Here is a 115343-nt window from a genome sequence, read left to right as displayed (position 1 = left end):
ACGCGGGTTTGTGCGGCCAATACTTTTTTCTCGAGTGCGTCTCTGTCGGCGGCGGGTGCCGTGTCTTTTATTTGCGTGGAAGCAGGTTGTTTTTCTAGGCCTGACTCGTAGTTGGCTTCTGCTTCGAGTACTCGTTCTTTTTGCTTGTCTAAAGCAATTTTAAGCGCGTCGACTTTATCCGCTTGTTCTGTATCGGCTTGCGCTTCTGCTAAGCGTTTTTCTGCCGTAGCAAGACGAACCTTTGCTGTTTCCAGTTTTTGTTTAAGGCGCTCTGGAGAGTTAGGATCGCCTTTGTCTGCGCCAGTACTGGATGCTGCACCTTGAGATTTTTGTGCCTTTTTCAGTTCGGCAATTTGCTTGGCTAAATCTTTCATTTTGTCTTGAGATTTAGTCAGCGCTTTTTCAAAGGCTTCTACTTTGTCCGAACCTTCGGCCTTCGCCGCTTCCAATTTTTCTTTAGATTTAGCGATGGCGGCTTTACTGGCTTCTAATTTCTTTTGCAGCTTTTCAAGTTCTGCGGCCGTATCATTTGTAGTTGCTGCAGGGCTGTCACCTTTAGGCGCAGCAGCTGCTTTTTCAGCTTGTTTTTTTGCCGCCGCTTCAGCGCGAGCTTTACGTTTCGCTTCTTTTTCTGCCTTTTCACGCTCTTGACGAGCAAGGCGAGCTTCGAAGCGTTCTTTAGCGCGATCGCTCTTGATCTTGTCTGCTTGCGCTTGTTTGATCTCGCCTTTGGTATGACGATAGTACTGCACCAATGGGATGTTGCTTGGGCAAACATAGGCACAAGCACCGCACTCGATACAGTCAGCAATATTATGTTGCTCGGCTTGTTCTAGGTTGCTGCTTTTTGAAAACCAATAAAGTTGCTGTGGTAGTAGCTGAGCAGGGCAAGCCTCGGTACACATACCGCAGCGAATACACGGTTGCTCCATGGCAGGATCGGGCAATTCGTTTGCTGTCGATGCAATAATGCAGTTGGTGCTTTTGACGACGGGGACTTCATCGGTTTGTAGGGTGAAGCCCATCATGGGGCCGCCCATAATTAAACGATGTACTTTGTCGAAATCGGTTTCGCCTTGTTCAAGCAAGTGATGAACCGGTGTGCCTAATAGTGTTTCAAAGTTGGCTTTGTTGTTCGCGGCTTCACCTGTGACTGTGGTGATGCGTTTAATTAACGGTTTGCCTAGATAAATGGCTTCATAGATTGCGTAGGCTGTTCCCACGTTTTGACAGGCTACTCCGATATCCGCTGGTAGACCATTTGCAGGAACCTCTTTACCCGTCAAAATTTGAATCAACTGCTTCTCGCCGCCACTAGGGTACTTGGTTGGGATTGTGACTACATGAATCTTGTGAGTATCGTCAGTGGTGGCGTCCAGTGCTTTTTGCAAAGCTTCAATGGCTTCTGGTTTATTATCCTCAATACCAATTAGGCATTTCTCTGGTTGATACAGATGAAAGAGCAGCTCGATGCCTTTGACTAAACCATCAGCATAGCTGCGCATCAACATGTCATCCGCGGTGATATAAGGCTCACATTCGGCAGCGTTAAGAATCAATGTATCAATGCGTTCTTCTGGTACACAGGTTTTTACGTGGGTGGGGAAGCTCGCACCGCCCAAGCCAGTAATCCCTGATTGCTGAATGATGTCGATTAACGTATCGCGATCGGTTTCTAGCGGGTTGTCTAATCCTTTGTGTTCAATCCAGGTATCTTTGCCATCGGTTTCAATGATAATGCAAAGATCGCCCATTCCAGAGGGGTGAGCAATAACGCGTTCTTCGATGGCTTTAATGGTGCCTGAAGTGGGAGCGTGTAAGTTTGCCGAAACAAAACCATCGGCTTCTGCAATCACTTGACCTTTTAAAACGGAGTCGCCGACATTCACAATGGGTTTGGCTTTTTTACCGATGTGCTGGGCAATAGGCAGGATTAATTCTTTTGGAATATTCGCTTTACGAATTTCCTGTTGAGTGCTTTGTAGCTTGTTTTCGTCTGGATGAATGCCACCGTGAAAATCGTGCAGCTGAAAGTGGATCATGTTCATGCAGCTTGACCTCGATCTGTGGCAATGATGTTGTTACTGGAGTCCGCTGGTAATGGTGGGCGCCACGCCTGAATGCCTTGGTCAACTGGCAGCATGTCGATACAGTCTACTGGGCAAGGATCAAGGCACAGGTCACAGCCAGTACATTCGTCTTCTATAACGGTGTGCATTTGTTTGGCTGCGCCTAAAATGGCGTCCACCGGGCAAGCTTGAATGCATTTAGTACAACCAATGCATTCGTCTTCACGAATGACAGCCACCATTTTGCTTTCTTTTTCTTCACCGTGCTCTGCGTCTAGTGGTTCAGGTTCAACCCCAAGTAAATCAGCAATGGCTTGAATAGTGGATTCACCACCGGGAGGGCATTTATTGATGCTTTCGCCGCCTTCGGCAATGGCTTCTGCATATGGGCGGCAGCCAGGGTAGCTACATTGACCACATTGGGTCTGCGGCAGTAGCTGGTCGATCTGATCCACTACTGGATTGCCGTCCACTTTAAAGCGTACATTTGCGAAACCAAGAATGGCCCCGAAGATCAGTGACAGCATAACCAGTGCTGCGATGGCTACAAATACTAAAGTCATATTAAATCGATACCAAACCTGTGAAGCCCAAGAACGCTAGAGACATAATGCCAGCGGTGATCATGGCAATGGCACTGCCTTGGAATACTTGAGGTACATCGGCAACTGCAATACGTTCACGCATTGCGCTGAATAACACTAATACAAGAGAGAAACCCACGGCGGCACCGAAGCCATAAAGAATGGATTCCATAAAATCGTTTTGACGTTTGATATTTAATAACGCCACGCCCAGAACCGCGCAGTTAGTTGTAATGAGCGGCAAGAAGATACCCAGTACGCGATAAAGCAGTGGACTGGTTTTGCGGATGGCCATTTCAGTGAAGCCAACCACTACCGCGATCACCATGATGAACGAGATGGTTCGTAAGTATTCTATTTCCAGCGGCACTAATAGATATTCGTAAACCAAGTAAGCGCTTAACGAAGCCAGTGTTAATACGAATGTAGTGGCGGCCGACATGCCGATGGCAGTTTCTAATTTGTTGGAAACCCCCATGAATGGACACAAGCCCAAGAACTGAACCAGCACGAAGTTGTTCACGAGGATGGTAGAAACCAAGATTAAAATGTAATCAACCATGTGTAACTCACTTTGTCTGTTGGGCTTGTTGTAGCGTTTGGTGTCGCATCGGATAGCGCTTGATGCAATAGCTACCCCGTAAAATGGCGCCGTATTATCCGATATGGCCTTATATCATACAAGTCAGACGGGCGAGCCAGGTCAATGATTTATGGAATATTGTTTATCGATGAAATAGATAAGCAGGTTAAATAATATTGATTTTGTGGGATTTAAAGGTGGTGGAGTTCACGGCTGAGAGCCTCGATTGGGTAGGGGAGCCTTATCCATTTATGACTCTCTGCCAGTTATGGATGGTGTTTAACTCTACTCTTCGGCTGGGAGATCCATTAGGTAAACCCCTTGTTTGCCGCAGCCTTCAATTCCATACGACACTATTTTGTTGCCCAAATTCCCTCTTAGTTGACGAACTTTGAGCTTGTTTGCTGGGCAATCAAAAGAATCAGCGGCTCGCTCCTTTAATTTTTGTATTTCTTCTTCACTGTGTAGCAGACCAGAGCATCCTGATAAAAACAATAGCGATGCTGCGAATAAAATGTTTTTCACCTTCTTCTTTCCCTTTTAGATTGTGAAATGTTTACTGAATTGTATGTTGGCCGGATGGCAGCGCCCCCTAATACTTCGGTCTAGGGGGCAGTGTATTTACATCACACGTTGGCCCGGTTGCGCGCCATCATGTGGTTCAAGCAGGTAGATTTCCTTGCCACCTGGGCCCGCTGCTAACACCATGCCTTCGGATACACCGAATTTCATTTTACGTGGTTTTAGGTTGGCGACCATGACCGTGAGCTTGCCAGTTAAATCCTCTGGCTTGTACGCGGACTTGATGCCGGAAAAGACGTTTCGTGTTTTGCCTTCACCGATATCCAGTGTCAGTTGCAGTAATTTTCCTGCGCCTTCTACGTAATCGGCTTTTACGATTTTCGCAATTCGAAGATCGGTTTGCGCAAAGACATCGAAGTCGATCTCGTCTGCCAGCGGTTCAGATAATGTGTTTGCACTGCTGTTGTTATCGTCGCTATTTGCTGATTCCTTTTCGGCATCGGCTTTTTCTTGCGCGATAATATTATCCAGCTTGTCTTTCTCAATACGCGCCATTAATGGCTTGAACTTATTGATCTTATGGTTTTGCAGAATCTGCAAGCGAGAATCCCAATTAAGATCGTCGATATTCAAGAACGCACATACTTTTTCCGCCATATCCGGCACAACAGGCGAAAGGTAAGTCATGATTTGACGGAACAAGTTGATACCCAAAGAGCAGATTTCTAGGACTTCTTGTTCTTTGCCTTCTTGTTTGGCCAATGCCCAAGGCTCTTTTTCGTGAATGTATTCGTTTGCAGTATCTGCCAATGAAACGATTTCACGAATCGCTTTACCAAACTCACGATCTTCGTAATGCTGAGCAATGACATTGCCTTTATCGATAAAGTGATCAAGTAATTGTGTATCACCAAGTTCGCACAGTTCTCCGCCTGCTTTTTTCACAAAGCCTGCGCAGCGGGAAGCGATGTTGATCACTTTACCAATCAAGTCTGAGTTTACCCGTTGAGCAAAGTCGTCAAGGTTTAGGTCGAAGTCATCAACACGGTTATTTAATTTTGCTGCATAGTAATAGCGCAAGTACTCAGGCTGCAGATTATCCAAGTAGGTGCGAGCTTTAATAAACGTGCCCCGTGATTTCGACATCTTGGCACCATTCACTGTAACGTAACCGTGCGCCCAAACTGCATTGGGTGTGCGGAAACCGGCACTATGTAGCATGGATGGCCAGAACAGGGCGTGGAAGTTAATGATGTCTTTGCCGATAAAGTGGTAAACCTCGGTGGCTTCATTACCTTGGTCAGCGCCTGCTTTCCAGAAGTCATCAAACTCTAAACCGTCAGTGCGATCGCAAAGCTGTTTGAAGCTCGCCATGTAGCCGATTGGAGCATCGAGCCATACGTAGAAGTATTTGCCTGGCGCATCTGGAATTTCAAAACCAAAGTAGGGTGCATCTCGACTGATGTCCCATTCTTGTAATCCGCTATCTAGCCACTCAGCCAGCTTGTTGGCTACTTCATCTTGAAGTGTGCCTGAGCGCGTCCAGGTTTTTAGAAATTCTTGGAATTCTGGCAGTTTGAAAAAGTAATGCTCGGATTCTTTTTCAACTGGAGTCGCTCCAGACATAACGGACTTAGGGTTTTTAAGCTCCGCTGCATTATAAGTTGCACCACAGCTTTCACAGTTATCACCGTACTGATCAGCAGTACCACATTTTGGACATTCGCCTTTTACATAGCGGTCCGCAAGAAACATTTCTTTTTCAGGGTCAAATAACTGCTTGATGCCCCGTGTAGCGATATGGCCATTGGCTTTTAGTTGGTTGTAAATATAAGACGAAATCTCACGATTCTCTTCACTATGAGTTGAGCCATAGTTGTCGAATTTGATCATGAAATCGCTAAAGTCTTTTTCGTGCGCTTCTTGCACTGCGGCAATTTGCTCTTCTGGCGTTACGCCCATTTTTTGCGCGCGTAACATGATGGCGGTGCCGTGAGCATCGTCCGCACAAACATAGTGGCATTCGTTGCCACGAGCTTGCTGGAAGCGAACCCAAATATCGGTCTGAATGTATTCAAGCATATGGCCAAGATGAATCGGGCCATTAGCGTAAGGTAGTGCACTGGTAACAAGTATGCGACGCATTGATGTTTCTCAGAATACGGTTAAACAGAAAATTGAAGCCGCTAAATATATCAGGAATTCAGTTGTACAGATAGGCTTTAGCCGTGAAGGCAAGCCTTGGATAAGCCTGTTGCGCTTGTCTTGTTGGTTATTCGCTGTAAAATCCGACCTTATTGGTTGGGTATTAAGAGTGGTTGATTTATGAGCGACTTGCAAGGGCAATTAGAGCAAGCTGTAAAAGGGTATCATGACCCCTATCTGGGTTCGGATTTATTTGAAGCGGGTGCGGTTAAGAATCTATCCGCCGAAGATGGCATAGCCAAACTCGATATATTTCTCGAATACCCAAGCGAATACCTAAAGGCAGGTATTGAGCAAATGCTGCAAATAGCCCTAGAAAATATTGAGGGGATTGATTCCGCAGAAGTGACTATCGATTGGGCGGTGAGTAGCCATAAAGCCCATGAGAATCTACCGAATATTGCCAATGTGAAAAACATTATCGCGGTGGCGTCTGGCAAGGGTGGCGTTGGTAAAAGTACAACGTCTGTGAATTTGGCATTGGCCTTAGCAGAAGATGGAGCCAAGGTTGGTATCCTTGATGCGGATATTTATGGTCCTAGTGTGGGTATGATGCTGGGTATGCCAGAAGGCACTCGCCCTGAAACCGTGGATGATAAATACTTTAAGCCGGTTATAGCCAAAGGCATCCAGTCTATGTCCATGGCTTACTTAGTGACGGATAAGACGCCAATGGTGTGGCGTGGTCCTATGGTAAGTGGTGCGCTTCAACAACTGATTACACAAACCATGTGGGATGATTTGGATTATTTGATTATCGACATGCCACCAGGTACAGGAGATATTCAATTAACACTGAGCCAGAAAGTACCAGTAAGTGCTTCTGTTGTTGTTACAACGCCGCAAGACATTGCATTGCTAGATGCGAAAAAAGGTATCGAAATGTTCCGTAAGGTGAATATTCCGGTATTGGGTATTATTGAAAATATGTCCATTCATATCTGTTCAAATTGTGGTCATGCAGAGCACATTTTTGGTGAGGCTGGTGCGGAGCAGATTGCGGCGGAATATAATACGGAATTACTGGGTTCCTTGCCGCTGTCTAAGTACATTCGTGAGCAGTCAGATATTGGTGAGCCGCCAGTTGCTCATGATCCTGCCAGTGAAGTGGGGATGATGTATCGTCATTGCGCACGCACGATGGCTGCCAAACTTAGTCAATTATCCAGTCAGGCGGTTCCAGACATTCAAATCACTGACGATTAATATTTACGAGATTTGTTTAAAAGAGAGTCCAGCGTTTTACGAGTTGTCGAAACTCGGCGCTGGCTTTTTTGGGATAGGCTCTTTCTCCGTAAAACTCTTTCCAGTTTTTGCATCGACTTAAAATGTCTTTCACTGCTTCATAGCTGCCAGTGCTTTGAATAAATATGCTCAATAGCTCGTTTTCGTTTCTGCTTAATGTCTTAAAGCTCTCATGAATATTTTGTTGTTCTGCATAGAATTGAACGCATTCATTTTGCAATTTCTTACCTTGCTCGCTAAGTCCTTTTATTACCAAACCTGAGCGGGTGCCGCTGCTCTGATCAAATTTATTACCAAGGCGGATGAGCTGAAAATCATTTTTGTGCCAAAAGGCCCTTACATCTTCGGTATCTGCATAACTAGAAGCTAAGTAATCCAAGCTTTCTTTGTTTAACTCTTGTTCGATGTTGCTTAGGAGTATTGAGCCCAATTTCTGGTTTCTAAGTTGGGGTAGGGTTGCAATGCGTACTATGCGAGCGCCTCTTAAGTAGAGAGCGTTCTTTTGATTCATATGCAGCGTTAAAACTTGTGGCGCGAGGTGGCCCTTAGGTCTGCGTTCGCCAGTTTGTATCGCTTCGATGACAGATGTGTCTTTTTCTTTAAAACCACCTTCACGCGCGATCAAGCAAACAGCCACTACGGCATCCTCATGAAACAGTGCAAACGTTGAAAATTGAGAGGCATCCAGAATATCCCGCAGATCGCTAGGGCGTGTTTGGTAGTGAGCCTGAGTGAGTAAAGCGAATACGTCGTCCAACAAGTGCGAGTGGGTTGCTAAATCTTCCTGAGACAAATACTTAAAGCTGAGTTCATCTAAATCAGGGTTTGTTAAATTAATTCCTTTGGGTTCGCTTTGTAAGGCGAAAGCAGAAAAAATAACGTTTTCCAGTGGGTCATTTTCAGCGTAGCGAATGGGTTGTGTGAGTGATAGATGTTGAATGTTGTTGCTGGTGGTTTGCTTCAATAAAAATTCTTGGAAGCGTATCTGGAAGCCTTTGCCAGTGCCTTCATAGCCGTGAGTCGTGGTCGCAAAAATGATGGTTTTAAAATACTTCGCCCAAGCCATCAATAGCGGTAAAGGTAAGCTGGCGGCTTCATCAACGACTAATATGTCATCAGCATGGGTTTGGACTAGGACGTTTTCTGGTGCCAAAAACGGAAAGTCCTCCAGTTCTTGTTGGCTTGCCTTGAGCATTGCTTGTATCGAAACCTTGTTGGGTGCTGTTACCCAATACTTTATACCGTTATCTATTTTCGATTCTGAATCTAAATACTCGGTAATCAAGCCTAGCAGGTGTGACTTTCCACGACCGCGATCAGCCTGAAGGATGGCAAATTCAGGCGGGCAGTCTTTCAATGCTCTCTCTGGATGACCCGCTATTATGCTGCGTAATTGAACGTAAGCGGCAGCCTGTCCCAGCGTTACAGGGTGTTGCTGATTCTCGAACATGATGTTTTGATCGAACTGGGCGGACCAGTGATTTTTGGATTCTGGTAATTGTTTGAACACACCCTCTGAAATTGAAGCTTTTGGGATTTGGTCCTGCCCGATGATGAGAGGGTGTTGTTGATCAAGTTCTGATTGCGCTATGTCTAAGAAGCGCTTGATGGTTCTCTCGCTTTTGGGTGTTGCGCTAAGACCAAAGGACGTGCGCTTCGCTGCGAATGCATCCTTCTGCTGTGGCCATGTTTCAAGATTAGGGCATAGCAGAAACATAATACCGCCAGATTCTATGGTCCCAGAAATGGCGGATATTGCATCAGGGAAGAAGCCGTCATGGCAATCCACAATAACATTGCTGCAAGTGTAGCCTAGCATTGTATTGGGTTTTTCAATTCGTGCGTATTTAGCTTTCTGAATAGGCGCAGGAAGCTTTGCTGGCTTTTCGCTGGTTATGAATGCGAAGCTGTCAAAGTCGTCGTAGATGCTGCTAAGCAGGGCGTATGCCCATGATTTATCACCGGCTAAAATAAGCAATGAACGATGTCCTGAGGCGGTTAACTCACGATGTAGCTCATGCACTCTATAGGCAGGCTGAGAATGGATTTCAGAAGTCTCAATATCGCTCATTACAACGTATAAAACCCTAGGATATCTGGTAGAATCTCGCGCAATTGTAACCAAGTTTGTGAGCTTTGCATGCGTTTAAGTGATGGCGATATAGAAAAGGCCCTAGAAGACGGTCGTATCAAGTTGAATCCGCAGCCAGGTGAAGGTGCTATTTCAGGCATTAGTGTGGATCTACGTTTATCTAATAGTTTCCGAGTATTCAGTAATAATACAGCGTCTTATCTCGATTTGTCTGGCGACCGAGAGCAGTTAAATAAGAATATTGATCGTGTGATGAGTAAGGAAATCGTGTTGGAAGAAGACGAACCCTTGTTTATTCACCCTGGTGAGCTGGTTCTCGGTTCGACCTTAGAGTCTGTTGAAATTCCCGATGACTTAGTAGGTTGGTTAGATGGTCGTTCTAGTTTGGCGCGTTTGGGTCTTATGGTTCACGTTACAGCAGGGCGGATTGATCCCGGTTGGAAAGGACAGGTGGTCTTAGAGTTTTATAATCTGGGTAAAATGCCGTTAGCGTTACGTCCTAATATGACGATTTGTGCATTGAGTTTTGAAACCTTGACGAGTTCTGCCAAGCGTCCTTATCACGCTCGAGAGAACGCAAAGTATAAAAACCAGCAGGGTGCTATCAGCTCACGCATGGGTCAGGACTGATTTTCATAATGTTGAATTCTGGTTTATTAGCGGCGTTTGTGCCGACGTTTATGGTTGTGTCGTTTACCCCAGGTATGTGTATGACTCTTGCGATGTCTATGGGTATGACCATTGGCGTTCGTAAAGCCCTCTGGATGATGTTGGGTGAATTGACGGGTGTTGGCTTGGTAGCGACATCCTCAGTAATTGGTGTCGCTGCGATTATGTTGCAGGCACCTGAATTTTTTACTTGGTTTAAATGGATTGGCGGCGCTTATTTGGGTTGGTTGGGTATACAGATGTGGCAGAGTAAAGGTAGTTTGGCTATGCCAGAGAACCCAGATAACTATAACCGCAATACCAAACCTTGGGCGTTGATATCTCAAGGTTTCGTTACTGCGGTAGCAAACCCAAAAGGCTGGGCGTTTTTTGTGGTGTTTCTACCGCCATTTATTGATGTCGATAAGCCAATGGCGCCACAGCTCGTTGTTCTTACCTTGCTACTACTTTCCATTGAGTTTGTGTCTTTGCTGCTCTATGCCAATGGTGGCAAGGCCTTGGCTAAAATGCTGACAAAAACCAGTAATGTTAAAACGATTAATCGTGTCTCAGGGACATTGATGATTGGTGTTGGCTTGTGGCTCGCACTAGGTTGATTTGTTATTTGAATTCATTCGGCCGCTTTCGCGGCCTCCATTCGTTCGTTTTCAACACCCAGATTATTAATGACTATACTGTCAAGAACGCTCGAAATATGGCGGTAAGACAGCATGCGAAGGCGAACCTTCCTTAAACAGACAGGGAGTATGGCAGCCAGTGTCGCAACGACATTGGCCTTTCCCTCAATTGTGTCTGCCGTAAATCGGAAGCCTACTATTCGAGTGGTTGGTACGCATGTCACTTTACAAGAGGAAATTAAGAGGCAGGCAGAAAAGGATCTCGGTATAAACATCGAGTTCTATCCCGGCGGTAGTGCTGAAGTTTTACTAAAGGCATCGACCAACCCCGAAAGTTTCGATCTGTATGAGCAGTGGTCTAACAGTATTAAGGTTCTGTGGAGGGCTGGTGCGATTAAGCCAATACAGGTTGATCGAATCGGTAATTGGTCCGAGATCAATAGTATCTCGAAGACTGGGCGAATAAGCGAACGTGCTCAGCTCGGAGCGGGTGATGCTCCTAATAAATTACTTTATGTACAATCCGATGGTACGTTAAGTCAGAAGCCCAGCGATAGCGTGAGCTTTGTTCCTTATGTTCACAATGTTGATTCCTTTGGTTACAACGCGTCTTTTATAGAACCAGGGATTCCATATGAAACTGAAAGTTGGTCGTGGTTACTCGATAAAACAAACTCTGGAAAGGTAGCAATCGTAAACGCACCTACAATTGGTGTATTTGATCCAGCGTTGGCTGTAAAAGCAAAAGGCTTAATGACATTCAATGATATCGGAAACCTCAATCGTAGAGAGCTGGATCAGTTATTTGAAATTATTGTTGAATACAAGCGCCGCGGCCATTTTCGAGGTACTTGGTCTTCTGTTCCGAATTCCGTTTATTTAATGCAATCTGGACAAGTCAATATACAAAGTATGTTTTCTCCTGGTGTGGCGAGTCTGCGCGGAAACGGTATTCGCTGTTTGTATGCAGCACCGAAAGAAGGGTATCGCGCGTGGCAGGGAGTCATGTGTTTGTCTAGTGCTTGCGAGGGTGAGCGATTAGATGCGGTTTATCAATACATGAATTGGTGGCTATCTGGATGGCCGGGTGCATTCATTGCTAAGCAAGGATATTACATTTCAAATCCTGATCGCTCGCGGCCTTTCATGAGTGAAAATGAGTGGCGGTACTGGTATTTGGGGCAGGCTACCGAAACCAATTTAAAAGGCACAGATGCTCAGGTTTCGGTATTGGCTGGAGAAACTCGTCGCGGTGGTTCGTATCAAAAGCGTTTCGAGAATATCGTTGTTTGGAATAGTGTAATGGATCAATACGAATACAGCTTGCTAAAGTGGAAGGAGTTCCTTTTAGCATGATTGATTTCCTGATTCGTTCTGTCCCTCTTTTTGCGCGTATTAAGCTCGTTTATTACTTGGTTGGTATCGAAACTCTAGCTTTAGTTTGTTATATCTTTTTTTCCTTTCATTCCTTACAGGACAAGTTGCATCAATATACCGTCGCCAGTAATCGATCGCATCTTAGTCATCAACTTGCTATTAAAGCCGAGCAAACCCAACGAGTTGCTGATTCGTTCATCGAAAATGGAAATCAAGCTGCAGCTGATCATGTCGCATATGTATTGGAAGGCATGAGAAAGATTATCGGGGAGATGCTGCAACAGCCTAATTCAAAGGCCGATCAAGCGACGATTACATCGATCGAACGACACCTTTTGTTATACGTTGAGACCTTTGATGAGGTGCAAGTTCAGCGCTTTTTACAGTCCATGCTTGTCGAAGAAGATATGGCTAATCAGGCTTCTAAGGCCCAGTATCGTGTTCGAAAAGTTTTACTGAGTTCGTCTCCTGTTGGTTTGGCCCAGTCAGAGGAAATAGAGTTGTTGAAAATTTTGAATGAGCTGGTAATGGCAGAGAAGCAGGCGTATCGCTATTTTAATCAGTTGGAAGCAAAGCAATATGATGCAGCCTTGCTGCACCTCAAGATGGCAAAAACGATTTTAGATGAAGGAAATCATCAGTTGGAAGCCGCGTATATTGATAAGCTGGAGGAAGACATTGATCGATTTGAATCGGTGTTGACCGAGGCTGTTCAGCGCACTCGCGGATACCTCTATTTATTGAATGTTGTGATGGCAGCCGAAATCAGTGAGGTTTTGTATCATTCTCATTTGATGGTGGAACGTGAAACCGCAAATATGTTTGTGATTAGAAATCATATGAAGGAAGAATTGTCAGGCATTATTTTCAATACATTTGTCTTTGGTGCCTTATTTTATATCCTAGTAGTCTTGGTTTCTTGGGCGATGGGGCGTAGCGTTATTGATCCTATAAAAAAACTCACTCAATCGTTTCGTCAATTAGCGCGAGGAGCGCTTGATACGCCTATTCCAAAATTAGAATCGAATGATGAAATGGGTGACTTGGCTCAAGCGGCAGAGGTATTTAAGCATACTAATACGCATACGAAAGAATTACTTAAACGCTATCAGGCGTTAAGTGGCGAGTTGGAAGGAAAGGTGGCAAAGCGAACTGCTGAGCTAGAGCAAAAGAACGAGGAATTAAGGTTGTTATCTAGCACGGATAGGCTCACTGGTGTGTACAATCGCATGAAGTTAGAAGAGCAGATTCAACATGAGATAAGCCGAGCCCAACGATATAAGCTTGACTATTCAATCGTAATGCTTGACGTTGATTACTTTAAAAATGTGAATGACAGCTTTGGTCATCAAGTTGGTGATCGTGTACTAAAAATGTTTGCAGTTGAATTGCAAAATAATGTGCGTGAGAGTGATGTTGTGGGTCGCTGGGGTGGCGAGGAATTTATTATCTCATGTTCATGTACTAATGCTGACAATGCGTTTTCGCTGGCAGAAAAGCTTAGGGAGATCATAGAGCATCTTGATTTCGGGAGTGGGATTGCTTGTACTGCTAGTTTTGGTGTGAGTCAATATCAGCTCGAAGATAGTTTGGAGAGCTTAATCTCGCGAGCTGATAATGCTTTGTATGAATCTAAGCGCATGGGGCGCAACAAAGTAAGTGTTAAATGACCCTATAGTTTTAATGTAGATTGGTGGTGTGCGATTCCAATAATAATGAACGCTTGAGCTGCATAGTATGTGGACATAATTGAGGCACCAGCAAAAGCAAACGGCTCGATGAATTTACTGATCGCAATTAACGTATCGCTAATCATGAATATCAATGCCCCCGTTGCGACAAGCCAATAGTGTTTGTCATTCCTTAAGCCAGCCGATATGGCCATTAAACTAATTGCAATCATGTAGGCTGTAATCACCAGCTGAAGATCCCCGGTTTTGGGGATAATAAAAATGCTACATAGCACCGTGTAGAGCACGATTAAGCCTATCCATGGTAAGCGCCGAGTGTTCCAACTGAGTTGAGTTAGGAATAATCCTGTGTAAGTGATTTGGGCAAGCAGAAACGACCCAAGCCCTGCAATGAAAAGTCCATCTAAACTCAGTAACACATCGCCGATCCCTGAGAAAATCAGTCCCGCTGTTAATAAAATACGCGTTTTACCTATGGTATTGAAAATAGCAAATTGCAGTAGTAGGGCGATTGGTACAATCTTAATGAGCCAGTCCCAATCAAATGGCTGAATAGTTCGAATGGAAATATAGAGTAGACTGAAGCCGATAAAAGCGGCGAGCCATATGGGGTTTGCCTTAATTTCTGAATGGGTCTGCATATTGAGTCTTATTCTTCTTATGTTTGTTGTTTAAAATCTACGTCGTAAATGCTGGTGAGGCTATAACAAAAATGGACAAATAGTGATTTCAAATTAATTATTGAAATATGCACAAATATGCACTATAAGTACATATATCTATTTAATATGTATATTTGTGCACATATGAAGGATGTTCTCCCGCAGCAAATAGTTGATCAAACCCTTGAGTGGCTGGGTCGCGCTGCCAAACAAGCTCGTTTAGATCAAAATCATACCCAAACAGAGCAGGCCGAGAAGGCAGAAATCAGCCTGCGTGCCGCACAGAAGATCGAGGCCGGCGAGTCTGGCCAAACGGCTGTTCTGTTTCGCTACTTAGACTCCCTAGATCTACTGGATGCCTTGATGTCTGGTGTGCCAGATCCTGACGCTTTAACGCCGCTTGAAGAATATGAGCTAAAAAAGCATAAACCCAAGCGGCCTCAGCGTGTTTCTCGTAAGCGCTCGTCATTCAAGGGCTCAAACAAAAACGCCTCGAAGGAGCCTGTATGGGGAGATGAGCTGGTCGATAAAACGGGCGATGAGGCAGACGACTAATGGCGATTCAATTTGCAGAAGTGGTTTTATGGGGAACGACCATTGCGGTAGTGCGTTGGGATGAGCAAGCGCAGTTAGCCGACTTTCAATATACCGACGAGTTCATTGGCCTAAGTCAGCGCTTTGATATTCAAGTGGCGCCAGTAGTTATGCCAGTTCGTTCAGCACCTTATCGATTTCCTAATCTCGCCCGAGAAACCTTTAAAGGCTTACCTGGTATGTTGGCGGATGTATTGCCAGATAAATTCGGTAACGCTTTGATTGACCAATGGTTGATAGCACAAGGGCGAGAACCGAAAGACTTTAACCCGGTGGAGCGCCTTTGCTATACCGCTAATCGTGCTATGGGTGCGCTAGAGTTTAAGCCTACACAGCGCTATTTTGATGGCGACCCGATGCGAGATATCGAAGTCGAGAAAATGGTAAAGCTTGCCAGTCAGGTTTTACAAAAAAAGCATTTCGAAATCGAGCATGAAGATGATTTGAATAGCGAGGATCTAGAGCAAATTTTACAAATTGGTACTTCGGCAGGTGGTGCACGAGCTAAGGCCATTATTAATTGGAATCAAAACGACCATCGTATTTTGCCAGGACACCTAGAACCACCTGAGGGTTTTGATGGTTGGCTAATTAAATTTGACGGTGTGAGCGAGAATAAAGACAAAGAATTGGCCGACCCCATGGGTTTTGGTCGCATTGAATACGCCTATCATTTGCTAGCCGTTGAAGCTGGAATTGAAATGATGCCGTGTCGATTGTTAGAGGAGGGAAGTCGCGCGCATTTTATGACGCAGCGCTTTGATCGAATCCATAATGAAAAGCGTCACATGACCAGTTTGTGTGGCTTGGGTCATTTTGATTTTAACGACCCTTCCTCTACCAGTTATGAGCAGGCGTTTGTATTGGCGCGTAAACTAGAAGTCCCTCGTGCACATGTTGAGCAATTGTTTTTACGAATGGTATTTAACGTGGTGTTTCGAAACCAAGATGATCATACCAAAAACATTGCATTCTTGATGGATAGGCAAGGCCAATGGACAGTGAGTCCGGCATTTGATGTGGCCTATAGTTTTAATCCAAAAGGGTTGTGGACCTCTAAGCATCAAATGAGTATCAACGGTAAGCGCGATGACTTTACTCTAGATGATTTGAAAGCGGCCGGTGAATCAACTGGATTGTCCAAGCGCAAAATCTCTATGTTGATGGAACAGATCATGGCTAGCAAACCAATGTGGGGAGAGTTTTCCGAAAAAGCGGGAGTGGATGTGGAGCGCGCGAATGGGATTGCTAAGACCTTTCGCTTTTAAGTAATGATTCTAAGCTTTCTGGTTTAGCTTGTTGCTGTATGACGAACCATAATTGCGATAGATATTGCATTTGCTGTTTGGCCTCACTGAGTGCTTTGAAACTTATTGGGCCATATGCTTTTAGGAAGCAAGCTTCTTGTTCTTCGTTGAGCGGTAGATGATCTAAAAATACCGCTAAGTCCCACATCGGGTTGGCAACGGCTGCATATTCCCAGTCGATTAGACTGATGTTATGAATCTCGTGACTTGTATCACTCTCGATAATCCAGTTTTTAGCGTTGGCATCCATATGGCACAGCACAGCAGAAAACGGTTTCACTTGAAAAGTATTGTCTAGCTGTTCTTTTAATTTAATTAGCCTTTGCTCATCACTAGCGTGGTGCTCTAGTAGTTGATTCCAGTAATGGTCGGTGCGTTCTTTGAAGTTGATACGCGGCCAGCTGGATGAAAGTGGCATTGAGTGAATCTTTCGAAATATAACTGCCGCTTGCCTAATGAAGTTTTCTAAATCGAAAGTCTCGTTGGTCAAGGCATGGCTAAGTGTTAATCCTGATTGAAAAGGACGGATCCAATATTTATCAGAAGGGTGGCGATAAATAAAACTTGGACACAGTCCCTCTTGGCTCACAAGATCATGAATATGCCATTCCGCTTCTCGATTCAAATATAACGCCTTAGCATTTGCTGCGTTCATGCGAATCACATAGCGTTGCTGGTCACCGTGCAGTAGCCAGTTGTTGTTGGTAAGCCCATTATCTAAAAACTGGAAGTCGTCAAAGGACGGTGGACGACTAATTAGGTTAGGCCATCCACTCCAGTCTTTTGCGAGCACTTCTAATTCATCGATGGCAGGCATGTGGTTATGTTGTTTGCTCTTGATAGATGTTTTTATGTTGTTCTGCGAAACGCTTTTTCCAACTAATGTAGCCAATGACCGCCAATACAACATAAATTGCCATTAGCAGAGTTGTTAAGTACAAGCCGCGGTCGATGAATAAATAGACAGCAGCCGCATCAATGACGATCCAATACAGCCAGTTTTCCAAAACTTTCTTTGCCACCATGTATGTGGTGAGTACGGCACCCCAGGTCGTAAAAGAATCAAGATAAGGCAGTGCTGCGTTCGTATTTTTGCTTAATAGATAGCCGCTAATTAAACTCAGCAAAATCACGCCGCCGATAGCGAAACTGTGTTGAGATAACGTCCAAGTGTGAATCACGGCGGGGGTTTTAAACTCATCGATAGAGTTTGATGCCGATTCTTTATTGACTTGCTTTGCTGTTCGCCATGCATACCAACCATAAATTGCCATTAACAGATAATAAACATTCAGTGCCGATTCCATGACAAGACTTACATCAAAAAAGAGCCAGCTATAGATCGCGGTGCTACCAAATGCGGCATACCAGCATAAACTATTTTCGCGCATGGCCAATAGTAAATAGGAGATACCAAGTATGACAGCAGTCACCTCCCAGTAACTCATGACTTCAATGGCGTTAAGCACACCTTGATAAAAACTTTGCCACATAATGTATTCCAGAATGTTGAGAGCTCATTAACCATGAGGTTTTAGAGCAGGATCGAGATTTGCACCAATGAATTTACAAACAAAAATGGCTTTGCCATAGGTTTCGTAAGAGCGTTTCAGTTCTATTTTCAAAGTGTCCATAACTAAATCATAATCACCAAACACTTGAGTGCTCATGGTGTTACTGACGACCGATAAGCCATCCACCTGATTGAGTCGGTCAATAAAGTCTTTAATGGCAGGAATATAATCGTCCGCTAAAGGGTATTTGCTGATTTCGACAGATAGTTCCATCTCATACCTCTACGATAAATTCGCTATATGGGAGTGATACCCAATATAGCGAATTCAAATGGATTTAGAAGTTGTATTTCACATTAAGAGAAACAAGCGCTGGATTTCCTTTTTGTTCATATACTTTGGCAGTATAGTCATCCCGAGGATCGTTTCCGAAGAAGAAGCCTTTTACTGCATAGTCCTCGTCGGTAATGTTTTTACCTACAATGCTCATTTCAATATTTTTCAGCTTGTAATGTATCGAGGCATTCCAAAGCTGGTAAGACTCTGATTTGTTATCATGGCTAGCAGAGTAATAGAAACTGTCTTTTAATTCTGTTTCGAGTCTAAATGCAATATTTGAAGAAAGGTTGTAGGTGCCGGCAAGAAGTGCGGTGTATGATGGCGCATAAGCCTGCGCGCGATCACTTTTATCTACGGTTATAATATTGTCGTCAGCATCTGATGATTCAAAGTTATAGTCCGTTAGTTCTGTTTCTAGTATGCCTACAGCGGCGTCAATATTGATCTTGCTATTTAGTTTCCAAAAAATCTGTGCTTCTAACCCTAGGTTTCTTCCATTGGCGGCGTTGGCATAATAGTCTACGAACTCGGGTTTTCCGTCCTCTAAATATGAGTAGGATTGTTTGATTTGCTGGTCCTCTCGTTTTGTATAAAAGATACTGATAGACGTTGTTGCTTGATCTTTTAACAAAGAAGATTTAATCCCAGCCTCTACGGTGTGGTTAATTTCAGTGTCATATCTTCGCAATTCACTTGCTAGTTCGGTTTCACGGTTGACGCTGCCTGCTTTAAAGCCTCGGGAAAGAGTCGCGTAGGCTAGGCTATTTCCGGATACTAGAGTTTCATATGATATTTTCCCGCCCCAGAGTGTTTCTGAGTCATCCTCAATGATGTTGTTGCTGTCTACAAAGTCATACTCGCTTCGTTCGATGCGTAAGCCATAGGTCATTGTTGTTGTATCGTTTACATGGCTAGTAAGCTCAGAATAAATAGCACTGGAATTCGTTTCTATCTCACTCGTGTACGGAGAAGATAGGAATGTATATTTACGATTAAGCTCGTTCGTTTTGTTTCCAGCGAAGACTCCGAGAACCCAGTCTGTTGTGTTGTAAAAGAGGCGGCCTTTATCGGTAGATAGCAGCCTTATATCTAGTGAAACGCGGTCAGACTTTCGATTGTATTCATCGTACCCGCTGTACCCGTCATCGTCAGCCAAGCAGGGGCCAAGTGACGTGTCGCAAGGATCTGGAGTATATGTAGGATTGTCGGAATTGAAAATATATGTTCCATAAGCCCAGTCATCATCATAAGCATATGTTGAGTCTGTTTTACTGGCACTTATTTGGCTTTCTAGAATAAAAAATGAATTGCTTCTGTTTTGAAGTTTTACGCTGATTGCATTCGTATCTTGCGTATCTTCTCCAGGTTCATCGCTGTAGGTGACTCGGGTATTATCCAAGCTAAACGCATCATAGCCGTTATTAATATCGGCTTTGAAAAAGGTTAGGCTTAAATCATTGTCAGGATTAATTTGCCATGCGAGCTGAGCGCGTAACAAGGCTTCGTCAATATTATTGGTATCGTCGCGATCTAAAAAAGCGTTGGTAATGTAGCCGTTGCTTTCGTATTTGTTCAGGCTGATGCGGCCTTGTATGTTTTCTGAGAGACTGCCTGAAATGGCTGCTCCGATTCCTTTACTGTGATAGTTACCAACTTTTGCTTCTACATAGCCTTCTGTTTCTTCAGTCGGCTTATTGCTTTCAATGTTAATCGCTCCCGCAAGAGCATTTGCACCAAAAGCTGTTCCTTGTGGACCGCGTAAAATTTCAACTTGCTTGACATCAAATAGGGTGGCTGCACCGCCCAAGCCTGTCATGTCCACACCATCAATGAGCAAGCCCACTGATGGGTTGAAGGGATCGATAAATTGACTGCGTTCACCGATACCTCGAATTTGGAAGTAACGTGCACGTGATGAACTGCCTGCAAAGTTCATGTTGGGTGCCAGAGCAAGAACATCTTCAAGGTGGTTAGCGTTGCGGTTATCGATGTCGGCACTGCCGACAATAGTAATCGAAGAAGGGATCTCCATTACATCGGTCTGACGAAAGTCCGCTGTTACTTTAACGGCATCCAGTTCAGTTTGGTTGGCTGTTTGATTGATTGTCTCGCTGGCGATGGATTGGTTGGCTAGAGTAATGCTGGCCAATAGAGGGATTAAGCTGTGTTTCATTGGGTCTTTTCCAAAAGTCTTTTATTGAATAAGGCCCGGTAAAACAGCGTAGGGTGAAATAGATATTACCCTGCTAATAAAGCGGTTTTGTCCATTCCTACGCCGGCATTAACCGGATCAGGTTCTAGGGGTTCGCTGATTAACAGTCATCTCAGGCCTTTAGAATGGCCTCCCCCTGGATAATTCTTAGTGTACTACTCGGGTATGTAGTATAAAAGTATTACAGTGAGTTGGATATGAATGAATTGTTATTTTAGCGAGAACGCGGTATCACCCAATTGAGCGTTTTCTAACAAGATGGTGTTCTTGTCGCCATGTCGGTCTACTATCAGAAGTTTTATAATGAGGAAGTGGTGGTCTTTTGCGAACCAAATGTGAGTTTTTTCTTTCTTATTACGATGATTAGTTTGAGCGACTTTAATCGTATTTACTTGGCCAATTGAACTGTCAAAGGTTTGCTTGCCAACTACTTCAAAAGTGTATTCTCGTATGCGCTCTTTGTAGGCTACTTCATAAGATAATTGATTCATTCCCTGAGCAAGATCTATACGCATCTGCTCTTGGTAGCTGATGTTGTCGAGAATGTTGTCGGCTAAATCGTATTCTGATTTTTGATCTTTATCTAATAATACTGAGCGGTTTTCCCAGTCGAAGGTCTTGTTACGACGTTTTTTCGAAAAGAATCCAGATGTCTTGTATTGGTAATCGAGCGGCTTGATCTGTTCCTCTAGAGTGAATCGAGATCGCTCGCTGAAGTCTGCAATGGAGGAGTAGGCCTCAAAGCTAATTTGCCATTCATTATTGTCGGTTGTTTTGAGTTCACGGGTGGCGCTTACTGAAATAGGAAACCAACCTGCCTCATAGGTGGCTGTGTACTTGGCTGTGTAAGGTGTGAGTAAGTTGCTTAAGGAAGCTGTATTTTCGGTTGGCGAGGATTCTTGTGCTGAGTGGGCTATGGCGCTTGTGAGTATGAGTGTCGTTAATAATGAGAATCGCACAGCGTCCTGCCTTTTAGTTTTTATGCTGGTTTTGGAATCGAAGCCAAATTAACAGTAGCAAAACTAGGACAGGTGGAAAAGGGAAGAGTTTATTTCGAGGAAAAGAAAAGTCTTGGCGCAGGAGAGTGCGCCAAGATTGTGTTCGCAATTACGCTGTGGTGGGGAGTTGAACACCCGTTTCTGGCATGGGCTCATTGTCGAAGTATGCGTCCCCTTTAATCATGCTGATACGGCCCTCCACGAACCACTTTACAGCAATGGGGTAGATTACGTGCTCTTGCTGCTGAACGCGTGTGCGCAGTGTTTCTTCTGTATCATTTGATGTAACAGGTACCACGGCTTGAATTACGTTAGGGCCACCATCTAGGTCTTCGCTAACGAAATGCACGGTTACGCCGTGCTCGTTGTCACCATTGTCCAAAGCTCGTTGGTGGGTGTTTAGGCCTTTGTACTTGGGGAGTAAGGATGGGTGAATGTTAAGCATGCGTCCTTTGTAGCGACGGACGAAGTCGGGCGTTAGGATGCGCATAAAGCCGGCAAGAACAACGAGGTCAGGCTCGTAGTTGTCGATTTCGCGCATGAGATGAACGTCAAACTCTTCGCGGCTAGCATAATCCTTGTGATCGACCACTTGAGTGACGATGCCTATCTCTTGTGCCCTATCTAAACCAAGCACCCCTGGACGGTTGCTAATTACTGCAACCACTTCGGCATCGACTTCTTCGCTGGCGCATGCTGTGGCTATAGCAGACATGTTACTGCCAGAGCCTGAAATCAAAACCACGATACGAGCTGGTTCTGGTTTTTCTGGGGTCATGTTATGCCTCGTCCACGCCTTTAACGATAACTTGTTCGTCACCATCGTTCGCAGCTTCGATCTGGCCAACGATAGTAGCGGTTTCGCCTTCGGCATTTAGGATGTCTAGGGTTTGCTGTGCATTATCTTCAGAAACAACGACGATCATGCCTAGGCCGCAGTTAAAGGTCAGGTGCATTTCATGCCAATCGATGTTGCCTTTTTCTTGCAGCCAGTTGAATACGGCGGGGCGTTCCCACTTAGCTGGATCGAGTATGACTTTAGTGCCTTCTGGTAGTACGCGAGGAATGTTTTCGTACACACCGCCACCCGTAATGTGGCAGATTGAGTTTACTTCCACTTGTTCTAATAGTTTTAAAATTGGCTTAACGTAGATTCGAGTAGGGGCCATTAGAGCGTCACCTAATGTTTGGCCATCTAAGTCTTGGCTTAAATCGGCATTGGCAACTTCTATAACTTTGCGAACGAGTGAGTAACCGTTAGAGTGGACGCCAGAAGACTTGAGGCCGATGATTACGTCGCCCTGTTTAACTTTGCTGCCATCAATGAGCTCTTCTTTTTCGGCTACACCCACGCAGAAGCCAGCAAGATCATAGTCATTGCCGTCGTACATGCCTGGCATTTCTGCTGTTTCACCACCTACTAAAGCACAGCCTGACTGTAGGCAGCCCTCGCCAATTCCAGTTACAACATTGGTAGCCACGTCAACGTCTAGTTTGCCAGTGGCGTAATAATCTAGAAAGAATAAAGGTTCTGCGCCACACACAATTAAGTCATTCACACACATCGCAACCAGATCAATACCAATTGTATCGTGCTTGTTTAGATCCATGGCTAAACGGAGTTTAGTGCCGACGCCGTCAGTACCTGAGACTAGAATGGGTTCTTTGTATTTAGTTGGTAGGCTGCAAAGGCCAGCGAAGCCACCTAGGCCGCCCATCACTTCAGGACGACGGGTCTTTTTAACAACGCCTTTGATGTTGTTGACCAATGCATTGCCCGCATCAATGTCGACACCGGCATCTTTGTAGCTAAGAGACTTATTTTGCTCGCTCATTAGGCAGCCTTACTTCAAGTGGGGAAAATTGGGTGAGAATTCTACCACCAGCTGCACAGTTTATAAATCGAAGTGGGGTTGAGTTGGCGATTTTTTCCATAAGGTGCTGACTTTTTTTGGGTTTTTGTCAGAATAGCCGCCATTCTTTTGATTAATTTGGTTTGACATGACACGAATTCTATTGGTTTTGCTCGTATTTTGCTCAATGGTATCGCAAGCAAAAGAGGTTGATGGTCTCTATGAGGCTCGTATATTGGTGCCTGACCAGCAAGCGGATAGCCGCCAGCTTGGCGCGCAGCAAGGTTTGATCGAAGTTCTGCACAAGGCTTCTGGCTTTCCTGTGGATGCAGAAAATCCAGCGGTGATTCAAGCGTTGGAAATAGCCGATCAATATTTGTATCAATTCAGCTACGAGCGGGCTGAAGCTTTACCCGGCAACCAAAATGGTGTTTGGCTCAAAATGCAGTTTGCAAAGCAAAGTATTCTGAGCGTGATTAAACGTGCTGAAATGCCGCTGTGGGGGGCTAACAGGCCAACGGTTCTAACTTGGATTGCGATAGATGAGGGTGATCGAGAAGTGCTAACTGAGGCTTCTGATGAAGCCAGTACTCTACCGTTACAACTTGCTGCCAAACGCCGTGGTTTGCCGATCATCATGCCGGTATACGATCTAGAGGATTCCATCAAGTTGCCTATTGAGCAGTTATGGGGGCAGTTTACAGGGCCGATATTGAAAGCCAGTGAGCGCTATGGTGCAGAGAGTGTCTTAGTTGCCCGAATTTACAAGGATAATAATGGTCAATGGCAGGGTAAGTGGAGATTCTTTTTTGCAGATCGTGAATACGAATTCATTTATAGCCAGGAGAACTTGTCTGATCTTATGCTAATGGGGTTGACCTCAGCTGCTGAGGTGTTAGCCAATGCATTTGCGATTAAGCCAGGTTCTACTCAAAAAGGCCGTGTTTCGATTCAAGTAAACGGTGTATCAAGCGTTCAGTCTTATGCTAAGTTGACTCAGTATTTGGAGCGACTAGCCATTACTCGTGATGTGTTTATTTCTGAAATTAAACAGGACAAAGCGTTTTACGATTTAACCATTGGGGGCAGTCTGCAGCAATTCAAAAAGACATTGGACTTAGATAAACGCTTGCTGCCGACAGAGGCCTCTGAAGATGATGTTCTTAGAGGTCCGAATTTACTGTTCTTTCGTTGGGTACCATAAGTATTAGTATGATTCCCGACAAAGGGGTGCAATATGATGGCAAGGTATATTCCAAATATAATCACAGCGCTGCGCTTAATTGCAGTGCCGCCTGCTATCTATTTTCTCTCTATTCAGTCCTATGCAAATGCTCTCTGGATTTTTGCGTTTGCAGGTGTGAGCGATGGTGTTGACGGGTACTTGGCGCGACGGTTTTCCTGGCAAAGTCATTGGGGAAGGATTATGGATCCTCTTGCCGATAAAGTACTTGTGGTTAGTACTGCTGCCATGCTGGCTTGGCAAGCTCTCGTGCCGCTCTGGTTGTTTGTATTGCTTCTTTTTCGTGATGTTATGCTATTGGCCGGATCGGCTTTATATCATTGGTTTAAAGGGCCGTTTAGGGTGACGCCTACAATCTGGGGCAAGCTCAGTACTTTTTTTCAAATACTCTTGTTAGTCGCCATTATGGCTCACGAGGCATATGGTTTACTCAGCGACTTAAAAGTTATGTTACTCATGCTATTGTGCGGCCTATTTACGTTAATCAGCGGGGCGCACTATTTTACTACTTGGATAAGGAAAGCCGCGAATGACTGATGCCTTGCGGGTGGGTTATAGACCTCTTGTTATTTTGATCTCGATTGCGTTAATAGGTTGGCTTTTCGCTAATTTAGAGCCGGTTTTAATGCCTTTCATAGTTGGAGCTTTGTTTGCCTACTTGGGGGATCCCGTTGCAGATCGTTTGGAAAATATAGGGTTAAGTCGAACTTCTGCCGTATGCATTTGTTTTTTAGTGATACTTGCGGTGATTGCTATCTTTTTATTGTTGGTGGTGCCTACGATTGTCCATCAGGTGAAAGTTCTTTACGGATTTCTGCCAGATATATTGAACTGGCTGCAAAAAAATGTGATGCCCTGGTTGAATTCTAATATGGGTATAAAAGTAGAAGACTTTAATTTTCAGAATATTCGCGAAGAGATTGTGCAAAATTGGGGTGGATTGCAAAAAGTAATGAAAGACGTTTTGGCAGGTATTGGTAACTCTACTGGAAGTTTTGTCGCCTTTTTAGCCAACTTGGCCATTGTTCCTGTGGTTGGCTTTTATCTTCTTCGTGATTGGGATGTGATCATGGAGAAAGCATTGAAACTTTTGCCAGGTCGTTATCAGCAAGCGACTCATGAGTTGGCCGCTGAGTGCGATGATGTTGTTGGTGCGTTTTTCAAAGGCCAGCTTTGGGTTATGACAGCGCTGGCGATCATTTATGGTTTTGGTCTTTGGTTGGTAGGGTTAAAGCTAGCTTTTTTGATTGGTTTATTCGCCGGCTTGGCCAGTATTGTTCCTTATCTTGGCGCGGCTTTAGGTATTGTTGCGGCAATGGTTGCAGGTGCCTTCCAATTTGGTATGGGCTGGGAGTTACTTCTTATCGGTGTTGTATTTGGTGTGGGGCAAGCCATTGAAAGTATGATTTTAACCCCCATATTGGTGGGGGATAAGATTGGCTTACACCCTGTCGCTGTCATTTTTGCGATCATGGCAGGTGGTCAACTATTTGGGTTTATTGGTGTTTTGGTAGCGTTACCTGTGGCAGCCGTGATTGCAGTGCTGTTACGCCATGCACATGATTTTTACAAAGATTCTGAAACGTACACGGAAAGCTAATGCAAGTTGTAGAGCAATTGCCGCTTGGAGTGCAACTTCGAGATGAGGCAACATTTGAAAACTTTTATGCACTGCAAAGCCAAGAGGTTAAATTGCAGGCGCAACTTGCCGCCATAGGAAAGGGTGAGCAAAGTATTTTTATTTATGGTGAAAGTGGTTGCGGTACAAGTCATTTATTGCAAGCTGCATGTCACGAAGCCCAAACTCACGATTTAAACAGTGTTTATTTACCTCTTGAGGAATTGGTGGAATACAGCCCGGCTGTATTTGAAAGCCTAGAAAACCTTCCCTTGATTGCTTTAGATAACATGCAAGCTATTGCTGGATTGCCCGCATGGGAAGAGGCTGTATTTCATTTGTTCAACCGTGTTCGGGATAATGGAGGCCATATAATTATGGCAGCCAATGATTCTATTGAAGGTCTGGGTATTAAACTGGCTGACCTTAAGTCTCGGTTGCATTGGGGGCTGGTTTACGAGCTGCCGGAGCTAACTGAAGAGGATAAAATGGCCGCCCTCAAGTTACGCGCTCATAATCGCGGATTGGAATTGGGTGATGATGTGGCTAAATATGTGGTTCGTCAAATGGAAGGGCATATGGATAAAATGTTTGAGGCCTTGAATCAGCTGGATAAGGCCTCTTTGAGCGCGAAACGAAAGGTTACGCGCCCATTTGTCAAAGACGTAATGTCTTGGTAGTTAATCTTCGTCTTGCTTGGGTTGAGATGCTTCTGGGAGTAACCCAGCCTCCAGCAAGCGCTGATAAAGTTCCAGCATTGTTTTTACTTTGTCTTCAGGCACTTTTGAATCAAGCAGTAGATTGAGCGACAAATTCTCAAGCTCTTCATCAAGCTCAGTCTCTGTCATACCAAACAATTCCGTTGCAGTAATCAAATCAAACGGCACTTCTGAGCCATAGGCGTCATACATGGTGTTAAGCCAGTTGCTGTATAGGTAGGGCTCGGTCACATAAACCGGTTGCTTATCGACATCTTCGTTTAGTTCTCGTATGACATCCAGCACGGTCTCGCCTGTCATGGTCAGCTGCTCTCGGTTAATTCCATGACGATCTTCGTTGCTTGAATCCCAGTCAGTCCATTCTTCTTCAGGATGAATCAGAATCGCCTTGAGCTGCCCGTCAGCAATGGACCAAGAGGCAGCAATTGGGTAAGCGTTTTCTTCAAAGCTGTTTGCTTCTAATACTAGAAAACGAGGGTATTCCATATACAATGACCTTTAATAATTAACTTGACCAATCTGGAGTGCAGTATGGCCGAACAAGAGCGTAATTTTTATGCACGTAGTGAAGAAGAGCAGCAAGCTTTTCTTGAACAAACGTGGTGCAATAATTGCCAAGAACCTGATTTAGGTATGACTGACCCATCTGAATTTGAACAAGATGGCGTCATCGTGATTCAGGGCAAGTGTAAAAAGTGTGGTGAAATCGTAACTACTGAGTTGGCAGATGACGCTGACGAAGATTTCTAACCACCTTTTGATACTTACTTTCTGTTCGCTGCCTCAGCTTGTTTTCTTAAGCGAGTGTGAATGGCAGCAAAAACAAACTGAATCGTTGTAATAACGACACCTGCTGTTCCTAAATTACTTTTCTCATCGCCAAACGAAGCCAGAATCCAAACAATAAAATAAAACATACAGACGTAACTCATCCACGCCATGATGTTTTTCGTGTTTTTGATTAATCCTGGTATCAGTATTAACCAGGGTATGCCTTTAATCAGAGTCCATACTACTCCAAGCAAAATATCATAAGTGCTTTCAATTTGAATGTCTGGGCGGTCGAAAGTGCCTATCCCTAAAACAACGAACTGTAAAAAAAAGCATACCATTGCAATGCGATAACTGATTGAAAGCATGCGTTATTGCTCCGAAGTCTCTAATTTTTTAGCAAGCATAGCCATGCGTCTACCTTGTGCAATACATAGCATCTTCTCTTCTTGGCTAAGGTCAGGACTGCTATCTTTTCCAGCATAGTGGGTGACGCCGTAAGGGGTGCCACCGGTTTGCGTATTCATAAGCTCATTCTCTGTGTAAGGCAAGCCAGCGATCACCATGCCGTGATGAAGTAATGGGATCATCATGCTTAGTAGGGTACTTTCTTGGCCACCATGTAAACTGGATGAGCTAGTGAATACAGAGGCCGGTTTATCTACCAATTTACCTGTAAGCCAAAGGTTACTGGTGCCATCTAAAAAGTATTTCACTGCCGCGGCCATATTACCAAACCGCACTGGACTGCCAAGAACCAGTCCTGAGCAGTTCTCGAGGTCTTCCTGTGAACAGAAAAGCGGACCTTCTGCTGGAATATCATCAAGCGTAGAGCATGTATCAGGGGAGACGCTTGGTACGGTTCGGATACGCGCTTCAATGCCACCTGACTCTATTCCGCGGGCAATGTTTTCAGCCATGTTTTCTACGGCGCCGCTATGACTGTAATAGAGTACAAGCACATATGGGGTCATTAGATGATCTCCAAGACGTCTTCTGGTGGGCGCCCCAGCTTGGCTTTATCGCCATTGATAACGATAGGACGCTGAATTAATTTTGGGTGCGATACCATTGCATCAAGCAGGACCTCATCGGAAAGGGATTTATCTTTTAGGTTTAGCTCTTTGTATGCGTCTTCGCCATTTCTTAGCAGGGCTCGAGCCTCTATGCCAAGCTTGGATAACACGGCTTTTATATCTTGTTTGCTAGGTACAGATTCTAGATACAGGACGACGTCTGGTGTTACACCATTTTCTTCTAGTAATGCTAGTGTTTGGCGAGATTTTGAACATCGAGGGTTGTGCCAGATTTGAATTGCCATGTATGCTCCTAAGCTAATTCATTAATTGCACCTATTGTACCTTTAATTTGAATAGGCTTCATCGTAAGAGTGCGGAGGATTTGTGAAACCATTTTTTCGCTTTTGGTGGTTTGTTATACAGCGTTTCTTTTACAACGATAATCGTAAGACTGCTGCGGATTTAACTTACACTAGCTTGTTTGCTCTTGTTCCTCTTATTACCGCGACTTATATCGCGCTTACCGCACTGCCGATATTTAGTGAGGTAGCCGATGATATCCAGGGTTTCATTTTTGCCCATTTCATTCCCTCTTCAGGAGCGGTTGTTGAAAAGTATTTGCTCGATTTTTCACAGCAAGCTCGCAAGCTAACAGCAGTTGGCTTAATTTTACTGTTCATTAGTGCGATTAGTCTGATGCATGGTTTGGAGGAGGCGTTCAACCAGATCTGGCGAGTTAAAACTCGACGTATTGGTCGCAGATTGATTTTGTACTGGTTGGTGATGTTCTTAACTCCAATCTCTATGGCAGTCATCTTTTTGGTAGGTAGTTATTTAATGAGTACTTCCATCTGGATAGACCATGTTGACGGTTTGCTTAATATTAACCGCCTTTTAATTGATGCGTTGCCCTGGCTAATGAGCATTATGACGCTCACTACTATTTATTACTTTATACCCACCGGCAAAGTGTACTTTTGGCAAGCTCTATTGGGCGGTGTTTTGGCCACCGCGATTCTGGATCTCTCGCAGTGGGTTTTCGTTACCATGGTCGCCTCAATGCCAAACTACAAAATTGTGTATGGTGCTTTTGCCGCTATACCCTTGTTTCTCATTTGGTTGTTTTTGGTTTGGTTAGTGATTTTGTTTGTGGCAGAGGTTATACGAGCGCTTCCATATATTCGCCAATCGACGGACTATGACAAACGAAGCGATTTGGATTGGGCGCTTGAGATTCTATCCGATTTAAATAAGCAGAAGACTCTCAATCAGCAGGACTACACTGGGTGCTTTAACTTGGCTGAGTTGGAAGCTTTTGAGCAGGTGCTCAATTTACTGATTGATGCCGCTTGGGTGGAAAACCAAGATGGAGAATTGATTCTAATGGTAAATTTAGAAATGAAAACAGTCAGTGAACTCAGCGATATTATCCATGCAAAGCGTTTGAGTGGTCTTGCGCTTAAGCAAACTGATAGCTCATGGTATAAGCAGTTGAGTCCAAAGATTGAAGAATTGAAAGAGGAAAAGCAACGGTTGCTACAGATGCCTATATCGTCCGTGATATAGGCAAGAGTATCCTAGGGTGCAGGATTTAGTGAGTAAAAGGGCTATTATGCAACGCCTTTGTGAACTCAGCGAAGGTTCGAGCACCCGGGCTCGGATCAAAGAATATATGCAGTGCTTTTGCGATACGCCTGGCACTGAATACACCGCGAATCGAGGTATGTTCTTTGTCTTGTGTTGTCACTAAGATGTATTCCGAGCCGATATTGTTTAACGTGTGGAGAATATCGCCGATACGTGCGTCCAAGACATTGTTGATCGACATTGTAGGAAGATCACTAATGGGGCGCATTAGATGCTTTACCTTAAGGTCTTCTCGTTTTTTGCCGGTTTTCTGTGTGTATTGGATGGGACGTTCGCCTGAAATATCCGATGACGTGATAATGCCTAGCACAGTATCTTGATCATTGCTCACCAAAAGCTTCGTACATCCGGCTTTACCCATTTGTCGCATAGCCTGATCCAACATGGTCTCAGATCGACACAAATGTGCTTGCTCTAAACGGTGGTCAGTCAGTACTGAAATGGCTGGGTCGTCGAGTGTAAGTTCTTTGTCAGTGCGGTCTGGTCTGATGGCGTGTGGGGCGTCGTCAAGTTTAGCAAGTGGGATTGATTTATAGTTTTCAAGCATTGTTATTCCTCCGCCTATGCAAACTTTAGTTTAGACAAAATTCGTCGTGGCGAAGAAACGATAAGTAGTAAAATGTAAGTTCGAGTATGCCTAGTGTAATAACCAGTTACTGATTGAGCACATCCTGTTTCGTGGACGCCGCAATAGCCATGACTTGGTGGACGAGCTCCGGCGGAACCTGTAATTCAATAAGAGATTGTTTCAGGTGTCCTGCTACAAGATTAAAGTGGTGCTCGTTCAAACCAAGCTCCACAGGACGTCGATGAGCAGCTCGCATAGTTTGTCCTGAATAGTTATTGGGGCCACCGAAGGCTACAGTTAAAAACTTGGACTGCATGCGTTTCTGTCGGTCAATATTGATACCACTAAAGAATGGTGATAATTCTTTGTCTGCAATTACTTTTTTATAGAAGATTTCTACTGTGGCGCTGACGGCTTTGTCGCCGCCTAGTTTTTCGTACAGGCTAGGCATGACCATTCCTTAGTTCGAGTAATGAATATACTAAGTAATAGTATTAAAAGGGAGGTGCTTCCAGTTTCTAATAATGGATGGTTTGGTTTAGCGGCGAAATGAGATCTGGCGTACAAACCAGTGGCGCTGCCATTTGTTCATAACTCGTTCAGGGTACCATGTCTTACCAAGACTACCGTTATAGCGTGCAAGCGCTCGAATCCAGTTGCCTTTTTCACGTTTTAAATAATGAGCAAGAATAGCGCAGCCATATTTTAGGTTGGTTTGCATTTCCATTAGATTGTCGTCGGGTCGACCAATCTCGTTGCGCCAAAAGGGCATGACTTGCATATAGCCTTGAGCGCCTGCGTGAGAGAGTGCATATGGCTTGAATGCGCTTTCAACATGAATGAGAGCCAGCACCATTTCAGGTGGTAGGTTTTGATCTGTAGCCGCATGGTGGACCGATTTAAGAAACTCAATTCGAAATTCCTTATCTGGGATAAAGCGCGACATGCGCGCATTCATGTCCACTAACCATACTTCAGCATCAAAGCGGTCACCAAAACTACTACTTGAACTAATGGCGTCTTTTAAATAAGCACGAAGCTCAGGGTCGACTTTAGCGTCAACCCAAGCTGAAGCGGTCAGCAAGGGGAGAGATACCAAGCAAATTCGAATCAGCTTTTTTAACCAACGTGCTTTCATAAACTAACTCGTTAGTTAATACCCAGCTTTTCTTTCAGTAGAGGTAGCAGCTCTTCAGGTGCTAATTCCACAATGCCGTCCTTGCTGTCTTTGCGGTGCTTGTATTCTGCTTTGCCTGCTTTTAAGCCGCGAGAACTTAGAACAACACGGTGCGGGATGCCCATTAATTCACTATCGGCGAACTTAACACCTGGGCTCGTTTTCTTGTCACGATCATCAAGGAAAACGTCGACTCCAAGTGCGGTTAGGGATTCGTATAACTCCTCCGAATACTTCACCACATCTTCTGATTTTTGTGCGTCAATTTGCACGATAGATACTTGGAATGGGGCGATGGCTTCTGGCCAGATGATGCCGCGATCGTCATGGTTTTGCTCAATGGCTGCAGCAACAACACGAGATACACCAATACCATAGCAACCCATCATCATGGTTTTTTCTTTACCATTCTCATCCAATACTTTTGCGCCCAACGCTTCACTGTATTTTGTGCCTAATTGGAAGATGTGGCCCACTTCGATACCGCGTTTAATTTCCAAAGTGCCTTGTCCGTCTGGACTCGCATCACCTTCAACCACGTTGCGTAAGTCTTCGATACGATCAATGTGCGCATCGCGTTCCCAGTTGGCACCGGAATAGTGTTTGCCGTCTTGGTTGGCACCGCAAACGAAGTCTGATAACACTGCGGCGCTGCGGTCGACAATCGTTTCGATGGCCAGCTGGCAAGGGCCGATGGAACCAGGCTTGCAGCCAATGGCTTGCTGGATGGCTTCTTCCGAGGCAAATGTCAGTGGGGAAGCAACACCATCTAGTTTTTCTGCTTTTAGTTCATTTAACTCATGATCGCCGCGAACAACGAGCGCAACCAAAGGAGTTTTTTCACCTTCTTCTTTTTGCTTGTCCGAGAGTTCACCTTCAACGATAAGGGTTTTTACGATTTGATCTGAGCCAATGTTAAGGAATTCAGTGACTTCGCTAATGGTGTGCCGACTTGGCGTGTCCACTACTGTTAGCTCGGCTGCGGCAGCAGGGCGCTCGGTCTTAGGAGCGACGGCCTCTGCCAGTTCTACGTTGGCGGCGTAACTGGAAGCATTACTGAAAGCAATGTCGTCTTCGCCGCTTTGCGCAAGTACGTGGAATTCGTGTGAAACAGCGCCACCTATAGAGCCTGTATCAGCGGCTACAGGGCGGAAGTCCAGGCCCAAACGCGTAAAGATATTGGTATAGGCTTGATGCATGCGATCGTAAGTCTGTTGTAAGGAATCGCCATCGATGTGGAAAGAGTACGCATCCTTCATAATGAATTCACGGGAACGCATGACGCCAAAGCGCGGACGAGTTTCGTCACGGAACTTCGTTTGAATTTGGTAGAAATTCGATGGCAGCTGCTTATAGCTGTTCAGTTCATTGCGAGCGAGGTCTGTGATTACCTCCTCGTGGGTCGGGCCGACACAAAAATCGCGATTATGGCGGTCTTTTAAACGCAGCAGTTCGCCGCCGTACTCAAACCAGCGACCGCTTTCTTCCCAAAGCTCAGCGGGTTGAACAGCGGGCATTAGAACTTCTTGCGCACCTGCTGCATCCATTTCTTCGCGAACGACTTTTTCCACTTTGCGCAGGGTTTTTAGGCCCAGAGGGAGCCAAGTGTATAGGCCGGAAGCGAGCTTTCGGATCATGCCGGCTCGGAGCATTAGCTGATGGCTTACTACCACCGCATCGGAAGGGGATTCTTTTAGTGTTGCAACTAGATATTGGCTTGCGCGCATGCCTTGTCAGTCCTGATTGATGTTCGAAGCAGGTAATACTGTCTCAAATTACCTGATAGCTTTACAAATTAGGTGCAAATTGTATGCTGCGCGGCTTAGTTAAACAATTTTTTCATTATGAATCGATATTATTTGTACCAGAAAACCCTTGGTGGCACCTGTGTTTGTATAAAGCCTGAACAAATCGACGGTTGCAGCGGTCAGGAAGCGCAAGGTGTGACTAGCCAGTTGCTCGGTGTTGTGGCAAGCGAACCGGGTATTTTTGAGGTTAAGGCCACCGGGGATATACCCGCTGCCGGTAGTTTCCTTTTATTGCCGATTAAGGGGAGTCAGCAACTGAGCTTGCTCATGGAAGTTCATGAGATAGCATCGCTTATAACGCCCGAATCATCTTGGTCGGCCCGATGCAGTGGCTTACCTCAAAGCGACTTTCAGCTGCGTTCGCTGGATGCCCATTGTGATCGTTGTGGCAAAAACGAAAGTATTGAATTCTTGCAAGTGACGTCCGATCTACAGGCGGATGCGCTACAAGGGCTTAATATGTTTGGCTGGCGCGCCGATGAGCATACGCAAATCTGTCAATCATGTAATAGGGGTGTTGATGAACACTGATCTAGAGTTGGATGCAAAAGGCTTGATGTGTCCTGAGCCGGTAATGCTTTTACACAAAAAGGTAAAAGATCTCGAGCCTGGTCAGGTGCTAAAAATCCTCGCTACAGATCCATCGACGACCCGCGATATACCTAAGTTTTGTCAGTTTCTAGGGTTTGATTTGTTGGATTCGCAGCAAAGTGGCGATGAATTTATTTATTGGATTAAAAAGCCAGAAGCCTAAAACGCTATTTAAAATTCCTACAGATAAGGGTAAAGTACTGTATTAAAATACAGTACTAAGAATCATTATGTTGAATCCAGTTACTATTCAGTACATGAGTCGCGAAGAGATTGAGCGACTGCTATTTAGCTTTTCTGCAGATAAAGACAATGAGCAAGCGCAGGCGTTTGAAGCCTTGGCTAGACGCTTATTGTATCTTTTGGAGCAATCGCAAGATCGATAAAGCCTAGTGAATCGATTAGCGTAAGCGTGCGATGTTGCGCGCTTGCCACCAAGCATCGGCTTGAGTTAAGCATTCTTCTTGAGTTACGCCTTTGCCCATAAGTCGCGCGATATAGGCGAGGGTGCCTCGAATCGCATCTTGTCCGTACTCGTGGGTTATATCGCCTTTCCAATGTTGAGCTAATAACTCCACTTCCAATGTTTTGGGCTTAATTCCGCGTTTTTCCCATAGGGCAGGCCAAACCTCTTCTATCAGTTCGCCATTGAAGCAATGGTGCATTTTAAACTGGCTTTCTGGGCTGTATTCGCATTCTCCGCCATCACCTTTGATGATGCTTAAGTGTTTGTAATCCAAAAGGTCTGCTGCCTTCTGATGGCTTGGACCATAGCCTGGGTGAAAAATGCCTTGGCTGACAAAAGGCGCGTTGGTCGGGTTCAGTAGGCGTGCAAAGCTATGTACCGGAGAGCGTAAGCCAAAGGTATTGCGCAGGTCGATGATCTTTTGCAGCTCCGGGCACAGTACCGACATGTCCATAAAGCAAAAATGATCGCGATTTAGACGGTCTTCTGCGTCTTGCCAGTTACCACTTATGGTTACGCCCAGTTCTTCCAGTACTTGTTTGGAATACAGTCGCCCCGCAGTGTGGCCGTCAGCACCATGCATAAATACTTTGATGCCATTATCTGCAAGACATAGGGCGGCTAAAAGGTACCATGGTAATTGTCGGCGTTTGCCTGCATAGCTAGACCAATCTAAGTCAGCTTGAATGCTATTTGGAATGCGGTCTTGGATATGCTCTCGAGTTGCTTGAGCAAAGCCTGATAGCTCTTCTGCGTTTTCTTCTTTGACACGCAATAGCATCATCACAGCGCCAAGTTGCACATCCTCAACCTCACCGCGCAAAATCATCCCCATGGCAGTGTGTGCTTCTTCATAAGTATAAGAGCGTGAACCTTTGCGGCCTTTACCGAGGATGCGAACGTACGGGGCAAATGGGTGCTCAATACTCATATACAGTTGTTCCTTAAAAACAGTTTGGTGGCTTTGGTAGGCCTGCTATTTTGGCAGCAATTTTTGCTGGGCTTTCTGGAAACAGCTGCATGAGATAAATGCTGTTTCCCTTATCTGCCCCAAGCTCATTTTTTATTAATTTTACAAACGGGCGATTGGATGGCGCTACTTGATGGCTTTCATAAAACTGGCGAAGGAGATGGATGATCTCTAGATGTTCTTCTTTGAGTTCAATCCCTTCTTGTTGTGCAATAGCGCTGGCCAGTTCGGTTGACCATTCATTTAAATCAACTAAAAAACCTTCTTGATCGAATTTAGGGTTACTCATGGTTTAAAACCAGCTAATGCTTTGTTTGTGTTGGCTGCAAAGTGTAACCATTTCATCCATAGAGAGGTACTGAACGTTTTGTAGGTTAGTGTCTAAACCCCTGGCTAAGCAATCGGCTTTAATTGCGTATATTGCCTGCTTAGGGTTAAGCGATTGTTGAAGCGCGAAAACACCATCTTGCATAAGTAAGATGCTGTCGTTCTCGCTGGCAACGTTCAAGCAATCCTTCAGGCTTGAGTGGGTGAAAGGACTTCTTTGCACTAGGTGTAGGTTGTTTGAATGACTCATGATTAAAATCCAATCACCTTGTCCTGTTCACTCATTAGGTCGCTCACTTGGCTGCGCGCAATCAGTGTTAATTCGACTGTTAGATTGTCTGCAATTAAATTGCGTTCTTCTAAGTCTTCTTTGACGGCATAGAGTTTATCAACGTCGTAGAGCGGTAGAACCTCCAATGCCTTGTCTTGGGGCTTGAGCTGAATCTCTTGGCTTTGCTGGTTGTTCAGTAGCTGAAAAACACCGTCGCCCATAAATAATAAGCTTAAATCTTGGTCGTAAGCAGCGGCTGTCAGTACATAATCTAAGCCGTCTCTCGCAAGGGAGTTTCCGTAGGGCGCGCTGCGCTGTAAAACGAGAATCTTCTGGCTCATGCGAAGGTTACCACTTGGTCGCTATTGATTTGTGCATCGAGTAGTTGGCCTAAGCCCGATAGCTCAAAGCCGTCGCTGAGGTTTGATGCGGGCTTTTGGTATCGCTTGGCTTCCTCTTGGTTGATAACGCCTCGCTTTAACGCCGCTGCAATGCAGGTAACTAGATCCAAATTGTATTCTTGCTGAAGCTCGCTCCACTGTGCTTGCAAGTTGACCTCGTCTTGTTGAGGGGCTTGCAGTGCAGAGCCATTATGGACGCCGTCATGATAAAAAAAGATGCGATAGATTTCGTGCTTCTGCTTTAAGCAGCTCTTGGCAAACTCTAAGGCTTGCAGGGCACCTTGGCTGGAATAGGGTGAGGCCATTACCAATATGGAAAATTTCATTTACGTCTATGGGTAAGCTGGATGTAGCGGTCAGTATAAAGGAAATAGGCGGGTAGAAACAAAAAAACGCCCCATAGGGGCGTTTTGAATAACGAGTTATTCGTCCATTGCACCGATAAGGTGTAAAAGACTAGTAAACAGGTTGTAGATCGTTAGGTATAGACCAACTGTTGCCATGATGTAGTTGGTTTCACCGCCGTTAACGATACGGCTAGTATCGAAAAGGATGAAGCCAGACATTAGTAAAACCACAGCCGCCGAGATGGCTAGAGAGAACGCAGAAACGTCTACACCAAAGCCCCAGCTTGCGATCATGGCACCAATAGCACCTACAATTACGACCATAAGGCCTGCGAATAGGAAACCGCCCATGAAGCTAAAGTCTTTCTTGGTCGTCGTCACGTAAGCGGACAAAGAAAGGAAAATGGCAGCGGTACCGCCCAGCGCTTGCATTACGATGCTGCTACCGTTTGGTAGGGCAAGGTAGTGGTTAAGCATGGGACCTAATGATGCGCCTAGCAGGCCTGTGAATAGGAAAACAACAGGTAGGCCCATTGCTGAGTTAGCAACACGCGGTAATACAAACCAGACAATGGCAAGAGATGCCAGCATCATGATTAACGCAGCACTATGACTTAAGTTCATAGCCATGCTCGCGCCAGCGGTTAGAGCGCTGAACACAAGGGTCATGCTGAGTAGCAAATACGTGTTACGCAATACCTTGTTGGTATCAACCGATTGGGCACTTGCGTGCTGTGTATATACTTGTGGGTCCATTTTTGGCTCCATTATTAATGAATCAATCCGTCTACACGTGATAATAGGGCTGTGGCACAGAATTTCAACCACTATTTATCTAGTGTTATTACAAAGCATTTAGAGGCTTATTTTGCTCAAAAAATCCCCTAAGTCATTAAAATTTAAGATTTTTTCGTTTTTAAGGTTGACTCTGGCGCTATCACTAGTAATATACGCATCGCTCACAGCGGAGGGGTGGCTGAGTGGTCGAAAGCACCGGTCTTGAAAACCGGCGACGGCTAATACCCGTCCGAGAGTTCGAATCTCTCCTCCTCCGCCATTTAATTCTAAAAAGCCAGATACTCTGAAAAAGAGATCTGGCTTTTTTTATGCCTGTAAAGATCAATTTGGTCGCTCAACACCTTTTATGTATCCGCTATTATAAGGAGAAATATATCTTTGGATGCAGTCGTGCGACGTCGAACTTTTCTTAAAGCCAGTGCAGCACTTGGAGTGAATACGCTAGTTTCTCGCAGTATTGCTGCTGATGGACTCAAAAAACCTCGATTCCGTATGCCGGAGGAAGCAATGCTCCATGCCAAGACTTGGTTTGCTTTCGGTGCTCAAAAGTCGATTTGGGGTGGTCGATTGCTACCTGTAGTTCAAAAAAATCTTGTAGATATCATTAATCGAGTTGCCTTGTATGAGCCTGTCTCGGTACTGGTTGATCCTCTATCTAAACCGATCGCAACGAAATTGCTTACCGGTGACGCTGTTTTAATTGATTGTCCGATGGATGATATATGGATCAGAGATACGGGGCCTTTATTTGTCGAAGGGATCGATTTGGAGGGGCAGTTTGGTGTTGATTTTAATTTTAATGGTTGGGGTGATAAGCAGGACCATGATAGAGATGGGGCTATAGCGGGGAAAATTCTTAACCAAGTAAATGTGGGTTTGGCTGGTACCTTCCTAGTGATCGAAGGTGGTGCGATAGAAGTTGATGGTGCCGGTACCGGTATATTCACAGAGAGCTGTATTTTGAATAATAATCGCAACCCTGGTCTTTCCAAGCTTGAATGTGAAAAAGAGCTTAAGCGGATTCTGGGTTTGGAAAATATTATCTGGCTGCCAGGTATAGCGGGTATGGATATCACAGATGGTCACACAGACTTTTATGCTCGATTTGTAGAGCCTGGTGTTGTGATTGCTGCATATGATTCGGATCCCAATTCATTCGATCATGATGTGACAAAAGCGCATTTGGAAATTTTAAATCAAACGGTAGATGCTCGCGGACGCAAGTTGGATGTTCGCGTTTTAGAGACGCCTTGGGATGTTCGAACTCGATATTTAACTGATGATTTTGCGGCGGGTTATGTGAATTATTACGTGTGCAATGGCGCAGTCATGATGCCAGAGTTTGGTGATAAAAAAGCCGATGAGCGCGCTAAATCCATTTTGCAGGCGTCGTATCCAGATCGAATCATTGAGCAAATAAATATCGATGGAATAGTAGCAGGTGGTGGCGGAATCCATTGTGTAACTCAGCAGCAACCAGCTTAATTTTATTTTCACTTTTCAATAAAGCAATAATTAGAGTTTGTTCAATGCAGGTTTGAAAGTAAGTGTTTTCTGCAGAGAACCTTTTAATCTGCGAGCATAAAAAAAGCGACCCGAAGGTCGCTTCTTTTAAACACTTTTCAGTAAAACAATAATCAAGCGTTGTTGAATGTGGGCTGGAAGGTAAGTGTTTTTCGCAGTGTAGCCTTTTGACTTATAAGCATAAAAAAAGGCCCCCGAAGGGACCTCTTTCATAACACTTTTCAGTAAAACAACGATTAGATGTTGTTGAACTGGTTAGAAGTGTTTTTCGCACCGCCAGCTTTAAGTGCACGATCACCAGCGTAGTATTCTTTGTGATCATCACCTAGGTCAGAACCAGCCATGTTTTGGTGTTTAACACAAGCGATACCTTTACGGATCTCTTGACGTTGAACGCCTTCAACATAACCAAGCATGCCTTGCTCACCGAAGTACTCTTGAGCTAGTGCGTCTACAGATAGAGCAGTAGTGTGGTAAGTCGGTAGAGTGATTAGGTGGTGGAATACGTTCGCTTCGCGAGAAGTATCTGCTTGGAAGGTCTTAACGCGAGCGTCAGCTTCAGCAGCTAGTTCAGAATCGTCGTACTCAGCAGACATTAGACGGTCACGATCGTAACCAGAAACGTCTTTACCAGCTTCAACCCAAGCGTCGTATGCTTGTTGACGGAAGTTTAGAGTCCAGTTGAAAGATGGAGAGTTGTTGTAAACTAGTTTCGCATCTGGGTGTACTTTGCGAACTTCGTCCATCATGCCTTTGATCTCGTGTACAGTTGGAACTGCAGTTTCGATCCAAAGAAGGTCAGCACCAGCATTGATAGCTTCGATACAGTCGAATACACAACGCTCGTGGCCAGTACCTTGACGGAATTGGTATAGACCAGAAGCAAGACGCTTAGGACGAACAAGCTTGCCGTTACGGCTAATTAGAACGTCACCTTCTTTAGTGTCTTCTGCAGCAACTTCTTCAACGTCTAGGTAAGAGTTGTAGATGTCACCTTGGTCGCCCGGCTCGTTTACTACAGCGATTTCTTTAGTTAGGCCAGCACCTTCAGAGTCAGTACGAGCAACGATAACACCGTCATCAACGCCTAGCTCAAGGAATGCGTAACGTAGAGCGCGGATTTTCGCGTGGAAATCTTCGTGAGGTACAGTTACTTTACCGTCTTGGTGACCACATTGCTTCTCGTCAGCAACTTGGTTTTCGATTTGTAGTGCACATGCACCCGCTTCGATCATTTGCTTAGCCATTAGGTAAGTCGCTTCAGCGTTACCGAAACCAGCATCGATGTCAGCAATGATAGGTACTACGTGAGTTTCGTAGTTTTCTACTTTGTCTAGGATTTCCTGTTCTTTAGCAGAATCGCCAGCTTCACGAGCAGCGTCTAGCTCACGGAAAAGACCGCCTAGTTCACGAGCGTCAGCTTGACGAAGGAACGTGTATAGTTCTTCAACAAGAGAGGCTACAGCTGTTTTCTCGTGCATAGATTGGTCAGGTAGAGGACCGAACTGAGAACGTAGAGCAGCTACCATCCAACCAGATAGGTATAGGTATTTACGCTCAGTAGAACCGAAGTGCTTTTTGATAGAGATCAGTTTTTGCTGACCTACAAAACCATGCCAGCAGCCTAGAGACTGAGTGTACTTGGTTTTGTCTTTGTCGAACTCAGCCATGTCACGACGCATGATAGCGGCAGTGTACTTAGCGATGTCCAAACCAGTTTGGAAGCGGTTTTGAGCGCGCATGCGAGCAGCGTATTCAGGGTTGATTTGACCCCATGGGCTGCCAGCTTTCTCTTTAAGAGAAGAAACTTGTTTGATGTCGTCTTGATAAGCAGACATATGTCCAATCCTTATTAGCTAGGTTGATGTCGTAAGGCCGTATTAAAAATAGCAGCTTTACAGAGGCTCGCCTCTTAAATGACGTGCGGATCATACGTCTTTTATGATAATTTCTCTAATTTATAGATATTATAATGGGTATTCACCAAGTGAATGCAGGTGTGTGATGGATAGATTTGACCTTAACTTATTGATTTATTTAGATGTTTTGCTCCGTGAAAGGAGTGTTACAAAGGCTGCTCAGAAGCTTGGGATCACCCAGCCAGCAATGAGTAATGGCTTGAAACGGCTAAGGGAGTTGTTCGGCGATCCGCTTTTAGTGCGGACCAGTGATGGCATGAGCGCCACCGAACGAGCTATCGAATTGCAGCCAATGGTGCGTAACATTCTTGCCAATGTTGATAGTGCTGTGCAGCCCACGGGTATCTTTGATGCGCAAACCTCGGGCAGGGTGTTCCGTATAATGGTAAGTGATTATGCAGAAGCAACCTTAGTTCCTGCTTTAGTAAAGCGTCTGCGACGAGAAGCCCCAGGGATTATTCTGGATTTTTTAACACCGTCCGATGTCACATACAAAGACGTAGAGCAAGGCAAGGTTGATATGGCGATCAACCGGTTTGATGAATTACCGCAGTCATTTCATCAAAAGACACTTTGGAGAGATGGTTTTTCCTGTCTTTATAATCCAGACAATCCAGATCTGAACGACCTTAATTTACAAACGTATCTAAGAGCGAATCATATATGGGTGAGTAAAACCGGTATGGGTGTAGGTACAGGGGTTAACCCCAGCAAAGACAAGGCGGTGCAGTTGGGTTGGGTTGATGAGGCATTGGCTGCAGCAGGCTACAAACGCAATATCAGTGTGTTCACACGACACTATCAGATGCCTGCATTGCTCGCCATGAATAATGATTTGGTTGCTACGCTGCCGACACGTGTGGCGCGAATGCAAGCTCAAGCTGGGGATTTGGCTATTGTTGATGTTCCCTTTGATGTGCCACCATTCGAGCTTAAAATGGCTTGGAGCCCGCTGTTGCATCAAAATCCGCCTCATCGTTGGATGCGGGCTCTGATAACTGAAGAATCTGAAAAAATAGCAGCCGAATATAGTTGCTAGTGATAATAAGAAAAATAGGTATTAGGTACACGTTATGCGCATTCTTACGTTAGTTATCTCTCTGGTGTTTTTCGCTGGGTGTGACAACTCAACAAATATCAATAATGGTGAGCCAGAGCCCATTACCATAAAAGGTACGGTATTGGGCGGACATCTAGACAATGCACAGCTCAAAATTGTTGGTGTTGATGCCTATGGGCAACCTCAGCGAAATGACGCTGGAGAGTACTTTGGTGAGTCACAAATAATTAATGACGGACGTTTTGAGGCTAAATTCTCTGGAAGCTATGAAGGTTCTTTGTTTCTTGTGGCTTTACCTCCCGAGGATGGTAATGCTCGCATACGCTGTCTTGTAAATGACGGCTGTACAAATGGAGCCAACAAAGTTGCCAAAGGAGAGTGGTATGAAGCACCACAAGATTTTGAGCTTTGGGCTGCAGTGAACGATGCGCAGCGCTTGGAAGGTCAGTCAATTCACTTGTCATTAGCATCTCACATGGGAGCACGTTTAGCGTTCGCCCAGTTTGTTGGTGATGGTACCACACCATGTTCAAGCAATAGCTGTAATCCGGATACATGGCGAAATGCTCTTATGACACCGCAAACAATTCACAACGCAAATTCAGTTGTGCAGAGGCTATTCTCGTTGCAATCTGGTTTTCCTGTTTTTGTTGAGTCTTTCGATGGGTTATCCAGTACGAATATCCAGGACTCCGTAGTGGCAGAAGATCAAGTTCGCGTGGGATTGGCAAACTATTCATTGCTAAAAAATAGAGAAGTTCGAAATGAATCATTCACGCAAACTTTAGCATGGATTGTTGAAAGCTCGTTTTTAGAAAATTTTGGTCAATTGATTGAGCGTGATACTGGTAACCAAGTTTGGGATCTCGCTACTTATTATCAGGATGCCATTGATTTTGATGCGCAAGGTAATAGCAGTATTTTATCTGCTCAAACCAATATGGCGACTCAGCAATCGAATTTACGGGATGATGCACAAACAAATGCGGAAGGGGATGACTATTCTGCCGATTTGGTAGACAAAGTGTCTGGAGCCAAGACTCTGATGGCGAATACGCAAGCCTGGATTGAGAATATGGAGTACTCCGCTGTTGATCGCTATAGCCAGTTCTTCGGAGCGGAGTTTGCTCAAGAAATTATTGATGCCGAGAATAAATGGGATGAAGTGAAGTATTTATTGGGGCCCAATCTAAAGTCGCTTTTTTTGCCGTTCGTGGAGTTGATGCATTACGGCTTAAGCTGTGAATTAGGTGGATGCGATGCAAGCAGATTGAATGTGCTGGATGTTAATAGCGTTGCAGTTGATTCCATAGAAAATACTTATTCATATAGTAATAATGGAGTCGAAATCCAAGCCGCTTTTTCTCAGTCAGTTGCAAGCGGTAGTCAAACAAAGTTTTCCATTGACGTGTCGTCACAAATCGAAACAACCTCTGGTGTCGTTAATTTTGAAGCAGTAGATGGTATCGGTCCTGCGATATCCCTTGCGCTAAATGGTGCCAATGAGGCGGAAGCGATTGCTTTAACCATTCCCAAAATGGTGATTAATGCAAAAACAGTTGCGCCACGAAAAGTGATTGCTGAAGAGGTCGTTATAGGTTTGACCGGCGTTAAGGATGTGACACTGACAGATCCCGAAATGCGATACAATTTATCGAGTATCTCTCTGCCAATCGATTTTGTTTTTGGAGAGGGAAGTGGTGCAGAGAAGCTAGAGGCTCGCGTTAATATAGAAAGCAGCAATGCTAACGCTCATTACCCCGCACAACAATGGCCTGATCTTGATATTGTGATAAATAAGACGGCTTTTAAAAACTACGCTGTCTTCGAGAGTGAATCATCCGGTTTGGCTCAGTCAAACACAGAGTTGGCTGGTTTTCTAAATTTACCTAGCGATATGGCATCACTTTCCGAAGTATTAAGTGACGGTATTTCTTATGATGAAGTTGATTCGTTGGCTGCCGTACCTTCTGATATTGTTAGTATTTTCAATATAAATTCGAGTGAGTTTTCTGGTTATGCGGAGCTAGAATACTTTGGTGATAAGACAGCTGTTATCGTATTAAATGATACTACTGAGAATGTAGCTGCACGTTGTGTAAAGAGTGCTGGAGAGTGGGCCTGTACAGATCTTATTAGTGTGTCGTCTCTAGGTTGTGGTTCCGAATTTGGTAAAGATTCTGCTAGTGTTAATGAGACTATGAACTTTTTACGTTCGCAAGGCTGTCTTGATCAAGTAACCATACAAGGTCGTGGTGTTTACGATATTCAATACACTGGAGAATTAAATGATGGTGACAGCTTTGACTTGAATTTAAACCAGCCTTATTACCTCGGCATGCAGACCTTGAATGCAACTTTGACGACACGCTTTAAGGATGGAAGTGAAGATAGACCTATTGGCTTGATGACGCTGCGTGGTGCTGTATTGTCGCCAGACGAAGTATCAATTGGAATGTCGATTACGGATCAGTATCTGCCTACAGCTAACCCATTGCAACTCTTTCCCGTGGGTGAGAAAACGCTATGGATCGCCGTTGGTGGAACGCCTTCTGATGTGCAGCGCGATGCCGTTATCTTTTATGTGCAAAACGACACAATTACCATCGCGATTAACATATTTAACTACACCAATAACGACATAGACCCTAATCAAGATAAACCTCTTGGCTTTATACGCTACGCTGGTGAGTTGTTAGGCAGCATTTCTAAAGAAGGGGACTTGTACATCGTTCGCTACGTGGATGGTTCGTGGCAAATTATTTAGTCTTCTTTTTTGTCGTGTCTCTTATTGCACCATCTGTTTTCGCGGAGCGCATCAGTGCTTATGCAAAGATGAGGCTAGCGTCTCCTGTGTTGGATATCGGCGATGTAGATGGCGATTGGTCATTGGTCGATGACGGCAGGATGATTCAGGGCGGGGCTCGCATTGGTTCCGCTTGGCATTTTTCATCCCTATGGACCCTTAGTGTTGAGCAGCGCGCCGACTACATTGTTCATTTCTCAGAGGAGACTGCTCAATTTTACTCTGCATTGGAGAATAATCAGATAGAGCCTGGTATTTATCCTTTGTCTTTAAATGTAAAGGCGGTAAAGGCAAATGGGCTTGCACTGAGTAAAAGCTGGCTGTTAGGTCATGCTTCAAGATTGGAGTTGTCGGTGAATCTTTATGAGGGGCTAAGGGTTCAATCTGGCAGATTGACGGGGCAAGGCTCGGTTAGTGAGCAAGGTGCTGTTCGTTATGATTATCAGATTGATTATGGATATGATGAAAATCGCTTGTTAGATAGCCCTCGGAATTCAGTGACAGGTTGGGGACATGGCCTGGATATTCACTATAAGGCTAGATTTAATCGTTGGTCATTTGATCTTGCCTTTAACGACTTGCTCTATCGCTATTACTGGAGAGCGCCTCGGGATAAAGGTTGTTTATCCCGGCCACTGAAACCTGATTGCAGCGTTCAATCCCTTGATAGAGAGTGGCGTCAGTCGATCCCCCACACTCATGAAGGGCAGTTGCAATATCATTTGTCTAGAGATCTCGATAAGCCGGTCCCTTCATTGCTGTACGACTGGCAATACTGGGGACGTTTTGAGTCTCATTCTTTTGGGGTCAAACAAGGTAGTTTTTCAGTTCAGTACGAGTTCACAAAAAAAATACTAGGTTTCGCCTATCAATCTGACTGGCTAGCGGTAAAATGGCAGTTTGATGAGGTCGAGCTATCTCGGGCTCGATATTGGCAGCTAAATGCCAACCTAAGTTGGCCCATTATATGATTTACGAAAACTACTTCGATTTAAGTAAGCGTCCATTTTCAATTGCGCCGAATCCACATTTTTTATTTGCTCAAGGGCAGTATCGTGAAGCTATGGCGGCGCTGGAATTTGCTATGGTGCATCGAGGTGGATTTGTTTTACTTACTGGCGAGGTTGGTACAGGTAAAACCACGCTATGTAAGCATCTTCTGCAGCATATTCCTGAAGATACTGAGTTGGCGCTAATACTTCACCCTCAGCTAGATAGAATTCAACTTCTTAGATTAATTTGTAGAGAATTTGACTTGCAGGTTACTGATAGTGCAAACGAGTTGGAGTTGATTGAACAGCTAACTGAATTTTTATTAAGTGTATACGCAAAGGGTGGATACAGTGTATTAATTATTGACGAAGCTCAACATCTTGATTTTGAAGTGTTAGAGCTCATTCGGTTACTCACTAATCTTGAAACTCATGAAGACAAGCTTCTGCAAATAATTCTGCTGGGACAGCCTGAGCTAAAAACTCGCTTGGAACGCCACGACCTCCGACAGTTGAATCAAAGGTTTACTGCTAGATATCACCTGAAGCCACTGAGCCCGCGGCAGGTATCTGAATATGTTGACTATCGGATACAAGTAGCTGGAAGTCGCAAGCGTCTGTTTAGTGGTTTGGCGTTGCGCCAGCTGGCTAAGTACAGCGGCGGCGTACCACGTTTGATTAACGTGATCGCGGATCGCAGTTTGATGGGCGCATACGCGGAAGAGCGCCAAGTTGTTTCTGCAGGGATCGTAAAGCGGGCAGCGAAAGAGGTGTTGCCTGAAGCAACGAAAAAGCCCTTATTGAATCTTTCTATCTCTAAACAAATTGCATTACCTTTTTTGGTTATTTTAATGATTGCTGGATTGTTTTTGTACGGGCAAGCACCTCTATTTAATAGAATTTCGATGGTTAGCTGGTTCGATATCGAAAAACCTGAATGTGAGGAGTGCTGGCAGGGAATGCTGCCTGCTTCTTTGATAGATGAAAATGATTGGGTTAAGCAAGGTGGTGATTGGCAGTTGCTTGTCGATAAGCCGGCTGCAACAGCATTGGTCTATACAGAGCTGTCATGGCCATTTGCCTTTCCCAAATCAGTTGTTGTTGAACCAAACGAATATCATGAAGCGGTTAGCTGGGTTAGACAATCGTTAATTCAATTACAAGGTCAGGCTTCCTTGGCTGATGATTGGGAGGTTATACGTCCAGCTAATAGTGCTCAAATAAGAAGGAATTTTTTTGATCCACTACTAGAGGATCAGGTTCGTCAGTTTCAATCTGATTATGCCTTGCGTGTCGATGGTATCATTGGTTCTCAAACCATAATGGCCTTATCTCGAGCGACTCGCCGCACAAAAAACACAGGTGGTTGATTGGTATGTCATATTTATTAAAGGCTTTGGAAAAAGCGCAGAAAGAGAGAGAGGCTGGCACCGAAAAACAAACTCAATTTACTCAACAACGAAACTCAGCGACCATACCTTGGTGGTTGGTTGTATGCATATTATTGGTTTTGTTTGTAACCGTTTTACAGGTTTTTGGTGTTTTTACTTTGGTTAATGACGAGTCCGGTAGCGAAGCTTTAAATGTGTTCCCTGTTGTTGAGACTGTCCCTCATCACCAAGGGCTATCCGATGCCCAGAGCACACATAAAGAGTCTAAAGCGGGTCTGCAAATAGACAAAATATACACGCTCATGGAGCTTGATCCTCAACAGCTTGCGCTGTTGCCTTCACTAGAACTGCAAAGTCATATTTATTCTCCTCGGGCTGAGATGCGTTCAGTGATTATTAATGATCGGAACTATACAGAGGGCGATTTGTTATCCGCCAACGTAGGTTTGAAAGAGATCACCCCGAAAGGCATTGTTTTAACGGTTGATGAAATTAAAGTGTATCTGGATAAAGGCATTACCTGGGTGGCAAAATAAACGATGTTAAGCAGTCACGCGAAAGAGACCATTCAAAGGGCTTATAGTCAATTTTTAGAAGCACGATCATTGAAGCCACGTTACGGCCAAAAACAAATGATTGCTGCTATCGCCAAAACACTGGGTGGCATTCAATCCGATGATGAAGGAAAGCGAGTCAACGACAAGCAAGTGTGTGTTGTGGAGGCGGGCACTGGTACTGGTAAAACACTAGCATACTTACTATCTACGATTCCTTTGGCTGAGGACTTGAATAAAAAAATCATAGTCTCTACCGCGACAGTTGCCCTGCAAGAACAGCTCATCAGTAAAGATTTACCGGATGTTGCAAAATACAGTGGACTGGAATTTCGCTATGCATTGGCGAAAGGTCGAGGCAGATACTTGTGTGTGCATAAACTGGATCAAGAGTTAAAGGATCAGCGAATGCAAGACGCATCTATGGATATGTTTGGCGGTGCCGATGCAACAGATGATCAAAAAGGCCTGTTTCAGAAGTTCCTAGATGAATTTTTAACTGGACGCTGGGATGGTGATCGCGACAACTGGCCCGAAACCATTGAGTACGAAGATTGGTCAATGGTTACGGCGACTCACAGGGAATGCTCAAATCGTCGCTGTCCTCATTTCAATGCTTGCCCTTTTTTTACGGCAAGAAAATCTTTGGAAGATGCAGAAGTAATTGTCGCAAATCACGACTTGGTTATGGCGGATATCAGTTTAGGTGGTGGTGCCATTTTGCCAGAGCCAGCACAAAGTATATATGTGTTTGACGAAGGCCATCATTTGCCGGATAAGGCGATAAGTCATTTTGCTGGCCAAGTTAAATTAAACCAAGAAGAAAACTTGCTGAAGCAAATTAGTAAGGCGGTAGATACTCTTGGTAAACAGTGTGGAACACCCATGGGGTTGTTACAGATCGTCACTCAATTCCCTGAAAAAATAGGTGAAATACATAGCCAGCTCGGCTTCGCACGTCATATTATTTTAGATTATTTGGGTGACCAAGCTGAAGTAGAGGGAATCTCAACTCATCGCTTTCGTATGGGGGTTGTACCTGACGCGCTCATCGAGTTGGCTGGGGAGCTAAATAAAACCCATAACAGTTTGTATCAATACATCGATAAGATTGTTGAAGCATTAAAAGCTAGCCTAAATAAAGATGACGGTGAATATCGTCAGGCTGATGCGGAAAGATGGTTCCCAATCATGGGGATGTTGTTGGCTCGCTTGGAAATGGCAGGCTTGTTATGGTTAAGCTTTGCCCAACAGGATCACGAGGATAATGTACCTACCGCTCGGTGGTTGCAGCGACTTATTACTGAATACGAAGATGATATCGCACTGTATAGTTCACCAATATTGGCTGCCGAGCTACTAGCAAAAAATTTATGGAGTCGCTGTTATGGAGCTGTAGTTACATCTGCTACTTTGACGGCTTTGGGTCGCTTCGATCGATTGAGGATGAAAGCCGGTATTGCTAAAGATAACTATTTTGAGCGTATTCAAAGTCCGTTTGATTATCCCAATTTAGGTGAGATTTTGGTGCCTAATGACGCTGTGGAGCCTGGGCATGGTGATGATTACACGCAGCAGGTTTCTGATCTTTTAGAAAGTCATCTTGATGAAAATGAAAGCACTCTTGTTCTTTTTACAAGTAGACGTCTAATGAATGATGTGAAGTTTCAATTGCCGTTTGATGTTAGCGATCATGTCATCACGCAAGACGAATTTAGCAAGCAAGAAGTGCTCAAGCAACATAGGGATAAAATAGAAGCAGGTTTGCCTAGTTATTTGTTTGGCTTGGCTAGCTTTGCTGAAGGTATCGACCTGCCAGGTGATTTATTGCAGCACGTCATCATTGTGAGGCTGCCGTTTTCGGTGCCCGATGACCCTGTTGATGCCACGCTCGCAGAATGGCTGGAATCAAAAGGGCGCAACCCCTTTATGGAAATCTCTGTTCCAGATGCCAGTGTACGACTAATACAAGCGGTCGGTCGTTTGATTAGAACAGAGCAGGATACAGGCCGTATCACGGTTTTAGACAAGCGTTTAGTCAGTAAGCGTTATGGCAGTCTGCTTTTAGATGGCTTGCCGCCGTTTAGGCGCAATCTTCTGGCTCGCTAAGGCTTTGACCTTTGCTTCGAATCTCGATAGCTTTGGCTAAAAGATAATAAAAAAGAGGTCAGCATGAAAATATACGAGCAAAAAGTGGCACCCAATGCCCGTCGCGTACGCATGTTTTTGGCAGAAAAGGCGCTACTTGATGAAGTTAAGTTTGTTGAGCAGGATTTGCAGGCCGGTGACAACATCACACCTGATTTTCGCCAAAAAAACCCATTGGGAAAAATTCCTGTCTTAGAATTAGATGACGGTACCTACTTATCCGAGTCCATGGCGATCTGTCGTTACTTTGAGGTCTTAAACCCTGAGCCAAACCTTATGGGAGTCACGGCATTGGAACAGGCTATGATCGAAATGTGGCAGCGTCGTTGCGAAATCTACTTTATGAATCAAGTAGGTATGGGGTTTCAGCATACCTCAGGTTTCTTTGCTGATCGTATGACACCAGTTAAAGAATGGGGCGAAGAATGCGTTAAAAACGCTGGCAAGTTTATGGGTTTGCTCAATAAGCACTTAGCAGAATCCGAATACGTTGCTGGAGAGCGTTTTACCGTCGCAGATATCACTGCATTTGTGACTATTGATTTTGCCAGAGTAATTCGTATGCGTATTCCGGAAGAAATGACCAATTTGAAGGCTTGGTACGAGCGGATCAATTCGCGAGACAGTGCAAAAGTCTAAGTTTCAGATCTCGGGCCATTAAATGGACGAATGACATACTGATGTCGTCCGTTGTCTTTCGCTTCATATAAGGCTTCGTCTGCGCTCTTGATTACATCTTTTACAGCGGCTTGCCATTCAATTTTGGGTTTCAAAGTAAAGCATACCCCGCAACTAACAGTAACATGATCTGCAATGCTAGAGTCGCTATGCTCAATGTTTAGGTGATTTACAGCCGCCATAACACTTTAAAGTCGCTCCTCTAATTCATTCTCATTGGCTGACCGATTTACAAAAATAAACTCTTCACCACCATATCTTGCAACAATATCATCAGAGCGTCTTGCAAGGGCGTTAAGTGTGCGAGCAACGGCTGTTAAAGTGTCGTCACCTTTCTGATGGCCATATAGATCGTTGTATTTTTTAAAGAAATCAATGTCGATCATAATGATCGCGACCGGTAGTGATTGCCGGATGCTCGTCCGCCAAATCTTTTCGATCTGTTCGTCCAAGTACTGGCGGTTACGGATGCCTGTCAGGCCATCAGTTTGTGATTCTTGCTAAAGCTTTTCTTGGTAGGCATGTACCTTATCTACTAATTTGTTAAACGATTTCACAAACCCGCGAAACTCGACGATGCGAGTAGCTGTTTTAATGTGTACAAAACGCGAGCGAGCCTCCATTGTTTTTAATTGTAGGAATAGTCGGTTGACGGGTCGCAAGAAGATTATCCAGGCAATAAAGGTAACCACGATGGGTAGGGCTAGGAATGCAGTATGCTAAATATAGTGGTTTCATCCAGTATAAATGGAACGTCTATGCTTTCATGAGTCACTTTAAATGCTGATTGGAAAGGGTTGTTCGGTTCATCGAGTAGCAGGTAGTAGTCTTTATTTAAGGTGCTAATAGCAAATCCTGTCATCGGATTAATGATATGCGAGCCATCAGTAGTAATTGACTCCACACTAATGGGTTTGACTTGTGTTTGTGTCAGTAACTTAATGCGCTGGAATAAGCTATCTGGAAATTTTCTTGCAAACAATAAAATGCCATTACTTGGTTCCTCCTCAAAATTATCCGTTACGGCGTGGCTAGTGTAATAGCCGATCGCTCCATCAATTCTTAGGGTACCGGTTTGCTGTTGTTCGCTTAATAAAAAGTCTATGTCGAGATCTTGTGTTGCTTGCTCGATTGAATCTAGCTGCTTTAGGCCATCGCTGGTTTGAATACCAATGAAATGCGGGGTTTTATCGCGCGCGATAACCACCACAAGATCAAGATGAAGATCTTCAAATGCATAAGGTAGGATGTTTTCAGATAGATAGTGCTCGTTTCTGCCATCAATATAGAAAAACGTATCATTCCAGGCGGCCCAGTCGATGTTTAGCACTTCGAGGTTTCTAAGGTCATTCAGGTAAGAGGAATGGATGGCTTTGAGTTTGTTTTGGTGGTTGATGATCGTAGAATGCTGCAGCTCCGGGATGACCACGTACATCCGATAAAGAACCAAGCCGCCTCCGATGACCATGGCGTAGGTGATTGCTGCAATAAAAACTAAAGCGCGCAGATGCATGTGCACCTCCTTATGCCTTAAGCTTAGCAAGTATCAAGCAGTCAGCGCGCCACCTTTGCGGCTTTTTTCTGATTTTAGTCGGTTCCATACAATTTCGTGGAAGTGGAACGCCACAGTGTTGACCATGGGCTCAACCGCAGCTACAAGCCCACCCACTAGTATATCCCCAGTCAGTATATAGGTAATGCTAAATGCAACTGTGAAGTGCACTGCTGCGAAACTCATCGTCTTCTTCATGTTTCTGTCCTCACTGATTAACTAATAGTCATACTTTAGTGAGAATGACTATCAGTAACAAATAGAAGTTTTAAATGGCACTCATAGTTGCTTTGAATCAGCTCACAAAATTGGTACTTAAGTTTTGGCAAACAGAGAAAGTGACGCACAATATAATAATCATATTAAGGAGTTGTCATATGTTCGCTGCTCAGCTGCCATCCGCTGCATTAGAAATATCAGCCATTAAAAAGGCGTTCATCAGCAATAATCTGCTGCCAGCAGCAAATGATGAGCCTATCTTGAGCAGGGCATCTCAGGAGCATGTTGAGCGAATTCATCGCTGGATTGCTCCACTAGAGTTTCGACTAGGAGTAAAGGCGCGCGTTATCCCGTGTGCTGAAGCGGATTTAGTTGAGGGGGTTGCTGCACAAATAAAGCAGGATCAAGTCGTGCTCCTTGCTAACTGTATTCAGAGTGAGAAGCAGGCATTGGATGTGTTTCGCTTCGCAGCAGTAGGATTGTTAGCTGTTCCTCGATATTTGCAAAAAAAGGATCGTATTGTACGTACAATTTATCAAGGCTTGTCAGACGAGCAAATTGAACTCATAGCGAGCCGCTATGGCATCTCAGGTTCGCAAACTGAAGAGATGGTAGTCAAGTTGTACCTGGCTGAACTTTCGGCATTAGATGTGGAGCCGAGCTTTTTCGAGCGTCGGGATGCGTTCCAGAGGCGACTCGTTCGTCTGGTCTGGCCAAAGCTCGGATGGAAGAGTCATGAATCCCACTATGTCATTTATCGGGCTGCAAAGACCCTTTAGTTGTTCACTTGATTGGAAATGTCTTTCCCTGAATGCTCGGTCGCCAAATACTTAGCAAAACGATCTACATCCATTGGGCGTGCAAAGTGATAGCCTTGACACATATCGCAGTTTAGGTCTTCAAGTATTCTGCGAGTGTGTTCACTTTCTACACCTTCCGCGACTACTGTCATACCCAAGTTGTGTGCCATTTCGATGGCAGTATGGACTAGCACCTGATTTTGTTTGTCTGTTTCTAAATCAAAAATAAATTCCTTGTCGATTTTTAGCTCTTCTGCAGGTAGTTTTTTTAGATAAGCAAGGCTCGAGTAACCTGTACCAAAGTCATCAATGGCAATCTTTACGCCTTGCTCATTGAGAGACCATAGGTTTTCCAGTGCATCTTGTGTGTCACTCATCATTTGGCTCTCGGTGATTTCCAAGACTACATGTCGGCATAGATCTGAAGATTTTTCAAGAAGCACTAATAGGGCTTTTATGAATTTGTCATCTTGCAGATTGAAGGTGCTTATATTAACTGCCATGAAAAGGCTTGGGTTAATTTTGTGTAGGCGTCTAAGTATTTGTAAGCTGCGCTTTATCACCCAGATGCTTAACGCTTGTATCAAGCCACTCCGCTCAGCCATCTCGATAAATTCGTCTGGCATAATTAGCCCAAACTCATTGTGAGGCCAGCGTATTAGAGCCTCTGCACCTATGATATTCTGATGGCGAGTGTCTACAATAGGTTGAAAGTGTAGGTCTAGTGTGTCGTCAGCAATAGCGCGCTTGAGCTCTGTCATCAAGACCAGTCTGCGGCCATCATACGGATCAATATCAGGGTGGTATGCGGCAATATGTGATGTGCATGATTTCGCTGCATCAAGTGCAATGCCGACTTGCCGCATTAGTTTGTCACTCTCTTTTCCAAATTTAGGAAACTCAATGAATGCGAACTGGGGTTCAAGTTCGAGTTCCATTTCGTTGATAGCATATGTTCGATCTACGGCGTCCTTGATCGATTCGATGGTGCGATAAATATTGGTGAACTTAGGATTTAGTAGGAATCCATGAGAGCTGGCACTGAGTGTGGCGGCATAAAATCCTTCTTTATGATCAATGGCTAACGCTAGATTGTTCTCAGCTAACTCAATATTGAGCATCATGGCAAATTTATGAAGTGCTAGATTGCTCATGTCTTTACCCATTGTTTTGTCAATGTCGTTCATTCGTTGCAGATGACAAACTACCAAAACACCGTGCTCATATTGTCTTAATGTGTATTGTAAAAACGTTTCGAAATTGTTGCGGTTAGGGAGTTGTGTGATGGCATCATGAGTAGCAGTGAATAACATGGATTCTTGTAATTTGGCAGAGCGCTTGTTGCTGTCGATGATCGCTTGCTTGGCTGTCAGGCGCGCCTCGCGCTCAATATAGATTCGCCTTGCTAGTGCCAAGCTAAATGTAAATAACTCAAGAGTGGAGCCGATTTGCACGGCGTTGTTGGTAAATCCATTAAAGGGAAGAATACCGAGTTTTGAAAATAAAAAGATGCATGCACCGATGATTAGAAACGACCATGCAATTAAGAAAATATCGCGATCAGGATTCTTTTGCGCGACAAAAACGCCCATGAAAAAACAAGCGGGGATGACCAAAAGCCCGACCAAAACAATACTCTGAATTGCTAGCTGATACCCAATGATCGGCGAAATAACTAAAACCAAGATCGGTGCTGACAGTAATCCTTGTAAGGGCTTTTTGCATGCTCCAGAAGTATTGAGTCTCAGGAACTTTAAGCTGAATAGAGTGGTAAGCAAAATGGTCAACGTGGCGAACACGAGCTGTGACCATTTGTGCACAATGGGCCATTCAGGGTAAACGTATTCAAATAAAACGCCGGACTGAGAAGAGACCAATAACCCTAAGCAAGCAGCATAGCCTGCGTAGGTAATGTAAACCGCTTCTCTCAGGTAGATGAATATCAATAAATTTAACAGCGCAACACTCAGCACAAGGCCAATATAAAGAAACTGAGAGGCATTGATGTCTCGATAGTGTTTTTGGAATCTATTTAAGTCCCACGATATGACTTCCGTTTGGATGGGCGAGTTGCTTTGCAGTCTTACTAAATATGATTGCTCGCTTTGCTGTGGCAGCTCTACTTTCGCGACAAAGTGCGGATGGTCTACGTTGCGCTGATGATAGGGGTAAGTATCACCTGAATGAAATATTAGCTCAGGCTGGTTGTCTGCGATTTTAAACAGCGAGATCTTGTCTAGTAATGGGTACGTGAAATCTATTAGCCGCACAATGTCCTGACTGCTTTCATTGTGTAGATTAAATTTCACCCAGTATGTGGACTGTGTGTAGCCGAAATTCAATGATGGCTGATTGATTTTTCGCCAGTCTTCTAGGTTGAGAGCTTGGGTTTCAGATAGTTCTGACTTAGGGTCTTCTAATACGTCAAATTGCGTCACTAGGTGGCGTTGCTTATGAGAGCTGGCCTGTGCTGTGATACTGAAACTGGTCACAAGGCAGAGCAATAGGATATGGGCTAGCGGTCTAAGGTAGCTATAGAGCATATAGTTATCAAAAACAGTGGTGTATCCAATGAGCTTAGCATAAATACAGGTTTGTCATGTGTTGGCCTAAAGTTCACGAAAGCCTATAATTGCGCCCTTTATTTCATAGATTTAGGTTTAGAAATGACAGTACGTACTCGAGTTGCTCCATCTCCCACTGGTGATCCTCATGTCGGGACTGCCTATATTGCGCTATTTAATTTGGCTTATGCGCGTCAGCATGGTGGTCAATTTCTATTGCGTATTGAAGATACTGATCAAGCTAGAAGCACTGCCGAGTCTGAGCAATCGATCTATGATTCATTGCGTTGGCTTGGTCTTGAGTGGGACGAAGGTCCAGATGTTGGTGGCAGCTGCGGCCCTTATAGGCAGAGTGAGCGTGGTGACATATATAAAGAACACATCAATATCCTGTTAGAGAAAGGACACGCATTTAAGTGTTATCGCACCAACGAAGAATTAGAAGAACTTCGCTCTCAAAAACAAGAACAAGGCGGCTATTCTGCCTTGAAATTCTCTGACTTGCGGTTGTCTGAAGAAGAGCAGGCTAAGCGCGAAGCGGCTGGCGATAGTTATGTCGTCAGGATGCATGTGCCAGAAGAGGGTGTTTGCACGTTTAAAGATGAACTTCGTGGCGAAATAGAAATGGAGTGGGCAATGATCGATTGCCAGATTCTCATGAAGTCTGACGGTATGCCAACCTATCACTTAGCCAATGTGGTTGATGATCATCTTATGGAAATCACCCATGTGATTCGTGGAGAGGAGTGGTTGAGTTCCGCGCCTAAGCATCAATTGCTTTACAAGTATTTCGATTGGCAAATGCCAACATTGATCCACATGCCATTGTTGCGCAACCCTGATAAGTCAAAACTCAGTAAACGAAAAAACCCAACCAGCATTCTTTATTACAAGCGTATGGGCTTCTTGCCCGAAGCGCTGCTTAATTATCTGGGGCGAATGGGTTGGTCTATGCCCGATGAGCGAGAGCAATTTACTCGCGATGAAATGTTTGAGCATTTTGATATTGGTCGAGTTTCTCTTGGTGGGCCAATTTTTGATCAAGAGAAGCTAAGTTGGTTAAACAGCCAGTGGTTACGTGATTTATCTGAAGAAGAGTTTGTGCAGCGTTTCGTCGACTGGGGCTTGGATAAGTCAGCTTTGATGCCGGTTGTTCAGCATGTTCAGCCTCGAGTAGAACGCTTGAGTGATGTTGTACCTTTAACGTCATTTTTATTGTCAGGCATGCTCGATGTTACCGAGCAGCAATTCGAGCACAAGAAAATTGAAAAGGACGAATTGGTCAAATTACTGCAAATGGGGTTATGGCAGCTCGAAGCCATCCGGCATTGGGAAAAGCCTGAGATACAAAAGCGTTTATTTGCTTTGGCAAAAATTAAAGAGTTGAAACCGAAAGAGTTTCTTCAGCCGTTCTTCGTTGCCATTGCAGGAACAACACAGAGCTTTTCAGTGTTGGATAGTATGGAAGTATTGGGTCCAGATATGTCACGAGCGCGAGTTCGTCACGCCATTGAGGTACTTGGCGGTGTATCTAAGAAAGGCATGAAAAAACTGGAAAAAGAATATCGCTCAGTATCAAGCCAAATAGACGAAGCGTTAGCAGAATAAGGTGTAGACCTAATAATGATATCCAACGCGATTAAGCAAAAAGCCCAGCAAATTAAATTGGTTATATTTGATGTAGATGGCGTGTTGACCGACGGTGGTCTTTATTACGGGGCAGAAGGTGAGGCTTTTAAACGCTTCAATGTGAAAGATGGCGTTGGGTTGAAACTTTTACAGCAAACGGGGTTTTCCGTTGCCATTATAAGTGCCAAAGACTCTGCACCGTTAAAGAAACGCATCAAGGATCTGCAAATTGTGCATGCGGTTTTGGGTTGTAAAGACAAATTAGAAGCCGCGACGGGCCTTGCAGAAAAACTCGGCATTACAATGGATGAAGTTGCCTTTTGTGGTGATGACATGGTTGATCTCAAAGTAATGGCTAAAGCAGGTTTATCCATTGCTCCTAAAGACGCTTACCATATGGTTGCAGATGTAGCGGACTGGACCACAGAGTCCCTTGGCGGCCAAGGCGTAGCGCGTGAGGTTGCGGATGTATTGATTGCAGTCAATGGTTCGTTAAAAGAGGCTTACATCGCAACCATGTTGCCGGAATTTGAATCTTCGAACTATCTAGACTCCATTAAGGAATAAACATTGTCAGATTATAAAATCGTCATTCCAGCACGCTATGGATCATCTCGATTACCAGGTAAGCCTTTAATTAAGCTTAAGGGTAAGTCTATGATTCAGCACGTTTACGAGCGTGCGCTTGATACAGGTGTTGCTGATATTATTGTTGCTACGGATGATGATCGCATTAAACAAGAAGCGGAATCGTTTGGCGCGCAAGTAGTTATGACTTCTGTGGATCACGAAAACGGTACAGAAAGAATTGCAGAGGTGGCCCGAAAACTAAAGTGGGGGGATGATGAGATTGTCGTGAATCTTCAAGGAGATGAGCCTTTAATACCTAAGTCTCTCATTGAAATAACTGCGAAAGGACTAATGGATCATTCTGATGCGGGTATGGCTTCTATATGCACACCCTTGTCAGATGCAGAAGACGGATTTGACCCCAATGTTGTAAAAGTGGTGCTCGATAGTCGTGGAATGGCGATGTATTTTAGTCGAGCGCCAATTCCATGGGATCGCGATTTATATGCCAAGTCTAAGGATGCACTAACGGATGCCATGCCTGTGTATCGTCATATTGGAATGTACGGCTACCGTGTTGGGTTTCTTAATCAATACACTCAAATGTCCTCGTCACAAATCGAGCAGGTGGAAAGCCTTGAGCAGCTTCGGGCTTTGTACCACGGTGTTAAAATTCATATGAGTGTTATTGATGAGCCCCCTGGTCACGGTATCGACACTCCTGACGATGTTGCACGAGTTGAGTCGTTACTTGGTGCATTAGAGTAAGCTCAACTGATTCGCGGCATTTAACTCACTGAATTCTGAAATCCAAGTCAGCGTGACATTGTTGCGCAGAGCGATGAGTTCTAGCTTTTGCTTTTGTAGGCTATGAAAGCGACTCTTGGGTAGTCTGATTGACTTGTAGAAGCCGGTTTCGATGGCAGACTCAATAGCGGTTACCGTCACATCCCAGTCTTTAGGGTGTAGTAGTAGTGTACGGTTTTTCTCTTCAGGCTGAGACAATCTCAGTTGTTTTAAGTCTGACGAGCTCGGCGAAACCCAGAGCGCCCAAGCTGCTTGATTGTTAGAGCCTTGAAATGTGCTTGCTGTATTCATATGACACCTTGATTTGATACTGTAGGCATGCTGTATATCCAAACAGTACTGTATTAATGATCAGGTGTAAAGTATTGCTTTGTTGAAAATTTAGACTGATTTAGCCAAAAACCTAGGGGAACAGGTAAAAACTGCTTGATTACCTGTGTTCAGATCAATAGAGTACTCAACCCTTAAATTCACTAGCTTCTGTATTTTGTGTGTGAGGCATTCATGCAAGTTTCTGTAGAAACACTATCAGGCTTAGAGCGTAAGCTTGTTATCGACATTCCAGCGGATACCGTAGAGCAAGAAATTGCTAAGCGTTTGCAACAGGTATCTAAAACAGCCCGTATCGACGGTTTTCGTCAGGGTAAAATTCCGATGCGCGTTATTCGTCAGCGCTATGGAAAAGGTGTTCGCCAAGAGGTTTTGGGTGAGCAGATGCAGCAGGGCTTTATCCAAGCTGTACAGCAAGAAAAATTAAACCCAGCAGGTATGCCAAGCGTAGAACCTGTTGTAGATGAAGAAGGTAAAGATTTTCAGTTTTCTGCAACGTTTGAAATCTACCCAGAGGTAGAAATTAAAGATGTTGAGAAAATTGAAGTAGAGAAACTAGCTGCAGAAGTGAAAGATGAAGATCTTGAAAATATGATCGACATCTTGCGCAAGCAGCAAGCCGACTTTAAAGAAGTTGACGCTGCATCTAAAGATGGTGATCGCGTTAAGATTGACTTCGAAGGCTTTGTTGACGGTGAAGCTTTTGAAGGTGGTAGCGCTGAAGGCCATGCATTAGTGCTTGGTTCAAATAGCATGATCCCAGGCTTTGAAGACCAAATTGTTGGTATGAAAGCGGGTGATGAAAAAACCATCAAAGTAACCTTCCCTGAAGATTACAATGCAGAGAATCTAAAAGGCAAAGATGCTGAATTCAAAATTAAAGTACACACGGTAGAAGAGTCAGAGCTACCTGAGTTGAACGAAGAATTTTTCAAGGCGTTTGGCGTAGAAGCTTCTGATGAAGCTGAGTTCCGTTCTGAAGTTCGCAAGAATATGGAGCGTGAGCTTAAGCAAGCGGTTCAGCGTAATACCAAAAACCAAGTATTGGATGGTTTGATCCAAACAAATGAAGTTGACGTACCAGCAGCATTGATCGATCAAGAAATTGGTCGTCTTCAGCAGCAAGCGGTTCAGCAGTTTGGTGGTGGTCAGCAAATTAGCCCAGACATGCTTCCAAAAGAACTGTTTAAAGATCAAGCAGATCGTCGCGTTAAGCTTGGCTTGTTAATCAATGCAGCGGTTGAGCAGTTTGAGCTGAAAGCGTCTGAGGAAAAAGTCGAAGCTTTAATCGAAGAGATGGCTTCAACTTACCAAGACCCAGAACAGGTAAAAGCATTCTACAAGAACAATCAAGAGCAGCGTGCTCAGCTTGAAGCATTAGCACTAGAAGAGCAGGTTGTTGATACTATTCTTGAGAAAGCGAAAGTGACTGAGACTGACAGTAGCTATGAAGATGTTATCAAGGCGGCAAATAGCGCCCAATAACAAAAATGCTGCCAAATCGGCAGTATTCAAGCTACACTAATTAAAGACAGCTGTTATCATTGGTAACAGCTGTTTTTTTACTGATGTCGTTGACGGAGATAACGAATGAAAGATCTTTTGGCTATGCAAGATTCAGGCATCCAAATGTCCGGTTTGATTCCGATGGTGGTTGAGCAAACCGCCCGTGGCGAACGCTCTTATGATATTTTTTCTCGTTTGTTGAAAGAGCGTGTAATTTTTCTTGTGGGCCAAGTAGAAGACCATATGGCCAACCTTGTGGTTGCGCAGCTTTTATTTCTTGAAGCAGAAAATCCAGAGAAAGATATTCACTTGTATATAAATTCACCAGGCGGTTCTGTTACTGCAGGTATGTCGATTTATGACACCATGCAATTCATCAAGCCAAACGTGAATACCATTTGCATGGGTCAAGCCTGCAGTATGGGTGCTTTTTTGTTAGCAGCAGGTGAAAAGGGTAAGCGTTTTTGTTTGCCAAACAGCCGTGTCATGATTCACCAGCCGAGCGGTGGTGCACAAGGTCAGGCAACTGATATTCTTATTCACGCTGAGAATATAAAGGAAACCAAAGATCGACTAAATCGAATACTGGCCCATCATGCCGGCAAGCCAGTGGAGCAGGTAGCTGCAGATACTGAACGTGACAACTTCATGAGTGCCGAGCAGGCGTTGGAGTACGGTTTAGTGGATGAGGTATTAGAGCAGCGTAAATCGAATTAAGGCGTAGCTGTTAATTATTTTTGCTTTGGGTACTTGAAAATATCCGTTTTTAGCAACATCTTTGTAGTAAATAAGTAGATTTGTGAGGAAGTCGAATGAGCGACGATTCCAAAGGTAAAGACGATAAAGGAAAACTGCTGTACTGCTCCTTTTGCGGTAAGAGCCAGCATGAAGTCAGAAAGCTGATCGCTGGGCCGAGCGTCTTTATTTGCGATGAGTGTGTTGATCTTTGTAATGACATTATTCGCGAGGAAGTTCAAGAATCTCAGGGTGAGGCGCCTTCCGATCGCCTACCTACACCCAAGGAGATCAAAGATACGCTTGATGAGTATGTGATCGGTCAGGATCGAGCGAAAATCGTACTTTCGGTCGCAGTGTACAATCATTACAAGCGCCTTCGTCATGGCGAAAGCTCTAAGTCAGCCACTGAGCTTACAAAGAGTAATATCTTGTTGATTGGTCCAACGGGTAGCGGTAAGACGCTGTTGGCGGAAACTTTAGCTCGATTGCTTAACGTGCCATTCACGATTGCGGATGCAACAACATTGACTGAGGCCGGCTACGTCGGTGAAGACGTAGAGAATATTATCCAGAAACTGTTGCAGAAATGTGATTACGACGTAGATAAAGCTCAGCGTGGTATTGTTTACATTGACGAGATCGACAAAATCTCTCGCAAATCTGACAACCCATCAATTACCCGTGACGTAAGTGGTGAGGGTGTTCAACAGGCATTGTTGAAACTAATTGAGGGTACCGTCGCTTCTGTGCCTCCACAGGGTGGCAGAAAGCATCCGCAGCAAGAGTTCTTGCAAGTCGACACTGGAAATATGCTGTTTATTTGTGGTGGTGCATTCGCTGGTCTTGATCAGATTATACGAGACCGCACTGAGAAAAGTAGCATCGGCTTTAATGCCCTGGTTAAGGCTAAGGATGACACTAAAGATGTAGGGTCTGTTCTCAAGGATTGCGAGCCTAGTGACTTAGTTAAATACGGTCTTATTCCTGAGTTTATTGGGCGTTTGCCAGTTGTTGCCACGCTAGAGGAATTGGATGAGGCAGCTCTGATAGAGATTCTAGTAGAGCCCAAAAACGCCTTGGTTAAGCAGTATCAAGCTCTGTTTGAAATGGAAGGTGTTGAGCTTGAGTTTCGTGAGAGTGCTCTCAAGGCAGTTGCACACAAGGCTATGGAGCGAAAGACAGGTGCTCGTGGTTTGAGATCTATTATGGAAAGTGTGCTTTTAGACAGTATGTACAAAATACCATCTGAGGAGCATGTGAGTAAGGTGGTAATCGATGACTCTGTTATTGATGGGGATTCGGAGCCTATGCTGATTTACGAGACCTCGGAGACCGCGAAGGTCGCTCCAGATGATGCATAATAACTGAAAGGGCCTATCGGCCCTTTTTTCATTTATGCCCCTTGCAATTGTTCGTTGATGTCCCCATCTTAGTATCAGATTTATATTTTTATGCGCGGTAAAACATTATGAAAATAGAAACACTTCCAGTACTCCCTTTGCGCGACGTTGTTGTTTATCCCCATATGGTCATTCCATTGTTCGTTGGTCGCGACAAGTCTATAAAAGCGTTAGAGACAGCGATGGAGGGCGAGAAGAAGGTGTTGTTGGTTGCACAGAAAAATGCAGCCACAGATGAGCCCACTCAAGAGGATGTTTACGATGTAGGAACTGTGGCCACAATACTGCAGTTGCTTAAACTACCTGACGGTACTGTTAAGGTGTTGGTAGAAGGTGTCTATCGAGCAGAGATTTCTAAGTTTGCCCAAGACGAGGATGGTTTTTATCAAGCGGAAGCATCTCATCTAGAAATAGAGTCATTAAATGACCGTGAAGAGGGTGTCTTGATCAAGGCGGTTACTCAACAATTTGACCAGTTCGTTCAAATGAGTAAAAAAGTACCTTCAGAAGTCTTGTCCTCTATTGAAAGTATCGAAGAACCAGGCCGTCTCGCGGATACCATATCTGCGCATCTATCCCTCAAGCTGGAAGAAAAACAAGCGGTTCTAGAAATGGTCAGCGAGCGGGAAAGGCTCGAGCATCTGATGGCATTGATTGAATCCGAGATTGATTTGCTTGACATTGAGAAGCGAATTCGCGGGCGTGTTAAAAAGCAAATGGAAAAGAGCCAGCGAGAGTATTATCTGAATGAGCAAATGAAAGCTATTCAGAAAGAGCTTGGCGATCTTGATGATGTGCCAAATGAAATGGAAGACCTTCAGAATAAAATAGATGAAGCAGGTATGCCGCAGGAAGCTAAGGAGAAGGCAGAGGCCGAACTAAGTAAGTTAAAAATGATGTCTCCTATGTCTGCAGAGGCGTCAGTAGTGCGTGGATATTTGGATTGGATGATTTCTATTCCTTGGAAAAAGAAGTCCAAACTTAAAAACAGTATCGACAATGCACAAGAAGTTCTTGATAAAGACCATTATGGGTTGGAGGAGGTCAAGGATCGAATTCTCGAGTTTTTGGCTGTGCAAAAGCGCGTTAAGAAGACCAACGGCAACATTCTATGTTTGGTAGGTCCTCCAGGGGTTGGTAAAACATCTTTGGCAGCTTCTATCGCTAAAGCAACCAACCGACAATATATTCGCATGGCTTTGGGTGGCGTGCGTGACGAGGCGGAGATAAGAGGCCATCGACGCACCTATATCGGTTCAATGCCGGGTAAGCTTATGCAAAAACTCGCAAAAGTCGGAACAAAGAATCCGTTATTCTTGTTTGATGAAATTGACAAGATGGGTATGGATCACCGAGGAGACCCGGCATCAGCTTTGCTAGAAGTACTTGATCCTGAGCAAAACAGTGCATTTAACGATCACTATTTGGAAGTTGATTACGATCTTTCTGAAGTTATGTTTATTTGTACTGCAAATAGTATGAATATTCCGGCTCCATTGTTAGATCGTATGGAAATTATTCGGATTCCTGGTTACACGGAAGAAGAAAAAGTTAATATCTGTGAGCGATATCTTCTGCCTAAGCAGATGAAAAAGAATGGCGTAAAACAGAATGAATTAGATCTACCAAGAGAAACTTTGTCTGAGGTGATACGCTATTATACGCGTGAGGCCGGCGTTCGCGGTTTAGAACGAGAAATGGCAAAGCTTTGTCGGAAAGTAGTGAAAGAACAGGTTACAAGTAAAACTAAAGACAGTGTGAATGCATTAATTACGCCAGAGCGAATCGAAGATTACTTGGGTGTAAAAAAATTCCGCTATGGTTTGGCGGAAGAGGATAACCAAGTAGGTCAGGTTACCGGTTTGGCATGGACATCTGTTGGCGGTGAATTACTGTCTATCGAATCCGTCATCACACCAGGCAAGGGCCGTATCGTTAAAACAGGTTCTCTTGGTGATGTTATGCAAGAGTCTATTCAAGCAGCTTTAACCGTTGTTAAAGGAAGAGCGGAAGGTTTTGGATTGCCAGCTGATTTCTTTGAAAGTCATGATTTGCATATTCACGTTCCTGAGGGCGCTACACCTAAAGATGGACCTAGTGCTGGTATCGCAATGGTGACGGCTTTAATGTCTGTCATTACCAATACAGAGATAAGAGCCGATGTAGCGATGACTGGAGAGGTAACGTTGCGTGGCAAAGTTTTACCAATCGGCGGATTGAAAGAAAAGCTTCTCGCGGCCCATCGTGGTGGCATTAAAACGGTCATAATTCCCGACGAAAACGAGCGCGATCTTAAGGAGATTCCAGAGAATATTAAGAAAGAGCTCGAAATTCGACCAGTTAAATGGGTGGATGAGGTGTTAGATGTGGCTTTGAGTGGGAATATTGCAAAAAATGTCGCATCAGTTATTGAAAAGCAGGCCGCAACCCAGCAAAATCAGCAGGGTCGTTTAAGTACACATTAGCGAAAAGCAGTCTAAGCGCCTTGACACCGAGTCGGACACTGGTATAACTTCCAGCTTCATATAAATTTAGGTCATTGCTAGGGCGCTTAGCTATACCGATTTACATCTATAATAACCAATTTAGGTAAGGGGATAAGTGTGAATAAATCTGAGTTGATCGATGCGATTGCAGCTTCTGCAGACATTCCAAAGGCGGCGGCGGGCCGTGCTTTAGATGCAACTGTAGATGCGATTACAAACGCTCTTAAAGAAGGTGACCAAGTTGTTTTGGTTGGCTTTGGAACATTTGCGGTAAAAGAGCGTGCTGCACGCACAGGTCGTAACCCTCAAACAGGTCAGCCAATCGAAATTGCGGCTGCCAAGGTACCGGGCTTTAAGCCAGGTAAAGCGCTGAAAGACGCAGTTAACTAAGCTGACTTGCGTAATTTGACGTAAAGTAAAAGCAAAGAAAGCGCATCTATTGGTGCGCTTTTTTTATTTAATAACTCAAAACAAGAAAAGGTTGTCATTCCATGTTGCAGGCTATACGCGACGGTTCTAAAGGTATCGCTGCAAGAATCATAGTAGGTCTTATTATTCTGACCTTTGCACTATTTGGTATTGAGAGCATTGTTGCTCTAGGCGGCGGGGAAGATGCACCGGCAGAGGTTAATGGTGAGGAGATCACTCTGTTGGAAGTTCAGCAGGCCGTAAACGCACAGAAAACGCGTCTGCAACGACAGTTTGGCGAAAATTTTGATCCTGCTATGTTTGATGAAAACTTATTACGTCAAGCTGCAGTAAGAAGCTTAATTGATCAAGAGTTGTTGGCTCAAGCTGCAACAGAGTCCGGTGTCTACATTTCAGATCAGGATATTGATCGTTTAATAGTGCAATCACCAAACTTTCAAGTTAATGGTGCATTTGATGCCGCCACATACGATTTAACGATTCGCAGTATGGGTTTCACCAGAATGACTTATCGTGAGGCCGTGCGTGAGAGCATTAAAACTCAGCAAGTTCAATCAGCTTGGCAAGGTACAGAGTTTGCGACTGATCTTGAAAAAGAGCAGCTAAGCCTGTTGGAAAATCAAATTCGTAGCATTAAGTATAAAGAGTACAAATCCGATAATTTCAAAGAATCTGTGCAGTTGTCTGATGAAGATATACAGTCGTTTTATGAGGCTAATGATTCTCGCTTCATGACAACAGAATCAGTCATAGTTGACTACGTTATATTTGATAAGGAAAAGCTGGCAGAGCAAGTAATCGTAACTGAGGACGAAATTCAAGAGCGTTACGACGCAATGCTTCAAGAGTCTCAAGAAAACAAAGAGTACCGAGTTGCTCATATTATGCTGTTATCTGCAGATGATGAGGCTCGTAAAACGTTGTCTGAGGCTAAGTCGAAGCTAGGCCAGGGTGAGAGTTTTGAGTCTTTAGCTGAGCGATACTCTGAAGATGATACGTCGAAATACGCTGGTGGCGATCTAGGCTTTGCGAGTGCCACCATATATGAGCCAGAATTCGCTGATGCTGTACTGTCACTTGAGGTCGGTGCGGTGAGTGATATTGTCGAAACTCGTGACGGATTACATCTAATTAAACTTGTCGATACGCGCCAGCCAGAGATTGCAGCTTACGACGAAATGAAAGATACAATTGAGCAAAATTTGGTAAACGAACAGATTGAGGTTCGCTACATCGAAATGCTCGAGTCTTTTAAAGACGCTGTGTTCGCATCAAACTCTCTACAGACTGTTGCGGAAGATTTTAACTTAGTTGTGCAAACGTCTCCGGAGTTTACACGTAATGCAGGTACTGGAATTGCTGAAAACCCAGTTATTAGAGATGCAGCCTTTTCGGATGTCGTATTATACGAATCTATGGTGAGCGATGTTATTGAGATTGATGCGGGTAGCGCCGTCGCTGTTCGCCTAAAGGAACATAACGAAAGTAAGCTTAAGCCCTTGGAAGTAGTTAAAGATCAAATTGTGACAACTTTAACTTCTCAAAAGGCGGGAGAGTTAGCCAAGGCGTCTGCAGAAGCTGATCTAGATGCACTAGAGGCGGGCGGAGATATCGAAGGCTGGATTGCGGTTGAGGACATAACTCGCAATGCAGAGAAGGTGGATTCTTTGATTTTGTCCCAAGCTTTTGAAACACCTGAAGGAGACTCTAGTTTGGTTGCAATGCGACAAGGTAATCATGCTTTACTACAAGTGACTAAAGTCGTGCGTGACGTCCCTGTTATTGATTTGGAAAGTTCTGCTCAAAAAATTGAGCGAACCAATGCAGTAAATCAATATCAAGCGTACTTTAATTCGTTCAAAAACGACTCTGATGTAGAGACAAATTAAAAAAAGCCCCTCGGGGCTTTTTTTAATTGAATATTTCACATCTCGTTTCTGCTGATCGCGCAGGATCTAAATCCACCATCAACATAAATCGTTTCGGCGGTCACTCCGCTGGATAAATCAGAACCTAAAAACACCGCTGCCTTACCTACATCATCAATGTTGATATTGCGCTTCAACGCTGAGCGTTTTTCATTGATTGCGAGCATGGATCGAAAACTTTTTATGCCAGATGCAGCTAGAGTTCTTATGGGGCCTGCACTAATCGCATTGACACGAATGCCATGTTCACCCAGGTCATTTGCCAGATAGCGCACGGCAGCCTCCAAGCTTGCTTTTGCTAATCCCATGACATTGTAGTTGGGCAGTGTTTGTTGCGATCCGTGATACGTAAGTGTGAGTATTGATGCAGACTCTGATAGCATGTTTCTTATTGATTGAGTTAGCGCAATAAGGCTATAGCTACTAATTTCGTGGGCGATTTTGAATCCATTGCGTGTACACACGTCGACCATTTTCCCGTCGAGCTCTTCTCCGGGAGCGAACCCCACACTGTGAACGACTATATCTATTTTATGTCTTGTTGATTCGAGTGAGGTTTTAAGGTCAAGTAGCTCTTGATCATTCGATAAGTCACATGGGTAAATTGCATTTGCAGAGAACTCCTCGGCAAATTTTTCTACTCGACTACGTAGTCGTTCGTTTTGATAAGTAAAGATCAGAGAGGCGCCTGCCTGATGGTATTGTTTTGCAATTCCATAAGCGATAGATTTGTTACTTGCCAAGCCAACAATGAGTGCGGTTTTACCCTCAAGTAGTTGCATGAATCTACTCCTATTGCGTTTGCCATTTAGATTGCATCTTTCCTAGTAATTAATCAAACACTTGTATCGCTTTTTCGAATCGGAATGATTTGCGTCGATTGGTACGAGTTTCGATTAAAAACGCTCTGTCAATCCAAAACTGCCCACCGCCGGCAAACGGCTGGTATAGGTGCTTAGCAGATCTCGTCGACGGCACCTTGGGGAAGACTATCCACCGCCAATGATAACCATAAGAGTATGCCGAACTATAAGCTGGAATCGCCAAATACTGTTTGGCTATATCATACGTTTCATTGTATTTGTTTGGGGTGCTTTTAAAGAAAGCCCAATTGCCCGGTTTCTCAAAATCCTCATTATTAAAAAATGTCGTCTGATCAAAATGTTGTTGATCGAAAGCGAGTAGCGCCAGATCAAAGACCTTATTTACCAAATAGGTTTGCAATTGAGTTGGAGTAAGAGGAAAAGCGTTTATCTTAATACCAATTTCATTGGCATTCTCTATCAGATGCGCCACCACAGTTTGTGAAATACGGTTATCAAAAACAAGTTCTAAGACCAGTGCCTGGCTATCTTTTTGGCGTATGTCGGTTTTTGCATCACGCAACCAACCTGCCTGCGTTAATATGCGTTTAGCGTCAAAAGGGTTGTGCGTATTGCTTTCAATCGCGTTGTTTTTTAGTAGATGTGTTATTGGCTGATATGCTGTATCGGGTTTTTCAAAGCTTAACCCAAGAGAGAGTGCTCGCCTTACATTTATATCAGATAGAATAGGTCCTTGGGGATTAATTAAGATACCGTTAAAGTTTGTGTTCTCTTTGTGGTTAAAAATGAAATGGTGGGCAGCTCCACGTTCTATTAATGATGCAAATTGTGGTGAATGAGTATGGCTGGCAGTGCTTCTATAGTAGTCTATGAATCCCTCTGCGAAGGCTTTTCGCACATCACTGCGCGTTTGATAGACTTTATAAACGACAGTATCAACATTATACCTTCCAAGATTGTATTTTAGGCTTTTTCCCCACCATTCAGTTTTTCTTCTGAATATAAGCTCATCCCCAAAACTATAGCCGCTTAATATGTATGGGCCTGTATTTGGCTCAACTCGCCACTGTGATGTTTTAATAAGGTTATCTTCTGGCTGAGAATAAAAGTGCTTGGGTAAAGGTCGCAGATTCAGTACTTTTATTAGGGTCTGCTTATCCATTGGCTGATTGGCTTCAATATAAAGGGTTTTACTGTCAATGGCTTTAATGCTTTCAATATTTTCGTGGTAAAACGATTTAAACCAAGGGTCTTTGGCCTTACCTGATATAAAAAACGATTTTGTAAAAGTGAAGTCTTGTGATGTAACAGGGGTGGAATCGCTCCATTTTGCGTCTTCATGAATACGAAATGAAATCGCTTTGTTGTTTTTATGGAAAAACCATTCAGACGCTAAGCTAGGTATTGGTTTTCCAGTGTTCGGGTGAAATGAAACCAGAGATAGTTGATTGTCAGAGAACAGGGATCTTAAAGGATGGTGGGCATAAGGACCCCATATTCTAAAGGTCGGAGGAAATTCAGGTATGTAGCCGCGGAAAACGCCTCCTTTAGGGGCGTTTGGTTCAGCCCAAATCGGATCAATATCATTGCTCAACCACTCTTCGGCGGGGAAACCTTGAGCTGGGCTGTTCAATATTAGAAGTGTGAGGATCAGTTGAATGGCATTTTTCATATAATGAGGTTAACTGATCCTGTGTTAACTGCAACAACTAGCCTGACTGAGTAACATCAACGTATAGAATTAGCTTGTCACCAGGCTGAAGGTACTGTTTACCATTGATTTTGTTCCATCGCTTAATGTCGCCAACACTGACATTGAAGCGACTGGCAATTCGATAAAGACTGTCACCGGAGCGAACGCGATAGCGAACCTTTCGAATAATCTCACGATTTTTATTTGCGTCACTGTCTTTTGACCAGATAACAAGATCCTGGCCGGGCATAAGTGGATCTTTTGGGGACATGCCGTTCCAGCGAGCGATGCTTCGGGTAGAGACCTTGTGTTTGCGTGACAGTGACCAGAAAGAGTCGCCAGATTGAACGGTATAGCGGATTTTCTTAGTACCCTTGGGGCCTCTTGCGAACTTTTGCTTTTTGTCTAGTCGGTTGTCGGCGCTATAGGTATATCTGCTAAGTTGTTTAAAGGCAGTAGGGATTAGCAACATATCTCCAACTTTTACCAAATCACCCCTAATAGGGTTTACTTGACGAAGGGCGTCGGGAGTCGTATGGAATTTGTTTGCAATAGAGATGAGCGAATCCCCGCTAGCAACGCGATATCTTTCCCATTTTATGCGTTGATCCATGGGTAGGTTGGCCAAATTATCTTCCATGATTGCCTTGTTCTCGATGGGGACGAGTATTTCATGGGGGCCATCAGGGCTCGTGGCCCATTGGTTAAACTGCGGATTGAGCTTGTATATCTCTTCGAGGTCAACTTCGGCCATTTGTGCTGCCTGACTTAAATCCATCTGGCTATTCGTTTTAACAACCGCGAAATAGGGTTCATTAGGTATTGGATTAAAGGTGACTCCGTACTTCTCAGGGTCTTTTAATAGTTTGGCCAATGCAATTAATTTAGGTACGTAAGCCCGAGTTTCTCTGGGGAGATCCAAAGACCAGTAATCGGTCGGTTTTCCTAGGCGTTTGTTTTTTCTTATGGCCGAACGGACTCTACCGGCACCAGTATTATAAGATGCGAGTGCAAGCATCCAATCTCCATCAAACTCCCTCGCTAGTCCACGAAGATAGCGTAAAGCGCCGATAGTAGCCATGCGAATATCACGACGTCCGTCATACCACCAGTTTTGATGGAGACCGTATATACGTCCAGTGCTAGGGATAAATTGCCAAACACCAGAGGCTCTGCCGTGACTATATGCAAAAGGGTCAAATGCGCTTTCGACTATCGGTAGTAGGGCAATCTCGCCCGGAATATCACGCGCTTCTATTTGCTCTGCAATAAAATACAAATAACGTTCACCTCGGGCTCCTACACGGTCGAGATAATTCTGATGTCTCTTGTACCAGTTGAGTTGCGCCTGTATTCGAGGGTTATCTTGTTCAATGTCCAAACGAAATTGCTTAAGAATGCGCTGCCACAGATCAACTTCTATTGGACTATCTTCAATTGAAACTTCGCTGCTTTCATTCTTTGATGGAATTGCTTGCGATTCAAGCAGCAGTTGCGGACTTGCAGCGTCTAAGTTGCCAGCGGATGGCTTGGCTAGATTAGTGCAGCCAGCAAGACAAAGGCATGAAATTAGTGTAAAAAAGACAATAAAACGCATAAATAGAAACACTTAAACAAACGGCCAAGCAGTGTAAAAATACCGCCGCCAAGGGTCAAGTTGCGAGCAGCTTAAAAGGTGTAAAAAGTGTAATGGATCAAGATCTGTATAAATGGCGAGAGCGTCCGCAGATTAAACGACTATTAAATGTTGAAACTCGTTACTTGCGCCAGCATTTGCCTCAACTTCATGGGCACTATCTACTTCAGTACAGCGGGGTCGATTATAAAGCGATGCCTACCAGCTCATTGACATATTCTTATTATGCTTCCAAGGGAGGTAGTGGGGATTTGATCATGGATTTTGAGGATATACCGCTGCGCGAGAACAGTATTGATTGTGTGCTGATGCACCATGTTTTAGATTTTGAAGATAAGCCTCATCAATGTTTGCGCGAGGCGGCGAGGATCACAGTTCCAAATGGTTACGTTGTTATTGTGGGTTTTAATCCAGTGTCCTTGTGGGGTCTTGCTCGTTACTTACCTAAAACGGCGACACCTCCAGCGGCCCAGTTTTTAGCCAAAGGAAGAGTTCTCGATTGGTTGTCGTTGCTGGATTTTAGGGTAGAGCAAGTACAGACGTTTCAAGCTATGCCGCCATGGGGGTTAAAGTACTTTCGGAAAATAGGTATGAGGCTTGACCGATTGCTTTCGTTAATTGGCAATCCTTTTGGTAACTGCTACGTGATTGTGGCTAGAAAATTAGTTGCAGGGCGAACGCCGATTCGGCCACAATGGCGCGCTTTGTCTGGCGGGAGACTTCCTATGCCAACTCCGAGAATAAGAGGATATCGTGTCTCAGATCGTTGAAATGTTTACAGATGGCGCATGTAAAGGGAATCCTGGTCCCGGTGGTTGGGGGGTGTTGCTTCGTTATGGAGCTCATGAAAAAGAACTGTTTGGCGGTGAATTAGAAACGACCAACAATCGAATGGAGCTAATGGCGGCGATCAGAGGCTTGGAGGCACTGACAAAGCCGTGCAAGGTTAGGCTAACCACTGACAGTCAATATGTTAGGCAGGGGATTACGCAATGGCTATCCGGTTGGAAGAAAAAAAATTGGATGACCTCATCTAGGCAGCCCGTAAAAAATAAAGAGCTCTGGCAGCGGTTAGATTCAGCTGTATCGAAACATGACGTTGAATGGCATTGGGTGAAGGGCCATAGCGGACATATTGAAAATGAACGAGCAGACGATTTGGCAAATAAAGGTGTTGAGCAGGTGACTAAGTCATGAGGCAAGTTGTACTAGATACAGAAACAACGGGTATTGGTGATGGTCACCGAATTATTGAAATAGGGTGTGTTGAGCTTGTTGGTCGAAAGCTGACCGGCCGTCATTATCATCAATATATAAACCCGCAACGGGAAGTGGATCCCGAGGCTATGGAAGTTCATGGCATTACCGATGAGTTTCTTGCCGACAAGCCAGTTTTCGCACAGGTGGCGAACGAGTTTCTAGACTTCATAAATGGAGCGGAACTGGTGATCCATAATGCACCATTCGACGTCGGCTTCATGGATATGGAGTTTGCAAAACTATCTAATTTCCCTAAAACCGCTGAAGTCTGTGGTGTATTAGATACGCTGACACTGGCACGCAAGATGTATCCTGGCCAGCGCAATAGTTTGGATGCTCTGTGTCGCCGCCTGGGTATCGATAATAGCCACCGAGAGCTCCATGGCGCCTTGCTCGACTCGGAAATTTTGGCCGACGTATATCTACTGATGACAGGTGGTCAGACTGCGCTGTCTTTAGCTAGTGAGGATGCTTCTACGGAAGGGTCACATGAGTTGTCTGTCAAAGTATTGGTGGATCAATCTCAGGTAGCAAACTTGCCATCTTGGGGGGTTACGGACGACGAAGCGCGTCAACACCAAGAATACCTTGAGCTGCTGGCGACAAAAGCAGAAAAAGTAAACTGGTCAGCTCATACTGAATCGTGAATTTAATCAATGATTTACATGGAATTTATGGCTAGAATAGCAGTCAATACAGGGACTAAAACAAAAACAAACCCACGGATGAGTCGTTTTATACATGAATCAGGTTTCCAATATGAGTATGTCCATCAGCTTGGTGCGTAAGGAGCTTGAATCTACCTTACAGAAAGCCGAGGGCTATTTTGCTCAGTACGCTGAGGACAATGAGCCAGGGCAGTTAAAGCTTTTCGCTGATGAGCTAAATTTGGCCCGTGGGACGTTCAAGCTTCTAGAAATGCAGGGCGCCGAGCTTCTTTGTACAGAAATTCAGTCCTTTTCCGGCGATGGTAGCGTCAAGCTATCACAAAAACTCGATGTTTTAGGTCAGTGCTTGATCACTCTGAAGCAATATCTTGGTGTGGTTTTAGACCAAGAGACGGAGTATCCGGTTCTTTTAATACCTTCAATTAACAAGCTAAGACGGGCGGCTGGCCATAAGCCTATCTCGGAGGCGCACTTTTTTGCAGTGAATTTGCGTCCACGCTTACCTGAAACTGAAAGGCCAAACATTAACATCAAACCCCATTTGCCACGTATTCGGCTCATGTTTCAATCTGGTCTTTTGCGAGTTATTCGAGCGCAAGCCTCAACTATGGTGGGTTACAAGCTGAGTGGCAGGTCGCTTGCGCTTATGGAAAAAGGATTTCGTGGAACCATGGCTTGGCCCTTTTGGTGGTGCGCCTCAGCTGCATTGCAGGCGATTGTTGAAGGTCGTTACGAGCTGACGCAATCGCGGGCGGCATTGCTGGCACGAATTGATCAGACGATGAAAGCTATGATTAAAAATGGTCTTAATGTTTTTAGCACACCATTTGTCAATGAGGTGCACAAAGACTTGTTGTATCTTATTTCTCTTTCCAGTGAAAAGTCGGGAGACATAGCGAAAATACAGCAGGTTTATGGTTTAAAGGCCGGAGTCACGGAAGATCAGCTTAAGATCCAGCGCAAAAAGCTTGCTGGACCAGATATTGGCGCATTCACTAGCTTGTCAAAAGCAGTAAAGGATCAAATCGGACACATTAAAACGAATCTTGATAAATGTGCCAATGGTTATCTTTCTGAGGTCGAGTTTGATAGCCTTAACGGCTTGGTTGACGACTTAGCGCGTGTGCTCAAAGTTATTAATCAAGAGCCCCTTTCTGAAAAGTTACGCTTACAGGGGCAGCAGATTCGAAAACTTGAACAGATGCCCAACAGAGACAAAATGGTTGTATTAGCAGCCATCGCAGATGCTTTGTTGCAAATAGAATTGGCGAGTCAAGATTTCTCGAAAGCAACCGCTGACACTTCGCATAAAATTATTGGCGCCGGTCATTATTCTGAGGCCCGCATAATTCTTTTTGACGAAATAGAATCTGCTCTGGCAATGGCAAAGCGTGCAATAGCAGCTTTTGTTGAAGATCAAGATAAACTACATCTCGCGAATATAAAGCCAGCCCTTGATGGGGCTAGGGGAGCGTTATTTTTTCTGCAGGAATATAAAGCCAGCTCTGTCGTTCAGGCTGCGACGCGCTTTTTAAACGAAAGAGTGCTTAACAACCCACAAGGTATTGATGAAGGTAAGCTAGAAGTATTGGCCGATAGTTTGACTAGTATTGAATATTACGCTGAAACGTTAAGCCATTCTGATTCAAATAGCGCTGATATCCTCAATCTGGCTGTAAAAGGAATTTCTCAGTTGGGATATAAGGTCGCTTAATGGAATTAATGGTTTTTTCAGCTGTAATCGCATCCCTTGCCTTGGTCATTATTGGAATCGTTGTTAAGCGTTTATTTAAACGCGGTTGGTTTCTTCCTTGGTTAAAAGGCACCTTTAGTTTTTTGTTTATCTTTGCTGCAATGCTTGCCGTATTGTTTGCAGTGGACATGCTCACCTATAAAAACTCTGAAAAAGGTGAAGTTATTGCCACATTAAAGTTCGACGAGATTAGCAGCCAAGAGTTTGAGGTGGAGTTTGTAGACGCGAATCAAACGCGAACGCTGTTAACTCTTCTAGGTGATCAGTGGCAGCTGGACGCGAGACTGATAGCCTTGCCATGGGTATCTGTATTGCCATCATATAAATTAGAGAGATTGTCTGGTCGATATCTGACTTTAGAGCAAGAGCAAAATGCCCCTCGATCTGTGCACAGCTTAGGTGCTAGAGCACCTCTAGATACATGGGATTGGATCGTGAAAAGCCCTTGGCTCAATATTATCCAGGCTAAATACGGGTCCGCAGCATTTATGCCTATGGCAGATGGAGCAATTTATGAAGTAAGGCTTTACCCAAAGGGATTGCAGGCTCAGCCAGTAAATGCAACAGCTAAACAAGCCATAGAGTCTTGGCAATAAAAAAGGGAGCAAGAGCTCCCTTTTTTATTGCTTTTTTCTCTCAATTTATTACTGAGGGAAAAGCTCGCCTAGCTTAGTTGCTAGCATCATGTCGCCTTCAGCGCGTAGCTGGCCAGCCATGAATGCTTGCATACCGTCAGTTTCGCCAGTCATGATTCCAACAAGAGTTTCAGTGGTCATGATAAGTGTCACAGATGGGTCATCGTGAGAGCCATTAGCAATTTCGAAGTCGCCATCTTTAACAGCCACGTAGAAATCATCACCATCTTCTACGCTGAACTGGAAAACATTTTCCATACCAGCAGCGGCGTCGGCGTTAAACTTGCCTTTCATTTGTTCGATGATGTCAGCAACAGAAGTCATATCGCTTTCCTTTTGTTTAGTCGGGATTGATCTGATACAGAATAAACCACATATCAGCAGATCAACAATCTGACCCTATGTCAGAGATTGTCAGACTAAGCAAGCGCGCTAATCGTGTCAATAGCAAATCATACGATTGTTTGAATTTTTAGGATGGCGCTAAAATCTGTGGTCTCAAGTTGGAGAGCTGTTAAACTTAGGCCAACAAAATAGGGGGAATTCAGTGGAATTTTTAGCAGATTACGGATTATTTTTAGCCAAAGCCATTACAGTGGTTGTGACTATTGGTTTGATCATTGGCTTGATAGTAAGTGCAGGGCAGAAGGGCGAACCAGGAAAACTGAAGGTTGAAAAACTGAATGAGAAACTAAATAAAGTTAAGCAGAGACTTGAGTCAGAGCTTCTCGATAAGAAAGCGCTAAAAGAAAAGGCGAAAGCACTTAAGAAGTCAGCGAAAAAAGAAAAGTCCGAAGAGGCGACAAAAAAAGCCAGAGTGATCGTTTTGGATTTTAAAGGCGATATCAAAGCGTCAGCTAGTCAGCAGCTACGTGAAGAAATTACTACGATTTTAAGTCTCGAAGAGGAGATTGATGAGGTTGTCGTGAGGCTTGAGAGTGCGGGTGGAATGGTGCACGAATACGGTTTTGCAGCATCTCAGCTCGACAGAATACGCGCTAGAGGCATACCCTTGACGATTGCAGTTGATAAGGTGGCTGCTAGCGGTGGGTATATGATGGCTGTAGTGGCTGACAGGATCATTGCTGCACCTTTTGCTGTTATCGGTTCTATTGGTGTTGTAGCTCAACTGCCAAACTTCCATCGTTTACTGAAAAAACATGATATTGATGTGGAAATGCACACAGCAGGAGAATATAAGCGTACATTGACAGTATTAGGTGAAAATACAGATAAGGCCCGAGAAAAATTCAAAGAAGATCTGCAAGATGTTCATGTCCTATTTAAAGACTACATTAATAGTCACAGGCCTAATGTTGATATTGAGAAGGTGTCTAATGGTGATGTCTGGTTTGGCCAGCGTGCTATCGACCAAAATCTAATAGACGAAATCATGACTAGTGATGAGTATTTACAGTCAAAGTGCAGCGACGCAGATGTGTTCTCTATTAGCCTTAAAAAGAAAAAAAGCATCAAAGAAAAGTTTAGCGGTGATGCTGAGTCAATGCTTAGCCGAGTTGTACAGAATACCATCGAGCGCTTAATGCACAATAAATGGTTTGTTTAAAAAGGTTTTATTATGCAGGCATTTTTAGTTAGCGAAAATGAGACTGGGTTTAGTGGGGCTTGGAACCATGTTTCTGAGCCGGAATTATTAGATGGTCACGTGCGTATACAAGTCGAATACTCATCTCTGAACTATAAAGATGCACTGTCTTACTCAGGGAATAAAGGCGTAACCAGGAAATTCCCCCATGTACCAGGGATTGATGCAGCTGGCGTTGTTGTATCATCTCAATCGGATTTTTTTTCTAAAGGTGATGAGGTTCTTGTAACAGGTTACGATCTAGGCATGAATACCTTTGGCGGTTTTGCCGATTTGGTAGCGGTTCCTGAAAATTGGATAATTAAAAGACCTATAGGGTTCTCTGCTCTAGATGCAATGATCCTCGGCACGGCTGGTTTAACGGCTGGTTTATGTGTTGATAAGCTTTTGCATAATGATATCAAGCCAGATCAGGGTTCGATTCTCGTTTCCGGCGCAAGTGGTGGAGTGGGTTCTATTGCTTGCAAATTATTATCGAAACTGGGCTTCAATATTACCGCTGTACAACGAGACAATACAAAGCAAGGGTTTCTCGAGAGCCTTGGGGTGACAGATTTTATCAGCATGGACGAATTGCTTGCAGGTGATGGCAAGCCATTGCTTAAGCCGGCTTTTGCAGCAGCAATCGATGTTGCCGGCGGCAAAACTCTAGCTGCAATTTTAAAGCAGATTAAACCCAGTGGGTCAGTTGCTGCTTGTGGTTTAGTGGATAATCTGGCACTGGACACAACAGTATTGCCGTTCATATTGAGAGGTATTAATTTGCTGGGTGTGGATTCTGTCGAAATTCCTTTAAGCCAAAAACAAGCGGTTTGGAATAAATTTGCTGAGGATTGGAAGATTGATGCGCAGTATCAATTGATTGAACGAGAGCAGCTTAAAGATTATTTGGAGGCGCTATTAAAAGGTGAGGCGAAAGGGCGTTATGTTTTGAAGCTTAAATAAAAAAAAGCCCCAAGTGAACTGAACCCCATAAGTTGGACAGTTTGTTTTACGGGTTTAAGGTCTGATTTCGGTAGTCTACCGGACTCAGGCCTTTTAGTTTTAGCTTAATTCTATAGCGATTGTAATAGCGAATATAACTTTTAATATCTCGTTCGAGTTCTTCTAGTGATTCAAACCGCTTTAAGTGATACATCTCGCTTTTTAGCGTACCGAAAAAGCTCTCCATCGCTGCATTGTCTAAACAATTCCCTTTTCTGGACATGCTTTGAGTAAGCCCACGCTCCGCTAGCTTTTCACGATAAGATACATGCTGATACTGCCAGCCTTGATCTGAATGCAAGAGAGGTGCTTGTTGGCCTGAGAGGCGTTTATATGCCTTTTGAAGCATATTCATCACTAACGGTAGGGTTGGTCTTTTCGCGACCTGATAAGACACTATTTCACCGTTATAAAGATCTATCACTGGTGATAGATAGAGCTTTTCCCCTTTAACGTTGAACTCTGTGACATCTGTTGCCCATTTTTCGTTTGGCTTGCTCGCCTTAAAATCTCGCTGGAGATGGTTCTGAGCTATACGCCCGATTTCTCCTTTATAAGATCGGTATTTCTTAACTCGTATTTTGGATTTCAAGCCCATGTCACGCATTAGTCGTAATACCTTTTTATGGTTTACTCGATACCCTTTTCCATTCAAAGCCAAAGTAATCCTGCGATAGCCATAGCGTCCCTTATGTCTGTGATAGATACGCTTTATTTGACCTTCTAGCTTAGCTTTATCTATGTTTACCGCTTTGGGTTTATTGTGATAGTAAAACGTACTACGAGACAGTTTTGCTGCTTTTAATAACGCCGCTAACGGATACTTATGCCTTAATCCTTGGATGGTGAGGGCTTTTTCTTGGCCACCCTTTCCTTTTTCTGGAGTAAGGCATCGTACTTTTTTAGAAAGGCATTCTCCGCGCGCAGGTACTCTAACTCTTTCATCAGCTCCTCACGAGTTAGACTACTATCGGGGTTATTAGCGGGTTTCTTGGGTGTCATGGGTAGTCTACCTTTAGGCTTGGATGCTAATGCGTTAAAGCCTCCAGTTTGATACTGATGTCGCCACTTCGCAATAATACCGTGATTTCGTATATCGAAAATGGCTGCAGCTTGTTGGTGGGACACGTTATGAGAATAAACGTACTTCAAGACATCTAATTTGAAAGCAGCATTATAAACGGTGTACTTCTTTTCAAATGCAGCTATTCCGTGCTGCTGGTAATGTCTTACCCATTTCTTAAGCGACGAAAGGTCAATCTCTAGTTTGTCTGCAACACTCTTTAGTGATTCATTACTCTTAAGAAACTGCTGAATTGCTTTGATCTTCTGCTCTTTACTGTATTTACTCATAAAAACACCCCAAAGGCTGGATTGGTGTCCAACTTTTGGGGTGCAGTTCAAAGGGGCTTTTTTTTATGCACGACGACGGAAAAGTGGTTGCTTTTCGTCATACGCCAACTGGTAAGGATCGCTAAACGTTTTGAAGTAGTTTAGCGCCTCTTCTGCGACAAGGCCTTCTTTTAGTAAGTAAGTATCAAATCCGCAACGCTTCATAAAATGAAGTTGATCAATTAACACATCTCCAATTGCGCGTATTTCGCCTTGATAATCATAACGCTCTTTAAGCAAGCGAGCTAAGCTGTAGCCGCGACCATCTGCGAAAGCAGGAAAGTTGATTGCAACAATCGTTGCATTACCGATTTCATCTTTCAATTCTTCGAGATCGGCATCACCGTTTAATAAGATACCCACTGTTAAATCAGAATTCGCTTTTGCATCTTCTAATAAATCGGTGGTCACGATGACTTTTCCGCTTGCACTTTGTAATGCATCTACCGAATCAATGATAGCCCAGTCATTTTGCAATACTTCTGAATCGTTAATGAGATTTTGCATATACAAACTCCTTGAATGGGCTATGACCAATGCGGCGATAAGTGTCGATGAATCGCTCGCCTTCTATGCGGTTGCGTACGTATACGGATAATACTTTTTCGATAACATCAGGCATCTCTTCCCGGGCAAAAGATGGGCCGAGAATTTTACCTACTGATGCATCAGGGCCAGAGCTACCGCCTAAAGAAACTTGGTAGAATTCTTCACCTTTTTTATCTACACCCAAAATACCGATGTGACCAATATGATGGTGACCGCAAGCATTCATACAGCCCGATATATTAAGGTCGAGATCCCCAAGGTCGTGTAAATAATCAAGATCATCAAACTTGGCCTGTAGAGCCTCTGCTACTGGAATAGACTTGGCGTTGGCAAGCGCACAAAAGTCACCACCTGGACAGCAAATCATATCGGTTAACAGGCCTAGATTTGGTGTGGCAAAACCAAGCTCTTTAGCTTGTTGCCACAGCTCGAATAAATCATCCTGTTTCACATCAGCAAGTACCATGTTTTGCTCATGGGTGTTTCGAATCTCGCCAAAGCTATATTTATCTGCCAAGTCTGCAACAGAGTCGAACTGTCGATCAGTAATGTCGCCTGGCGGTACACCGAGTTTTTTCAGTGTTAGCGTGACGATGGCGTAGCCCTTCACTTTGTGTTCGTTTACGTTGCGGTTATACCAATTTGCAAATGCTTTATTTTCAGAAAGCTGCTTTTGGAGTTCTGTGTTCTCGTCCAGTGTTTCGTAATTTGGCGCAGTAAAGTGGCCTTTTACGCGCTCCAACTCTTCTTGTGTGAGTGTTCCTGGTCCGCCTTTCAGGTGCTGCCATTCGGCATCGACCTTATCTCTAAAAGCATCAACACCTAAGGCTTTAACCAATATCTTGATGCGCGCTTTGTATTTGTTGTCGCGACGACCATGTAGATTGTAAACGCGTAGCACGGCATCGAGGTATGTAAGAAGATCTTTTTCTGCAACGAATTCTTTAACCAGTGATGCAACGATTGGTGTTCTGCCTAAGCCACCGCCGACGTAGAAAGCATAACCAAGTTCGCCTTGTTCATTGCGTACGATCTTGATGCCAATGTCGTGAAGTAGGGTCGCTGCACGGTCATCGGACTCGTGGCTATTTACGGCAATTTTGAATTTGCGAGGAAGGAACGCGAATTCTGGGTGGAAAGTTGACCACTGACGAATGATTTCGCAGTAAGGGCGCGGATCAACCAGTTCGTTCGGCACAACGCCCGCAAACTGATCGGTTGTTGTATTGCGGATGCAGTTACCGCTGGTTTGAATAGCGTGCATTTGAACGCTGGCCAGCTCAGCAAGAATATCAGGCACAGCTGCTAGCTCTGGCCAGTTGAACTGTACATTGGTGCGGGTACTTATGTGCGCGTAACCCTTATCGTATGTGCGAGCGATATGACCCAGTTTGCGGGCCTGCTCGCTTGAAAGAAGGCCATACGGCACTGCCACGCGCAGCATGGGTGCATAGCGCTGCACGTAAAGACCATTCTGTAAACGCAACGGCAGGAATTGCTCCTCTGTGAGCTTGCCGTCTAAGTAGCGCTGTGTTTGATCTCGGAACTGAGATACGCGCTCATTTACGATTTTTTGATCGTATTCGTCGTATATGTACATAAAACTCTCATCTGGACGGGGCTGTGACCCACTTGTAGTCATATTTCAATGGCGCGAAAGATAGCAAAAATTGCTTATTGGTAAAATAAGTAAATACCTATAATGCTTATTTGTTTTTTGACTATTAATACCCGAGTAAAAAACTAGGGATTGGAATTGGCAATCAAAGACAGTAAAATAAGGCCATATTTATAGGAGTGATTGAATGCTGACCATTACTGATGCAGCCAAAGATTATTTAGTAGAGTTGCTCGCGAAGCAGAATACACCTGGAATGTCTGTGAGGGTGTTTATTACACAGCCGGGTACACCTTATGCTGAAACATGCTTAGCTTATTGCCGTCCTGATGAGGTTAACCCAAATGACGAAGTAATGGATCAAGATGAGTTAAGGGTATACCTAGATAAACAAAGCATTCTCTATCTGGAAGATGCCAAAATCGACTTTGCCAAGGATAAAATGGGCGGTCAGCTAACGATCAAGGCACCAAACGCCAAGATGCCTAAAGTGAATGACGATAGCCCGATACAAGATCAAGTAAATTATATACTGTATAACGAGATCAATCCTGGTCTAGCCTCCCATGGCGGCGAGGTAAAGCTTGTTGAGGTTACAGAAGATAACTTGGCGATTTTGGAATTTGGCGGTGGCTGTCAAGGTTGTAGTGCGGTTGATATTACGCTGAAAGAAGGTATTGAGAAAACACTCCTAAGTAAGCTTCCGCAATTATCAGGCATCAGGGATGCTACTGATCACACCCAAGCTGAAAACGCTTACATGTAACAAAAAAGGCCCTAGCGGGCCTTTTTTATTCTCCGGATTCCTCGATAAACGATTGTAGACTGGAGATACTTTCTTCAAGTTCTGCAATAGACGATGCTATTGTATTGATGTGGCCAATCTTGCGATGAGCACGCTCACTTTTACTGTAATAGTGTAAAAATTGATTGGGCGTTTCTAGAACCTGGTTTCCATTGCCGTGGCGACCAATGACGTTGATCATGGCAGAGAATGGGTGGCAAGCTTCAGTAGATCCAAGTGGTAGATCACAGATGGCGCGAACATGGTTCTCAAATTGACTACAGTATGCGCCTTCGATGGACCAGTGGCCGGAGTTGTGCACTCGCGGTGCCATTTCATTTGCCACTAAGCCATTTTCTGTGTCGAATAGCTCAATTGTTAATACGCCGACATGACCGAGATGATCGAGCATTTCGGTTGCGTAGCGCTCAGCTTGTTTCTGCTTTTCTAAAGAAACATTCTGCGCAGGAACGCGCGAAACGCGAAGAATACCATCGCGGTGCTCATTTTCCGCTAGCGGGTAAGTCTTGGTATTTCCTTTTGCATCTCTCACCGCAATAATGCTCAGTTCGCGCGTGAATCTTACAAACCCCTCAGCGATTAACTCTTTATCGCCAAGTTGCTCCCAAGCTTCACTCAGGTCGCTACTGGTTTTCACCAGTGCTTGACCCTTGCCGTCGTAGCCTTCTGTCGTGGTCTTCAAGATAAATGGATAGCCAAGCTGAGAAGCTGCGTCTAGCGCTTCTTGGTATGAGCGAACTGCGCAAAATGGGGCTGTTTCTATGCCTAAAGACCGAAATGCTTGTTTTTCTGTAAGACGGTGCTGACTCTTGCGTAGCGATTCTGTGCCAGGATAAATCGGCTTTAATCGAGAGATATGTTCCACAAGGCTGACGTCTGTATTTTCCGATTCGTACGTTACAACATCAACACTTTGAATGAATCGATTCAGCCCGTCTGGTTCACTTGGCTTTATGGTGTCGCCTAGGCGTGAACTAGGCGAAAGCGTTGCTTCGTCATAGAATACGAACTCTACATTCAATGGTGTTCCCGCTAGGGCCATCATCCTGCCAAGCTGGCCAGAACCAATAACTCCAACACGCTTAATGCTCATTTACATCTCTCTAGGATCGGGGATCGATAATACTTTTTCAGTCTGTTTGCGACGAAACTCGATAAGCTTTGCGCGAACATCCTCGTCATGAAGGGCGATAACCTGCGATGCCAGTAAGCCGGCGTTGGCGGCACCGGCAGGCCCAATAGCAAGTGTACCTACCGAGATGCCCGCTGGCATTTGAGCAATCGAAAGCAGTGAGTCTATGCCGTTGAGGGCCTTACTTTTGACGGGCACGCCAAAGACGGGCAAGTGAGTTTTGCTTGCAACCATGCCTGGCAAATGCGCAGCTCCACCTGCGCCAGCAATAATAACTTGAATGCCTCGTTCTGCGGCGGTTTCCGAATACTCGAAAAGCAAATCCGGGGTGCGATGCGCGGAAACCACTTTTACTTCGAAGTTAACACCAAGCTGCTGCAGAACTTCTTCAGCTTTTTTCATGGTATCCCAATCGGAAGTGGAACCCATAATGATACCGACTTGAGGGTTTTTCATTTCGGATAAGGCCTGTTGATTATGGAGGGCGGATTCTATCATAAAATCCAGCAGAGAGGCTTGCCCTCTGTGGATTTATAGGTGTAGTCGTTTATCGCTTGGCAATAACGTCTTTCAATTTATCGCGCATCTTTAACACAGCTTCTTCGGTTTGCTCCCAAGAAATGCATCCATCAGTGATGGACTTGCCGTATTCTAGATCGTCAAGATTTGAGGGGATTTTTTGATTGCCAAATTGAAGATTTGACTCAATCATTAATCCAACGATTGACTTGTTTCCCTCTAGAATTTGATTTGTCACATTATCCATAACTAGCGGTTGAAGACCTGGGTCTTTGTTTGAGTTTGCGTGACTGCAATCTACCATGATATTGCTGGCAACTCCGGCTTTCTCCAGTTCTTGCTCGCAGAGTGCAACACTAACAGAATCGTAGTTAGGTTTGCCGCCGCCGCCGCGCAGCACCACGTGCCCATACTCATTACCTTTTGTGGTGACTACACTTACCTGCCCATCACCATTGATCCCCAGAAAACGGTGAGGGTTGGCGGTGGACTGAAGAGCATTGATCGCCACCGTTAGGCTTCCATCGGTTCCATTTTTGAATCCGACGGCACAAGAAAGGCCGCTTGCCATTTCTCTGTGAGTTTGGCTCTCAGTTGTGCGTGCCCCAATAGCAGACCAGCTAATTAGATCCTGCATATACTGTGGTGAAATAGGGTCAAGTGCTTCGGTTGAAAGAGGCAGGCCAAGCTCTGCAAGATCAATTAGAAGCTTGCGCGAGATGTGGAGACCATCTTCAATTTTGAAGCTGTCGTTTAAATACGGATCATTAATTAATCCTTTCCATCCAACAGTGGTGCGAGGCTTCTCGAAATAAACTCTCATTACAAGCAGAAGAGTGTCGCTTACTTTGGCTGCGAGATCTTTTAAGCGTTCAGCATATTCTTTTGCTGCTTTTACATCGTGAATAGAGCAGGGGCCAAGCACCAAAAACAAGCGAGGGTCTTTCCTGTCTAAGATGTTTTTTACTGCCTCGCGGCCGGCCTCAACTGATTGCAGGGCCTTTTCCGAGATTGGTAAGCTTTGCTTAAGCTGTTCTGGAGTGGTAAGCGTTTCTGTACGCTCAATATTTAAATCTTCAACCCGATTGTTGGTCATAGCGCTCTATATTCCGAAAATGCATTACGAATAGGCGCTATGATAGTTCAGTTGTTGGTATGAATTAAAGTCCTATGTCCATATTTGCATTATGTTGTTTATTTTTTTAATCGGTCATGGATTTCTTTATATTTCAAAACATCCTCTTCTGGGAAAACCAGCTCACTACCTTGCTTGACGCTTTTAATTAGATGCTCTCTTGCCCAGCGCTTAACGGTAACCTCGCTAACATCTAATAGCTGAGATACGTCAGTTGTAGTTAGTAATTTATCAGTCATAACAGGCTCCTTTCATGTGTTAACAGAAGTATAGACGTAAAATCTCCTGCTATGCTTATCAGGTAATTGGCATAGCGATGTAGCCATGATTAATCGGATATTGTTTGCGACTGACCTAGGTATTTATAACCCTTATCTGATGAGCCAACTTTCCGTTTTGGCCCACAGTACAGGTGCCAGGGTAGACCTGGTACATGCGATAGAGCCCATGGGAGTTTTTGCGGAGAGTATACTCTCTATTTACATGACTCCTGATGATCAAAAACATCTTCGTAATTCAGGGATGCCTCAGGTAATGGAGCACATAAGACAGCAAGTGCTCGACAGCCTTAAAGTAGAGATTGATGAGATGCCAAACAAATTTACTATCAGTGATGTGATCGTCGAGATAGGCCCTCCTAGTGACATTATCATCAAGCACGCGCGTCAGTGTAGAAGTGATCTTATCGTTATTGGTAGCCACAGTGGTCAGGGTGATGGGGAGGCTATGATAGGTTCTGTGGCAGGTAAGGTTCTTCGAAAGGCGTCAGTACCTGTCTATTTTTTACCTACCGCCTGCCTGAGGGAGGGTCTATAATTTAAATCATATAACGTAAATACCAGAAAAGTAGTCTAACGTTATAACTAATGAGTAAATAATGCGAAGTAGCATAATCTAGAAAATGCTACTATTGTTTTAGAGAATAAATAGTTTTCTATATATAACCTGAATCACAGCAGGGTGATGAGCCTGGAGGGCTTATGAAGCTACAGCAATTGCGTTACATCTGGGAAGTAGCGCATCATGACCTAAATGTGTCCGCAACAGCTCAAGTATTGTACACATCTCAGCCAGGTATAAGTAAGCAGATCCGCTTACTGGAGGATGAGTTGGGTGTTGAGATATTTGCACGTAGTGGCAAACATTTAACCAGAGTGACGCCTGCCGGCGAGGCCATCTTAAAGGTATCGGGAGAGATACTACGCAAAGTAGAGAGCATTAAGCAAGTTGCTCAAGAGTTCAGCAACGAGAATAAGGGAAGCCTGGCGCTTGCGACTACGCATACGCAGGCTCGCTACGCCTTACCTGCAATCATCCAAGAATTCATCAAAGAATTTCCCGAAGTTTCATTGCACATGCATCAAGGAACGCCGACTCAAATTGCAGAAATGGCGGCAGATGGAACGGTTGATTTTGCTATCGCGACGGAAGCAATGGATCATTTTAATGATTTGATCATGATGCCTTGCTATCGATGGAATCGCAGCATTCTGGTTCCTAAGAATCACCCACTGGCACAGCGATCTCAACCAACCTTAGAAGAAGTTGCAACTTTTCCGCTTGTTACTTATGTGTTTGGGTTTACTGGTCGTTCTCGCCTAGACGAAGCGTTTAAGTCAAAAGGATTAACGCCAAAGGTGGTATTTACAGCGGCCGATGCAGACGTCATTAAGACCTATGTTCGCTTAGGATTGGGTGTGGGAATCGTTGCTACTATGTCCATTGACCCAGAGAAAGATAATGATCTTGTAGCAATTGATGCCAGTCATTTATTTGAAGATAGTGTGACTAAGATTGGCTTGCGCAAGGGGACTTTCTTACGCGGCTTTATGTACGATTTTGTTAAGCGCTTTGCCCCTCATTTGGATCGTGCAACGATCGACAAGGCCACGCAGTGTCATAGCAAGGCTGAGCTTGATGAGTTATTTCAATCTATTCACCTGCCTAAACGATAGGGCAGGTGAATAGGGCTACTCTCAAGTAATAGAGGAGTGGTATTAACCCTCTTTACTGATAATGTTGCTCGAGTGGAGCCCGCATTCCTTGTGACCCTCATTCTCCCACCACCAGCGACCCTCACGCTCGTGTTGATTTGGCAGTACTGCTCTGGTGCAGGGCTGACAACCAATACTTATAAAGCCTCGTTCATGTAGCTTGTTGTAGGGCACGTCAAACATTTTAATGTAATTCCATACATCTTCAGAGGACCAGTTTGCTAGGGGATTGTACTTATAAAGTTCAATACCGTCTTTTGCGAAACTAGTGTCGTGTTGAAAGACTGGGATATCAGAACGAGTTCCTGGGCTTTGGTCTTTTCTTTGACCCGTTATCCAAGCATCCAGTGTACTTAATTTGCGCTTTAAAGGGGCTATCTTTCGAATGCCACAGCATTCCTGGTGGCCATCTTCATAGAAGCTAAACAACCCCTTGTCTTTTACGAAAGAATCCAGCACCTCTGCATTTGGGCTAATTATGTCCAGCTTAATATTGTAATGCTTTCGCACATCCTCTAAGAACTCATATGTCTCTGGATGTAGCCGTCCAGTATCCAAACAAAATATGTGGGCGTCAGGATTAATCTTCACAGCCATATCTACAAGCACAACATCTTCAGCACCACTAAAGGAAACGGCGATGTTCTCAAAGTTTTCTAAGCCGTGACGAATAATCGACTTCGGCTGTTCGCTCGCAAAGCCGTTATTTAGTTCGCTAACCTCTTCTTGTGTATATGTCATCTCACTGTCTCATCATTAAAAGTATCTATCGTACCACCGGCCACTTATAACCATAAATACGAATAAGTAATATTTTTGATGTTACTGGTTATATAAGTAGTAATTGAACCGTAATAGGTTTGCGGATAGAGTACACCACTTTTTGTAGCGATAAATATTAAGGAGTTTCCGTGGAGTTAGCATGTTTGGATCTTGAAGGAGTTTTAATTCCTGAAATTTGGATTGAATTTGCCAATAAAACTGGTATCGAGGAATTAAAAGCAACAACTCGAGATATTCCAGATTATGATGTTCTGATGAAGCAGCGCCTGCGCATTCTTGAGGAAAACGATCTGAAAATTGGTGATATTCAAGAGGTCATTGCAACTCTATCGCCACTTGACGGCGCAAAAGAATTTATCGATTGGTTACGCGAGCGCTTTCAGGTTGTGATTCTATCAGACACATTCTATGAGTTTGCAGCACCGCTAATGAAGCAGCTGGGATACCCAACTCTAATGTGCCATAAGCTTGAGGTGGATGACAAAGGTTATATTACAGATTACAAGCTGCGTCAAAAAGATCCGAAGCGTGAGTGTATTAAAGCATTTCATGGATTGAACTTTCGCTGCATAGCAGCCGGCGACTCGTACAATGACACAACTATGCTAGGCGAAGCGGATGCCGGCATCCTATTTAAGTCACCTACAAATGTTATCGAGGAATTCCCTCAGTTCCCCGCTGTTCATGAATACGAAGAACTAAAACAGGAGTTCATCAAGGCTAGTAATCGAAGCCTTTCTCTCTAAGAAATGGCTTCAATGAGCTTGGATATTTTGTCTAAGCTCTCTTGATACTCTTCTTCTCCTTCGGAGTCTGCGACAATTCCACCTCCGGCCCAGCAGGTTACAATGGAGTTCTTCTGATCAAATATAAACGATCGTATTAGAATATTGGACATTACCTTTTGGCTGCTGGATATGGCAAAGCATGACCCGCAATAGAAGCGGCGATCAAAATCCTCAAGCTCGTCAATTATTTCCATCGCGCGCGTTTTGGGTGCACCAGTGATAGAGCCACCAGGAAATGCATCCAGCAATACTCTCAAGTAACGCTCAGGTTCGACCTTTGCTGACACTGTGCTGACTAAATGATGAACAGTTTCAAATGTTTCAACCTCACAGAGCTTTTCGACGTTCACTTCATTTCCATGCTTAGAAAGATCATTTCTTAGTAAATCGACAATCATTATATTTTCTGATCGATCTTTTTCGCTCTGTGATAGATCTAGTTTATTTTTACTGTCTATCGCAAAATCAATCGATCTCGGGCGAGTGCCCTTTATTGGTTTTGTCGTTGCCTTTCCACCACTAAATTCAATGAATAATTCTGGAGACGCGCTCGCCAATTGACAATCACCTAAATCGAAATACGTGGCATAAGGTGCTTTCGCTGCGGCCTTAATCTTGCTGTATGCAGTTAAAGATGAACCGTTGTATTTACCGCGAAACAATTGCGTGAGATTTATTTGGTAGCAGTCTCCGCTATTAATGTAACGCTTGATGGAATCAAATTTATTTAGATATTGGGCTTTCGTCCATGCCGGTGTAATGTCAGATGTTAAATTAAATTCGCTCAGTTTGGTTTTTGAGTAAGCCTCTTCGTAAGTCTTTATAAGTTGTTCGGCCTTGACGTGACTCAACTCTGACCAATAAACCAAGTACCCGGCCTCTGCTTGGTGGTCAAATAAAAAGGCCCAAGTATATAAACCGTAAACCGCAATCGGTGGAGAGTGCTCTACGCAATTGTTCTTGCTCACGATATGGGATTCGCCAAGCTCATAACTCAGCAAGCCCAGAACCCCGCCAGTGAATGGAAAATCACTATCTATGGTAGGGAGTTTGTTAGCAAGTTTTGCGATATCTTCTTCTAATACATGTGCTTCTACTTTTTTGTGTAGAGTTATCCATTCAGTGGGGCTCGCAGAGATGATACTCCAGCGACCATTTGGATGTTTTGGGTTAGCACTTTCAAGCGCAACCAAGTGGGTTTCTCCCTTGAGCTGTTCGAGTAGAAATGATGTATCTGGTAAATAAGGGATGCTGAAAAAATCCGGTTTCATTAGAGCCTAATAAATGATCAGGTCGCCAAATCTAGATTGGGACTTATGTTTAAATTTACTGAGTATTATAAAAGATTTTCCAAACAATAAGTGAAAATTAAGACATTTTAGGCCCGCTAGATATGGTAAGCAGAGGTGTTTAATGTAACAATGCGTAACTTAAAATAACAATAATAGACATAATAGGCCAAGCAGTCACATGTTAGTTTTCGTGCTTGCATCCATGATTGGTTACACAATGATCACTGAGTTTCTTGAGGTTGAACCACAAGATAAAGGCTTGGTGTATTATCATACTGGCTATGGACAGCAAACCTTCCAGCACAAAGAATCAATCGAACCACTGTCTGAGTATCGGTTCAATAATGTTGTGCGCCAAGCTTACGATTACAGCTGTGGTTCAGCCGCACTAACAACCTTGCTTGATTTTTATCTTGGGCGAAATTTTCAAGAGCGACAAGTCATGGAAGGGCTGCTTCAATTTGGCGATACTGAAAAAATTGTCGAGCGTCGAGGATTTTCATTACTGGACATGAAGCGCCTAGTTACCGCCTTGGGCCACCCCTCTGGTGGATTTAGAGCGGAGCAAGAGGATTTAATTAAGTTAGACCATCCGGCTATAGCGCCAATCGAATATGCAGGTTTTAAGCACTTTGTTGTTATTCGCGGGGTAAAAGATGGGCACGTTTACGTAGCCGATCCATCTGTTGGCAATATCAGCTTTACGCTATCTCGGTTCATGCAGGTTTGGGATAGAAATGTTTTGTTTATCGTTTTCCCAAATGGTCACAAGCCCGTAGGCGGTCTTGAGATTCGAGATGAAGATATGCGTGTCATTGACGAGCGCACCTTCACAAAACTGGCTTTTCGAGAATTTAAAGATGTTTTTCCTGTTGATCATATGGGAGAGCCTAGAGTTATAGCGAACGAGCTGGCTCGCAGCAAGAATAATGCGTACTGGGTAGATACCGAAGTAGAAGGGAATGATGAGCTTGACAGTGAACTGATTATCCCTGGAGCAGACGGTTATGACCCAACGCGCGTGAATACCGTAAGCGGGGAAAGCCCGGTTAGAAAAACCATTCGATTCAAACGAAAATAATAATAAATTGGTGGTAATCGTGATTGTTAGAGTAATTGGAATACTATTTATTGCTGGGCTTAGCATGCCAGTGCTATCGGCTGATAAAAATGATGCACGAGAAGCATTGGCACAACAGGAAGGCGATAGCACTCAGGAAAAAAGCCTGGAAGAAGTATTTGAGGCCACCGAAAACAACTACTCGCTTATCAAAGAAGATCAAGTCTCACTCAGTTATAGTATGAGTTATAGCTATACAGCGGACCAGCGTCTAGATGTTGATATTTTAAATGGCCAGGTGCGTGCATTCGATGTCAATGCAAGCTCCACTCACAATCTGACTAACAACTTCAATATTGATTATGGTTACGCCAACAACCTAACCGTAGGTGTCACGTTGCCGCTCGTATCAAAATACGACTCAAATGATTCAATTAGTGGCACGGGTTTAGGGGATGTATCGATTAATGCTCGCTGGCAACCTTATGCTTATATCCCTGGTGAAATGACAAAAACGGTGACTGGTTCTTTTAAAACTAAAACCGGTGATAGTCCGTTCACTACCGTCGGAACCTCAAGACTACCAACAGGCAGTGGTTACTATTCATTTAGCGGCGGCATGTCTATTTCAAAGCTAATTGATCCGGTTATGCTTTTTGGTTCGGGAAGTATTTCTTATGCACTTCCAGAAAAAGACATTAACCAAGTTCGTGGAGGTGCATTGTTAGATAGAGTAGAACCCGGTGTTTCCGCTTCATTCTCTGGTGGTTTTGCATATTCTTTGTCTTATGATGTATCTCTCACAATGTCCTTTCAAGGTAGCTATACAGACAAAACAACCTACGTATTTCGTCAAAGCGGTGAAACACGCAATGAAGCTGTTAGCGCGGCTACTATGTCAGGCATCCTTAATATGAATTTAGGGTTGCGCGTATCGCCAAAAACCATCACCAATATAGGTGTTGGCTTTGGGATGACCGACGATGCACCTGATATCTTACTTAGCCTTTCTATGCCAATTGATATCAATGGCTTAAAAGCGAAATCTTCATAAGTGGTAGTTCTGACGATGCGCTTTTTGTTTATAGCTTTTTCTGTATTGGTTGTACTTACTGGCAAAGCTCATGCCCAGCTTGGACAGTCCATGTTGATTGACCCGAAGGCCTTATCACTTGGTAACGCCGTTACTGCAGATCCACCAGGCATAAACTCTATTCATTATAATCCAGCGGGCTTAACAAAATTAGATGGCCGGCAGATTTCGGTGTCGCTACTTAACGTCGTTCTTAAATCAAGTGCAAGTTTTGACATTCCTGAAGGATATGGTGTCGACGAAAATGGCAACGAAACGAATGAGCTTCTGGATTTCAGAGATGACCCGGTAGTCGGACAGGATGGAGAAGCTATCGCAGGTGCATACATTCCACATGTAGGCATCTTCCCATTGCACCTACCTGTACTTGCTCTTCCAAATGGCGGTATTTCTATTAATCCTCCAGGATCAAAGTTTACTTTTGCAACGGCCGCCTATATGCCCATGGTGGCAGGTTTTGTAAAAGAGGGGACTGATCATCCGGGGCGCTATCAAGCAAAAGAGTTGGCATTGCAACGCTTAACCTACCTTTCTCCATCATTTGGTTACAAAGTCAACGACGAGTTTTCTGTTGGTGCAAGCTTCCTTTTATCTCACCAAGGTTTTGCGATTGAGCAGGATGCTCGCGGGGTGAATATTTTAATGGCTGCCACTGAACTACTGCAAGACGCTTTTGGCTGCGCTGAAACTGGAGGTGGTGGTAATGATCCGTTAGTCCCGTTTATTTCCTTGTGTGGTGGTAGGGTAGGTCCATATCGAGATATTGGGACCCTAACAATGAAGTTAGAGAATTCAATGTCTACCTCTTATAACTTAGGCATGCTTTGGGAGCCAACAGACTGGTTTGCTTGGGGTGCAAGTTATCAGAGTGAAGCAAAGGATCAGCTTTCAGGCGATTTTGAAATGGAATATTCGCGGGAGTTTGCGGGCTTTTTTAGTCAGTTCCGTAGTTCTATTTTCGGCGCAATCATTGGTGCCATGTTCCAGTTACCTACGGGTACACCAAAAGAAACAGGCTATGTAACGACTGAGTTTACCTATCCACAGCATTTTCAAACAGGTATAAAATTGAGATTCTTCGACCGTTTGCAAATAAATGTAGACGCAGGCTGGACAGATTATGATGAATGGGATTACTTCTATTTTGAATTTGATCGCCAACTAGACTTTTTGAATGCTGCAAAAATCCTAGCTCCGGGGGAGGTGACAGGCAGTACTCTTAAGCAGTTTTTAAATTACGAAAGTGTTTGGAGTTATGGTTTTGGTTTGGAGTACCAATTAAGCTCGCGATTAACCGCTCGTTTGGGCTATGAGCCTCGTCAAACATCAATCCCTGATAATCGACGCAACGTGATGGCCCCCCTAGGTTTTGCTGAAATGTATGGTGTTGGCTTTGGCTATCGCTGGGATCTAGATACTGAGATTGATTTGTCATTATCCTTCCTAAAAAGTGAAGAGTATATTTATGCAGACGACCCAAGTGGATCTTTAAACCAAGACTGCTTAACCTGTATTGTTGCAAATCCTTATGCGGGACTCGATGTTAAAACCGAGCTGAGCGTTGCAGCAGCAGGTATAACATTCCGAACAAAGTTTTAATTGATGAAAACGATTATTCTAGTTCTCATATTCGTCGCTTGTACTGGCTGCGCAAGCAATAATCAAGGACGTGAAGACGGCTTTTACACTTGGGTTGATTCTAGCGGGGTTGTTCGAACTCAAGAGCGGAAACCTCAATCAAATGCCAAAGCAAGCAAACCAGCAAAAATCAATAAAAGATCAAACGACTTCGACCCAAATGACTTTACACCATCTGATCAAATAGACGACCGCCTAGATGGACAAAAACTCTATTCTTGGATGGAAAATGGTCGCCAGCAGATTTCAGAGGAAGCGCCTCAGTCTGCAAATAGTGAGTCAATAAATTCGCAGGAACCTAAATTAAAATTTAGCATTAGTCGGTCAAGGCTGAGTGATAGTAGTCCTCTGAAGCAAGGTAAAATATGGCAGCACCCTGACGTGCTTGGAAGGGAGATTCGCCTTTCTCAGTATTATTCTTATAGCGATCGTCTACAGCGCGACTATTTGCTCATTGATCTTTATAACCTCACTGCACGAAACCTTACAATCAGGACCTTTGCTAAAGACCAAGCACTAGCATTTCCACATTTCATACAGCTGGACAATAAACTCAACATTATTTCAGAACAAGAAATTAACTGGGAAGGGTATAATCATGAGTCATGGAGCACATATGGCTACCTAAAAGGGAGTCTACAGTTAGCCCCTCAAATTGCCTTTTTATTAGTCATGACCCGAACCGATGCTGGAGCAATGGAGGTTGATGGTAAGCTCATAAAATTGGTCGATTTGGGTTCAATAGAAATTTCAAGTAATGACTAAGCACTTTGATATTCAAACAAGCAGCATTAATGACATTGTTGTGCACATATATCGCTCGTCAAAGCCATCGCAAGACATGAAGCGCTTATTTTGCATACATGGTGCTGGCGTGGCAGGTCGCACAACCTTTGATTACATTATTCATTATCTTTCTTCTTATGACGAGGTTTTAGTACCTGACCTTCCCGGTATGGGTGAAAGCCCTGATACCGCTCTGCCAACTCCTACAATCGCAGATTATATGTCATGTATGATTTCTACATTAAATCACTGTGGCTGGAAGCAGTTTGATTTATGCGGATATTCTCTAGGTGGACTGATTGCAGCCAAATTAATAGAGAGCAATGAGCAAACAAAGCAATTCGCAATCAACAATAGAACTCTAATTGAGCCCGCATTATTTGATGACAGCAATATAAATAGAACGCGTGATTTTCGACAGCAATACAAGAACATCGCTAACAAAATATTAAATGAAGGCGATATTCAAGAAAATATATTGAGTTTTTTAGATTTGGTTTCTCCTAATAGAAGTAAAAACCCGAGAGCCGATAACCTTGCGATTAGGCGCCTAGGACAGCGCCCAAAAGGCTTCGCGCAAGCACTTCATGCGGTTGCCGAAGAATCTGAAATAATTGATAGAGACTCTTTGATAGAGATGATCCAGCCTGTGACTGTTATAGCAGGCCAAAACAGTTACCCTAAAATGCTCGACTTTCACACACACCTAAGTCAGCAGCAAGCCAATTGGAGTTTTGTCCTGTTGCCCAGCTGCGACCACTCCATTCCATATCAAAAGCCTAGGCGCGTGGCAGAAATACTAGACAATTAATGGTTTACTAAATTTTACGACTTAGATTACTGTCCAACATAATCTTGGTTGAAATTTCTTCAACCGACAAATCTGTTGTATTCAAGAAAGGAATAGACTCTTGCTGATAGAGCATTTCCACTTCTTCTATTTCGTAATAACACTGATTAAGTGAAGCATAACGACTATTTGCCCGACGCGTATTGCGGATAGCTGCAAGGCGCTCTGGATCAATTGTCAGGCCAAAAAGCTTCTTCTTATGTGCTTTAAGCGGTTCCGGAAGAGACAGTTGATTCAAATCCTCCTCAGTTAACGGGTAATTCGCGGCTTTTATGCCAAACTGAAGGGCAAGATAAAGGCAGGTTGGGGTTTTGCCTGAGCGAGAAACACCGACCAGTATAATATCTGCTTGATCGTAATACTTGATCCGACTGCCGTCATCATTGTCGAGGGCGTAATTCACCGCGTCAATCCTAGAGCGGTATTTATCATTATCAGCGCCAGCATGAAACTTACCTACAGAGTAGGATGAGCCCATACCTAATTCTTGCTCAAGTGGATTTAAAAACGTAGAAAAAATATCCACATTAAAGCAATTGGCTTTTGAGATGGTTTCCCTTATTTCTTGATCTACAATAGTATCGAATACAATGGGTTTATTACCGCTTGTCTCAGCTAGGGCGTTTATTTTTTCTACAACCTCATTGGCCTTGGTCAAATCATTAATATAAGGCAAGGTAGATTGTTCAAACTCTATACTCTCAAACTGTGCCAACAGACTGTGTCCAAGGGCTTCAGCTGTAATCCCAGTCCCATCGGAGATAAAAAACGCATGTCGCTTCATATTTAATAACAACCTTTCGATTCATGGCGCGAATTAGAGTACTATACCCCACCAAAGTTAAAGGTACGACTACGGAGGCTCGTTTTGAGTAAGCACGTTATCTGGTTGGATCAGCTCGGTTTGGGTGACGTTGATAAAGTAGGCGGAAAAAATGCCTCTCTTGGCGAGATGATCTCGCATCTAACGAAACTTGGCGTCACGGTTCCAAATGGCTTTGCAACCACTGCAGACGCATTTAATGAATTTTTGGCTTACAACGGCTTACCAAAATTAATAGATGACCAGTTGGAAAAACTGGATTCTGCTCATCTTAGCAATCTGGCTGAAGTAGGTAGTGCCATTAGAAGTGCCATCACTGGCGCTAAATTTCCTGAAAAACTAGAGCAAGGTATTCGCGAATGCTATGAAAAGCTTGGCGATGGCAACGACATTTCCGTGGCGGTACGGTCATCAGCCACAGCAGAAGACTTACCGGATGCATCATTTGCTGGTCAGCAAGAGACACATCTTAACATTTCTGGCATTGATGCCGTATTAGCGTCTGTAAAAGAAATTTATGCCTCGCTATATAACGATCGCGCCATTAGCTACCGCATACACCAGGGCTACCACGGACAACAAATAGCCTTGTCTGTGGGCATCCAAAAGATGGTACGCAGTGACATTGGCTCTGCTGGTGTCATGTTTACTCTAGATACAGAATCCGGATTTGATGATGTTGTATTTATCACCAGTGCTTATGGCTTAGGTGAGACCGTGGTTCAAGGCGCGGTTAACCCAGATGAGTTCTATGTACACAAACAATCCCTAAAGGAAGATCGACCTGCCATTTTACGACGTAGCCTTGGCGCGAAAGCCATAAAGATGATTTACGGCGAAAATGAGCCGGTTGAAACGGTTCGAGTTGATCGCGAAGAGCGCTTCAAATTCAGTATTACCGATAGCGACATTTATGACCTTGCCAATCAAGCACTGCTAATCGAAAAGCATTATCAGCGCCCAATGGATATTGAATGGGCCAAAGATGGTGATGATGGCAAGATTTATATCGTGCAAGCTCGTCCAGAGACAGTAAAAAGCCGCAGCGATAAAAACGTCATGGAGCGTTATATCCTAAAAGAGACTGGCAATGTTCTGTGTGAAGGCCGCTCAGTTGGACACAAAATCGGCAGCGGTCCTGTTAAAGTGTTGAAGCAGATCGACCAAATGGAAACCATCAACGAAGGCGACATTTTAGTAGCTGACATGACCGATCCTGATTGGGAGCCTGTCATGAAGAAAGCCAGCGCCATCGTAACCAATCGAGGTGGTCGTACATGTCATGCTGCGATCATTGCTCGAGAGCTTGGTATTCCCGCTGTTGTTGGTTGTGGCGATGCCACCGACATACTTCAACACGGCCAGGAAGTTACAGTATCCTGCGCTGAAGGTGATACAGGGTTTGTCTACGAAGGTAGCCTAAACTTTGAACACAAAACGAATTCTGTTGGGAGTATGCCTGAACTACCGTTTAAGTTAATGATGAATGTTGGCAACCCTGATCGAGCGTTTGCTTTCCAGTCACTGCCAGGCGCAGGTGTCGGACTGGCACGATTGGAGTTTATTATCAACCGCATGATTGGCGTGCACCCTAAAGCGCTTCTCAATTTTGATAGCTTGCCCGAAGAGATAAAACTTACCGTACAGCGTCGCATGGCTGGTTACGATGACCCTGTCGACTTCTACGTTGAGAAATTAGTAGAAGGCATCAGTACACTTGCGGCTGCGTTTAAAGATAAGAAAGTAATTGTGCGTTTATCCGACTTTAAGTCCAACGAGTATGCAAACCTCATTGGTGGTCGCCTATACGAGCCGGAAGAGGAGAATCCAATGTTGGGTTTCCGCGGTGCTTCACGATATATCAGTAAGACTTTCCGTGACTGCTTTGAGTTAGAATGCCGCGCACTGAAAAAAGTACGCAATGAAATGGGCTTTACCAATGTAGAGGTAATGGTGCCATTTGTTCGTACAGTCGGCGAAGCAAAGCAAGTAGTAGATTTACTTGCAGAGAATGGACTAAAGCGCGGCGAAAACGGATTACGTATCATAATGATGTGTGAACTACCGGCAAACGCTCTTCTTGCCGATGAGTTCCTAGAGTACTTTGATGGCTACAGTATTGGCTCTAACGATTTAACTCAATTGACTCTAGGGTTAGACCGTGACTCAGGGGTTATAGCGCATCTATTTGATGAGCGGAACGAAGCCATTCGTAAACTCTTGGAAATGGCAATTACGGCCTGTAAAAGGCAAAACAAATACATTGGTATTTGTGGTCAAGGACCGAGCGACCACCCGGATTTAGCACGATGGCTGATGGAGCAGGGTATCGATAGCGTCTCTTTGAATCCCGATAGTGTGCTTGATACTTGGTTCTACCTAGCCGAAAAACCGCAATAGAGATCAGCAATGAAAAGCAGTAGCGATCTGTTTCCAGTATCTTTAATGAAGGCTGACGTATTAGACGACACTTATATTGAAGATACCTACTTATTAAAGCCTAACAATAGCCCGGATCAGACCGTCCAAATTGCGGTCACCCGGTTAGGATATTACAATTCGGAAGGCGCCCGTGGCATGCCCGTTATTTTATTTCACGGTGCATTTAGCAATCGCAGTTGCTGGATGCAGCCTGAAGAACAAGGTGTGGCAAAAACGCTTTTGGATAATGGTTTTGATCCTTGGATGGTAGATCTCCGAGGACATGGTGACAGCCCCGTCAATCAGCAGTATCAAAACAATTCTCTTGAGGCATATGCGCAATTCGACTTGCCCGCCATACAAGCATTTGTTTACGAGAAAACAGGGCAGCCAAGCATTTGGACTGGTCACTCTTGGGGCGGAGTTCTGATCGCCACCGCCGTGGCCGGCAAATATTTAGATGAAAGCAAAATAAAAGCGCTCGTTCTGCTGGGTAGCCAGGTGACTCGATACCCATTTGCTTTACGAGTTCCGTTTTTGAGAATCACAGCTAAAATTATCGCTACTATAAAACATCAACATTTTGCTCCAGCATTGGGACCAGAGGCTGAACCAAAAGGTGTTGCTAAAGAATTTATTCGCTGGTCTAGCTTATGGCTTGGTTGGCGTGACAGCAAAAAACAAGCATTAAAAAAATCCTGGAAGGCGACACGCCTGCCAATATTAAGCGTTGCTGCCAGTCGTGATCGTAGCGATCCTCCGAAGCATTGCCGAAAGCTTATTAATTGGGTTGAGCAATCAGTAAAAAAGGACTTTATTGTAGCAGGCAAGGCAAGTGGCTTTGACACCGAATATTCGCACAGAGACTTAATTGCGAGTAGCAAAGCGCAAACAGAATTATGGCCAAGGATTATTCATTGGCTCAAAGAAGTCTAATTAAACACATTTCTCTGAATTCATAAGGAGCTAGATAATGACTAATTACGTAACACCGGATTTATGCGATGAGTATCCAGAAGTTGAAGTTCTTGAGCCAATGTTCAATAACTATGGTGGCAGAGAATCCTTTGGGGGCGAAGTTGTCACCATTAAATGTCACGAAGACAACTCGCTGGTAAAGGAGAATGTTGATAAGCCAGGCCAAGGTAAAGTCATGGTAGTCGACGGCGGTGGCTCTTTGCGCAATGCTATGCTGGGTGACATGCTGGCCGAAAAAGCAGCTAAGAATGGTTGGGAAGGTATTATCATTAATGGTTGTATCCGTGATGTTGATGTCATCATGGAAACCAATCTCGGAGTTCAGGCGCTTGCGACAAACCCGCGTAAAACAGAGAAGAAGGGCATTGGCGAAATGAACATTCCTGTAAAATTCGCAGGCGTTCACATTAAGCCAGGTCAATTCATTTACGCAGACAACAACGGCATTATTGTTTCAGATAAAAAGCTAGAAATGCCAGCATAAGATCTTTTATATTTTAAACGCTAAATAAAAAGCCCGCTATACGCGGGCTTTTTGGTTTTTAAAAATCTAAAAAGTTAGACTAATCTCTATAATTTATCCAAACCGTTATGGATTTCAATTGAGGCTTGGCATTTTGCAACAAGCCAATAGCTTCTTTCGTTCGAGTTGTTAAAGCATCAATTTCGGCTTGGTATGCACCTGGCATCATCTCCAAAGACTTATAACGTGCTAATTCTGATTTGCTTTGATCCAGAAGTTTTTCTACCGCCTCGCCAATACTATTTTGTGTTGTATGAATCGCAAGTTTCTCTGCCAACATCGCAGCATTTTGGATGGATCCCCACTTAAGCTCGATGGCTTCGCGCGCCATTTCTTTACTGATGGGTTTAAAGCGTTCAGTCATATCTTCTTCGCTTAAATGGCTAGTGGCATTTTTTAAGTCTTCTGTAATAAAGTAACGACGACTTTGAGGTGCTAGGTAGCGATTTAATTCTAAGCGACCTGGACCATTGGCTTTGAAGTCGAAATAGCATTCAACAACAGCTGTACCGTTGGCAAGTTTGTCATCTTCAAATAGCGCGCATGCTGTATATGCATTACCTGCAGCCTCTAGATCGTCAAGCATGCCGCGCATCCAAGGGTGGTCCCAAGAAATAAATTCAAGATCCTCACGCAAAGCTGCCTTGTTTCGATCAAATGTAATGGTCGCGGCTTCTTCTTGAATGTCATTCATAAAAGAGAATGGGCAATTTTCACCAGGACGAACAACAAAATTGCCGGCCCCAGCTGTTTCGATGTCAATGTGACTATGATCGAAAATATCGAACAACGCATGGCGCAGCGTATCTTGCTCTTCATCCAGTTCTTTAATTGAATCGAGCAGTGGAGATACACGATCCTTCGAAAAAGAATGCTGCTCTAACAGTTTATCGCGACCTTGTTCTATTTCGTCTAGCAGCTGAAAACATGCTTGCTGGCACTGCATAATAACCGCTTCGGCATTTTCACCGGTTTCCAGCATATCTTCTATTTCATAGGAATAAGCTTCATAAATCGGCGCTGCAGCAGGGTTTGGTTGATTAAAAAGATCTAAGCCATGGTGATAAAGTGCCGCTAAGCGAGATTGCTCTGAACGAGACTGCAAAGGAATATGCACATATATATCACTGCCTTGACCGATTCGATCCAAACGACCTATGCGCTGATCTACCAAGTCAGGGTGGCTGGGTAAATCATATAGCACCAAGTATTTTGCGTGTTGGAAGTTACGACCTTCACCGCCGATTTCACTGGAAACCAAAATCTGCAGGCCATCGGGCTCAACAAACTGTGCAGCAATTTGATCGCGTTCAATTAAGCTGTAGCCTTCATGGAATGCGCCCGATTCGATTAATGTATGCGTATTAATGAATTCACTTAAATCACGCGCTTGCTCTGCCTGCTTACATATAATTAGGACTTTTTCATCACCAAGGGATTCGAGCCATTCCTTCAACCATTCTTCATGGGACTGATCTTTTAAGTGATGAAACTCTATATGGCGCTGAGGAAAGCCAGCGATGGAACGGCGAGTATTTCGGTAAACCATACGGCCAGTGCCATATCGATCCGACATCCAGTCTACGAATTGCTGCTCATCTTTTCCGTTTTCGACATAGTCGTTGGCGAGCTCGCTAAGACGTTGGTCATCCAATGCTTCTATGTCTGCAAGACAAGCAGCCAGGCCTTCCATTTCAATACGATCAACCAATTCGCTGACGAGGGCATACTGCTTTTCTTCGTTAAGAAATTGCTCTAAATCTGGGAAACGCAGAGGATCTAGCAGGTGCAAGCGCGCGAAGTGACTTTCAACGCCAAGCTGCTCAGGCGTTGCTGTTAATAATAAAGCACCAGAGCTGACTTTCGATAATGCCAGTGCACTGCGGTACGCCTCGGATTGCCATTGCAGGCGATGACTTTCGTCGATCACCATCATATCCCATTGTGTGCTTAACGCTTGTTCCATGTACTGACTGTGGGTTAGCCAGTCAAAATTACAAAGGGCTACTTGGACTTGATTGAAAGGGTTTGAACCCTCTTGGTTTTGACAGAATTCATCATCAATCAGTGTACAGTTCAAATTGAACTTACGGCGCATTTCTACAAGCCACTGATTGACGAGAGACGCTGGTACGCAAATTAAGATGCGCTGAGCGCGACCGGATACCATCAGTTGATGAATAACTAGCCCAGCTTCAATGGTTTTACCTAGACCTACCTCGTCAGCCAACAATGCACGAGGAAGAGGCATCGACAAAACCTGTTGTGCCACATCAAACTGATGGGGTACAAGATTGATCTTCGGTCCTACAAAGCCATAGCTTCCGCGACCTTGATGTTCAATCATAGATCGGTCTAGCTTTTGATAAAGGTTTTGCCATTTATAACTACCCAGCTGACCAGATTTCAGGCGGTCGAGCGGGGAGACTTTACCTTGGTCATCAGCAATCATTATTTCGCTAATACTATGATTGCCATCGTAGTGATATTCAATCAAGCCATCGACTTCTTCAGAACTGGAGACGCAAATAAACTCCCCAGTACGGGTTTTTACTGTATCGCCTGGCTCAAACCGACATCTCAATAAAGGAGTGGTATTAGCTGAATATAATCGAGTGGTTTCACTCAAGGGAAACTCAATTGTGATCTGTCGGTTTTCATAACCGGTGACGACACCTAAGCCGAGCTCTGGCTCGGCAAGGCTTACGTAGCGCTGACCTTCAATGTACTGTGGCATAAACCTCTCCAAATAATGGCGCGCATTTTAACACTAGCGAAAGCGAGTCACATCCCATAAATAGCCAATTCATACTTACATTGCTGGCATGTATTGATATATGGGAAAATAAAGCCAAATATTGAAGAGTTATTGATCTATGTTGTCGTATATCGAACCCGTTTTTCGTCCACCCAGTGAAGCTTATTCCCTGATTTTACAGGTTACCAACGGCTGCTCGTGGAACAACTGCACGTTTTGCGAGATGTACACACAAGAGCAGAAAAAGTTTAAAGCACGAAAAGAAGAAGAGGTTGAGCAAGATATCATCAACGCAAGTAAGATGATTCAACCTTTTGAGAAAGTGTTCTTAGCGGATGGCGATGCCATGGTTTTACCCATGCGTCGCCTAAAGGCTATTTTGCAGAGCATCAAGCAGCACATGCCATGGGTGAAGCGCGTATCTAGCTATTGCTTGCCAAGAAACCTGAAAAAGAAATCCGTAGATGATCTCAAAGAGCTTCAGGCCCTGGGTCTGGATATGCTTTACGTTGGTTGTGAGTCTGGCGATGATACAGTGCTGGAGAAGGTGAATAAGGGAGAAACCTACGAAACCCAAAAAGATGCTTTGCAGAAAATTCACGCTGCGGGATTGCGCTCATCGGTCATGATCTTGAACGGTCTGGGCGGACCAAAACTAAGTGAGCAGCATGCTCTTAATAGTGCGCGATTAATGAATGAAACCCAACCTCACTTTCTTTCAACTTTAGTTGTTAGCTTCCCTTTGGGTGAAGATCGACTAAAGCAAGGTTTTGATGGCGATTGGGAGCTCATGGACCAGCATAGTCTGTTCTTAGAGCTAAAATATTTCATTGAAAACCTAGAACTCGAAAACACCGTATTTAGAAGTGATCATGCGAGTAATTATCTACCCTTGAAAGGCACCCTCGGTAAAGATAAGCAGCAAATGCTGGATCAAATTCAAATGGCACTGACTCAGCCCGAAAAAGTGAGATTGCGCCAAGAATGGCAGAGAGGCCTATAAATGTCGCTTTTAGAAACCTTATCAAAGCAGCTAGGGCGCTTTGATGATATTGACGAGATCAAGCGTCCGCCGATAGAGCAATGGAATCCGGAGCTTAGCGGTGATATAGACATTCAAATCAAAGCTGATGGCACTTGGTGGCACGAAGGCACGCAATTCACCAGAGAGAAGCTGGTTCGTTTATTTAGTACCATTTTAAAAAAGGAGGGTAGTGAATACTTTTTGGTTACACCGGTAGAAAAGTGGCGAATTCAAGTCGAAGCCCATCCTTTTGTGGTCATCATGGTTCAGTTCGAAGGCAATAAAATCCATTGCGTGACCAATGTAGGCGATGCTTTCACTGTTGATGGTGACCATGCCATTGAGTTAGATCATGAAGGCATTCCCCATGTGCAGGTTCGCGATAATCTGACTGCACGCTTCAATCGCAATGCATTTTATGAGCTAGCCAGTAAAGCTAAAGAGAAAGATGGCGTATTTTATGTAAAAAGCAGTGATTTACACTATTGTATTGGGTAGCTTTTGTGCGGTAAGGTGGAGGGCTGATCAAAATATGTTCCACGGGGAACAAATATTAAACAGTTATTAAAGTTGTGGGTTTTATATAAAAACGATCACCTGAGACAGTCACTTTAAAGCAAAACACTCATGCGAATAAAAAAGGAGCCTTTCGGCTCCTTTTTAGTATCCATGCGATGTAAGAGATTCTTACATGTTCGGATAGTTAGGACCACCCGCACCTTCTGGTGTTACCCAGGTAATGTTTTGGGCAGGGTCTTTGATGTCACACGTCTTACAGTGAACACAGTTTTGTGAGTTGATCTGGAAGCGCTGAGAACCATCTTCATTGTTCACCACCTCATATACACCAGCAGGACAGTAGCGCTGCGCAGGCTCGTCGTACATTGGCAGGTTTTTCTCTAATGGCACGCTTGCGTCTTTCAGCTTCAAGTGACAAGGCTGGTCTTCAGCATGGTTAACGTTACCAATGAATACGGAACCTAGTTTGTCGAAACTAATAACCCCGTCAGGCTTAGGATAATCAATCTTCTTGCACTCAGAAGCAGGCTTCAATGTCGCGTGATCTGGCGTTGTATCATGGAACGTCATCGGCAATGGGAAGATGTTTTGATCAATGTAGTTGATCGCGCCACCTACAAAAGTACCGAATTTATGCATCACGGGACCGAAGTTACGGCTACGGTGTAGCTCTTCATATACCCAAGATTTCTCAAAGGCTTCTGTGTATTCAGTAAGCTCATCGTTCTCACGACCCGCTTCAATGGCGGCCATTACTTGTTCGGCAGCAATCATGCCGCTCTTCATTGCAGTGTGAGTACCCTTGATCTTGGAGAAGTTCAAGGTACCGGCATCGCAACCTACAACTAGACCACCAGGGAAGGTCATTTTAGGTAGGCAGTTCAAACCACCTTTTGCGATCGCGCGAGCACCATAAGAAACGCGCTTACCGCCTTCTAGGTACTGCTTGATGACTGGGTGGTGCTTCATACGCTGGAATTCATCAAACGGGCTAACGTGAGGATTCTCGTATGAAAGGTCAGTAATCAAACCAACGACCACTTGGTTGTTTTCCGCGTGGTATAGGAAGAAGCCGCCAGTTGAACCAGACTCGCTAAGAGGCCAGCCAGCACCATGCAATACAAGGCCTTCTTTGTGCTTAGATGGGTCAATGTCCCAAAGCTCTTTGATGCCGATACCGTAGTGCTGAGGATCTTTACCTTCATCAAGCTTAAATTCATTGATTAGCTGCTTGCCTAAATGGCCACGACAGCCTTCAGCGAAGATGGTGTACTTACCCCGAAGCTCCATGCCAGGCATGTACATGTCAGTTTGTTCACCTTCGGCGCTTACACCCATGTCACCAGTCACAATGCCTTTTACCGCGCCGTCTTCGACGATGTACTCAGCGGCAGAGAAGCCAGGATAGATCTCAACACCGAGGTTTTCTGCTTGCTCGCCTAACCAGCGACATACGTTACCTAGACTCACAACAAAGTTGCCATCGTTATGCATTGGCTTTGGAATCATCCAGTTTGGAGTTTTGAAGCTCTTTTCTTCGCCAGTTAGGAAGTAAACTTCGTCTTTGGTTACTGGGGTGTTAAGAGGGGCGCCCAACTCTTTGTAGTTCGGGAACAACTCTTTAAGTGCGCGATCTTCAATGACGGCACCAGAAAGAATGTGCGCTCCAACCTCGGAACCTTTCTCTACTAGACATACGCTTAACTCTTGGCCTTTTTCTTCGGCTAATTGCTTTAGGCGAATGGCAGTTGAAAGACCTGATGGGCCGCCGCCAATAATGACGACATCATATTCCATCGCTTCGCGTTCCATTGAACTCTCCTCAAATCTCAAGCAACACGGCATACCAATCTATCTAATGGAGCCGATGTTTTTAATAATATGTATCAAATTAGGCCAAGTAGCCGAAAAAGTGGCGCTAGTATACTGATAATGCAACTTGTGGCCAAACCTAAATATTAGCCAAATAACAGCTAAACTGGGGTTTCAAATAGGTATTTTCTATATTAAACCTATATTAAGACTAGCATTCAAACGCGCGTTTGAATAGAATCTAGAATACAAATGTTAGCCAAGTAGTCTTAGAAGGGTGATGTTTGAGCGGTTTTCGCTGTGGCGTAGTTGACCTTGATGTGAATTAGGGTCAGTATCTGCGCCAAGAATCGGCAGAATTGCTTTTTACATATCAGTGTCGAAACTACTTACTTTAATTCACTCAACTTGACGGGGAATCTATGAAGGTTCTTGTAGCTGTTAAGCGTGTCATCGATTACAACGTAAAAGTGCGCGTAAAGGCTGATAACTCTGACGTTGATCTTACCAACGTTAAGATGGCCATGAATCCATTCTGCGAAATCGCAGTAGAAGAGGCGGTTCGTCTTAAAGAGAAAGGCGTAGCCAGCGAAATTATTGTTGTTTCTATCGGTCCTAAAGTGGCCCAGGAACAAATTCGTACTGCACTAGCACTCGGTGCTGATCGCGGTATTCTTGTAGAGACTGATGAAAAACTTGAGTCTCTATCTGTTGCTAAAACCCTTAAAGCGATCGTTGAGAAAGAAGAACCTCAACTCGTTATCCTAGGTAAGCAATCAATCGACAGCGATAACAACCAGACTGGTCAAATGCTTGGTGCATTGACTGGCATGCCTCAGGGTACATTCGCATCTGAAGTTGCTGTAGACGGCGAAAAAGTAAACGTTACTCGTGAAATCGATGGTGGTTTACGTACTGTAGGTCTTAAACTACCTGCGATCGTGACAACTGACCTTCGTTTGAATGAGCCACGTTACGCGTCCCTACCTAACATCATGAAAGCTAAGCGTAAGCCTCTAGACGTGGTTACTCCTGCCGATCTAGGCGTTGAAATTAAGTCTACTCAAACTTTAGTTAAAGTTGAGCCACCTGCAGAGCGTTCTGCTGGTATCAAAGTGGGCAGCGTTGACGAGCTGGTTGAGAAACTTAAGAACGAAGCGAAGGTGCTGTAATGGGTATTTTAGTTGTTGCGGAACACGATAACGCGACCCTAAAGGGCGCGACTCTAAACACCATCACTGCTGCAAAAGAAATCGGTGGTGATATCGACGTACTAGTAGCTGGTCAAGACTGCGCTGCTGCTGCTGAAGCGGCTTCTAAAGTAGACGGCGTAGCGAAAGTTCTAGTTGCAGACGACGCGGCCTATAGCCATCAGCTAGGCGAAGCCCTAGGTGATCTAGTTGCAGAAATCGGTAAAAACTACAGCCACATTCTGGCGTCTGCTACAACCACTGGTAAAGACTTCTTACCACGCACTGCAGCACTACTAGACGTAAACATGATCTCTGAAATCACAAAAGTAGATTCAGCTGATACATTTACACGTCCGATTTATGCGGGTAACGCATTTGCGACAGTTCAGTCTAGCGACGCGATCAAGGTAATCACTGTTCGTGCTACTGGCTTTGACGCTGCAGCTGCTGAAGGTGGCTCTGCTTCTGTTGAAAACGTTGCAGCTGTTGCTGACAAAGGTGTTTCAGAATTTGTTGGTGAAGAGCTAGCAGTTTCAGATCGCCCAGACCTAACAGCAGCAGATATCGTTATATCTGGTGGTCGTGGCATGCAGAACGGCGACAACTTTGAAATGCTATATAAAGTAGCTGACAAAGTTGGTGCAGCAGTAGGTGCATCTCGTGCAGCGGTAGACGCTGGCTTCGTACCAAACGATATGCAAGTTGGTCAAACAGGTAAAATTGTTGCACCAAACCTATATGTTGCTGTTGGTATCTCTGGTGCTATCCAGCACTTGGCAGGTATGAAAGACTCTAAAGTCATTGTTGCTATTAACAAAGACGAAGAAGCTCCTATCTTCCAAGTAGCAGACTACGGTCTAGTAGCAGACCTATTTGAAGCGGTTCCAGAATTGGAAAGCAAGCTTTAATAGCGACTACTACTCAAAAAAAGCCTGGCTTATTAGCCAGGCTTTTTTTTGTCTGTTAATTTGTCACAATTCAGCGTTAAAATAGTGCAACAAAAATAAGCATTTAGCGTCTTAGCCTCATAATAGACGCCAGTAGGATACACAAGTGGAAGCAGTGGCCGAACATCAAACACCTGAAAGCGAAGAGCAGGTAGACAAGCGAATTCCCTATGGCTTTGCCAAACGTCACGGGGTTGTGGCGGAGCAACAAGCTGATGGCCATTATTTAATCTGGTTTAAAGAAGAAACTCCTAACCAAGCACTTATCGAATGCGGTCGAATATTGCCAGCACCTCTAAAGTTCGAACTCAGTTCTGAAGAAGACTTTAATTTCCAGCTATCGCGCATTTACCAACAGGGCGCAGATAGTCGCGAAGCCATGGAGGAGCTTGGTGATGATATGGATCTCGCAAGCCTCGCAGAAGCCATCCAAGAGACAGCCGATCTTATGGAGCAAGAAGACGACGCTCCTATAGTTCGCCTCATAAATGGAATTCTTACTGATGCCATCAAGCGAAACGCTTCGGATGTACACATAGAAACTTTTGAAAAGAGACTCGTTGTAAGATCTCGAGTCGATGGCGTTCTTCAAGAAGTTCTCGAGCCTAAGCGCGCACTGGCACCGCTACTGGTTAGCCGTATCAAGGTAATGTCAAAGCTCGATATCGCCGAGAAACGCATACCTCAAGATGGTCGCATTGCCTTGCGTATTGCTGGGCGCGAAGTCGATGTTCGTGTTTCCACCATGCCATCCTCTCACGGTGAAAGGGTAGTAATGCGCTTATTAGATAAGCAAGCCGGACGCCTTGATTTGGCCGAATTGGGAATGAAAGGCAACAACCTCATTCGCCTCAAAGCTATTCTACATAAGCCTCATGGAATAATGTTAGTTACCGGCCCCACTGGCTCAGGTAAAACGACAACGCTGTACGCTGGCTTGAGCGAGCTGAATGATCGCTCTCGCAATATTCTTACGGTTGAAGACCCCATAGAATACTCCTTACCGGGTATTGGCCAAACTCAGGTTAATACCAAGGTTGATATGACTTTTGCCCGTGGCTTACGTGCGATTCTTCGACAGGATCCAGATGTTGTCATGTTGGGTGAGATTCGTGACAAAGAAACAGTCGAAATCGCGGTACAAGCATCCCTTACCGGCCACATGGTATTATCGACGTTGCACACCAACACGGCGGTAGGCGCAGTAACTCGCTTGCAAGACATGGGAATCGAGCCATTCTTACTTGCTTCAAGTTTGGTCGGCGTGGTTGCCCAGCGACTAGTCCGTACTTTATGTCCTGAATGTAAAACGCCTTATGAAGCGGATGAGGCAGAAAAAGAATTACTTGGCCGACCCATTAATCAACCGCTAACTCTATACCATGCTAATGGCTGCGCAGAATGTAGCGGTACCGGTTACAAAGGTCGTCGCGGTATTTATGAGATCATTGAAATCGATGATGAGCTAAAGACACTCATTCATAACGAAGCCGGCGAACTTGAACTGAATCGATACGCACGTTCTCAATGCCCAAGTATTCAGCAAGACGGATTCGAAAAAGTACTGTCAGGCGACACCACACTCGAAGAAGTTTTAAGGGTAACCAAGGCATAAAATGGCAGCGTTCGAATATATTGCCATTGATAATAAAGGCAAACAAAAGAAAGGCGTTGTTGAAGCCGATAGTCCTCGCCAAGTAAGACAGCAATTGCGAGACAAACAATGGATGCCGATCTCCGTTGATGTCTCATCTAAGCCTGATAAGTCCGGAACATTCAAAGGTCTATTCAAGCGCTCCATTAGTGTCGCCGATCTAGCACTGCTTACACGTCAACTATCTACGTTAATCGGGGCAGGCCTTCCTATTGAAGAGGCGTTGCGGGCGACCGCAGATCAAACAGAAAAGCGTCGCATTAAAACCATGATTATGGACGTACGCTCAAAAGTCCTAGAAGGCCACAGTCTCGCTAATGCACTAAACGACTTTTCCTATGCGTTCCCTCAATTGTATCGAGCCACTGTCGCCGCAGGTGAACACGCTGGACACCTAGACACAGTATTAAACCGACTCGCAGACTATATGGAGCGAGCACAAGAAAACCAACAAAAAATTAAGTTGGCGGCGGTTTATCCAATTATTCTATGTATTGTTGCCATCGCGATTGTTGTTGGATTATTAACCTACGTAGTTCCTGATATCGTCGAAGTCTTTGTTAAAAATGGGCAAGAGCTCCCTGTACTGACGCGTGTAATGATCAGCTCCAGCGACTTCTTGCAAGCCAATGGCATCTATCTATTTATACTTTTAGTCTTTGCCATTATTGGCGGCATTGTCGCAATGAAAAAACCCCACATACGCTACCGTGTTCATGGCTGGCTGCTTCATGTACCGTTCATTGGACGTATGATTCGCGGTTTCAACACATCCCGATTTATTAGTACGCTCGCCATACTAAATTCCAGTGGCGTACCTCTTGTTGAAGCCATGCGTATTGCCTCACAAGTAGTAGGCAATGAAGTTATAAAAGAGAGGCTAAAAGAAGCATCACAATCCGTCACAGAGGGCGGTGCATTACACACTGCACTAGAAAAAACCAAAGTATTTAGCCCGATCATGCTGCATATGGTGGCTAGTGGGGAAACCAGCGGGGAATTAGACTCAATGCTAGAAAAGACCGCTAAGAATCAAGAAAACGATTTACAAAATACAGTGTCAACATTAGTGAGCATGTTTGAGCCTATCATGCTTTTGGCCATGGGCGGAATTGTTGTACTGATCGTAATTGCGATAATGTTACCGATTATCAATATGAACCAAATGATTGGATAAAATAGAAGGAAACGAAATGAAGAAACAATCAGGCTTTACGCTTATCGAAATCATGGTGGTGCTTGCTATATTGGCTGGCTTGGTTGCCATGGTTGCGCCAAACATCATCGGTGAGGCAGGGGAAGCACGGGTAAAAACTGCAAAGGCAGAAATGGCAAATATTGGCCAAGCACTTAATATGTACAAGCTCGATAACTTTACCTATCCATCCACCTCTCAAGGACTTGAGGCTTTAGTTTCTAAACCTTCCGGTTCTCCAGAGCCAAAAAATTACAAAAAGGACGGCTATATGCCGAAATTGCCAACAGACCCATGGGGCAATCCATATATCTATATCGCATCTGGCGGGAAATACGAAATCGTATCACTAGGCGCGGACGGTGAAGAAGGTGGTGAAGACGACGCTGCCGATATTTCCAGCAAAGATATTTAAACTTAGTCTCAATGAAAAAGCATCACCCAGCAAAACAAAATGGTTTTACACTTTTAGAGCTGCTTGTGGTGCTTGTCATTATTGGCCTTTTGGTCTCAATGGCAGTCGTCAACACTGACATAGATAGAAATAAACAGACTTTTCTGCAACATAGCACAGCATTGAAGTTCTTTTTTGAAGCTGTAGCGGAAGAAGCCATTATCACCAATCAGACTTTAGGCATCATGGCTTTTCGAGACGGTTTGAAGGTCATGAAATGGGAAAAACAACAGTCAGAAGAGATTGAAAGCAATCTCAATAATCAAAGCGAAGCCCCGACCTACAAGTGGGTAGCGTTTTCGAGCCGATACAAACCCGCCAAGATTCCAGAAACCATGGTATACGAGTTGCGCATAGAGGATAAGGATGTCGTTCTTGATTACATGCCGCAAGAAATCAAGGATGCCGAACCGCAAATAAAACTATTCTCAACGGGGGAGCAAACACTATCAAGCTTGTTGCTGACTATTGATGATGATCCGCGTGTTATCGAAATCGAGAGTGGTGGTCTAGGGCGTTATTACTCTTCTGACCTTAAGGATCGCAACCAGTGAAGCAAGCAAAAGGATTTACACTTCTTGAGGTCATGATCGCCATCACCGTGTTTGCGCTTGTTGCAAGCACATTGTCCCAGTCCAGTGCTATTACAGTGGATAACCAAATACACCTAGAGAAAAAAGTACTCGCAAGCTGGATTGCAGAGAATAAAATTTCCGAATTACGATTCACACCATATCAAGACATTACAAATGAGCGCTCTGAAATCGAATTTGCTGATCGAAAGTGGCAAATTAAAACTACTGTTACTCCGAAAAAACAATTTCAAGGTATTCCTCTTCCTCTTGATGTTAAACAAGTAACCGTATCAGTTTCCTCCAAGCAGAACCCAGACAATAGTATTCATACTTTGATAGCGTACATGGCGAATGATGATGCTTAACCCACAGAAAGGCTTTACATTGTTAGAGGTTTTGTTGGCAGTAGGCATAACTGCCATGATTGGTGTCGGCGCTACGCAATTGTTAACTGGAACAATGGATACCAAGCAAGCCACCGAAAATCGCTCTAATACACTTTCAATTTTGCAGCGTGCCGACAACTGGATAAAACGCGATATACTGCAAGTGGCACCACGAAAGATACTTGATGAATTCAGCATCAAGCAACCCGTAGCCCACAACCAGGGTGAGTACCTATTGGAGCTAACACACTCTGGTCGCGCCATGCATGACTTTATCGACAAACCAACCTCCAATTTGCAGCGTGTTGCCTATGCGGTAAAAAGTCATGATCACGAGTTTTGTGAACGCGCGATAAAGAAACCATCCCAAAACGAACAAGACAACGCACAAAATTGCTTAGTGCGTATTTTTTGGCATGCTCTCGACAGAACGAGCGACAATATCCCAAGAACACAAATTCTAATCGATAACATCAAACGTGCCGAGATTCGCTTTAAGGGCCAAACAATCAATCTTCAAGATCCATCGCTTTCAATTCGAAGCGATGAGTGGCAATCAGAATGGCCATCCCCTTATGCCGATCAAAATAGTATTAATGACTTGGCGATGATTAAACTCATCTTAGATATTCCAAGTATTGGTGAAGTAGAGCGTATTTATGAGGTTCCGCGTTATGCATTCGCCAGCGAGTAAACAGCAGGGGCTGGCACTGATTACAGTGCTATTTATTTTTGCACTCGTATCTATGCTAGCGATTAGCATGCAGCGACAGCAAGCTCGCGATATCGCGATGGCTACAGCCAGCTTTGAATACCAGCAAGCGCAAGTCCTCGCATTAAGCGCCGAAGATTTAGCAAAAGCGGGGCTTATATATGATGGCAATCGCGATATTCAGAACAATCAAGAATGGGATGGGGCAGTTGAACTTTGGAACCAACCTCTAACCACTCAATTGGACCCAGCCACGGTTTTTGTCACAGTGAGAGATCTCCAAGGTCTGTTTAATTTAAATTCACTGCACCCTGATGCACCAGACCCTAATAGCGCACTCATACGCTTTCAGGAGCTTCTGAAAGAGTTGCAAATAGACACGGCGATTGCCAGGAGTCTAAAAGAGTGGATGACGCCAGACAGTAGCGCCAGCTACTACTATCAGACTTTAGAAAAACCTTATGCAGCATCAGGTATGGCACTGTCTCATCCAAGTGAGCTAATGCTAATTGAAGGGATGAAAATAGAAGACTTTAAGAAACTGGAACCCTATGTCACGGCTTTGCCTATGAAAACGCAGCTAAACATCAATACCACCCCTGATGTTGTGCTTTCGTCATGGGATTCTCGCTTGTCAGTATCACAAGCGCAATCAGTACTGAGCAAAACCCGACCAGGGTCATGCGATCCAAATAACAGGGCGAATGCAATCTTTCAAAATATTGATGATTTTTGGAATGCGCCTGAGATATCAAGCATGATCAACGGCGACCCTAACGAAACCAACGCCTCTACGGAAGATAGCACAAATAGTGGCAGTGGGTGGCAAAAACAGGATTTTACGGTAAAGTCACAGTACTTTAGTGTAATGATTCGCGTGCAATATACGTCTACTAATCCAGACAATCCAACCGATTTGGTACTAGAGTCGATTATGCGACGCGACTTAACCCCAGATACTGGTTTTGTGGG

General features: G+C 44.3%; 114 protein-coding genes, 1 tRNA gene, 1 pseudogene and 1 riboswitch (2 of these 117 running past the window's edge). Of the genes and pseudogenes, 66 read left to right on the top strand and 50 right to left on the bottom strand.

Annotation, left to right across the window (positions count from 1 at the left end; translation table 11 throughout):
• The 5 genes from rsxC to metG all read right to left on the bottom strand — a co-directional run.
• Positions 1-2048 carry the 5' portion of an electron transport complex subunit RsxC gene (gene rsxC, locus HF888_RS08725; RefSeq protein ID WP_007016929.1) on the bottom strand. The gene continues 136 nt to the left of window position 1, outside the view, so 2048 of the gene's 2184 nt are visible here — the first part of the coding sequence; its start codon is at positions 2046-2048; the stop codon falls past the left edge of the window.
• On the bottom strand, positions 2045-2632 hold the full coding sequence (gene rsxB / locus HF888_RS08720; RefSeq protein WP_007016928.1) for an electron transport complex subunit RsxB: 588 nt from the start codon (positions 2630-2632) through the stop codon (positions 2045-2047). The genes rsxC and rsxB overlap by 4 nt, the downstream gene beginning before the upstream one ends.
• Before the next feature lies 1 nt (position 2633).
• Positions 2634-3215, bottom strand: coding sequence for an electron transport complex subunit RsxA (rsxA, locus tag HF888_RS08715; protein ID WP_007016927.1), 582 nt, complete (start codon positions 3213-3215; stop codon positions 2634-2636).
• Between the two features lie 306 nt (positions 3216-3521).
• Positions 3522-3761, bottom strand: a complete 240-nt coding sequence (locus tag HF888_RS08710; protein ID WP_007016926.1) for a hypothetical protein — start codon at positions 3759-3761, stop codon at positions 3522-3524.
• Positions 3762-3857: 96 nt separating this feature from the next.
• Positions 3858-5903, bottom strand: coding sequence for a methionine--tRNA ligase (metG, locus tag HF888_RS08705; protein WP_007016925.1), 2046 nt, complete (start codon positions 5901-5903; stop codon positions 3858-3860).
• On the opposite strand from metG, the gene HF888_RS08700 reads away from it, so the two are divergent.
• Positions 5893-6087: a hypothetical protein gene (locus tag HF888_RS08700; protein WP_007016924.1), complete on the top strand. Its 195-nt coding sequence runs from the start codon at positions 5893-5895 to the stop codon at positions 6085-6087. The genes metG and HF888_RS08700 overlap by 11 nt on opposite strands.
• Positions 6084-7169, top strand: a complete 1086-nt coding sequence (gene apbC / locus HF888_RS08695) for an iron-sulfur cluster carrier protein ApbC (RefSeq protein WP_007016923.1) — start codon at positions 6084-6086, stop codon at positions 7167-7169. Before HF888_RS08700 ends, apbC begins: the two co-directional genes overlap by 4 nt.
• A 16-nt stretch (positions 7170-7185) precedes the next feature.
• On the opposite strand, the gene HF888_RS08690 is transcribed toward apbC, so the two are convergent.
• Positions 7186-9279, bottom strand: a complete 2094-nt coding sequence (locus tag HF888_RS08690) for a tRNA(Met) cytidine acetyltransferase TmcA domain-containing protein (RefSeq protein WP_007016922.1) — start codon at positions 9277-9279, stop codon at positions 7186-7188.
• A gap of 69 nt (positions 9280-9348) precedes the next feature.
• Between HF888_RS08690 and dcd the strand changes: the two genes are divergently transcribed.
• The 4 genes from dcd (at position 9349) to HF888_RS08670 (ending at position 13633) form a co-directional block, all read left to right on the top strand.
• The gene (gene dcd, locus HF888_RS08685; RefSeq protein ID WP_007016921.1) at positions 9349-9930 is read left to right on the top strand and encodes a dCTP deaminase; all 582 of its coding nucleotides are present in this window, start codon (positions 9349-9351) and stop codon (positions 9928-9930) included.
• Between the two features lie 8 nt (positions 9931-9938).
• Positions 9939-10565: a LysE family translocator gene (locus tag HF888_RS08680; RefSeq protein WP_007016920.1), complete on the top strand. Its 627-nt coding sequence runs from the start codon at positions 9939-9941 to the stop codon at positions 10563-10565.
• A gap of 114 nt (positions 10566-10679) precedes the next feature.
• A complete protein-coding gene (locus HF888_RS08675) occupies positions 10680-11942 on the top strand; it encodes an ABC transporter substrate-binding protein (RefSeq protein WP_050757995.1) in 1263 nt (420 codons plus the stop codon).
• Positions 11939-13633 carry a GGDEF domain-containing protein gene (locus HF888_RS08670; RefSeq protein WP_007016918.1) on the top strand — a complete coding sequence of 565 codons (1695 nt, stop codon included), beginning with the start codon at positions 11939-11941 and terminating at the stop codon, positions 13631-13633. Before HF888_RS08675 ends, HF888_RS08670 begins: the two co-directional genes overlap by 4 nt.
• A gap of 2 nt (positions 13634-13635) precedes the next feature.
• On the opposite strand, the gene HF888_RS08665 is transcribed toward HF888_RS08670, so the two are convergent.
• On the bottom strand, positions 13636-14295 hold the full coding sequence (locus tag HF888_RS08665) for a lysoplasmalogenase (protein WP_007016917.1): 660 nt from the start codon (positions 14293-14295) through the stop codon (positions 13636-13638).
• A gap of 165 nt (positions 14296-14460) precedes the next feature.
• Between HF888_RS08665 and HF888_RS08660 the strand changes: the two genes are divergently transcribed.
• On the top strand, positions 14461-14871 hold the full coding sequence (locus tag HF888_RS08660; RefSeq protein WP_040297534.1) for a transcriptional regulator: 411 nt from the start codon (positions 14461-14463) through the stop codon (positions 14869-14871).
• On the top strand, positions 14871-16178 hold the full coding sequence (locus tag HF888_RS08655; protein ID WP_007016915.1) for a type II toxin-antitoxin system HipA family toxin: 1308 nt from the start codon (positions 14871-14873) through the stop codon (positions 16176-16178). Before HF888_RS08660 ends, HF888_RS08655 begins: the two co-directional genes overlap by 1 nt.
• Here the strand turns inward: HF888_RS08655 and HF888_RS08650 are convergent.
• The 7 genes from HF888_RS08650 to purM form a co-directional block, all read right to left on the bottom strand.
• Positions 16159-17034 carry a phosphotransferase gene (locus HF888_RS08650; protein WP_007016914.1) on the bottom strand — a complete coding sequence of 292 codons (876 nt, stop codon included), beginning with the start codon at positions 17032-17034 and terminating at the stop codon, positions 16159-16161. The genes HF888_RS08655 and HF888_RS08650 overlap by 20 nt on opposite strands.
• A gap of 4 nt (positions 17035-17038) precedes the next feature.
• Entirely contained in the window at positions 17039-17710 is a 672-nt protein-coding gene (gene pnuC, locus HF888_RS08645; RefSeq protein ID WP_007016913.1) for a nicotinamide riboside transporter PnuC, read from the bottom strand.
• Between the two features lie 27 nt (positions 17711-17737).
• Positions 17738-18004 (bottom strand): YkoF family thiamine/hydroxymethylpyrimidine-binding protein, encoded by a 267-nt coding sequence (locus tag HF888_RS08640; RefSeq protein WP_007016912.1) that lies wholly within the window; start codon positions 18002-18004, stop codon positions 17738-17740.
• A 64-nt stretch (positions 18005-18068) separates the two neighbouring features.
• On the bottom strand, positions 18069-20243 hold the full coding sequence (locus HF888_RS08635) for a TonB-dependent receptor (protein ID WP_007016911.1): 2175 nt from the start codon (positions 20241-20243) through the stop codon (positions 18069-18071).
• A gap of 77 nt (positions 20244-20320) precedes the next feature.
• Positions 20321-20429: riboswitch (TPP riboswitch) on the bottom strand.
• A gap of 62 nt (positions 20430-20491) precedes the next feature.
• Complete coding sequence (locus HF888_RS08630; protein WP_007016910.1) at positions 20492-21241, bottom strand: DUF3108 domain-containing protein; 750 nt, start codon at positions 21239-21241, stop codon at positions 20492-20494.
• A 148-nt stretch (positions 21242-21389) separates the two neighbouring features.
• Positions 21390-22058: a phosphoribosylglycinamide formyltransferase gene (gene purN, locus HF888_RS08625; protein ID WP_007016909.1), complete on the bottom strand. Its 669-nt coding sequence runs from the start codon at positions 22056-22058 to the stop codon at positions 21390-21392.
• A 1-nt stretch (position 22059) separates the two neighbouring features.
• Positions 22060-23115, bottom strand: coding sequence for a phosphoribosylformylglycinamidine cyclo-ligase (gene purM, locus HF888_RS08620; RefSeq protein ID WP_007016908.1), 1056 nt, complete (start codon positions 23113-23115; stop codon positions 22060-22062).
• A gap of 166 nt (positions 23116-23281) precedes the next feature.
• Between purM and HF888_RS08615 the strand changes: the two genes are divergently transcribed.
• From HF888_RS08615 to hda, 4 genes are read left to right on the top strand one after another with little or no spacing between them, the layout of a single operon-like run.
• Positions 23282-24337, top strand: coding sequence for a DUF2066 domain-containing protein (locus tag HF888_RS08615; RefSeq protein ID WP_007016906.1), 1056 nt, complete (start codon positions 23282-23284; stop codon positions 24335-24337).
• 33 nt (positions 24338-24370) lie between these two features.
• Positions 24371-24913, top strand: coding sequence for a CDP-alcohol phosphatidyltransferase family protein (locus HF888_RS08610; protein WP_007016905.1), 543 nt, complete (start codon positions 24371-24373; stop codon positions 24911-24913).
• The gene (locus tag HF888_RS08605) at positions 24906-25976 is read left to right on the top strand and encodes an AI-2E family transporter (RefSeq protein WP_007016904.1); all 1071 of its coding nucleotides are present in this window, start codon (positions 24906-24908) and stop codon (positions 25974-25976) included. Before HF888_RS08610 ends, HF888_RS08605 begins: the two co-directional genes overlap by 8 nt.
• A complete protein-coding gene (gene hda / locus HF888_RS08600) occupies positions 25976-26674 on the top strand; it encodes a DnaA regulatory inactivator Hda (RefSeq protein WP_007016903.1) in 699 nt (232 codons plus the stop codon). Before HF888_RS08605 ends, hda begins: the two co-directional genes overlap by 1 nt.
• On the opposite strand, the gene HF888_RS08595 is transcribed toward hda, so the two are convergent.
• Positions 26675-27199, bottom strand: coding sequence for a hypothetical protein (locus tag HF888_RS08595; RefSeq protein WP_007016902.1), 525 nt, complete (start codon positions 27197-27199; stop codon positions 26675-26677).
• Between the two features lie 45 nt (positions 27200-27244).
• Between HF888_RS08595 and HF888_RS08590 the strand changes: the two genes are divergently transcribed.
• Entirely contained in the window at positions 27245-27463 is a 219-nt protein-coding gene (locus tag HF888_RS08590) for a hypothetical protein (RefSeq protein ID WP_007016901.1), read from the top strand.
• A 14-nt stretch (positions 27464-27477) separates the two neighbouring features.
• Here the strand turns inward: HF888_RS08590 and HF888_RS08585 are convergent, their stop codons facing one another.
• The 3 genes from HF888_RS08585 to arsC are packed head-to-tail and all read right to left on the bottom strand — an operon-like array spanning position 27478 to position 28805.
• Positions 27478-27852 carry a DUF2069 domain-containing protein gene (locus tag HF888_RS08585; RefSeq protein WP_007016900.1) on the bottom strand — a complete coding sequence of 125 codons (375 nt, stop codon included), beginning with the start codon at positions 27850-27852 and terminating at the stop codon, positions 27478-27480.
• A 3-nt stretch (positions 27853-27855) separates the two neighbouring features.
• A complete protein-coding gene (gene wrbA / locus HF888_RS08580; protein ID WP_007016899.1) occupies positions 27856-28458 on the bottom strand; it encodes an NAD(P)H:quinone oxidoreductase in 603 nt (200 codons plus the stop codon).
• Positions 28458-28805: an arsenate reductase (glutaredoxin) gene (gene arsC, locus HF888_RS08575; protein ID WP_007016898.1), complete on the bottom strand. Its 348-nt coding sequence runs from the start codon at positions 28803-28805 to the stop codon at positions 28458-28460. Before arsC ends, wrbA begins: the two co-directional genes overlap by 1 nt.
• Positions 28806-28887: 82 nt before the next feature.
• Here arsC and HF888_RS08570 point away from each other — a divergent pair, with 82 nt between their 5' ends.
• A complete protein-coding gene (locus tag HF888_RS08570) occupies positions 28888-30069 on the top strand; it encodes a YihY family inner membrane protein (protein WP_007016897.1) in 1182 nt (393 codons plus the stop codon).
• Between the two features lie 25 nt (positions 30070-30094).
• On the opposite strand, the gene HF888_RS08565 is transcribed toward HF888_RS08570, so the two are convergent.
• From HF888_RS08565 to HF888_RS08550, 4 genes are all read right to left on the bottom strand, one after another.
• Positions 30095-30697 carry a CBS domain-containing protein gene (locus HF888_RS08565; RefSeq protein WP_007016896.1) on the bottom strand — a complete coding sequence of 201 codons (603 nt, stop codon included), beginning with the start codon at positions 30695-30697 and terminating at the stop codon, positions 30095-30097.
• A 106-nt stretch (positions 30698-30803) separates the two neighbouring features.
• Positions 30804-31169 (bottom strand): group I truncated hemoglobin, encoded by a 366-nt coding sequence (locus HF888_RS08560; protein WP_007016895.1) that lies wholly within the window; start codon positions 31167-31169, stop codon positions 30804-30806.
• 87 nt (positions 31170-31256) lie between these two features.
• Positions 31257-31856 (bottom strand): lytic transglycosylase domain-containing protein, encoded by a 600-nt coding sequence (locus HF888_RS08555; RefSeq protein ID WP_007016894.1) that lies wholly within the window; start codon positions 31854-31856, stop codon positions 31257-31259.
• An 11-nt stretch (positions 31857-31867) separates the two neighbouring features.
• Positions 31868-33622 carry a proline--tRNA ligase gene (locus HF888_RS08550; protein ID WP_007016893.1) on the bottom strand — a complete coding sequence of 585 codons (1755 nt, stop codon included), beginning with the start codon at positions 33620-33622 and terminating at the stop codon, positions 31868-31870.
• A gap of 117 nt (positions 33623-33739) precedes the next feature.
• Between HF888_RS08550 and HF888_RS08545 the strand changes: the two genes are divergently transcribed.
• The 3 genes from HF888_RS08545 to HF888_RS08535 all read left to right on the top strand — a co-directional run bounded on the left by HF888_RS08545 (position 33740) and on the right by HF888_RS08535 (position 34680).
• Positions 33740-34234 carry a hypothetical protein gene (locus HF888_RS08545; RefSeq protein ID WP_007016892.1) on the top strand — a complete coding sequence of 165 codons (495 nt, stop codon included), beginning with the start codon at positions 33740-33742 and terminating at the stop codon, positions 34232-34234.
• Complete coding sequence (gene tusA / locus HF888_RS08540; protein WP_007016891.1) at positions 34224-34457, top strand: sulfurtransferase TusA; 234 nt, start codon at positions 34224-34226, stop codon at positions 34455-34457. The genes HF888_RS08545 and tusA overlap by 11 nt, the downstream gene beginning before the upstream one ends.
• A gap of 67 nt (positions 34458-34524) precedes the next feature.
• Positions 34525-34680 carry a hypothetical protein gene (locus HF888_RS08535; RefSeq protein ID WP_007016890.1) on the top strand — a complete coding sequence of 52 codons (156 nt, stop codon included), beginning with the start codon at positions 34525-34527 and terminating at the stop codon, positions 34678-34680.
• A gap of 15 nt (positions 34681-34695) precedes the next feature.
• Here HF888_RS08535 and HF888_RS08530 read toward each other — a convergent pair whose 3' ends face one another.
• From HF888_RS08530 to HF888_RS08505, 6 genes are all read right to left on the bottom strand, one after another.
• A complete protein-coding gene (locus HF888_RS08530; protein WP_007016889.1) occupies positions 34696-35691 on the bottom strand; it encodes a glycosyl transferase family protein in 996 nt (331 codons plus the stop codon).
• Positions 35692-35704: 13 nt separating this feature from the next.
• Positions 35705-36019 (bottom strand): TusE/DsrC/DsvC family sulfur relay protein, encoded by a 315-nt coding sequence (locus HF888_RS08525; RefSeq protein WP_007016888.1) that lies wholly within the window; start codon positions 36017-36019, stop codon positions 35705-35707.
• Between the two features lie 3 nt (positions 36020-36022).
• Positions 36023-36307: a sulfurtransferase complex subunit TusB gene (gene tusB, locus HF888_RS08520; RefSeq protein WP_007016887.1), complete on the bottom strand. Its 285-nt coding sequence runs from the start codon at positions 36305-36307 to the stop codon at positions 36023-36025.
• A 2-nt stretch (positions 36308-36309) separates the two neighbouring features.
• Positions 36310-36669: a sulfurtransferase complex subunit TusC gene (gene tusC / locus HF888_RS08515; protein ID WP_007016886.1), complete on the bottom strand. Its 360-nt coding sequence runs from the start codon at positions 36667-36669 to the stop codon at positions 36310-36312.
• Entirely contained in the window at positions 36666-37055 is a 390-nt protein-coding gene (gene tusD, locus HF888_RS08510) for a sulfurtransferase complex subunit TusD (RefSeq protein ID WP_007016885.1), read from the bottom strand. The genes tusC and tusD overlap by 4 nt, the downstream gene beginning before the upstream one ends.
• Before the next feature lie 96 nt (positions 37056-37151).
• A complete protein-coding gene (locus HF888_RS08505; RefSeq protein ID WP_007016884.1) occupies positions 37152-37832 on the bottom strand; it encodes a Bax inhibitor-1/YccA family protein in 681 nt (226 codons plus the stop codon).
• A 210-nt stretch (positions 37833-38042) separates the two neighbouring features.
• On the opposite strand from HF888_RS08505, the gene HF888_RS08500 reads away from it, so the two are divergent.
• Positions 38043-38133 (top strand) — tRNA-Ser (locus HF888_RS08500).
• A gap of 131 nt (positions 38134-38264) precedes the next feature.
• Complete coding sequence (locus HF888_RS08495; RefSeq protein WP_168367061.1) at positions 38265-39359, top strand: agmatine deiminase family protein; 1095 nt, start codon at positions 38265-38267, stop codon at positions 39357-39359.
• A gap of 275 nt (positions 39360-39634) precedes the next feature.
• Here HF888_RS08495 and HF888_RS08490 read toward each other — a convergent pair whose 3' ends face one another.
• Complete coding sequence (locus HF888_RS08490) at positions 39635-41236, bottom strand: isocitrate lyase (protein WP_168367060.1); 1602 nt, start codon at positions 41234-41236, stop codon at positions 39635-39637.
• A gap of 166 nt (positions 41237-41402) precedes the next feature.
• Between HF888_RS08490 and HF888_RS08485 the strand changes: the two genes are divergently transcribed.
• The 7 genes from HF888_RS08485 (at position 41403) to HF888_RS08455 (ending at position 50907) form a co-directional block, all read left to right on the top strand.
• On the top strand, positions 41403-42356 hold the full coding sequence (locus HF888_RS08485; RefSeq protein WP_007016881.1) for a LysR family transcriptional regulator: 954 nt from the start codon (positions 41403-41405) through the stop codon (positions 42354-42356).
• 34 nt (positions 42357-42390) lie between these two features.
• On the top strand, positions 42391-45144 hold the full coding sequence (locus tag HF888_RS08480; RefSeq protein WP_007016880.1) for a hypothetical protein: 2754 nt from the start codon (positions 42391-42393) through the stop codon (positions 45142-45144).
• On the top strand, positions 45129-46154 hold the full coding sequence (locus HF888_RS08475; protein WP_007016879.1) for a hypothetical protein: 1026 nt from the start codon (positions 45129-45131) through the stop codon (positions 46152-46154). The genes HF888_RS08480 and HF888_RS08475 overlap by 16 nt, the downstream gene beginning before the upstream one ends.
• A complete protein-coding gene (locus tag HF888_RS08470) occupies positions 46151-47545 on the top strand; it encodes an ExeA family protein (RefSeq protein ID WP_007016878.1) in 1395 nt (464 codons plus the stop codon). Before HF888_RS08475 ends, HF888_RS08470 begins: the two co-directional genes overlap by 4 nt.
• Before the next feature lie 5 nt (positions 47546-47550).
• Positions 47551-48102, top strand: a complete 552-nt coding sequence (locus HF888_RS08465) for a general secretion pathway protein GspB (RefSeq protein WP_007016877.1) — start codon at positions 47551-47553, stop codon at positions 48100-48102.
• 3 nt (positions 48103-48105) lie between these two features.
• The gene (gene dinG, locus HF888_RS08460) at positions 48106-50229 is read left to right on the top strand and encodes an ATP-dependent DNA helicase DinG (RefSeq protein WP_007016876.1); all 2124 of its coding nucleotides are present in this window, start codon (positions 48106-48108) and stop codon (positions 50227-50229) included.
• 63 nt (positions 50230-50292) lie between these two features.
• Positions 50293-50907 carry a glutathione S-transferase family protein gene (locus HF888_RS08455; RefSeq protein WP_007016875.1) on the top strand — a complete coding sequence of 205 codons (615 nt, stop codon included), beginning with the start codon at positions 50293-50295 and terminating at the stop codon, positions 50905-50907.
• On the opposite strand, the pseudogene HF888_RS16625 reads toward HF888_RS08455, so the two are convergent.
• From HF888_RS16625 to HF888_RS08435, 3 genes and pseudogenes are all read right to left on the bottom strand, one after another.
• Positions 50904-51431: pseudogene (locus HF888_RS16625) on the bottom strand (GGDEF domain-containing protein); the annotation flags it as partial. The gene HF888_RS08455 and the pseudogene HF888_RS16625 sit on opposite strands and share 4 nt — an antisense overlap.
• 218 nt (positions 51432-51649) lie before the next feature.
• Positions 51650-52459 (bottom strand): CHASE4 domain-containing protein, encoded by an 810-nt coding sequence (locus HF888_RS08440; protein WP_007016872.1) that lies wholly within the window; start codon positions 52457-52459, stop codon positions 51650-51652.
• Positions 52460-52492: 33 nt separating this feature from the next.
• Entirely contained in the window at positions 52493-52696 is a 204-nt protein-coding gene (locus HF888_RS08435; RefSeq protein ID WP_007016871.1) for a DUF2061 domain-containing protein, read from the bottom strand.
• 179 nt (positions 52697-52875) lie between these two features.
• Here HF888_RS08435 and HF888_RS08430 point away from each other — a divergent pair, with 179 nt between their 5' ends.
• On the top strand, positions 52876-53496 hold the full coding sequence (locus HF888_RS08430) for a hypothetical protein (RefSeq protein ID WP_133308416.1): 621 nt from the start codon (positions 52876-52878) through the stop codon (positions 53494-53496).
• Here HF888_RS08430 and HF888_RS08425 read toward each other — a convergent pair.
• Positions 53493-56009, bottom strand: a complete 2517-nt coding sequence (locus HF888_RS08425; protein ID WP_007016869.1) for an EAL domain-containing protein — start codon at positions 56007-56009, stop codon at positions 53493-53495. The genes HF888_RS08430 and HF888_RS08425 overlap by 4 nt on opposite strands.
• 174 nt (positions 56010-56183) lie before the next feature.
• Here HF888_RS08425 and gltX point away from each other — a divergent pair, with 174 nt between their 5' ends.
• From gltX to kdsB, 3 genes are read left to right on the top strand one after another with little or no spacing between them, the layout of a single operon-like run.
• Positions 56184-57689, top strand: a complete 1506-nt coding sequence (gene gltX / locus HF888_RS08420) for a glutamate--tRNA ligase (RefSeq protein WP_007016868.1) — start codon at positions 56184-56186, stop codon at positions 57687-57689.
• 15 nt (positions 57690-57704) lie between these two features.
• Positions 57705-58277, top strand: a complete 573-nt coding sequence (locus tag HF888_RS08415) for a KdsC family phosphatase (protein WP_007016867.1) — start codon at positions 57705-57707, stop codon at positions 58275-58277.
• A 3-nt stretch (positions 58278-58280) separates the two neighbouring features.
• The gene (gene kdsB, locus HF888_RS08410; protein ID WP_007016866.1) at positions 58281-59048 is read left to right on the top strand and encodes a 3-deoxy-manno-octulosonate cytidylyltransferase; all 768 of its coding nucleotides are present in this window, start codon (positions 58281-58283) and stop codon (positions 59046-59048) included.
• Here the strand turns inward: kdsB and HF888_RS08405 are convergent.
• The gene (locus tag HF888_RS08405) at positions 59040-59378 is read right to left on the bottom strand and encodes a hypothetical protein (RefSeq protein WP_007016865.1); all 339 of its coding nucleotides are present in this window, start codon (positions 59376-59378) and stop codon (positions 59040-59042) included. The two genes, kdsB and HF888_RS08405, sit on opposite strands and share 9 nt — an antisense overlap.
• Before the next feature lie 213 nt (positions 59379-59591).
• Between HF888_RS08405 and tig the strand changes: the two genes are divergently transcribed.
• The 6 genes from tig to HF888_RS08375 all read left to right on the top strand — a co-directional run bounded on the left by tig (position 59592) and on the right by HF888_RS08375 (position 67865).
• Positions 59592-60902 carry a trigger factor gene (gene tig / locus HF888_RS08400; protein WP_168367059.1) on the top strand — a complete coding sequence of 437 codons (1311 nt, stop codon included), beginning with the start codon at positions 59592-59594 and terminating at the stop codon, positions 60900-60902.
• A gap of 105 nt (positions 60903-61007) precedes the next feature.
• Positions 61008-61640 carry an ATP-dependent Clp endopeptidase proteolytic subunit ClpP gene (gene clpP / locus HF888_RS08395; protein ID WP_210436496.1) on the top strand — a complete coding sequence of 211 codons (633 nt, stop codon included), beginning with the start codon at positions 61008-61010 and terminating at the stop codon, positions 61638-61640.
• 95 nt (positions 61641-61735) lie between these two features.
• A complete protein-coding gene (gene clpX / locus HF888_RS08390; RefSeq protein ID WP_168367058.1) occupies positions 61736-63022 on the top strand; it encodes an ATP-dependent Clp protease ATP-binding subunit ClpX in 1287 nt (428 codons plus the stop codon).
• A 107-nt stretch (positions 63023-63129) separates the two neighbouring features.
• A complete protein-coding gene (gene lon / locus HF888_RS08385; RefSeq protein WP_168367057.1) occupies positions 63130-65526 on the top strand; it encodes an endopeptidase La in 2397 nt (798 codons plus the stop codon).
• Positions 65527-65664: 138 nt separating this feature from the next.
• On the top strand, positions 65665-65937 hold the full coding sequence (locus HF888_RS08380) for an HU family DNA-binding protein (protein ID WP_168367056.1): 273 nt from the start codon (positions 65665-65667) through the stop codon (positions 65935-65937).
• A gap of 101 nt (positions 65938-66038) precedes the next feature.
• Positions 66039-67865 carry a SurA N-terminal domain-containing protein gene (locus HF888_RS08375; RefSeq protein ID WP_007016851.1) on the top strand — a complete coding sequence of 609 codons (1827 nt, stop codon included), beginning with the start codon at positions 66039-66041 and terminating at the stop codon, positions 67863-67865.
• 35 nt (positions 67866-67900) lie between these two features.
• Here HF888_RS08375 and HF888_RS08370 read toward each other — a convergent pair whose 3' ends face one another.
• The 3 genes from HF888_RS08370 to HF888_RS08360 are packed head-to-tail and all read right to left on the bottom strand — an operon-like array spanning position 67901 to position 72018.
• Entirely contained in the window at positions 67901-68686 is a 786-nt protein-coding gene (locus HF888_RS08370) for an enoyl-ACP reductase FabI (RefSeq protein ID WP_007016852.1), read from the bottom strand.
• Positions 68687-68735: 49 nt separating this feature from the next.
• A complete protein-coding gene (locus HF888_RS08365) occupies positions 68736-70400 on the bottom strand; it encodes an ABC transporter substrate-binding protein (protein WP_007016853.1) in 1665 nt (554 codons plus the stop codon).
• 37 nt (positions 70401-70437) lie between these two features.
• Positions 70438-72018: a lytic transglycosylase gene (locus HF888_RS08360; protein ID WP_007016854.1), complete on the bottom strand. Its 1581-nt coding sequence runs from the start codon at positions 72016-72018 to the stop codon at positions 70438-70440.
• Positions 72019-72110: 92 nt separating this feature from the next.
• On the opposite strand from HF888_RS08360, the gene HF888_RS08355 reads away from it, so the two are divergent.
• From HF888_RS08355 to HF888_RS08335, 5 genes are all read left to right on the top strand, one after another.
• Positions 72111-72827 (top strand): class I SAM-dependent methyltransferase, encoded by a 717-nt coding sequence (locus tag HF888_RS08355; protein WP_007016855.1) that lies wholly within the window; start codon positions 72111-72113, stop codon positions 72825-72827.
• Position 72828: 1 nt separating this feature from the next.
• Entirely contained in the window at positions 72829-73254 is a 426-nt protein-coding gene (gene rnhA / locus HF888_RS08350) for a ribonuclease HI (protein ID WP_040297525.1), read from the top strand.
• Positions 73251-73964, top strand: coding sequence for a DNA polymerase III subunit epsilon (gene dnaQ, locus HF888_RS08345; RefSeq protein WP_007016857.1), 714 nt, complete (start codon positions 73251-73253; stop codon positions 73962-73964). The genes rnhA and dnaQ overlap by 4 nt, the downstream gene beginning before the upstream one ends.
• 112 nt (positions 73965-74076) lie before the next feature.
• Positions 74077-75699, top strand: coding sequence for a FimL-related protein (locus HF888_RS08340; RefSeq protein ID WP_040297526.1), 1623 nt, complete (start codon positions 74077-74079; stop codon positions 75697-75699).
• A complete protein-coding gene (locus tag HF888_RS08335; RefSeq protein ID WP_007016859.1) occupies positions 75699-76334 on the top strand; it encodes a hypothetical protein in 636 nt (211 codons plus the stop codon). The genes HF888_RS08340 and HF888_RS08335 overlap by 1 nt, the downstream gene beginning before the upstream one ends.
• A 48-nt stretch (positions 76335-76382) precedes the next feature.
• Here the strand turns inward: HF888_RS08335 and HF888_RS08330 are convergent, their stop codons facing one another.
• A complete protein-coding gene (locus HF888_RS08330; protein ID WP_007016860.1) occupies positions 76383-76697 on the bottom strand; it encodes an SCP2 sterol-binding domain-containing protein in 315 nt (104 codons plus the stop codon).
• 223 nt (positions 76698-76920) lie between these two features.
• Between HF888_RS08330 and sohB the strand changes: the two genes are divergently transcribed.
• Together sohB and HF888_RS08320 are read left to right on the top strand one after the other, a co-directional pair.
• The gene (sohB, locus tag HF888_RS08325) at positions 76921-77940 is read left to right on the top strand and encodes a protease SohB (RefSeq protein WP_168367055.1); all 1020 of its coding nucleotides are present in this window, start codon (positions 76921-76923) and stop codon (positions 77938-77940) included.
• A 12-nt stretch (positions 77941-77952) separates the two neighbouring features.
• Entirely contained in the window at positions 77953-78924 is a 972-nt protein-coding gene (locus HF888_RS08320; RefSeq protein WP_168367054.1) for a YhdH/YhfP family quinone oxidoreductase, read from the top strand.
• Between the two features lie 46 nt (positions 78925-78970).
• Here HF888_RS08320 and HF888_RS08315 read toward each other — a convergent pair.
• The 3 genes from HF888_RS08315 to HF888_RS08305 all read right to left on the bottom strand — a co-directional run bounded on the left by HF888_RS08315 (position 78971) and on the right by HF888_RS08305 (position 82504).
• A protein-coding gene (locus HF888_RS08315) for an IS3 family transposase (RefSeq protein WP_133308415.1) occupies positions 78971-80316 on the bottom strand; the annotation gives its coding sequence in 2 pieces (ribosomal slippage) (positions 78971-79860 and positions 79860-80316; 1347 coding nt in all).
• Between the two features lie 63 nt (positions 80317-80379).
• A complete protein-coding gene (locus HF888_RS08310) occupies positions 80380-80862 on the bottom strand; it encodes a DUF934 domain-containing protein (protein ID WP_007016810.1) in 483 nt (160 codons plus the stop codon).
• Positions 80846-82504: a nitrite/sulfite reductase gene (locus HF888_RS08305; protein ID WP_007016809.1), complete on the bottom strand. Its 1659-nt coding sequence runs from the start codon at positions 82502-82504 to the stop codon at positions 80846-80848. Before HF888_RS08305 ends, HF888_RS08310 begins: the two co-directional genes overlap by 17 nt.
• 205 nt (positions 82505-82709) lie before the next feature.
• Between HF888_RS08305 and nfuA the strand changes: the two genes are divergently transcribed.
• Entirely contained in the window at positions 82710-83288 is a 579-nt protein-coding gene (gene nfuA, locus HF888_RS08300) for a Fe-S biogenesis protein NfuA (protein WP_007016808.1), read from the top strand.
• 25 nt (positions 83289-83313) lie between these two features.
• On the opposite strand, the gene HF888_RS08295 is transcribed toward nfuA, so the two are convergent.
• From HF888_RS08295 to HF888_RS08280, 4 genes are all read right to left on the bottom strand, one after another.
• A complete protein-coding gene (locus HF888_RS08295; RefSeq protein ID WP_007016807.1) occupies positions 83314-84420 on the bottom strand; it encodes a 5-(carboxyamino)imidazole ribonucleotide synthase in 1107 nt (368 codons plus the stop codon).
• Entirely contained in the window at positions 84421-84915 is a 495-nt protein-coding gene (gene purE / locus HF888_RS08290) for a 5-(carboxyamino)imidazole ribonucleotide mutase (RefSeq protein ID WP_040297513.1), read from the bottom strand.
• A gap of 91 nt (positions 84916-85006) precedes the next feature.
• Positions 85007-86074: a 3-deoxy-7-phosphoheptulonate synthase gene (locus tag HF888_RS08285; protein WP_007016805.1), complete on the bottom strand. Its 1068-nt coding sequence runs from the start codon at positions 86072-86074 to the stop codon at positions 85007-85009.
• Between the two features lie 98 nt (positions 86075-86172).
• Complete coding sequence (locus HF888_RS08280; RefSeq protein ID WP_007016804.1) at positions 86173-86352, bottom strand: helix-turn-helix domain-containing protein; 180 nt, start codon at positions 86350-86352, stop codon at positions 86173-86175.
• A gap of 85 nt (positions 86353-86437) precedes the next feature.
• Here HF888_RS08280 and HF888_RS08275 point away from each other — a divergent pair, with 85 nt between their 5' ends.
• Positions 86438-86929 carry a universal stress protein gene (locus HF888_RS08275; protein ID WP_007016803.1) on the top strand — a complete coding sequence of 164 codons (492 nt, stop codon included), beginning with the start codon at positions 86438-86440 and terminating at the stop codon, positions 86927-86929.
• Between the two features lie 164 nt (positions 86930-87093).
• On the top strand, positions 87094-88068 hold the full coding sequence (gene cysB / locus HF888_RS08270) for an HTH-type transcriptional regulator CysB (RefSeq protein WP_007016802.1): 975 nt from the start codon (positions 87094-87096) through the stop codon (positions 88066-88068).
• 42 nt (positions 88069-88110) lie between these two features.
• On the opposite strand, the gene HF888_RS08265 is transcribed toward cysB, so the two are convergent.
• Positions 88111-88848 (bottom strand): phosphoadenylyl-sulfate reductase, encoded by a 738-nt coding sequence (locus HF888_RS08265; RefSeq protein WP_007016801.1) that lies wholly within the window; start codon positions 88846-88848, stop codon positions 88111-88113.
• Positions 88849-89018: 170 nt separating this feature from the next.
• On the opposite strand from HF888_RS08265, the gene thrH reads away from it, so the two are divergent.
• On the top strand, positions 89019-89636 hold the full coding sequence (thrH, locus tag HF888_RS08260) for a bifunctional phosphoserine phosphatase/homoserine phosphotransferase ThrH (protein ID WP_007016800.1): 618 nt from the start codon (positions 89019-89021) through the stop codon (positions 89634-89636).
• On the opposite strand, the gene HF888_RS08255 is transcribed toward thrH, so the two are convergent.
• A complete protein-coding gene (locus HF888_RS08255; RefSeq protein WP_007016799.1) occupies positions 89633-90949 on the bottom strand; it encodes an anthranilate synthase component I family protein in 1317 nt (438 codons plus the stop codon). The genes thrH and HF888_RS08255 overlap by 4 nt on opposite strands.
• A gap of 199 nt (positions 90950-91148) precedes the next feature.
• On the opposite strand from HF888_RS08255, the gene HF888_RS08250 reads away from it, so the two are divergent.
• The 5 genes from HF888_RS08250 to HF888_RS08230 all read left to right on the top strand — a co-directional run bounded on the left by HF888_RS08250 (position 91149) and on the right by HF888_RS08230 (position 96358).
• Positions 91149-92051 (top strand): C39 family peptidase, encoded by a 903-nt coding sequence (locus HF888_RS08250; protein ID WP_007016798.1) that lies wholly within the window; start codon positions 91149-91151, stop codon positions 92049-92051.
• Positions 92052-92115: 64 nt separating this feature from the next.
• Positions 92116-93084, top strand: a complete 969-nt coding sequence (locus HF888_RS08245; RefSeq protein WP_007016797.1) for a hypothetical protein — start codon at positions 92116-92118, stop codon at positions 93082-93084.
• Positions 93085-93099: 15 nt separating this feature from the next.
• Positions 93100-94722 (top strand): OmpP1/FadL family transporter, encoded by a 1623-nt coding sequence (locus HF888_RS08240; protein ID WP_007016796.1) that lies wholly within the window; start codon positions 93100-93102, stop codon positions 94720-94722.
• 3 nt (positions 94723-94725) lie between these two features.
• The gene (locus tag HF888_RS08235; RefSeq protein ID WP_007016795.1) at positions 94726-95526 is read left to right on the top strand and encodes a hypothetical protein; all 801 of its coding nucleotides are present in this window, start codon (positions 94726-94728) and stop codon (positions 95524-95526) included.
• The gene (locus HF888_RS08230; protein ID WP_007016794.1) at positions 95519-96358 is read left to right on the top strand and encodes an alpha/beta fold hydrolase; all 840 of its coding nucleotides are present in this window, start codon (positions 95519-95521) and stop codon (positions 96356-96358) included. Before HF888_RS08235 ends, HF888_RS08230 begins: the two co-directional genes overlap by 8 nt.
• Before the next feature lie 7 nt (positions 96359-96365).
• Here the strand turns inward: HF888_RS08230 and ppsR are convergent, their stop codons facing one another.
• Complete coding sequence (ppsR, locus tag HF888_RS08225) at positions 96366-97181, bottom strand: posphoenolpyruvate synthetase regulatory kinase/phosphorylase PpsR (protein WP_007016793.1); 816 nt, start codon at positions 97179-97181, stop codon at positions 96366-96368.
• 84 nt (positions 97182-97265) lie between these two features.
• Here ppsR and ppsA point away from each other — a divergent pair, with 84 nt between their 5' ends.
• The 3 genes from ppsA to rraA are packed head-to-tail and all read left to right on the top strand — an operon-like array spanning position 97266 to position 101103.
• Positions 97266-99620 carry a phosphoenolpyruvate synthase gene (ppsA, locus tag HF888_RS08220; protein WP_007016792.1) on the top strand — a complete coding sequence of 785 codons (2355 nt, stop codon included), beginning with the start codon at positions 97266-97268 and terminating at the stop codon, positions 99618-99620.
• Positions 99621-99629: 9 nt separating this feature from the next.
• Positions 99630-100577, top strand: coding sequence for an alpha/beta hydrolase (locus HF888_RS08215; RefSeq protein ID WP_007016791.1), 948 nt, complete (start codon positions 99630-99632; stop codon positions 100575-100577).
• Between the two features lie 37 nt (positions 100578-100614).
• Entirely contained in the window at positions 100615-101103 is a 489-nt protein-coding gene (rraA, locus tag HF888_RS08210) for a ribonuclease E activity regulator RraA (RefSeq protein WP_007016790.1), read from the top strand.
• Positions 101104-101182: 79 nt separating this feature from the next.
• Here the strand turns inward: rraA and HF888_RS08205 are convergent, their stop codons facing one another.
• Positions 101183-103879, bottom strand: coding sequence for an SNF2-related protein (locus tag HF888_RS08205; RefSeq protein ID WP_007016789.1), 2697 nt, complete (start codon positions 103877-103879; stop codon positions 101183-101185).
• Positions 103880-104018: 139 nt separating this feature from the next.
• Between HF888_RS08205 and HF888_RS08200 the strand changes: the two genes are divergently transcribed.
• Together HF888_RS08200 and HF888_RS08195 are read left to right on the top strand one after the other, a co-directional pair.
• A complete protein-coding gene (locus tag HF888_RS08200; protein ID WP_007016788.1) occupies positions 104019-104903 on the top strand; it encodes a radical SAM protein in 885 nt (294 codons plus the stop codon).
• Positions 104904-105422 carry a DUF1285 domain-containing protein gene (locus HF888_RS08195; RefSeq protein WP_007016787.1) on the top strand — a complete coding sequence of 173 codons (519 nt, stop codon included), beginning with the start codon at positions 104904-104906 and terminating at the stop codon, positions 105420-105422. It abuts the gene before it with no gap.
• Between the two features lie 189 nt (positions 105423-105611).
• Here the strand turns inward: HF888_RS08195 and HF888_RS08190 are convergent, their stop codons facing one another.
• A complete protein-coding gene (locus tag HF888_RS08190; RefSeq protein ID WP_007016786.1) occupies positions 105612-107255 on the bottom strand; it encodes an electron transfer flavoprotein-ubiquinone oxidoreductase in 1644 nt (547 codons plus the stop codon).
• Between the two features lie 422 nt (positions 107256-107677).
• Here HF888_RS08190 and HF888_RS08185 point away from each other — a divergent pair, with 422 nt between their 5' ends.
• The 9 genes from HF888_RS08185 to gspK form a co-directional block, all read left to right on the top strand.
• Complete coding sequence (locus tag HF888_RS08185) at positions 107678-108427, top strand: electron transfer flavoprotein subunit beta/FixA family protein (protein WP_168367053.1); 750 nt, start codon at positions 107678-107680, stop codon at positions 108425-108427.
• Positions 108427-109356 (top strand): electron transfer flavoprotein subunit alpha/FixB family protein, encoded by a 930-nt coding sequence (locus HF888_RS08180; RefSeq protein ID WP_007017844.1) that lies wholly within the window; start codon positions 108427-108429, stop codon positions 109354-109356. Before HF888_RS08185 ends, HF888_RS08180 begins: the two co-directional genes overlap by 1 nt.
• Before the next feature lie 145 nt (positions 109357-109501).
• A complete protein-coding gene (gspE, locus tag HF888_RS08175) occupies positions 109502-111010 on the top strand; it encodes a type II secretion system ATPase GspE (RefSeq protein ID WP_007017843.1) in 1509 nt (502 codons plus the stop codon).
• Position 111011: 1 nt separating this feature from the next.
• Positions 111012-112226 (top strand): type II secretion system inner membrane protein GspF, encoded by a 1215-nt coding sequence (gene gspF / locus HF888_RS08170; RefSeq protein ID WP_007017842.1) that lies wholly within the window; start codon positions 111012-111014, stop codon positions 112224-112226.
• Positions 112227-112242: 16 nt separating this feature from the next.
• Positions 112243-112659 (top strand): type II secretion system major pseudopilin GspG, encoded by a 417-nt coding sequence (gene gspG, locus HF888_RS08165; protein WP_007017841.1) that lies wholly within the window; start codon positions 112243-112245, stop codon positions 112657-112659.
• 11 nt (positions 112660-112670) lie between these two features.
• Positions 112671-113252: a type II secretion system minor pseudopilin GspH gene (gene gspH / locus HF888_RS08160; RefSeq protein WP_007017840.1), complete on the top strand. Its 582-nt coding sequence runs from the start codon at positions 112671-112673 to the stop codon at positions 113250-113252.
• Positions 113249-113638 carry a type II secretion system minor pseudopilin GspI gene (gene gspI, locus HF888_RS08155; RefSeq protein ID WP_007017839.1) on the top strand — a complete coding sequence of 130 codons (390 nt, stop codon included), beginning with the start codon at positions 113249-113251 and terminating at the stop codon, positions 113636-113638. Before gspH ends, gspI begins: the two co-directional genes overlap by 4 nt.
• Positions 113625-114353: a type II secretion system protein GspJ gene (locus HF888_RS08150; RefSeq protein ID WP_083771908.1), complete on the top strand. Its 729-nt coding sequence runs from the start codon at positions 113625-113627 to the stop codon at positions 114351-114353. The genes gspI and HF888_RS08150 overlap by 14 nt, the downstream gene beginning before the upstream one ends.
• A protein-coding gene (gene gspK / locus HF888_RS08145) for a type II secretion system minor pseudopilin GspK (protein WP_007017837.1) crosses the window boundary here: on the top strand, positions 114334-115343 show its 5' portion. Its footprint extends 67 nt past the window's final position; the window shows 1010 of its 1077 coding nt (coding positions 1-1010); its start codon is at positions 114334-114336; its stop codon lies off the right edge, out of view. The genes HF888_RS08150 and gspK overlap by 20 nt, the downstream gene beginning before the upstream one ends.

Origin of the sequence: Bermanella marisrubri (assembly GCF_012295615.1) — a bacterium.
Lineage (GTDB): Bacteria > Pseudomonadota > Gammaproteobacteria > Pseudomonadales > Oceanobacteraceae > Bermanella > Bermanella marisrubri.
Note: the sequence above shows the minus strand (reverse complement) of the source record. Positions and strands in the feature narration are given on the sequence as shown.

Bases quoted from the DNA above. Each gene is read 5' to 3' on its own strand.
- rsxB (WP_007016928.1), bottom strand. From the start codon at position 2,632: ATGACTTTAGTATTTGTAGCCATCGCAGCACTGGTTATGCTGTCACTG.
- rsxA (WP_007016927.1), bottom strand. From the start codon at position 3,215: ATGGTTGATTACATTTTAATCTTGGTTTCTACCATCCTCGTGAACAAC.
- HF888_RS08700 (WP_007016924.1), top strand. From the start codon at position 5,893: ATGCGACGCATTGATGTTTCTCAGAATACGGTTAAACAGAAAATTGAA.
- metG (WP_007016925.1), bottom strand. From the start codon at position 5,903: ATGCGTCGCATACTTGTTACCAGTGCACTACCTTACGCTAATGGCCCG.
- apbC (WP_007016923.1), top strand. From the start codon at position 6,084: ATGAGCGACTTGCAAGGGCAATTAGAGCAAGCTGTAAAAGGGTATCAT.
- HF888_RS08690 (WP_007016922.1), bottom strand. From the start codon at position 9,279: ATGAGCGATATTGAGACTTCTGAAATCCATTCTCAGCCTGCCTATAGA.
- dcd (WP_007016921.1), top strand. From the start codon at position 9,349: ATGCGTTTAAGTGATGGCGATATAGAAAAGGCCCTAGAAGACGGTCGT.
- HF888_RS08680 (WP_007016920.1), top strand. From the start codon at position 9,939: ATGTTGAATTCTGGTTTATTAGCGGCGTTTGTGCCGACGTTTATGGTT.
- HF888_RS08675 (WP_050757995.1), top strand. From the start codon at position 10,680: ATGCGAAGGCGAACCTTCCTTAAACAGACAGGGAGTATGGCAGCCAGT.
- HF888_RS08670 (WP_007016918.1), top strand. From the start codon at position 11,939: ATGATTGATTTCCTGATTCGTTCTGTCCCTCTTTTTGCGCGTATTAAG.
- HF888_RS08665 (WP_007016917.1), bottom strand. From the start codon at position 14,295: ATGCAGACCCATTCAGAAATTAAGGCAAACCCCATATGGCTCGCCGCT.
- HF888_RS08660 (WP_040297534.1), top strand. From the start codon at position 14,461: ATGAAGGATGTTCTCCCGCAGCAAATAGTTGATCAAACCCTTGAGTGG.
- HF888_RS08655 (WP_007016915.1), top strand. From the start codon at position 14,871: ATGGCGATTCAATTTGCAGAAGTGGTTTTATGGGGAACGACCATTGCG.
- HF888_RS08650 (WP_007016914.1), bottom strand. From the start codon at position 17,034: ATGCCTGCCATCGATGAATTAGAAGTGCTCGCAAAAGACTGGAGTGGA.
- pnuC (WP_007016913.1), bottom strand. From the start codon at position 17,710: ATGTGGCAAAGTTTTTATCAAGGTGTGCTTAACGCCATTGAAGTCATG.
- HF888_RS08640 (WP_007016912.1), bottom strand. From the start codon at position 18,004: ATGGAACTATCTGTCGAAATCAGCAAATACCCTTTAGCGGACGATTAT.
- HF888_RS08635 (WP_007016911.1), bottom strand. From the start codon at position 20,243: ATGAAACACAGCTTAATCCCTCTATTGGCCAGCATTACTCTAGCCAAC.
- purN (WP_007016909.1), bottom strand. From the start codon at position 22,058: ATGACCCCAGAAAAACCAGAACCAGCTCGTATCGTGGTTTTGATTTCA.
- purM (WP_007016908.1), bottom strand. From the start codon at position 23,115: ATGAGCGAGCAAAATAAGTCTCTTAGCTACAAAGATGCCGGTGTCGAC.
- HF888_RS08615 (WP_007016906.1), top strand. From the start codon at position 23,282: ATGACACGAATTCTATTGGTTTTGCTCGTATTTTGCTCAATGGTATCG.
- HF888_RS08610 (WP_007016905.1), top strand. From the start codon at position 24,371: ATGATGGCAAGGTATATTCCAAATATAATCACAGCGCTGCGCTTAATT.
- HF888_RS08605 (WP_007016904.1), top strand. From the start codon at position 24,906: ATGACTGATGCCTTGCGGGTGGGTTATAGACCTCTTGTTATTTTGATC.
- hda (WP_007016903.1), top strand. From the start codon at position 25,976: ATGCAAGTTGTAGAGCAATTGCCGCTTGGAGTGCAACTTCGAGATGAG.
- HF888_RS08595 (WP_007016902.1), bottom strand. From the start codon at position 27,199: ATGGAATACCCTCGTTTTCTAGTATTAGAAGCAAACAGCTTTGAAGAA.
- HF888_RS08590 (WP_007016901.1), top strand. From the start codon at position 27,245: ATGGCCGAACAAGAGCGTAATTTTTATGCACGTAGTGAAGAAGAGCAG.
- HF888_RS08585 (WP_007016900.1), bottom strand. From the start codon at position 27,852: ATGCTTTCAATCAGTTATCGCATTGCAATGGTATGCTTTTTTTTACAG.
- wrbA (WP_007016899.1), bottom strand. From the start codon at position 28,458: ATGACCCCATATGTGCTTGTACTCTATTACAGTCATAGCGGCGCCGTA.
- arsC (WP_007016898.1), bottom strand. From the start codon at position 28,805: ATGGCAATTCAAATCTGGCACAACCCTCGATGTTCAAAATCTCGCCAA.
- HF888_RS08565 (WP_007016896.1), bottom strand. From the start codon at position 30,697: ATGCTTGAAAACTATAAATCAATCCCACTTGCTAAACTTGACGACGCC.
- HF888_RS08560 (WP_007016895.1), bottom strand. From the start codon at position 31,169: ATGCCTAGCCTGTACGAAAAACTAGGCGGCGACAAAGCCGTCAGCGCC.
- HF888_RS08555 (WP_007016894.1), bottom strand. From the start codon at position 31,856: ATGAAAGCACGTTGGTTAAAAAAGCTGATTCGAATTTGCTTGGTATCT.
- HF888_RS08550 (WP_007016893.1), bottom strand. From the start codon at position 33,622: ATGCGCGCAAGCCAATATCTAGTTGCAACACTAAAAGAATCCCCTTCC.
- HF888_RS08545 (WP_007016892.1), top strand. From the start codon at position 33,740: ATGAATCGATATTATTTGTACCAGAAAACCCTTGGTGGCACCTGTGTT.
- tusA (WP_007016891.1), top strand. From the start codon at position 34,224: ATGAACACTGATCTAGAGTTGGATGCAAAAGGCTTGATGTGTCCTGAG.
- HF888_RS08535 (WP_007016890.1), top strand. From the start codon at position 34,525: ATGTTGAATCCAGTTACTATTCAGTACATGAGTCGCGAAGAGATTGAG.
- HF888_RS08530 (WP_007016889.1), bottom strand. From the start codon at position 35,691: ATGAGTATTGAGCACCCATTTGCCCCGTACGTTCGCATCCTCGGTAAA.
- HF888_RS08525 (WP_007016888.1), bottom strand. From the start codon at position 36,019: ATGAGTAACCCTAAATTCGATCAAGAAGGTTTTTTAGTTGATTTAAAT.
- tusB (WP_007016887.1), bottom strand. From the start codon at position 36,307: ATGAGTCATTCAAACAACCTACACCTAGTGCAAAGAAGTCCTTTCACC.
- tusC (WP_007016886.1), bottom strand. From the start codon at position 36,669: ATGAGCCAGAAGATTCTCGTTTTACAGCGCAGCGCGCCCTACGGAAAC.
- tusD (WP_007016885.1), bottom strand. From the start codon at position 37,055: ATGAAATTTTCCATATTGGTAATGGCCTCACCCTATTCCAGCCAAGGT.
- HF888_RS08505 (WP_007016884.1), bottom strand. From the start codon at position 37,832: ATGGACCCACAAGTATATACACAGCACGCAAGTGCCCAATCGGTTGAT.
- HF888_RS08490 (WP_168367060.1), bottom strand. From the start codon at position 41,236: ATGTCTGCTTATCAAGACGACATCAAACAAGTTTCTTCTCTTAAAGAG.
- HF888_RS08485 (WP_007016881.1), top strand. From the start codon at position 41,403: ATGGATAGATTTGACCTTAACTTATTGATTTATTTAGATGTTTTGCTC.
- HF888_RS08480 (WP_007016880.1), top strand. From the start codon at position 42,391: ATGCGCATTCTTACGTTAGTTATCTCTCTGGTGTTTTTCGCTGGGTGT.
- HF888_RS08470 (WP_007016878.1), top strand. From the start codon at position 46,151: ATGATTTACGAAAACTACTTCGATTTAAGTAAGCGTCCATTTTCAATT.
- HF888_RS08465 (WP_007016877.1), top strand. From the start codon at position 47,551: ATGTCATATTTATTAAAGGCTTTGGAAAAAGCGCAGAAAGAGAGAGAG.
- dinG (WP_007016876.1), top strand. From the start codon at position 48,106: ATGTTAAGCAGTCACGCGAAAGAGACCATTCAAAGGGCTTATAGTCAA.
- HF888_RS08455 (WP_007016875.1), top strand. From the start codon at position 50,293: ATGAAAATATACGAGCAAAAAGTGGCACCCAATGCCCGTCGCGTACGC.
- HF888_RS08440 (WP_007016872.1), bottom strand. From the start codon at position 52,459: ATGCATCTGCGCGCTTTAGTTTTTATTGCAGCAATCACCTACGCCATG.
- HF888_RS08435 (WP_007016871.1), bottom strand. From the start codon at position 52,696: ATGAAGAAGACGATGAGTTTCGCAGCAGTGCACTTCACAGTTGCATTT.
- HF888_RS08430 (WP_133308416.1), top strand. From the start codon at position 52,876: ATGTTCGCTGCTCAGCTGCCATCCGCTGCATTAGAAATATCAGCCATT.
- gltX (WP_007016868.1), top strand. From the start codon at position 56,184: ATGACAGTACGTACTCGAGTTGCTCCATCTCCCACTGGTGATCCTCAT.
- HF888_RS08415 (WP_007016867.1), top strand. From the start codon at position 57,705: ATGATATCCAACGCGATTAAGCAAAAAGCCCAGCAAATTAAATTGGTT.
- HF888_RS08405 (WP_007016865.1), bottom strand. From the start codon at position 59,378: ATGAATACAGCAAGCACATTTCAAGGCTCTAACAATCAAGCAGCTTGG.
- tig (WP_168367059.1), top strand. From the start codon at position 59,592: ATGCAAGTTTCTGTAGAAACACTATCAGGCTTAGAGCGTAAGCTTGTT.
- clpP (WP_210436496.1), top strand. From the start codon at position 61,008: ATGAAAGATCTTTTGGCTATGCAAGATTCAGGCATCCAAATGTCCGGT.
- clpX (WP_168367058.1), top strand. From the start codon at position 61,736: ATGAGCGACGATTCCAAAGGTAAAGACGATAAAGGAAAACTGCTGTAC.
- lon (WP_168367057.1), top strand. From the start codon at position 63,130: ATGAAAATAGAAACACTTCCAGTACTCCCTTTGCGCGACGTTGTTGTT.
- HF888_RS08375 (WP_007016851.1), top strand. From the start codon at position 66,039: ATGTTGCAGGCTATACGCGACGGTTCTAAAGGTATCGCTGCAAGAATC.
- HF888_RS08370 (WP_007016852.1), bottom strand. From the start codon at position 68,686: ATGCAACTACTTGAGGGTAAAACCGCACTCATTGTTGGCTTGGCAAGT.
- HF888_RS08365 (WP_007016853.1), bottom strand. From the start codon at position 70,400: ATGAAAAATGCCATTCAACTGATCCTCACACTTCTAATATTGAACAGC.
- HF888_RS08360 (WP_007016854.1), bottom strand. From the start codon at position 72,018: ATGCGTTTTATTGTCTTTTTTACACTAATTTCATGCCTTTGTCTTGCT.
- HF888_RS08355 (WP_007016855.1), top strand. From the start codon at position 72,111: ATGGATCAAGATCTGTATAAATGGCGAGAGCGTCCGCAGATTAAACGA.
- rnhA (WP_040297525.1), top strand. From the start codon at position 72,829: ATGTTTACAGATGGCGCATGTAAAGGGAATCCTGGTCCCGGTGGTTGG.
- dnaQ (WP_007016857.1), top strand. From the start codon at position 73,251: ATGAGGCAAGTTGTACTAGATACAGAAACAACGGGTATTGGTGATGGT.
- HF888_RS08340 (WP_040297526.1), top strand. From the start codon at position 74,077: ATGAGTATGTCCATCAGCTTGGTGCGTAAGGAGCTTGAATCTACCTTA.
- HF888_RS08335 (WP_007016859.1), top strand. From the start codon at position 75,699: ATGGAATTAATGGTTTTTTCAGCTGTAATCGCATCCCTTGCCTTGGTC.
- HF888_RS08330 (WP_007016860.1), bottom strand. From the start codon at position 76,697: ATGACTTCTGTTGCTGACATCATCGAACAAATGAAAGGCAAGTTTAAC.
- HF888_RS08320 (WP_168367054.1), top strand. From the start codon at position 77,953: ATGCAGGCATTTTTAGTTAGCGAAAATGAGACTGGGTTTAGTGGGGCT.
- HF888_RS08310 (WP_007016810.1), bottom strand. From the start codon at position 80,862: ATGCAAAATCTCATTAACGATTCAGAAGTATTGCAAAATGACTGGGCT.
- HF888_RS08305 (WP_007016809.1), bottom strand. From the start codon at position 82,504: ATGTACATATACGACGAATACGATCAAAAAATCGTAAATGAGCGCGTA.
- nfuA (WP_007016808.1), top strand. From the start codon at position 82,710: ATGCTGACCATTACTGATGCAGCCAAAGATTATTTAGTAGAGTTGCTC.
- HF888_RS08295 (WP_007016807.1), bottom strand. From the start codon at position 84,420: ATGAGCATTAAGCGTGTTGGAGTTATTGGTTCTGGCCAGCTTGGCAGG.
- purE (WP_040297513.1), bottom strand. From the start codon at position 84,915: ATGAAAAACCCTCAAGTCGGTATCATTATGGGTTCCACTTCCGATTGG.
- HF888_RS08285 (WP_007016805.1), bottom strand. From the start codon at position 86,074: ATGACCAACAATCGGGTTGAAGATTTAAATATTGAGCGTACAGAAACG.
- HF888_RS08280 (WP_007016804.1), bottom strand. From the start codon at position 86,352: ATGACTGATAAATTACTAACTACAACTGACGTATCTCAGCTATTAGAT.
- HF888_RS08275 (WP_007016803.1), top strand. From the start codon at position 86,438: ATGATTAATCGGATATTGTTTGCGACTGACCTAGGTATTTATAACCCT.
- cysB (WP_007016802.1), top strand. From the start codon at position 87,094: ATGAAGCTACAGCAATTGCGTTACATCTGGGAAGTAGCGCATCATGAC.
- HF888_RS08265 (WP_007016801.1), bottom strand. From the start codon at position 88,848: ATGACATATACACAAGAAGAGGTTAGCGAACTAAATAACGGCTTTGCG.
- HF888_RS08255 (WP_007016799.1), bottom strand. From the start codon at position 90,949: ATGAAACCGGATTTTTTCAGCATCCCTTATTTACCAGATACATCATTT.
- HF888_RS08250 (WP_007016798.1), top strand. From the start codon at position 91,149: ATGTTAGTTTTCGTGCTTGCATCCATGATTGGTTACACAATGATCACT.
- HF888_RS08245 (WP_007016797.1), top strand. From the start codon at position 92,116: ATGCCAGTGCTATCGGCTGATAAAAATGATGCACGAGAAGCATTGGCA.
- HF888_RS08240 (WP_007016796.1), top strand. From the start codon at position 93,100: ATGCGCTTTTTGTTTATAGCTTTTTCTGTATTGGTTGTACTTACTGGC.
- HF888_RS08235 (WP_007016795.1), top strand. From the start codon at position 94,726: ATGAAAACGATTATTCTAGTTCTCATATTCGTCGCTTGTACTGGCTGC.
- HF888_RS08230 (WP_007016794.1), top strand. From the start codon at position 95,519: ATGACTAAGCACTTTGATATTCAAACAAGCAGCATTAATGACATTGTT.
- ppsR (WP_007016793.1), bottom strand. From the start codon at position 97,181: ATGAAGCGACATGCGTTTTTTATCTCCGATGGGACTGGGATTACAGCT.
- HF888_RS08215 (WP_007016791.1), top strand. From the start codon at position 99,630: ATGAAAAGCAGTAGCGATCTGTTTCCAGTATCTTTAATGAAGGCTGAC.
- rraA (WP_007016790.1), top strand. From the start codon at position 100,615: ATGACTAATTACGTAACACCGGATTTATGCGATGAGTATCCAGAAGTT.
- HF888_RS08205 (WP_007016789.1), bottom strand. From the start codon at position 103,879: ATGCCACAGTACATTGAAGGTCAGCGCTACGTAAGCCTTGCCGAGCCA.
- HF888_RS08200 (WP_007016788.1), top strand. From the start codon at position 104,019: ATGTTGTCGTATATCGAACCCGTTTTTCGTCCACCCAGTGAAGCTTAT.
- HF888_RS08195 (WP_007016787.1), top strand. From the start codon at position 104,904: ATGTCGCTTTTAGAAACCTTATCAAAGCAGCTAGGGCGCTTTGATGAT.
- HF888_RS08190 (WP_007016786.1), bottom strand. From the start codon at position 107,255: ATGGAACGCGAAGCGATGGAATATGATGTCGTCATTATTGGCGGCGGC.
- HF888_RS08185 (WP_168367053.1), top strand. From the start codon at position 107,678: ATGAAGGTTCTTGTAGCTGTTAAGCGTGTCATCGATTACAACGTAAAA.
- HF888_RS08180 (WP_007017844.1), top strand. From the start codon at position 108,427: ATGGGTATTTTAGTTGTTGCGGAACACGATAACGCGACCCTAAAGGGC.
- gspF (WP_007017842.1), top strand. From the start codon at position 111,012: ATGGCAGCGTTCGAATATATTGCCATTGATAATAAAGGCAAACAAAAG.
- gspG (WP_007017841.1), top strand. From the start codon at position 112,243: ATGAAGAAACAATCAGGCTTTACGCTTATCGAAATCATGGTGGTGCTT.
- gspH (WP_007017840.1), top strand. From the start codon at position 112,671: ATGAAAAAGCATCACCCAGCAAAACAAAATGGTTTTACACTTTTAGAG.
- HF888_RS08150 (WP_083771908.1), top strand. From the start codon at position 113,625: ATGATGATGCTTAACCCACAGAAAGGCTTTACATTGTTAGAGGTTTTG.